The organism is Enterococcus sp. AZ089 (assembly GCF_050547225.1).
In the GTDB taxonomy this organism is placed as follows: Bacteria; Bacillota; Bacilli; order Lactobacillales; family Enterococcaceae; genus Enterococcus_D; species Enterococcus_D entomosocium.
Genome location: NZ_CP172954.1, coordinates 1506029 through 1621371, shown reverse-complemented (window position 1 = coordinate 1621371; position 115343 = coordinate 1506029). Strand labels below are relative to the sequence as shown.

The window sequence follows — 115343 nt, the reverse complement described above, 5'->3', positions numbered from 1 at the left end:
GCCTAAGTGATCCCGTCGAAAACTTGCTGCATCTTTTTCTTTGATGGTGGTCAAATCGATGCCATTCAGCTGCATCTCACCCGCTGTCGGTTGGTCTAACGTCGCCATCAAGTTCAGTAGCGTACTCTTCCCCGAACCTGATTCCCCCATGATGGCTACATATTCCCCTTCTTCTACCTTAAAGGTGATATTCTTCAACGCTTCGACGGGTTGCCCATTCAGTTGGCTTTGATAGATTTTTTTAACTTGTTGAATGTTTAAAAGTGTCATCTTGTTCCCTCCCTCCTATTTAGAATAAGCTGACGAGCAGAAAAAAGCGACTTACAATAAAAACCGCAAACTTACAGTGTTGAAAGTTTGCGGCTATCGGTTATTTGTGGTGGGAAAATGAAGTGTGACGATGGTTCCCTGTCCCACTTCAGAATCAATCGCTAAACGGCAGCCGATTTTTTCAGCCGCTTGTTGACTCATATATAAGCCTAGCCCGCTCGCTCGTTGCTGAAACCGACCATTGTGTCCCGTATATCCTTTCTCAAAAACCCGCGGCAAGTCTTCCTTACGAATACCAAGGCCGCTATCTTGAATCACCAAGGCATTGTCTTTAGTGAAAACATTAATGCCACCGGTTTCAGTATACTTCAAGCTGTTGAAAAGAACCTGTTCAAAAATAAAAATGAGCCACTTTCGATCAGATGTCACCGTCAAATCCACTGCCATATCCAGTTGCAGATTCTTTTTCGAGAAAAACAAGGCATACTTTTTGATTGTTTGACGAACAAGGGGCGCTAAAGCAATCGACTCAAAGACAAAATCTTCATTCGCTAAATTTTGTCGCAAATAATTCAACATCATTTGCAAGTAATCGTTCACCTTAAATAATTCCGCTTTGACCTCCGTCGGTGACAGGGTATCGCTTTGAACCAAAAGATCCAACGCCGCTAGAGGCGTTTTGATTTGATGAAGCCACAAGCCGAAATCTTCATAAATTTCTTCATTTTTCACGGTCGCTTTGTATTCAGACAGAGTTTTTTCTTTTGCCATCTGCCTAAGAAGTGTTTGATACTCGTCTTCTAGCCGATTTCGAGTGGTCGGCAAGAACGCCAACGCCGCTTCCGTCATACGTTCTTTTCTTAATAAATGCTGTAGCTGCTTTCTTTTTTGTGCGTAACGAAAATAATGAAAAAGGGAAAGACCTCCTAAAATCACCCCTGAAAAAACCGCATAGTCAATGAAGGGTTCTAATGGAAGGCTGTGAAGAAAGAATAACCCTAGTAGACCCGCACTAAATAGCAGGTAAACGAGATAAAACTTTCCATACAACACGAAATATTCTTTCACATTAGTCATAGGCGTGTTCCTTTTCTATCAAATAGCCTTTATTCTTTACCGTTTGGATCAAATCGGATAGTTCGATCTGGCTCAATTTTTTTCGCAAACGAGTCATATTGACTGCTAATGTATTGTTATCGATGAACTCTTCACTATTCCAGAGCATTTCAATGATGGTCTCTTTGGCTACGATCTTCCCTCGATGCTGCAAAAGCAAGGAAAGAATCCGAGCTTCATTTGGAGAAAGCGGCAACTGTTCCCCCTGATTTTTTAATACATTTTCTGTTGGATAAAAGGTTACTTGCCCTATGTCAAAGGTCAGCGCTTGTTGGTGGCTATACTGATAGCTGCGCCGCAGCAACGCTTGGATTTTTGCCAAAACGAAGGCTAAATCAAAGGGTTTTGTTAAATAATCATCCGCCCCCATGTTCATCGCCATGATTTGATTCATCTGCTGATCCATCGACGAAAGAAAAATGATCGGTACTTCTGACGCCTTGCGAATTTCTTGGCACCAATGATACCCATTGTAATAAGGCAAGGAGATATCTAAAAGAACGAGATCAGGTTTGATGTCGTGAAACTCTTGCAAGAGTTCAGCAAAATTCTTGGCCGAATGGCATTCGTATCCCCACTGCTGCAAATAATCGGCTAAAACAGAGACGATCGTCGCATCATCTTCAACCAGATAGATTTTTTGCATGTCTTTCTCCCCTCTGTTGATTATTCGGTCGGTTCTTTAGAGACAGTGTACCAGAAAAGAAAAAGAATCGTCTAGATGGAGGAACATTCCAAAGGACTGTTTTTTCCTTAATCTTCTGCCAAGTGAGCAAGGATTTCTTGGTACCGTCGGGTGGCGAAGGAACTAATTTGTCCTTTTTTACAAAAATTCAGTTTCCCCAGTTTTGGTACAACCCGTTCTACAATAACATTGCCATTTTTAACTTTCGATTCAAACTGCTGCAAAGCCTCCAGAAACCGTGCGTCTTTTCTGGCAGAAGGATAAAAAGACAAGACATACAGATAATAAAAAAGATTGTACCCTCTAAAGGGGTATTCTGTCTGCATAAACAATGTGCCCATTCCGTAATGACAGGGACTGATTGGCTGACGAATCTCCCAATGAGCAAGCAAGCATTCGATTGCTTGATTAAGTGTTTCCATCTGTTCACGATCATGAGTATATCGAAAGGCATCAAGGACCGTTAACGTCGTCACCGGGGTTGAATAGCGGGTCTCCGGGCCGCGACCAAAACTGTATTTATTGCACTTCCAGCCGCCATCTGTTTCCTGAGTAGCAAGAAAATAGTGAAAGGTCTGTTGTAGCCGCGGGTCCCTTGCGTAACCAAGAGCACACAGCGTTCGCAAAGCCAGCGCTGTATGACAGGGATAAATCCCCCCTGTTGGCGAAATTTTAAATCTGCCATCTTCTCTCCATCCTTGAAAGATCAATGCAGCGGTCTCTTTTAATAAGTTCTCCTCAGGCGACATACCAAGTTCAAGCAAATAATGAGGACACTCTAAGGTTGTAAAGGGTGCTCCTTTCAGTAATTTATGGTCTGGCGTCGACCATAAATCGGCGCCATGATCATATTGACGGGAAATGATCGCTTCGATATCTTGCTGAACCGTCTGATCCATATTGTTCCTCCTCCATTTCTTAAGTGCCCTGCAATCAACGCAACAACCCCTTATTGACCCACAGTGCAACAGCTTCTAGAATGATAAAATCGACGTTTTTCAACACATGAGTTAGATTTTCATCTTCGAATTGTCCAAATGAATTTTAGGAACCAACGAGTTTTTCAGGATGGACGTACTTAAAACAAGAGTGTTCAAATTTTCCTGATGACAGGTTCTAAAAAAGTTTCTCTCTAAACTCGCCTGATTATGCTAGCCCCTTAATGAATGATCACCTTAATAAGGACGCGCTCACGCAATAATTTAATGCCACACTCTTCTAGTTAAAGGAATCAGGCATAATGAAATAGTTCAAAACGAATGCCTTCTGGGCTTTCAAAGAATAAGGCATAGTAGTTAGGAGCGATGTGCTCTTTGTACTCCATTGGTCGATCGTGAAGGATCTTTACCCCTAAGGCTTTTATTTTGGGAAAGATCGCATCTACTACTTCGCGGCTTTCCGCCTTAAACGCCATGTGCTGAACCGAGCCAGGTTTTCTTGAATCGATTTTCTCGTTCTTCCATTCTTTTCGTGGGGAACAAATACCGAAATCAAATGAATCCCCTATATATTCTACTACTTCCATCTCGGCATGTTCTAAATACCCAGAATATTTCTTCTGAAGGTCGAAACCTAATAGTGCAAATAATTGATCATAAAAGCCTTCTGCTTTTTTTACATCATTGACTGTGATTTGGATATGGTGAAACTGAATGTTCATAATCGCTCCTTTCTGGCTAACAAAATAAGTGTTTCAGGAAGAAAAGCCGCTTACGGAAGTTTGATTCAATGGAATTAGTTAGGAAGCTCATTTAATGTAGAAATCACATTTCCCATTGCCTTTGCTACCTCTTTAGGCAACTTATTATAGCCATCATTTTCTGTTTCTTGAGCCAAAATAAAGTCCAGCCGTCCTTGCATCCGCTCTCTTAAATGAGCAACATAGGAGGCATCTTGAAAATCGACTTCGAACCCTGTTACTGGCAGGTAACTCATTTCTGTGATTTCACCAAACCTCTTAAAATTGACCTCGCCTTCCACAATTTTTTCAATCGATGTCAGCGTGACTTCAGGTGTGACCTTCTTGTCTTTGTAAAAGCCTGTATTTAGAATATAACAAGCCGTTTGGTTTTCTTTGAATAAGTTCATGAAATGGGAAAAATCTTCTTTTAAAGGACAGACTCTAAATGGATTGGCATAAGGCTCGATGACCAGTTTATCTATATCCGTGGTCTCGACAACATGTTCAGCTGTCGTGCGCTTCGTAGCTAAGGTCAAACCAAAAACTGCGGCTAAAATCGGATCGTCAATTTTTACTACAGGAGGTAGCGTGTCATCTTTCATGATCCAAAATACTGCATCGATCGGCGAATCTAAATGATCCACCCGGTTAGGTGTGACATACCGTGATTTGACGGTTCGACCATTCCCGTTACGAATATCTTGGGTGACGATGACCTTTTTTCCTTCCTCGTCTAAAGTAACCCCAACATTTTGACAGGTGATAAAGTAGCGGACATTTGGGTTGGTTAATGGATAGTCTTGCGTTTTATCAAAATAAGAAGGCTCCAGAGCAGTGGACGCACCATTTGTTTGGTTGATCACAAACGCATCGTCATGCAGAACCTTGATATCATATTTGCCATCATGTTCTGCCAATGTGATGGTCGATTTTCCTGATCCTGAAAGACCAAAAGCAGCCATCGTAAATGTTCGATTCGGTAGCTGATATTGCTTCATTCCTCCATGACACGCCACAAAGCCATTGCGATGCGCGGTAGCCCAAGCCAAAGTTAATGTCGCTTTTTTCAATTCACCAAAATAGTTTAAGCCTAAGACTGCCGCAACATTGTGTTCAGGATCAAAGAGAGATAGCCCATAGGGAAAATCAGGATGTGTCCAGTCCGGATCAGCGTACAAGAATATATCTGTCTCTGGATAGTTCTTGGAGTGTTGATACCTTTCCTGCCATGATTTCGTCAGCATTTGAAAATTCAACAAATAAGAATAAAAATTGGTTTCATAGTACTCTGGTAGCAACAGGTGTGCTTTGACCATAAACGCTTCGTCTAACCCTACAACAACTTCACCGCCATAGAATTTTTTACGTGTCCCTTGAAATAAAGCATCTCTTAAAATCCCTTCATACAATTTTCGATCAATCCCGGGATGTCCGATGATGCGTCGAGCTGCCGCTGTCCGTCCAACAACTTTTCCGTCATTAAACACGATGACTTTAGCATCCTCCGGTAGTCCTAACTCCTTGGTGTGTGTGACCGGCATATCCGTAAGAATAGCGCCAGAAGATTCTTTTGCTAAGCGATAGGCCGTGGCTAGATCATGAATCCAAGTGACATTGTTCCCATAAAAAGCTGACTCTATCAACACTTTAAAACTCGACAAATGCGTATTCTGCGGTGTAATCTCTTTGTGTGAAAATGCACGAATCGTTGCCATGTGTAATCCCTCCTAACAAAAATTTTCTATTCCCTACGTTTATTATAATACTTTCTAATCACCACACGCCATATTTTTATACACATTAACTATAAATTGCCGATAAACCATTTTGTTAAAGGATTGGGATGTCTGCATATTTGAAGCTTCACTGCTTTTTGCATTGATTTTTTCTCCGCTCATCAATAGTGAGAAAGAACAAAAAAACTGGTACAGAAAGAGTATCTTTCAGTTCCAGTTTCTGGTTTTATATTTCATCCATTCTAAACGTCACAATCGACGTAATTAGATAGACAGATGGGTTTTAGTTGCTTATTTCTCAATTGACTTGCTTTCTCTAATAACTTTGCTATCGTAAGATTTTATGACAATTACCATAAAAAGAATTCAAGATCAAAATTGCTGAAAAAAACTTGTTGTTTCTTAACGACGTTCTAACAACACGACACACTCCACATGGGTCGTTTGTGGGAACAAATCAACAGGTTGGACTTCTTTTGTCACATACCCTTCTTCCGCAAATAACGCGAGGTCACGAGCCAAGGTTGCTGGATTGCAGGAAATGTAGACGATGCGCTCTGGTTTAACCGCAGCAGTCGTTTCGATAAAGCTAGCATCTAAACCTTTGCGAGGTGGATCAACGAAGACGACTGTCGGTTGAATGCCTTCGCGTAGCCATTGCGGCATGATTTTTTCGGCTTTACCGATAAAGTAATGCACGTTTTCGACACCATTTCTTTTGGCATTGGCTTTGGCATCGTTCACTGCTTCAGGAATGACTTCCATCCCTAACACTTCTTTCACGCGATCAGCCAAACTAATCCCGATCGTTCCGATTCCTGCATAAGCATCCACAACGACATCATTTTCAGACAGTTGCGCCATCTCGAAGGCGGTTTGATACAAGACTTCTGTTTGCGCTGTGTTGACTTGGTAGAAAGATTTCGCTGAGATTTGGAAGGTTTTACCTAATAATTGATCATCGATCGATGACTTGCCATACAACACACGCTCGAATTCCCCCATGATCACATTGGTTTTTTCTTCATTGATGTTTTGAATGACAGAAACAACTTCTGGAATCTCTTCGTGGATCACTTCCGCGATTTCTTCTCCTTTGAAGAATTTCGGTTTACGTGTCACTAATACGACCATCATTTCACCTGAGTGATGCCCACGACGAACGACAATGTGGCGTAAGAACCCTTCATGGGCTTCTTCATTGTAGGCTTTGACATTGAACCGCTGCAAAATATCTCTGACTTTGATGATTGCTTGATCGATGTTTGGATCTTGAATATAAAAGTCTTCGATCGGTACCAGAGTATGGCTGTTTTTGCGGTAAAATCCAGTCGTTAATTCCCCATGGATTTTTTGCACAGGGATTTGCGCTTTGTTGCGGTAACCAAATGGTTTTTCCATTCCGATTGGCGCATTGACTGTGATTTCAGGCAATTTGGCGATTTTAGCCAAAACATTCTCTACTTGCTGCTGTTTGAAGGCTAATTGTTTGTCATAGCTCAAATGACTCAATGGAGCGATACCGGTGCGCAACAATGCTTCATTCGGCAATTCTTGCCGATCAGGACTTGCTTGCAACAATTTCATCACTTTGGCAAAACCAAATTTGTTGCCGACTTTCAACACTTTGACTAAGGCACGTTCATTTGGCAGGGTGTTTTCAATAAATAATAAGTACCCATCGACTTTGGCGATCCCATTTCCTTCATGGGAAAGATCCAAAATATCAACTTCAAGTTCCTGATTCTTTTTAACAGGATAATTTTTCATAGATTTCTCCTTTGTGCTTGCTTTCTTCATTTTAAAAAGGAATGGCCGAAATTGCAAGCGGTGCTTATTCTAACGGTTCAACTTGACTTCGAGCAAAAAAGAACCGAAGGAGGGAAATCGGCTGATTGCTTTTTCTGGGTCCTGCGGCGAAGAGCCGCTGCAACACAGGAGCAATCCCTTTTCCATCCTTCGGAAAATCGAACAGATCAGAAGTGTTTAAAACTTTTGATCACTGTTTTAGTTATCAGTTATTTTTCTTTTTCTGTGATTTTTCCCGTTCGCTCTTGTTCAAGATTTGTTTTCTTAAACGAATGCTTTCTGGTGTTACTTCACAGTATTCATCATCATTCAAGAATTCCAGTGATTCTTCCAAAGAAAGAATACGAGGTTTCTTGATAACTGAGGTTTGGTCTTTGTTTGCAGAACGGACGTTGGTCATTTGTTTTGCTTTCGTGATATTGACCGTTAAGTCTTTGTCACGAGAGTTTTCACCAATGATCATTCCTTCGTACACTTCGGTACCTGGTTCAACGAAGACCGTTCCACGTTCTTCAATACTCATGATCGAGTAAGTCGTTGCTTTTCCTGTATCGATCGATACAAGTGCGCCTTGATGACGGCCACCAATTTGTCCTTGGATCATTGGCAAATATTGATCGAAGGTGTGGTGCATGATGCCGTAGCCGCGAGTCATTGATAGGAATTCTGTCGTGTAACCGATCAAGCCACGAGCTGGTGCCAAGAAAATGATCCGTACTTGTCCATTCCCTGTATTGATCATATCTTGCATTTCTGCTTTACGCATTCCCAATGATTCGATTACTGATCCCATGTATTCTTCTGGGGTATCTATTTGCACCCGTTCAAATGGTTCGCATTTCACGCCATCGATTTCGCGTTCGATAACTTCTGGACGAGAAACTTGCAATTCAAAGCCTTCACGACGCATATTTTCGATCAAAATTGACAAATGAAGTTCGCCACGTCCAGAAACGATCCATGAGTCAGGTCCGATTGGATCCACACGCAATGAAACGTCTGTTTGCAATTGCGCCATTAAGCGTTCTTCAATTTTACGAGCTGTTACGAATTTTCCTTCGCGACCCGCAAATGGTGAATTGTTCACGATAAAGGTCATTTGCAAAGTTGGTTCATCAATGTGTAAAACAGGTAATGAATCTTGATGATCGATTGGTGTAACAGTTTCACCAACGAAGATATCTTCCATCCCAGAAACGGCAATCAAATCACCGGCTTTGGCTTCTTGGATTTCCAAACGTTTCAAACCGAAGAAACCGAAAAGTTTCGTCACACGGAATTTTTTAACTTCTCCGTTTAATTTCATCAATGCAACTTGGTCGCCGACTTTGATTGATCCGCGGAAGACACGGCCAATACCGATACGTCCAACGTAGTCATTGTAATCAAGCAATGATACTTGGAATTGCAATGGTTCGTCGCTGTTGTCGATTGGCGCTGGAATATGTTCGATGATCGTATCAAACAATGGTGCCATCGTTTTTTGTTGATCAGCAGGATCATCTGATTCACTTGAAGTTCCGTTAATCGCAGAAGCGTAGATCACTGGGAAGTCCAATTGGTCATCGTCGGCACCTAATTCGATAAATAGTTCTAAGACTTCATCGACAACATGCTCAGGACGAGCAGATGGTTTGTCGATTTTGTTGACAACTACGATTGGCACTAAGTGTTGTTCCAACGCTTTTTTCAATACGAAACGTGTTTGAGGCATCGTTCCTTCATAAGCATCAACAACCAAAACAACACCATCGACCATTTTCATGATCCGCTCTACTTCACCACCAAAGTCCGCGTGTCCTGGGGTATCCATGATATTGATTTTTGTACCGTTGTATTCAACCGCTGTATTTTTCGCTAAGATCGTGATGCCACGTTCTTTTTCGATCGCATTTGAATCCATCGCCCGTTCTTGTAATTGGGTATGGCTATCTAACGTTTGGGATTGTTTCAATAATTCATCAACTAATGTAGTTTTTCCGTGGTCAACGTGGGCAATAATAGCGACGTTGCGGATATCATTTCTAATATTCAATTTATAAACTCCTTTTTTGGTGACATTGCACTCGACAAGCCATTATACCAGAATTTCTTTCTGAAATATAGTGCAAAGTTTTCATTTTTACAGAAAAAGCAGACATCTTAGCGATATCTGCTCCAATTTATCCTCGTTTTGGCATAGAATGCCTTACGGGAAACAGCAATTTCAGTTCAAACCAGCCATCTTCTGTTTGGATCACCATCGTTCCTTTGTATTTATTCACCGTTTCGCGGACACTTTTTAATCCATACCCATGAAAATGTTTGTCTTTCTTGGTAGTGATCGGCAAGCCGTTTTCAAACGTTAAGGGTTCTTCGTAGCGATTTTCTAGGCAGATCAAAAGCATCTCCCCTTTACGGCTGATTTTCAATTGAATCAAGCGATTATCTTCTTTGGTGATTTTGCGGACACTTTCAATGGCATTGTCGATAATATTACCAAAAAGCGTACTGATATCCACTGAATTCATAAAAGAAAGGCTTGCCCCATCTGCAATCACGGTGAAGGTGATTTTTTCTTTCTGACAAAAGATTTGTTTTCCTGTCAAAACAATATCTAACACACTATTGCCAGTGTCCATCCTTAAGTCATACGAGTTGATTTCTTTTTCCATGACAGCCAAATAATCCTGTGTCTCCTGTGAGAGAGGATCATTTTTCAAAATATTGATCAAGTGTTTCAGGTCGTGATACTTTTGATTAATGATCTCAATGCTTCTTTCCGAGGTTTGATAATTGATCATTTGATTTTTTAGCAAGCTTTCTAACTTCTGAACCTCAAATTTTTGTTTCATTTCATTCAATTGAACGTGGTAGGCAAACAGCAGCGCCACTCCCCCAAAATCCACCATCGTTCGAATATTAAAAATATCTCTAGCCATGCTGCCACTAAAAGGAGTATTTTGATACACATAGCTGATATTGCTCATGGTGAAAACAACGATCACGATAATCATCACCGAAGTGATTTCTCGATAGGTGATCACTTGTTCGGCACTTTCGATCACAAATCGTTTTTCCAATTTGTACAAAAGGCCTAACAGCATACTGCATCCCAAAAAAATAAACGCATAGGTCCCGATATAATCGAAGGAAACTTTGAAATCCAGTACAAGGAAATAGTAGATTTGATACGTGAGTGATGCAGCAAATTCACCTACGATAAATGCCCGTGCAGTGAAATACAAGGCATTTTTCCACGGAATCTCAGCAGTGGTAAAAAGAAATAGAAACATTATAAGTGCTGAAATGATAATGATCGGAATAAAATAGACTTGTGAGACATCGGCATTGATGATTTCCATATGCAGATACAAGATCAAAAGGAATACAAAGACCCGCCCAATTTTTTTCTTGGTTAGCTTCTCTGTTTTCGTCAGTAATACGAAAAGTAAGGTACTCATCCAATAAGCGATCGCATAAAAAATACCTGGAGTTTCTGATAGTTGATACGGGGACAAAATTGCTTCACCTCATCTAATAGTCATTTAGACATGCCATTGTTTCGCCAGTGTATCCATGATCAATTTGCGTTTTCCTCGGCTGATAGGCAACTCTGCTTCTCCAACGATCACAGTCGAATGATTAATACCCGTGATATGCCTCAGATTGACAATAAACCCACGATGGATCCGTAAAAAACGATCTGGTTGTAACTGCTGTTCCAATTCCCGCATGACACCGATCGATTCTAATTCTTGATCCGTTAATTTAAAAATCAATTTATGTCCTTGGCTTTCCACGTACTGAATCGCGTCTTGATTGACGCGATAATAATTCTGTCCGGCTTTAATACGCAGAAAACTGTCTTCTTTCATCTTCAGTCGCTTGATTGTTTTTTTTAAATACTCCGACAACGAATAATAATTAAAGGGTTTAAGGATATAGCCAATTGCATTGACATCATAGCCTTTGACTGCATATTGCGCCGTACTGGTAATAAAAATGACGAAGACATCGGAATCCCGCTTGCGAATTTCCTCGATCGCTGACATTCCATCGATCAATGGTAGATGGATATCCATCAACAGCAAATCAAATTCCGAGTCATAACGCTCTACGAAATCATACCCATCATGAAAGGTTTCTACTTGAAAAACGACTCCTTCTTTTTCTTGAAAAGTTTGTAAATAAGACAAGAGCTGTTGCCGATATTCTTCTTGATCTTCCACGATTCCAACACGGATCATGCGCTCACCAGCCCGCTGCGTTTTTTTATAGTCATAGTATTCAATCTCCCTCCTCATAAAAAGTAAAGCGTTTTTTTTGTCGTTTTTCTTTTTTTATTTTAACATAGTTCGTTATTTGTGAATCGATTGTTTTTACGCAGGAAAAGCATAGAGAACGAACGCTTTCACGTCATCTCTATGCTTTATTTTTTATCGCTTTAACCAGTAACTGTTTTCTTCTGTCCAACATCGAAAAAGGCTGCGATGACAGAGATCAACCAAGTGGCTACGAAGATAACGATGATCATGATGGCTTGTGAGCCCGCATCGAACGCCGCTTCATTGTTCATTTCAAGGTTAGAGCCGAAAATATAGCCAAAGGATTCAAGTCGCATGCTGATGAAGCGCACTCCACCTAAGATAATCAATAAACTAGCTACGATACGGCTGATATCAGCTGCCATTAACAGTGATTTGGTTTTTGCATGAAAGGATAACCCAATCGTCAAAAGCAGGAATACTAGCGCTGCTGCTAACAAATACAAAACATTGACTTGCATGTCTTGATAATACGCTTTATTAACGTTGGAGATATACAAGAAGACCAAACTCGTCGTAAGGACGAAAACCAGCAGATAGATATACAAACTGATTTTTTGTTTCTTTAGCATTGTCATCATTGTTCCGCTCCCTTCTTCTTCATTGAAATAAAGACATAGCCACCAAAGCTAATAACTGCTACTGCAAGGCCGCCATAGATTCCGACGGTCATGGCTGTCTCCCACCATGGCGTAATTCGGATCGTCTGAACATTTTGGGCGGCACTTTGGGCATAGGCATATAATTGATACTTCATGTTTTCTCTCGCTTGTTCAACAAATTGCGCATCTTGGGCTGCCAAATCAACGGTCAGATAAGGCCAAGCCTCTAAGACATTCGCCATCGTCTCATTTGAGGCAAAATCTGCCATCATCGTAACGCCTGCCATAATAATGGATTCTGGACGGAAGTAGCCGTTGTTGTTGACCATATCTGTCGTCAATAAGCCATTAAAGCCCCACTCTTCTCGTAAAATATTGATCAACAATGGGACAGAATTATTCCCATTCGTTGCACCGATCCGACTGAAGGTCACCATTGCACCTAACGCGCCCGCATCCTCAAATGATCCTTGGAAGGCACGTAAATCGCCTTCACGGGCTTTTTGCTCCGTCATATAAGGCGCGATGCCACTTCGTTGTGTTTCTTGATCATTAAATGCCAGATGTTTTGGACCGATTATGATTCCGTAGTCCAAGGCACCTTTGACTGTATTTGCCGACATATAATTAGACAACATTGGGTCTTCCGAATAGTATTCATGGTTTCTTCCGTTGTAAGGGGTCCGATGAATATTAGCTGCTGTCCCCCAAATCAAGTAATTTCCACTCCATAGACCGTCATTACCAAGTAAGTTGCCCCATTCTTCTGCCAGCTCATGACTAAAGGTGCTGCCGATGATCGTAGCATTTGCCATCGTTCCTAGATGGTAATCAGCATTTTCATCATCTTCATTTAACCCTCGACCACTTAGCGTTGTGCCGAAACCATTCGGACCGTCATTTTGATAAACGAGTGGCGAATTGATTTCTTCAATGACATCACTCGTACTTCCACCTTTAGCGATTCGCGGTATCAAAATGTCTAAAGGAATCTGATTGACTAGCTGATCCCAACGAATATCATCGATGTCAGTGACCCCTGCCATATCAGAAAACATCAATGGGTCTTCGATTCCATCTACATTGGCTTCCCCATTTTCCGTAAATTGATAGTTTTCATTCGCAAGGTTTTGGACCCATTCTTCCACTTTGTCACCGTCGATCGTCAAATCGTCATAGGTTCGAGGAAAAGTTCCTGCCCAATCTTGTCGAGTAAGATAGGTGGCATAGTCTGGTTTGTAGTAGTTGATGTCGGCATCTTCCAGCTGATTCACGATCGCCGTGCCATTTTCAGAATAAGCAAATGTTTCTTCGTCAACGGTTCCTTCTTCACCGATCGCCACACTCACTACCTGAGCTTCATTTCCATCGGTATCATGCCCTTTAGCTGCCAATACTGCATTGACGGCTTCGTGTGCTCCATCACCAACAGCAAAATAATAATCGCCGCCATCTAAAATATACCCGCCTAATCCGTCTTTCGCTGTCGAATCCCAGCTAGCCATATATTTCATGTCAACTTCGATCGTAACTGTTTGCGATTCAGAAGGCTCTAATAGCTCTGTTTTCTCAAATCCGATGAGATTGACAGCTGCCTTTTCGATGTTTTGCTCACGATTATAGTCCGTGTATGGCGCATTAAAGTATAGCTGACTAGCAAATTTACCGCTTACATTTCCTGTATTGGTAACAGTCACTGTCGCAGTTACTTTATTGTTTTCTTCGTCGATATCGATCGCATCTAAACGCTGGTCAAAGGTCGTATAAGAAAGACCAAACCCAAAATCATAGGTCACTTCATTGGCATAATCCCAAACGTCTGCCCCATCGATCGCACCGACGTTGCTATCGGCTTGTCCAGCACCGATCACTGTATCATAATAGCGGGTTTCATAATATTTATAACCGGTATAAATTCCTTCGGCTTGGATCAAGTAGTGGTCGGCAGCTAATGACGCATCCCCACCAAAGCTTCCTAAAGGAGAAGTTGCTGGCAGTTCCCCCATCAAGGATTCCTCAAAACGAATTTGAGATAGATCATCCAACTCAATTTTACCAAAATTCTGCATCGCAGGGGAATTCGCAGTTGCAACAGCATAGGTGTCCGTCAAGCGTCCTGAAGGATTGACTGCTCCCGTCAAAATATCGGCAACACCTAAGAAGCCATAAGCACCAGGGAACCCAACGTACAAAATAGCATCGATGGCATCGTCTTTTTCCAGCTCGTCGATTTCCATCGTCGAACTGCTGTTGATCATAACGATCACGCGATCGAAGTTTTCTTTCGCAAGCTCAATCAAGGCTTTCTCATTTTCAACTAGACCTAGCGGCGTATCCGTACCATAAACTTCTTGATCGATGCCTTTTTCTCCAGGATAGTAATCACTGCCCTCAGAGCCTGGTCGTGAAATCACCACAATGGCGGCATCATTATACTCAGCAAAGCTTTCTGTAAAGTCGGAATCATCATTTTGTGCCGTCTCATAAAGATCTGTTGCTGGTTCAGATGGTTCATAAGGGGTTGAAAAATTAGCTGGACGATGCCCGTAGATCGGAACGGTATTCCCAAAACGCTCAAAAGAGCCGGTCTGGATCTCCCCCAGACCATTGTAGATCTCCGTCATCGTAGGATTTAATTCAAATCCTCGTTCCTCTAAAGCTTCTTGCAGATTGATTTGGGAATCGCCAACAACGGTACTCCCCATTGTCCCACCTAAAAATGGATAAGCACTCCCCATCCCCAACAAGGTGACCCGATTCTCTGTTTCCGCTAGGGGCAACGCTTGATTTTGATTTTTTAATAAAACGGTCCCTTCTGCTGACATTCGTTCACCCAGGTCACGATGTGCTTGGATCAGCTCCGCACTAGTTTCGTAATCAGAAGTGAATTTGTCATCATTGATGATTTTGGTACTTGAAGTCCCAAGGGCACCATCAATGATCGGGCGCCACTGATCTGCAACGCCGGTCAAGCCCATCAAAGCACCTGACATCGATAATGACAGTGCAGTCATCCCTCTGCATAGTCGTGATAGATTTTGATTCATGTAGATTTCCTCCTTTTTTCAACTCATGTTTTCCCTTTGGATATGTTTCTTGAATGGTATTTTCTTATCTACTCCCTCCTTTAGGTTTTCATCGCTTCTTGCGATTGTTTTGCCCGTTGTTCTTCTAAAATCAATCGTTCTTGGGGATCGATCCATTCTCCGCCAGATTGGAGAACCTTTTCCTTCTGACTAGCTAAGATCAGCGCCTGATCTTCTTTCGTGTGCTTTTCTACGGTTAGAAAAAGGAGCAAGATCGCAATACCCGCATAACAAATCAACTCAAACCCTAAAAATGCCCAAACAAGAACGGACGAAACTTGTGCGTTTTGGGTGACAGCAGTCGGGTCATAGCCGCTGAGCGTCAGCAAACTGTTGACTAAGGCATTCCCAACCCCTGTCAGACCTACCATGATCGAACCGTAAACAGACATCGTAAACCCATCGCTACGAAAGCCATTTTTGGCTTCTAAGTGATCCAGCACATCTGAAAGTAGCGCTAGTGTCACAAACATCGCAGGCACAGCACCGATCCCTTTTAAAACCAAACCGATGGCAACCGTTGTGAAATCATGGACATCGATAAAACTGATCAGGCCACCTACCACAGCAAAAACGATCCCTAGCAAAACGGAATTGCGTTTACCCAGTTTGTTTGCCAGCGGCCATGCCACCAACATCCCAATTGCGGTCGGTAAACCAGCGATCAAACCTAGTGAGCCCATTGCGACACCGGCAGAGGCTTCGTCGACCACGGAACTAAACATCCAGCGAGCGTAATACCCCATCGATCCGTTTTTTACGAGCCCACCGAACTGGAACAAGAAGAAGTAAGAGATGATCAACCACCAATACTTATCCGAAATACAGGCGGAGAACTGCTTTTTCAAAGAAATCTTCTCTTCTTTGATCGCTAGTTTGGCGTTTTCTTCAGTGATTCGTTCTCGGGTAAAGTAATACTCTAAGAAAATGGCTAGAAACGTCGTGACACATAAAAAGATCATCATCACGCGCCAGTTGTTATAGCTAGCTGCTCGATCGATCACACCCTCCGTCGAAACGAAAAGATAGCTTTGTAACAAGATCGGCACTAAGATACTTCCGCCTAACCCGACAGCCGCTACACCCGAGGCATTAGAAAATGTCGCTAATTTGCCGCGCTGATTACTATCTCGTGTGGATAAGGCGACCATGGAACTATGTGCTGTGTAAAAGAATGGATAGGCTACGGCGTAATAAAAATTATAGGAAAACGCCAGCCAGATCATCTGTAACGTCGGGGATGCGTTCGTTGGTGTAATGAATAGAAATACGATCGCTATCACCAATAACGGTGCAGAAATCAACATATACGGTCGAGCTTTTCCCTGGCTGGTTCGCGTATTATCGATTAATCGACCAACGAATAAGTTACCCAAAATGACAAAGACCACTGAGATTAATGGTAATAAGGCTGAAAAATGCCCGAACTGATTTGTATCTGTCCAACCAATCACATCTGAATAATAACGGTTCAAATAGGCACCGAAGATCGCATTGGAAAGCAATGCCAAAAAAGGCCCAATAAAATATCCTAGAAAAACTTCTTTCTTTTCGACTTTTGCGGTGGTGATTTTAGTCTTGAAGGCGGGCGCTTCAAAGAGTGTTTTGACTTTCATGCGCTGCTTCCTCCTATTGCTTCTGAAAAATGATACTGTCCGTTGGTCAACTGATGGCGCTGACCACTAGGCATTTGTAAATAAGCGGTCGTCCCGATAGGTACCTGCACTTCAATCGAAAAGTAACCATCAGCGATCTGCCAATTGCTGATAATTTCGCCATAACTACACCTTACTTTCGTCTTGGCAAAGGTCAGATCACCACCAATGATCGGTCGCACAGTGAACGCTTGATAGCCGCCTTTGATCGGTTCGATCCCGGCGATCCGCCGATAGAAAAAGTCGCCGACTGCCCCGCTGGCATAATGATTGAAGGAAACCATTCCATTGGTTCCATCATCGGCACCCGTATTACTAGTACCGTCTTCTCTCAAGGCATCCCAGCGTTCCCAAATCGTTGTGCCGCCAGCTTTTACTTGAAAAAGCCAAGATGGGCAGGTATCTGTTAAAAGCATTCGATAGGCTTCTTCTACATACCCATTATCTGCCAATGCAAACAAAATAAACGGGGTACCAGGAAAACCGGTGCCGATATGATATTCGTTTTCTCGTACCAAACGTGCCAGGTTGGCTGCCGCTTTTTTCGCATCTGTCTCTGAAAGCATTTGGTAATAAAGCGGTAAGACATACGCAGTTTGAAATTCTTTTTTCACACGGGCATCTTTGTCCATCAGTAATTGGCGATAAGCAGTGGATGTTTCATGAAAAATTTTCTGATAGTACGTGCTATCTTCAGAATAGCCCAAGATCGTTGCAATCTGTGCTAAAAGATTGCTGGTGTTGGCAAGGCTAGCCGTGCCTGTCCATTTGCCCCGCAGCATCCACGTCCAAAGTTTGCCTTCAGGGGCGACCCAATCGCCATAATGATGCAGCAAACGCCAAATTCGTCGGTGCTTGCCAAAGGAAAACAGTTGTGCCCAAAACAGACACGCTTTGTGGTATTTCTTCATCGCATGGTATGTGGTGCGCAGGATTTCTGGATCACCACTACTTAAGTACTCCGCCCATGGAACCAAAATCACGGCATCTCCCCAGTGATCAACGGCCATTGGGATCATGATCTCCCATTGAAAAGGCACGACCACCAGCGGTACGGTTACTGGAATTCCGCCACTTTTTCTTTGTTCTGAACGGACATCTTGAAGCCACTTCTCATAAAAACGACGCATATCAAAGTTAGTAGAAGCCGTTCGAGCAAACAAAGCAATATCCCCGGTCCAGCCCATTCGTTCATCCCGTTGGGGGCAATCGGTGGGAATATCGACAAAATTAGATTTTGCTCCCCACAAAATGTTGCTTTGCAGCTGATTCAACTGAGGATTAGAACAAGTAAAAGAGCCGGTTTCCCTTACGTCAGAATACAAAGCGATTCCTTCAATGGTGATTGCTTCTGGATCGATTCCTTCGACACTCAGATAGCGAAAGCCCATGTAGGTCAACCGTGGCTGATAGACTTGCTTTCCCTCCTTGCAGGTGTAAATAATTGCTTGCTTCGCAGTCCTGAGCGGTTCGGTAAACAGTTCGCCATCCATCAAAATTTCAGCATGTCTGATCGTTAGTTTCTGACCTTCATTTCCTTGAATGGTCAGCTTGACAATACCGGCAAAATTTTGCCCCATGTCATAGAGCCATTTTCCACTCGGTGATCGTGTCATTGACGTTGGCTCAAAAACCTCATGCTCTCGCACAGGTACACCAATTTGGGCAATGATCCGCGGCTTGATTTTGACTGTTTCAAGGGAAGCTGGTTGCCACGAGCGTTGCGTTTCATGGAACCGTGCATCGTAAATTTCGCCGTTGTAAAATTCCGCCTCTTTTAACGGACCCTCCATTGCTGTTTGCCAGTTTGTATCAGTAACGATCTTCTCAAAAGACCCATCACTGTATTCAATGTGAACCTCCGCTAAAAAGGCTTGTCTTTTGGCATAGACGCGGTTGCGTCGTGCGTAGGTAAACGCACCAGAAGCCCATCCTCCTGCCACGACAACTTCCATTTCGTTGCTCTTTGCCAACTGTTTTGTGATGTCATACGTTTGATACTGCAACTGATGTTTATAAGAGGTGAAACCTGGAGCAAAATAGTCGCGACCAATTTTTTCTCCATTCAGGGTCATCTCATAGATCCCTAACGCTGTGGCATAAATCCGTGCCTTGACAACTGACTTTTGACAGGAAAAGGTATGTTTGAAGTACATCGGTTTTGGCGATGCTTTCTTCTCCGTAAAACGATAACTTCCATTGGTGATCCATGATGCTAAAAATGAACCGTCCATCTTCCCCGTCTCAAAATCGCAACTGGCTGCTGCTTGATTTCCTTGATCATCTTCTACTGTCAAATGGACGGTATAGGTGGCGAAAGGCTCCAATGGCGGACCATCGTAATAATGATGGTTCCCACTGGTCGCATCGCACGTCCATTCCCCCAGCGTTAAGACTGCTTTTTTGATCGTTGTGTTTTGTCTTTGACTGGCAACGGTATAGGAAAAACAAGGATTGGACTTATCAGTGACGCATTCTTTTTCTAAATCTTCAACAGTAAAACGCGTAATCTCTAGCATACATCCTCCTTCATTTCGTGTCATTGCTTTTTTTCACTACTTCGTTTATCTGAATGGCTGTACGCTCAGACCTACTTCCGTCAGCTGCCATCAGTTCGATTTCGTTTGCTTCAGAATCAGCTTGCACGATCGCTAGTGCTTCGCCATAATAGGTTTTCGTTTTCGAACCAGTATAGCCTTCTGGGTTGTAAGGACAAGCATGACCTAACCCTAATAGCTTACCGCCTTTGACAGAAACCGCGACTTCATGGTTTTCCATCGGCTTTAAAATGCCGTTGCGGTCGGTATATCGTAAACGAATAAAGGCCAAGCCTCGATGGGAAACAGTCCCACTTTCAGGTTCAAGTGCTAACTGAGTTTCTTTTTGTGCGGTCACTAAAGAACTACGGCCAAGTTCTTGCTCGTTTTCGTCATAAGCAATAACAGTCAATGTGCCACTTTGATAAGTGGTCTTGACGACGGTTCGACAGTCATTTTTCATTTTTTTCTTAACGACGAGCTGATCATTCAGATAAAGAGCGATTTGAGCGGCTCGAGCATAGACTTCTACTTCGGCTTTCTGACCTTCGCAGCCTGGCCATGTCCAAGAGGGCAGCGCATCCGTCAATTTCCATGCGGATGGTGAATGTTTGCCTTTTTGATAAACGGGCTTCACCGCTAAAAGGGGCGTCGCGGTTTTTTCAAATGCCACTTTTGTGTAAAGGGTTTCGCCACCTGCTGCACCGGTGATATCCAAGCGACCGCTGCCAGCGGTCAACCAACCAGCTTGACTGGCATTTTTAGGATAGGCATCTTCATAAACCCATGAACCAATACCGGCTTCACCGATATAGTCCATGCCTGCCCACACGAAATCCCCAATAATACGAGGGTGTTTTTTTGCCAGTTCCAAGAAATAAAAAGCATCCTTACAGAAAGTTTCTGTGCCTAAAATCAGGCGCTTTGGATATTTTTTCAGGTCTTTTTTATAGCGTAAAATGCCGTAATTGTAGCCGGCTATGTCCATATTGGCAAATGATTCATAGGTCGTGCGGTCACTTCCTCTGAGGGTGGCCCCCAACTTCATGGTTTTATCGCCCAACAAACCAGCCAGCTTATTATAAAACTCACTTCCGACAGCTTTTTTCTTTTCTTTTTGGGCTTTTTCATCAGTATAGACCCCAAAGCCTAATGAGCTTAGATAATTGAAAAAGATGTTGACACCACATGTTACCGGTCGCGTTGGGTCCAACCCATGCAAGTGTTCCGTTAACTCTTTCGTCAGCTCGATCCCCCGTGGTTCGGCTGTTTCCGAGACTTCATTCCCCGTCGAATAGAGGATCACGCTAGGATGATTAAAATCTTTGTCCACCATATCAGCAAGATCCTGACGCCACCAATCACTAAAATCATTGGCATAATCGTAACGGGTTTTATGGGTGTACCACATGTCGACATATTCATCCATGACCAGCATTCCCAACTCGTCACAAGCATCAAGTAGTGCTTTTGAGCAAGGATTATGGGCTGAACGAATCGCATTATAGCCAGCTTCTTGCAAGAGCTTGACTTTTCGTCTTTCGGCATCTGGAAAAGCAGCGGCGCCTAACAAGCCGTTGTCATGATGTATACAGGCCCCTTTTAAGATGCGACGAACCCCATTGATCAAAAGCCCCGCTTCCGGGTCCCAAGTCAAGGTCCTCAGTCCGAAACGTGTCTGGTATTGACTCCCTTCGTACTCAACTTGACACTCGTATAAATTGGGTTCTTCTGGCGACCATGCCCTCGCTTTTGGTAGCGGCAGGTTGATCTGTGCTGATCCTTCGATCGAGACATTCGTCCTTGCGATCACTTCTTCCCCATCGACAATCGAGACCCGCGCTTCGCCGTTACTGTTGGATTTTAAAGTCAATGAAATGACTGGTGGTTTTGTTGATACAGTAGTGATTTTTATGCCATTTAGCAAAAGATGCTTTTTCGGTAAAACCAGCAGATTGACGGGACGGTAAATCCCTGTGCCAGTGTACCAGCGACTATTTGGCTGATCGGCATTTCGGGCAATGACCTCAATGGTATTTTCCGATCCAAAGTGCAAGAACGCATCCGCTTCGACATAAAAGTTGGTGTATCCGTATGGACGAAAACCAGCCTTTTTTCCATTGATGATCACTTCGGCGTTGCGATAGACTCCTTCAAATTCAAAAACGACTTTTTTATCTTGGTAGTCCTCAGGCACGAAAAATGTTTTCTTATAGAGGTAATCAAGTCCTTCATACCAGCCGATGTTGGCAGCGCCTAAACTCGATTCGCTTCGTGGCTCTTCGCGCATTGCATCATGTGGGATGGAAACAGGTTTCTGATTGTTTGTGCCTAAAACACCACAGACCCAACCTTCATTAAAATTTATGATGTCCAAAAGAATCCCTCTTTCTTCCTCAATTCTTTACGAAACCAATTATAGCGTGCACAACAAGCGAAAAAACGCTTTCTCACGAATGGTCGACTTTTTTGCACGAACGGTTATGATTCTAAAAAGAAAAAGGACAAACCTCATTTATCCGTAAGGTTTGTCCATAGTATTGAAACGATCTCATCTAATATAAGTTGCATCAATTAAAGCCATAAAATTTTTGAGCAAGGTGGTAAAAGCCTAACGAAGCTTTTCGCCCGATGGCTCCTGGAAAATGGACGCCGTGTCCTAAGAGACCGAACCGTAAACGAAAATACAACAGCTGATCTCGAGAGCGAATTAACTTCCAAAGATCCTTTTTCTTTAGCAAACTTTCTTTCGACCCTTCTTTGATCAACAAAATCGTTGAAACAGTTGTGATTGCTTCTAAATATCGTCGCATATAACGAGTGACTTCTTTGCCAGCTTGATCCAGTGAAAGATAGTAATCGATCATTGTCCGATTGACTTTCAATTGCTGATCGATCCGACTGATCATCACTTTTTCATTGACGGACTGATCCGATCGACCAATATAATAGCGATAAAAATCGACATTTAAGTAGACCATTTTTTTGACGTACGGCAATGGTTCATAGACATACAGATTATCTACATAAAAGGTATGTTTGGGCAACTGCAAGTTTGCTTTTTCTAATACGCTTTTGCGATAGATCACTGAGTGCATCAATAGGTACTTACTGAATGGAAAACGCACGTCCGCCCAGCCGAATGGTTTATTTTCTGGCAAGAAGCGTTGATAATGGATGCAACGCTTATTTTTCTTCCACTGGGTTTCATAGACGTAATTGCTGATAACCATATCGATCGAATTTGCCTGTGAATCGCTTGTCAAAAAGGTCAAAATTTGTTGGTAGGCCTCTTCATCTACCCAATCGTCGCTATCTACGATTTTGATGAAGGTGCCACTAGCAACTTCTAAGCCCGTATTGATCGCTTGACCATGTCCGCCGTTTTCTTGATGGACTGCTTTGATTTGCTTTGGGTAAGAACGCTGATAGCGTTCAGCGATCGCTCCGGTTTGATCATGGGACCCGTCATTTACAATAATGATCTCAACGGTTTCCCCTCCTAATAATAATGAATCAATACAGCGTTCCATATAATCTTGCGAATTATAGCATGGAACAATTATACTTAAAGTTTTCACGCTTGATCCCTTCCCCACATTTAACTTTTTTGCTTCTTTCCCCAAAGTGTTGCAGCAGATTTATTTTTGTCTTTTGAAAAACATGAAACCATCAGTGAAGCTGCGATAGTTGTTTCTTATACTTTCTTTGTAGCTTTTTGTTGCGGATAAATGCCCGACAAAGCCCGAAGCTTCCTTTGAAGAAATGCCCATTACACATAACCAACAATTGGTCGATCATTGCCATGCTGACCATCCCATTGGTCATTTTGGCGATGCCACGAAACGGCATGTTCCAAATGAACAATAAGTTTAGATCCAATTTTCCTTTTTTTTCGTTGCGCTTCCTCATGGTATTCAAGACAAGAAAAACCAAACGACCTAGAGGACTTTTTGCCTGCTGCAACTCTGCAATGGTACTGTTTTTGGCTAATGGCTGACCGCTTGATTCTTGCGGTAATGGCTGGTTCAAAAACTGTGCAAAATCATGTAACGTTGCTTGTTCGATCCGCTCAGGATAAATAACTTGTTCGCTTACCGTTCTTGGTCGTAAAGTGGCGGCTTTCTGATCGATCAAAAGCGTGCCTTGAAGTTGGCTCTCTTCACAATTCCCACCAATAAACAGGGTATATTCTCCTGCCTCAACTGCCCAGCAATTTTGTTGGCTGTCATAAACACGAAAGGTCTTATCATCAAAAGGCAATCTGATCGTGCGTTTTTCACCACTGGCTAAGGCTACTTTTTTGAATCCTTTTAATTCTTTTTTCGGTCGCATCAGTTGACTGTCTTTCAAACCAACATACAACTGGACCACTTCTTCACCGTCTCGATTCCCAACATTTTCAATTGTAAATTTTACTTGATTTTCTTCAATGATTAAACCACTATAAGCAAATTCCGTATAACTTAGACCGTAGCCAAATGGAAACAAAACTGGTTTTTTAAACGTGTCATAATAGCGATAACCGACAAACAGTCGCTCTTTGTAATAAGCAAAACGACCTCTTGCTGGGAATTCTTCACCAAACAAAACATCATCATAGGAAGAGGGATAACTTTCTGCTAGTTTTCCGCTCGGATTATACCGACCGAAGATCACATCCAGCATCGCGGAAGCACCGGCTTGTCCACCTAAGTAGCCATGAAGCACACCAACAGCTTTATCTAGCCAGGGCATTTCAACAACCCCTCCCGCAGACAAAACAACGATTACTTTTGCAGTTGTCTGACAAAGTTTTTCGATCAACTGATTTTGATTTGCGGGCATCGCCAACGTCTCACGGTCGATCCCTTCACTTTCATAGCTCTCGTCAAGTCCGGCAAAGACCAGCACAACCTCACAGTCATCTGCTAAAGAAACAGCTTTTTCGATCAATGCTGCTTGTTCTGTTGCTGTTTTACTACTACTTTTTCGGACATAGCCTTGAGCATAACCAGCCATTTCAGGGGTATAATCGGTAATCTTTTCTAAAATTGACTCAACTTGTTTCGCATTTACCATCGAAGACCCGGCACCTTGGTACCGAGGTGTATGCGCAAAATCTCCAATAATCCCGACCTTTTGCTTAGGATTTAAAGGCAAACAGTTGTCTTCATTTTTTAGCAAGATTACGCTGCTTCTGGCTGCTTCTCTTGCGACTGTATGATGCTGTGCCCAATCGATCGCATCTGTTCCAGATTGCTTCTTCGTCTCTGAGAAGACCGCTGCTAGTTCAGCAACCCGTACATCAAGCTCCGACTCAGCCAAACGATTCCTTTCAATTGCTTCAATAATTTCTTGTGCGCCAGCGATCCCTTGCCCTGGCATCGCCAAATGACAGCCATTTCTGACCCCTTCGACATGGTCATTATCCCCGCCCCAGTCGGAGACAACAAAGCCAGCAAATCCCCATTCATCCCGGAGAATCTCTTGTAATAAGCGTTTGTTTTCATTGGCGTAAATGCCATTGATCAAATTATAGGCACTCATGATACTTTTAGGTTTTCCTTCAGTGACGGCGATTTCAAAATTTGTTAAATACATTTCTCGTAATGTCCGCTCATCAACGATGGAATCCGATGCCATTCGTCTCGTTTCTTGACTATTGACAGCAAAATGCTTCGGGCAGGCAATCGTCCCGTTTTCTTGAATACCTCTGATATTTGCAGCCGCCATTTTCCCTGACAAATAAGGGTCCTCACTGAAATACTCAAAATTGCGCCCGCCTTTAGGATTTCGCTTGATGTTCAGACCTGGACCCAAAACGACATCAACCTCTAACGCTTTTGCTTCTGATCCAATACATTCACCAACCTTCGCAGCAAGTTCACAGTCCCAGCTGTTTGCAATTGTTGCCGCCGGCGGAAAACAAGTTGCTGGAACGCTTTCATTCAGCCCCAGGTGATCTGCTTCTCCCACTTGCTTACGAATACCGTGCGGACCATCTGCCATAAAAATCGATGGACAGATCGCTGGTAGCTCATGTGTCTCCCAAGTATTTTTTCCTGAAACAAACAATGCCTTTTGTAAAAGTGTTAATTCTGCAATTTTTTCTTGGCTATTCATCTAAACCCAACTTTCTGCTATGTATAAATCATACGTCTATAAATCTACTAGCAGTAGTTTATCATGGAAACGCCAAGCAATGAGCGTCCTTTCATGAACGGTCGCTTTTTGCTCATGAATAACCAGCCAATTATAAAGATTCTTTGACTCTTTTAGAAAACGCTTGCTTTGCTCGATGGCAGCCTTTATCTTAGAATTTGTATATCATAAACAAAAGCTGAGAGGAGCGAACACATGAAGACTGGCAACTACCAGTACTTGATCGTTGGTGCGGGCTTATTCGGATCGATCTTTGCCCATGAAGCAGCCAGAAAAGGGCATCGTTGTCTGGTGATCGATAAGCGTGACCACATCGGAGGCAACTTGTATACTTATCAAGAAGACGGCATCACGGTTCATCAATACGGCGCCCATATTTTCCACACGGATAGCAAAGAGATTTGGGCTTATATGAATCGCTTTGCTGACTTCATTCCTTTTACCAATCAAGTCTTGGCGAACTACCAAGACCAACTCTATAACTTGCCTTTTAATATGAATACCTTTTATCAACTGTGGGGCGTGCGAACGCCTGCAGAAGCGCAAGAAGAGATTAAACAGCAAATTGAAAGTGCCGGTATAACAGGAAAGCCTAAAAACCTTGAAGAACAGGCGATCCAATTAGTGGGAACCGATATTTATCGTAAGCTGATAGCCGGTTATACGCAGAAGCAATGGGGAAAGCCCCCTAGCGAGTTGCCGAGCTTTATCATTCGTCGACTGCCGATTCGTTTCACCTACGATAACAATTATTTCAACCATCGGTTTCAAGGAATTCCCGAAGGTGGCTATACGCCGATTTTCCAGAAATTATTAGATGATGATCGGATCGATGTTTGTTTGAAAACGGACTTTGAAGCTGAAAAAGCAACCTATTTAGCACGTTTTCCTAAAATAATCTATACAGGACCGATCGATGCCTTTTTCGACCAAAGATACGGTCCTCTAGAATATCGTTCGTTACGTTTTGAAACAACCAAACATCCATCACCAAACCTTCAAGGAAATCCCGTAATCAATTACACGGATGAAAAGATTCCCTTTACCCGCAGCATGGAATGGAAACACTTCGATAAGCAAGGTGAGTCAGATACAACCATTCTTACCAAAGAATATCCAGCCCCATTCACGATTGGTGCTGAACCCTATTATCCTATCAATGACGAAAAAAATAACCAGCTGTATAAAAAATACAAACAGCTGGCTGCGAAACAGCCGCAAGTCCTGTTCGGAGGACGTCTCGGCTCGTATCGGTATTTAGATATGGATCAAATCGTCAGTGAAGCATTAAAGCTAGCACAAAAAGAACTTACTGCGAACTAAAAAGGCTGGGCTGCCGTTTTCGCTATTTAAGGCAGCCTTGACTACCACCAGGTCCGACTATTCGGAAACGGAGCCAGCCTTTTTTCTATGAGCGTCAGTTCATCGGTTATCAGATAGTAGGCATGCTTTCTTATTGATTAACGATCGCCAATAATTCTTCAAAAGCTTTCGGTGTACCGCCGACAAACAATTCCCGTCCATTCAGGGATAGTGGCTCTCCTTTGATGTTTGCCATTTTTAATCCAAGGGTTTCTAACAAAACACCCCCTGGCGCATAATCCCATGGCGCAAGATGAGAAAGATAGCCTGCTCTTTGTCCTTTAGCGAGGGCGATCAACTCTACCCCAGCACATCCAGTCATACGAATGCCTAATGCTTTGTCACTGACTTCAGTTTCGTGGTGGCGGTTATGGATCAACATGGGTGAATTCAAGCCAACGAGACCCTCGGATAAGGCAATATCTTTCGGCGGTTCGATCTTCTTGCCATTGTTATAAACACCAATCTCTGGACCCCCCCATAAGAATTCATCTTTCATGACATTATAGACAAAGCCAAAGCGCCCTTTGCCCTCTTCGTAGATCGCGATCATGATACAAAAGTTTTCTTTTTCCAACACGAAATTCATGGTTCCATCGATCGGATCAATGATGAAGACCCGTCCACTCATGTCGGCAAGTGTGTCCAGTCCGTTTTCTTCACCTAAAATTTTGGCATCCGGATCATAGGATTGGATCTTACCAATCAGAAAATCTTGCGTGGCTTTATCCAATTCTGTCACTAAGTCTTTCCGTCCTGATTTTGTCTCGACCACCAAGTCTTCTTTATTTAAATTGCCTTTGATCCTTTCGCCTGCAGCGATCATCCACTGGCGAACTTCATTAACGATTTCATGCATTCGTTGATCTACCCTTTCATTTTTAGTTTTCCCTCAGTCTTTTTCGCTGCCTGCACGGCATGGTATAACGAATAGCCTGATAGTTCTTCAAATTCTCTACCTAAACGGCGTTCCTCGCCAATGCTGGGAACGACTTTCTTAAAGGCTTGATACGCCTCAAGAAACGTGCTGCTAGGAAGGCCTTTTTCATAGGCTTGTTCTAACCGTTCCCACATCTTCATGACGACGACCATTTCATCCGTCGACCAATCTAAGTCCAGAGGATATTGATAATCCCGCATATTACCACTCCTATTCATCTTATTCAGTGTACCACAAAATTGAAAATAGGTCAGAGCCTCCGCTGCAAAAAAGGTACATTCTGGCAATGAATGTACCTCTGGTTTACAAACTATTTGGATTTCTAGAAGCTGAACTCCATGAATCTCAAATAAGAAGGAAATTCCTTTGTTCTTTCAACGAGATCGCTGATTAAAAGATGACCGATTTCAAAAAGGTTCGTCTAGAAAAGCCCGCAAAAACAAAAAATTTTTAATGATAGCAATTGATTTCCACCACTGTTTACTAATGAAAAACTCTGGGTAATCTGTTCCCCATTGCCATGGAATGACAAATGATCCGTCTGCTTGTTGGTGTTCTAAAATTTCTTCGGCTTCTTTTTTACATATTTCTTCACTAAAAATCCCAAGCAGCTGCTCTCTTGTAAAGAAAAAATTTGAAGGTTTGCTGACATAAGATGTGAACCACTCTTCTGGCTCGTTTGAGACTGCATGGCGAATTTGCCAGAATAAGATCTCGCGAAAGCGTTCATTTGCTAAAACAGGCTGATACTGGATTTCTTCACAGTCTTGTAATAATTCTAGATAGACGACTAATGTGTGCATTTCACTGGTTGGCTCCTTAAGAAAACTTGCAACTGCTGTTTCGGCGATTTCTTGTGCTTTTTGATAGAGGGTCGTTTCCCCTGTTCTTAAGATCGTACCAGCTAGACTGACCGTTGGGTTGTCTGCTGGCACGCCCACAGGACTCTCCCACCAAATCGCATGCGGATAGGATACCGTTGACGGCACTTGGTTGAGCCATTTCCCTTCAGAAAATTCTTTTCCACTAGCTAAATACCTTAGAATCCCTTGGACTTGTGGATTTGACGAATGAAGGCATTCAAGCTCTCGTAAAATTCGACATGCCTCCCACACCGCAATCGGTGTACTATTGGGATTCCAATAATCAGGTTCCAAACCATGCCCATAACCACCATCTTCATTTTGGTAGACTTGTAACGCCTGTAATACAGCCTCGCGAGATCCATTTTCAAAATGGTACTGCCAACGAGCAAGGTCTAAAGGGCGCGCGTTTTTGTAAATAAATTTTCGTGCTTTTTCGAATGCTTCCATATCTTCGCCTCCTTTGGCTTTCTTTTATTATCGCTTACTCCCCTAATGATTACAACGCTTACATCAATATCATTTCTCTGAACGACCATTCTCAGAATAGCTTCTTGGCATTTTTCAGGAAGCATACTTTTGGTGTTTCCCTTGGCATGATGTTACAGTAAGAATAACAAGAAAAAGGAGGAATTCTCTTGCGTTTAGAAAACAAAAAAATCATTGCCTTAGTCGACAATGATTTCGAAGATTTAGAACTTTGGTATCCGGTCCATCGGTTACGGGAAGAAGGCGCACAAGTCGATTTAGTCGGTGAAGAAGCGCATAAAACGTATATTGGCAAATATGGTGTACCCGCAGAATCAGCCTATGCTTTTTCTGATATCCACGCCGATGACTACGATGCCATCTTAGTTCCGGGTGGTTGGGCACCTGATAAATTACGGCGTTTCCCAGAGGTCATCTCTTTCGTGCGAACGATGGACAAAGACCAAAAAATCATTGGACAAATCTGTCATGCAGGCTGGGTCTTGATTTCTGCGAATATCCTGCAAGGCAAGACAGTCACCAGTACACCAGGCATCAAAGATGATATGACAAATGCTGGAGCCACATGGGTCGATACACCTGTGGTTACGGATGGACATATCGTTTCCAGCCGCCGTCCCCCAGATCTACCAGACTATATGCGGGAATTTATTGCTGTTTTAGAAAAGAAATAGTACCCATTGATCAGATTCAAAAGAGTTGCGACCGAAGGAAATACGGCCGCAACTCTTTTTTCTACCTATCGATCATTCGCTTATGATCGCTAATTTTTTGTTGCTTTTAGGGATTTTTTTCACACCGATAAAGGTCAATGCAGCACCCAAAACGGCAAACCCAGTCCCAATCAAAAGCATTTCCCAGACACCGAAGCTTTGGATCAGCATCCCCCCTAAAAGGTTGCCGATCACGCCACCGATCGTGGTAGCGATAATGATGATCGTTTGTCCAAAAACCCGGTCTTCATCTGCCAAACTATGGTTGAACAAATAAGCAGAAGCAGGAATAAACAAGGCAAAACTAACCCCTTGCATCAAATGGCTCATTTCCATCAGGATGATGGAGCTGATCAACAGCATCAGCACCCCACGAATGGCAAAGGCAACACTGGACAGCAACAGCCAAAAACGGCTAGACCGTATCCTCACTAACTGTTCAAAGAAAATCATGCCTGGCAATTCGCATAACGCCGCAATCATCAGGGCGATGCCAACTTCCTTACTGCCACCGCCAATATCGGCAAAAATTTGTGCCAAAAAACTGTTGATCATCGTGTGGAAGCTGAAGAGAAAGCTAAATCCGACAAAGAGAAAGAGTAAAAAAGGATATTTTTTCAAAAAGGCACCTGAATGACTTTGTTCTGTATGCATCACGGGCATTTCTGGCTTCTTGATCGTTGGCAGCAAAAGCAAAATAATGAGAAACAAAACGGCTTGCCCGATAGCGATCATTGGCAAAAGGGCTGCCGAAAACTCCTCTAAGAGCTGCCCCAGTAAAAAGGAGGTACCCGCAAATCCTAGTGACCCACCGGCACGCGAAAAGCCAAAATTGATTTTGTTGCCGCTATTCGTGTATTCAAACGCCAAGGCGTTGAGAAAGGACTGCATGGAAACGAGCAAAACCCCTCCTAAAACATAGGTCAGTATTGATAATGCAGGGACCATCACACCTGCTAAGAGCACCGCGACCACGCCGATTGTCATCGTTTTCAAGACAACGATCAGTGGTACTTTGCTTTTTTTGATAATGACTTGACTGATGAAGGGCTGCAAAATCGTAGACGCAATATTGACTAGGGCTAAAATACCGCCAATTTTTGCTGGATCGACCTTGAAATAAATCAAAAAGAGTGTCGCAAAGCCATAGATTGAGCAAAACATCATCCAATAAAGAAATTGCAAACTTGTGTAGTAAAACCGAATCCTCTTGTCACTTGCATGATTACGCATACATCCCCCACCTTATCCATATTCCTTAGCAACTAAATATAGCATAGAACCGATGGATTTACTATCCTTCTATAAACAGAAACCGCAGTTTTATTTGAAACACTAACCCACAACAAAAAAGCACAGCATAGTATCCTGCGCTTTTCCTACTGCTTCAACTATTTAGAGCTGTTGGAAGGCTTGCGTGAGATCTTCCAATAGATCGTCGATGTTTTCCAATCCAATGGATAAGCGAATCGTCTCTGGACGAATTTTGGCTGCTGCAAGTTCTTCTACGCTAAGCTGAGAATGGGTCGTCGAAGCTGGATGGATGATCAAGGACTTTGCATCGCCAACGTTCGCCAGTAGCGAGAAGAGCTTAGTTGCGCCACAAAAGGTTTTGCTTGCTTCTGCCCCACCCTTTAATCCGAAGGAAAAGACCGAACTGGTCCCTTTGGGGAAATACTCCTGCGCCCGCTTAAAATAAGGACTGTCCGGCAGGGTTGGGAAATGAACCCAAGAAACTTCCGGGTGCTTGGCTAAAAATTCAGCAACTTGTTGCGCATTTTCTACATGACGTTCCATCCGCAACGAGAGGGTCTCGATGCCTAAAAGCAACACCCATGAATTGAAGGGAGAAATCGCAGCACCTGTATCCCGTAAAAGAATCGTTCGGGCCCGAGTGATATAGGCAGCGTTACCAGCGGCTTCTACCCATGAGATCGCATGGTAACTATGATCGGGATCGACCAGCTTGGGAAATTTGCCGTTTGTCCAATCAAAGTTGCCACTATCAATAATAGCCCCTCCTAAAGCAGCCCCGTGACCACCGAGGTATTTTGTCGTGGAATAAACGATGATGTCCGCACCATGCTCAAACCCTCGAAAAAGATAGGGAGTCGCAAAGGTGTTGTCAATGATGAGGGGAATCCCGGCTTCATGAGCGATCGCTGCAATCTTTTTAAAGTCGGCAATATCAATATCTGGATTGCCTAAAGACTCTAGAAAAACTGCTTTGGTATTTTCTTGGATGGCTGCTTTTAGTGCTGGTAGATCTTCACTATCGACAAAGCTTGTGGTGATGCCAAAATCTGGCAATGTATGGGCGAACAAATTATAGGTACCGCCATAAATTGAAGCAGCAGAAACGATATGATCTCCTGCTTGCGCGAGATTTAAAATTGCATAGGTGATCGCTGCTGAGCCAGAAGCCGTAGCTAACGCACCGACACCACCTTCTAATAGGGCTAATCGTTCTTCTAGAACCGCGGTCGTCGGATTGGTAATACGGGTATAGATATTGCCGCTCTCACTAAGACTAAATCTCGCTGCCGCTTGGTCAGCATCATCAAACACATACGATGTGGTTTGATAAATGGGTACGGCGCGACTTCCTGTGGTAGGATCTGGTATTTGTCCTCCGTGTAATTGAATCGTCTCAAATCTTTCTGTCATACTATTCCTCCTTAATAATGCAAATAAAAAAGCCCTCTGATATCGAGATATCAAAGGACGTGTTTACGTGTTACCACCTTTATTCAAGCAGACTTTCCAGCATGCTTCTCAGCAAGTACGCGACAAATTAACGTCGTTATACTCTGACGCGATAGCGGGCGCACCCGGATCTCCTTATCTTTCGTACAAGTTCAGGAGATCACCTCTGAGGCCATTTTCGATTGATCCTACAAGTTCTTCTTGCACCTTACGAAGACTCTCTACGCTTGCCAAATCAATTTACTTTCCTCATCAACGGTTGAAATATTAAGAGCATCGTATCATTTCCAGAAGATTCTGTCAATAGACCAGATCGTTTTATTTTTGGTGATAAAAAAACTCGTTCACCAAATGATGAACGAGTTTCACAAAGCTTAAATGTGGATTGGTAATCCTAGAGCTAACTCAGCAGCATCCATTGTGATCTCACCTAGAGATGGATGTGGATGGATCGTTAGCGCGATATCTTCTGCGTTCATGCCAGATTCAATAGCAAGAGCAAGTTCTGAAACCATATCGCTTGCTCCTAGACCAGCAATTTGCGCACCGATGATCACATTGTCTTCAACCGTTGTTACTAAGCGGATGAATCCTTCAGTTTTTCCTAGAGATAACGCACGACCGTTACCTGAGAATGGGAATTTGAATGCTTTTGCTTCAATTCCAGCATCTTTGGCATCTTTGATCGTCATACCGACAGAAGCCAATTCTGGATCAGTAAAGGCAACTGCTGGCATTGCTTTGTAATCAACGGCAACTTTTTTACCAGAGATTGCTTCAGCAGCGATTTTTGCTTCGTAGCTGGCTTTATGTGCTAATGCAGCACCAGGAACGATATCACCAATCGCGTAGATGTTTGATACGTTGGTACGGCCTTGTTTGTCAACCGTGATCAATCCGCGTTCGCCTACTTCAACACCTGCTTGTTCTAAGCCCATGTCATCAGTATTTGGACGACGACCAACAGTAACCATCACGTAATCAGCAGTAACTGATTCTTCTTTACCATCTACGGCATATTTGACAGTTACGCTATCGCCATTGTCAATTGCTTCTTTCGCCATTGCGTTGGTAACGACTGTTACACCTTTTTTCGCAAAGTCTTCTTCAACCAATTTGACCATGTCTTTTTCATAGGTTGGCAAGATTTGAGGAGAGCCTTCAAGGATCGTTACTTCTGCCCCTAGGTTTGCATAAGCTGCACCTAGTTCAGAACCGATGACACCGCCACCGATAACAACGAATTTTTTAGGAACTTCTTTTAATGCCAATCCGCCAGTTGAATCAAGAACACGTCCGCCGAATTTGAAACCAGGGATTTCAATTGGGCGAGAACCTGTTGCGATGATTGCATTGTTGAAAGAGTATGTTTGTGCTGAATCTGGGTGGATGACACGCAATGTGTGATCATCAACGAAGAAAGCTTCTCCTTCAATCGTTTCTACTTTGTGTTTTTTCAATAGGAAACCAACACCTGAAGTTAATGTTTTAACGACTTTGTTGTCTTTCCATTCTTGTGTTTTGGTAAAATCAAGGGAAACATTTTCACTTGTTACACCAAACATTGTTGAATCCAAAGATTCTTGATAATGATGACCTGCAGCGATCAAGGCTTTTGAAGGGATACAACCAACGTTCAAACAAACGCCGCCGATGTATTCTCTTTCAATGATTGCTACTTTTTGTCCCATTTCAGCAGCGCGGATGGCAGCTACATAGCCGCCAGGTCCCGCACCGATTACAACTGTATCTAATTCAACAGCAAAATCTCCAACTACCATTTGTTAATCATCCTTCCATCATTAATAGCTCTGGATCAGCTAATAGACGTTTGATATTATTCATTGCTTGTTGCGCTGTTGCGCCATCAACGATACGGTGGTCGAAGCTTAATGAAAGTTTCATCACACGTCCGACAACGATTTCGCCTTCAGCGTTTACGATTGGTTGTTGCGCGATTGTACCTACACCCAAAATAGCTACTTCAGGGTAGTTGATTACTGGAGTGAACCAGCCGCCACCAACTGAACCGATGTTACTGATTGTGATGGTACCATTACGCATATCATCTGCAGCCAATTTGCCGTCATGAGCAAGTTTTGCTTTTTCGTTGATTTCATCAGCGATAGCAAACATGCCTTTACGATCTGCATCTTTTACGTTTGGTACATACAACCCATGGTCAGTATCTGTTGCGATACCGATGTTGTAATAGTTTTTGTATACGATCTCTTGTTTTGCATCATCGATCGACGCATTCAAGATAGGGAATTTTTTCACTGTTGCAGTCAATGCTTTTACAACATATGGTAAGAAAGTAAGTTTTGTGCCGTTTGCAGCAGCAACTTCTTTGAATTTCTTACGATTATCCCATAGGTTTGTTACTTCAACTTCATCATGCAAGGTTACATGAGGTGCTGTTTGTTTGCTGTTTACCATCGCTTTAGCGATTGCTTTACGTGTAGGTGTTAAGGCAACACGTTCTTCTAAATCACCTAAGTTTGATTTGAAGGCTTTTGCTGGAGCTGCTGGTTTGCTTTCAGTTGCTGCAGCTTTTGTTTCTTCTTTCGCAGGAGCTTGAGTTTCAGCTTTTGCAGCTTGTCCGCCACCTGATAGGAAGTTTTCGATGTCTTCTTTTGTTACACGTCCGCCTTTGCCTGTTGCAGATACTTGGGAAATATCCACATCTTTTTCGCGAGCGAATTGACGGACAGAAGGCATAGCCAAGACACGTTTGTTAGGATCTGCTGCTTCAACAACACTTGCTGAACCAGAAGTTTCCACTTTTTCTTTTGGTGCTTCTGCAGGTGCGCTTGATGAAGCAGGCGCACTGTTGTGACCAGGTGCGTCGATTTCAACTAAAACATCACCAACATTTGCAACTGTTCCTTCAGCAACAACGATGTTTTTCACTGTTCCTGTTACTGGAGATGGGATTTCTTCGACTGATTTGTCGTTTTGAACTTCAAGCAACGTATCGTCTTCATTGATGGTATCTCCTGCTTTAACGAACCATTTTACGATTTCGCCTTCTGCAATTCCTTCACCGATATCTGGTAATTTGAATTGGAAAACGCCTGCGCCTTCAGAAGAACCAGCTGATGCTTCAGCCGTTTCCGTTGTAGGTTCTGCTGCTGGTTTTGCTGGTGTTTGAGACTCTGCTGCTACACCTGCATCGCCTTCGTTGTCTTCATGTCCTGGTGCATCGATCTCAACAAGGACATCTCCAACGTTTGCGACTGTACCTTCAGGGACAACGATGTTTTTCACTGTTCCTGTTACTGGAGATGGAATTTCTTCCACTGATTTATCATTTTGAACTTCTAGTAAGGTATCATCTTCATTGATGGTATCCCCTGCTTTGACGAACCATTTTACGATTTCGCCTTCTGCAATTCCTTCACCGATATCCGGTAATTTAAATTGAAATGCCATTTTCTATTCTTCCCTTCTTCAACTATTAAAAGTTCACGATTTCTTTCACTTTGTCTTCGATGTCTTTTGCATTTGGCAACCAAATGTTTTCAGCTTGACCGAATGGGAAGATCGTATCTGGTGCAGACACGCGTCCGATTGGAGCTTCTAGTGATAGAACCGCACGTTCAGAAATTTCAGAAACGACTTGAGCGCCAACACCTGCTTGTTTTTGTGCTTCTTGAACGACAACCACACGACCAGTTTTTTCAACTGATTTGATGATCGTTTCAACATCAAGAGGAGCAACTGTACGCAAGTCGATAATTTCAGCGTTGATGTTTTCTTTCGCTAAGTTGTCAGCAGCTTTGATTGCTTCACGAACCATTGCACCATAAGTGATGATTGAAACATCAGAACCTTCACGAGTTACTGCTGCTTTGTCTAAAGGAACTTCGTATGCTTCTTCTGGCACTTCTTCACGGAATGAACGGTAAAGTTTCATGTGCTCTAAGAAAACAACTGGGTCATTGCTGCGGATAGAAGCAATCAATAATCCTTTTGCATCATATGGGTTTGATGGAATAACGACACGGATACCAGGTGATTGAGCGATCAATCCTTCCAAGTTATCTGAGTGCAATTCTGGTGTGTGCACACCGCCACCAAATGGTGAACGAATAGTGATTGGTAAATTACGTGTACCACCCATACGGTAACGAGTACGCGCCATTTGACCAACGATTTCGTCAAATGTTTCAAATACGAAACCAAAGAATTGGATTTCTGGAACTGGACGGAAACCTTCTAATGCTAAACCGAAAGCCAAGCCGCCGATACCAGATTCAGCAAGAGGGGTATCGAAGACACGATCTTCGCCGAATTTTTCTTGTAAACCTTCTGTTGCACGGAAAACCCCGCCGTTTTTACCGACATCTTCACCAAAGACTAAAATCTCTTTGTCATTTTCCATTTCAACAGCTAAGGCATCTGTAATTGCTTGAATCATTGTTTTTTGTGCCATGACTATTTCGACTCCTTCGCTTCGTAAGTTGCAATTTGATCTTTAATGTTTTGTGGTTGTACTTCAAACATGTTTTTCAAGAAATCTGAAACTTTTTGTTTTGGCACGCGGTCCGCTTCAGCGATCGCTGCTTTGATTTCTTCTTTTGTTTGTTCAATGACTTGTTCTTCTTTTTCTTCAGACCAAAGTCCTTTTTCAGTTAGGTAAGTACGGAAACGTACCAATGGATCTTTTTGTTGCCATTCGCTGTCCATGTCTTTTGAACGGTAACGGGTTGGATCATCACCAGACAATGTATGTGGACCGTAACGGTAAGTCAAGGTTTCAATCAATACAGGACCGTTGCCGTTTGCTGCCCATTCACGAGCTGCTTTAGAAACATAGTACACTGCCAATGGATCCATACCGTCAACTTGGATACCAGGGATCCCAGCTGCTGCAGCTTTTTGTGCCAATGTTGGTGCCGCACTTTGTACTTCACGAGGTGTAGAGATCGCAAAACCATTGTTTTGGATATAGAATACAGCGTTTGCATGGTAAGCCCCTGCAAAGTTGATTGCTTCATAGAAGTCCCCTTGTGAAGAACCGCCATCACCTGTATAAGTGAATACAACATTTTTCTTGTTGCGTTTTTTCAATCCTAAAGCAACGCCGGCTGCTTGGACGTATTGTGCACCAATAATGATTTGTGGTGGCAATGCTTTTAAATCTTCTGGATAAAGGTTCCCAGCAACGTGGCCACGTGACCATAAGAAAGCTTCTTTCAATGGCAGACCGTGTTGGATCAATTGTGGTACATCACGGTAACCAGGTAATAAAACGTCTTCTTTTTCAAAAGCAAATTGACTTGCTAATTGGCTTGCTTCTTGTCCAGCAGTTGGCGCGAAGAAACCTAGACGACCTTGACGGTTTAACGCAGTTGAGCGTTGGTCTAATACACGAGACCATACCATACGAGTCATCAATTCAACTAATTCGTCGTCACTTAAATCTGGTACTAACTCTTGATTTACAATTTTCCCGTCTTTGTCCAAAGCTTGGTAAGTTGGAAAATCCGCATTGACTTGCTCCAAAATCGCTTGGAAATCAAGTGCTTTTTGTTTTTTTGCCATCTTGACACACTTTCCTCTCTGATATAAAAATTCACTTTCGTATGTAACAGGGTTTAAATCTGTACTATCGAAATTTCATTTACTCTTATAAATTATCATTTAACTTCGAAAATGACAAGTGAAAAGGGTATTTTTTTTAATAAAAGAATTCCCACTGTAGCAACTCTTAAGAAAACATTAGTGAAATTAATCACATTAAAGCAATCGCTTTCTTCAATTTTTTCTTTTCAGATTCTTTTTTTTATTTAAGAATAGTACAGCATCCACCATTCCGCTAAACAGATTTATCATTAACCTCCTTTTATCACTTGTGAAGGATTCGACTTGAGTCAAAGAGAAATTTCTTAATATGAGAAAAAAATAATACAGAGAACGGATAAAAAGAAACAGATCGGCGATTCTCCCCCTGTTAGGAAGAACGCCGACCTGTTTTTTTAAATCCATTCTCTCGTGACATGAATGTAAATGCGTTTCGCAAACTCAACTGTTACTAAATAAGCTAGATTGATACCGACATACCATGGCCAGTAACTTGATGGCAGTGCTGCAAAATCAAAGACGGTATGCAATGGCGTCAAGATGACCAAGAAGCCAACTGCAATCGCTAGAACACTTGAAATCAAAACTGCAGGTGATGCGATACTTTTGATAAATGGTAATTTTCTCGTTCTGATCATGTGAACGACTAAGGTTTGTGTCGTCAAGCCAATCATAAACCATCCTGCTTGGAACAAGGCTTGCTCTTGGATGGTATTTGCACTAAAGACATGCCACATCATAAAGAAAGTCAAAATATCGAAGATGCTGCTGACAGGTCCAATGCCGACGGTAAACTTCAATAGTCCACCCACTTGCCATTTAACTGGTTTTTCTAACTCTTCTTTATCTACGTTGTCCCATGGGATCGTCAATTGGGCCATATCGTACACCAAGTTTTGAACCAACAGTTGAATGGACAACATTGGTAAGAAAGGTAAAAAGGCACTAGCAACTAAGATCGAGAACACATTCCCGAAATTCGAACTCAAAGTCATTTTGATGTACTTCATCATATTGGTAAATACTTTGCGGCCTTCGATGACCCCTTTATCAAGGACATTCAAACTTTTTTCTAATAAAATGATCGAGCTGGCATCTTTGGTGATATCTGCTGCGGTATCAACCGAGATACCAACATCTGCTGTACGTAAAGCAGGCGCGTCGTTGATGCCATCTCCCATAAAGCCGACCGTATGGCCTGCCGCTTGAATGGTTTCAATGATTCGGGATTTTTGCATTGGATTTAATTTTGCAAACAGATTAGTTTTTGCAGCTTTCTCTGCTAACTCTTCATCTGACAGATGATCTATATCGGTTCCTAACAAGTATTCATCTGCATCAATACCAACATCTCGACAAACTTTTTGCGCAACGATCGCATTATCTCCCGTTAACACTTTGACATTGATGCCATGACCGTGTAAAGAAGCAATCGCTGTTTTTGCTGTTTCTTTTGCTGGATCTAAGAAGCCCATAAAGCCAATCATGATCATATCTTGTTCATCTTCTACAGAATAAACGGCATCTGCGTGGGCATCTCGTTTTACAGCAACAGTCAACACGCGCATTCCTTGTTTATTCAAGCGCAAATTCACTTGACGCAATTGTTTTCTCAATTGAGGAGTCAATTCCATCACTTTGCCATCAACTTCTACGTACTTGCAGACTTGTTCCATTTCCTCGGCGGCACCTTTAGTGACCATCAGTTGATGACCATCTGCATTGACAACAACCGTCAAGCGGCGACGTGAGAAGTCAAACGGAATCTCATCGATTTTTGTCACATCGTTAAATGGCGCTGCCAAGCCTTCTTCTTCATAGTAGTTTAAGACAGCAATATCCATCAGGTTTTTCCACCCTGTTTGATAGTAAGAATTTAAATACGTCATATCAAGGACTTGTTTATCTTCTACGCCAAATGGGTTTAAATGCTGTACCAGTACAACACGATCTTCGGTGATCGTACCCGTTTTATCGGTACATAGTACATCCATTGCACCTAAGTTTTGAATCGAAGGCAATTCTTTGACGATCACTTTTTCTTTTGATAAAGAGATCGCCCCTTTGGCTAAGTTACTGGTGACGATCATTGGTAGCATTTCTGGCGTCAAACCAACTGCTACTGCAATCGCGAAGAACAACGCTTCGCCCCAATCACCCTTGGTCAAACCATTGATCAATAAAACGATTGGGAAAAGAACCATGACCATTCGCAACAATAGCTTGCTGACTTTTGTTAAGCCATCTTCAAAGGTTGTTTTGCCCCGTTTCGTGGTCGCATTTTTGGCAATATCACCGAAGAAAGTACTTTGACCGGTTTTCAAAATAATGGCTTTTCCTTGACCACTTAAGACATCGGTACCCATGAAAACAAGATCTTGCATATCTAGTGCAGAAATTTGTTCATCGCTTTCTTTGATCCCAGCATCGACAAATTTTTCAACTGGCATTGATTCGCCTGTTAATGAAGATTGATTGATAAATAAATCTTTGGTCCAAATCAAGATCGCATCCGCAGGAATCATGTCGCCGGTTGCTAAGGTGACGATGTCTCCTGGAACGACTTCATCCATCGGAATTTCTCTCGTGATTCCATCTCGGGTTACGGAACAAGTATTTTCAATAAGTTCTTTTAACGCTAAGCTTGCTTTTTGGGAACGGTATTCTTGGACGAAAGTAATCATGACACTGGCTAAAATCATGATTCCCATCACGATCACTGCTTCAATATCGCCTGTTACAAAAGAAATAACCATTAATAATGCCAAAACTAACACAAAAGGATCTTTGAAAGCACCTAGGATCATCAACCAAGCAGGTGTTGGTTTTTGCGCATCCACTTTGTTTGGACCGTACTCTGCCAAACGTTCTGCAGCATCTTCTTCCGATAACCCTTGGAAGGATGTCCGCATTTCCATCAGCAATTCTCTTTCGGTCAATTTTGCCAGTAATTTTAGTTCTTGATCTTTCGATAGTTTTTTTAACATCTTTTTTTCCTCCTAGCACTTAGGAGTTGCTTACGCCACCCCTAGCGATTCGATAATTACTCCGCTGTTTCATCTGGGGACTGGGGTATTCCATGTGAATCTTCCTTTCTTTTTATTAGGTAAGTCACTGTGGAACATGCGTAAAAGACACAAAAAAACGCACGCTCCCAATAAGCATGCGTAAAAAACTCATGATCATTGTAGAGCTTTAGCACTATAGGGCGTAGATAGCAAATCTGCTATCAGCTACTTTGGGTTTAACCTTCACGATTAGACCTGTCCTACCAACTAAGTATCTCTCGATACTTTTGCGGCAGCAGCTTGTGTCCATATAGGAGCCTCACCTAACAATTATTTGTATAAAATGTCAGTTCGCCGGAAGTCTATCTTCCAACTACCCACATAATAACTGCTATCCTAACCAATGTCAACCGCAACAATGGAAAAAAGCACCCTTTTTTCATAGATTTTCGTTGGTTTTCAAATGAAAGGTCTTACAATAAAATAACAACATTAAAAAACTGGTGTGATTTTATATGTGACAAAACTTTTTTTACACGAACAGATAGAGAGAAATCCTCTCAGGGAAAAACCCAGAATTCATCAAGTCACTTCGGCTATCCCATTGAAGGAGAGAATGTAATAAATTTCCGAACTCGAATAAAAAATAGACAGCCATTTAAATAAACAGCTGCCTATTTCTCTTTCACATCCGATTCTGAAAAATGATTTTTTCGGTATTCTTTCGATCTAGCTCTCACGAAAAATGATCTGCTAAAATTTTCAAGATTCGCCGACTAGCTTTCCCATCGCCATAGGGATTTTCTGCATGTGCCATGGCATTGTAAGCTTCTGGATCCTCTAGTAGTCGCTTCGTTTCTTGATAAACCGCAGCTTCAGACGTACCGATCAGTTTTAACGTACCTGCAGCAATTCCTTCTGGGCGCTCTGTTGTATCTCGCAAGACCAAAACAGGAACGCCTAACGACGGTGCTTCTTCTTGGACACCACCAGAATCCGTCAAAATCAATGTGCTTTGATTGGCAACATTGTGAAAATCAATGACATCTAAAGGCTCAATCAGCGTGACATTTTCTAGTTCCCCAAGTATCTCCATAGCAATCCCTCGGACTTGAGGATTTTTATGCATAGGAAAAACCACTTTGATGGTTGGTTTCTCCTTAGCGATCTTCGCTAAAGCGCGGAAGACTTGCTTCATCGGAACACCTAAGTTCTCGCGACGGTGCATTGTCAGAAGAATCATGGTTTGATCTGCTGCAGAAAGTTCTGGATGCTGATAGTCCTCCGAGATCGTATAACGCATCGCATCAATGGCGGTATTTCCCGTTACAAAAATTGCAGCTTTATTGCGATTTTCCGCTAATAAATTTTCTTTGCTTTGGACAGTTGGCGCAAAATAAAAATCCGCTAATACATCGATCAGCTGACGATTGGCTTCCTCCGGATAAGGAGATTTTTTGTTCCATGTACGCAAACCGGCTTCCACATGCCCCACAGGAATCTGCTGATAGAAAGCTGCCGTCGCGGCTGCATAAGCTGTGGTCGTATCCCCGTGAACGAGTACGATATCAGGGGTTTCTTTTTGCAAGATAGGTTCCAGATCCAGCAAAACTTTGGTAGTGATTCCTGTCAAAGTTTGCCCTAAAGTCATAATATCCAGATCATAATCTGGTATGATTTCAAAAACCGTTAAAACTTGATCCAACATTTCTCGATGCTGCGCCGTCACCACAACGATCGATTCAAAACGCGGGTCGTTTTCCAATTCCTTTACTAGTGGCGCCATTTTGATGGCTTCCGGTCTGGTACCGAACACAGACATCACTTTGATTGTCATTTGGTCACCCGCTCCTCTACTTCTCATTGCTTCTATTATAACGAAGAAAACAGAAAAACAAAATGGTTGTTCCAACAAAAAAAAGAAACGACCGCTAAAAGGCCGTTTCTTCAGTATCCAGCTTAAATAGTATCTCCATTGAAAATCGAATTTTTCACGATTACGTAATCCACTTTACGAATCGATTCTAAATCTTTTCCACCTGCATAAGAGATCGATGACTGCAAGTCTTGCTGCATTTCAACTAACGTATCTTTTAAAGAACCTTTGTATTGAATCCAAATTTTCTTTCCTTCTACGTTTTTCTTTTCACCTTTTTGAAATTCTGATGCAGAACCAAAGTATTCTTTCATTACAACGCCATTTTCTACCTTGGTTTCTCCTGGTGATTCTTCATGCCCAGCAAACAATGAACCGATCATGACCATGGTTGCACCAAAGCGGACAGATTTAGCGATATCGCCGTGTGTCCGAATGCCACCATCTGCAATGATTGGTTTGCGAGCAGCTTTGGCACACCAGCGTAATGCTGCCAATTGCCATCCTCCAGTCCCGAAACCAGTTTTGATTTTTGTGATACAAACTTTCCCTGGTCCAATACCGACTTTTGTTGCATCGGCGCCAGCGTTTTCCAATTCACGAACTGCTTCTGGCGTTCCAACATTTCCAGCGATCACAAACGTTTCTGGTAAATGCTTCTTGATGTGTTGAATCATATTGATCACGGCGTTTGAGTGACCATGGGCAATATCGATCGTGATAAAATCAGGAACAAGCTCTTTCTCAGCTAGTTCTTCTACAAAGGCATATTCATTTTCTTTGACACCCACGCTGATTGAACTAATCAAGCCGCGGCTTTTCATTTTTTTGATGAATGGAATCCGTGCTTCTTCATCAAAGCGGTGCATAATATAAAAATAGCCATTTTCAGCTAAAAATTCTGCGATTGAATCATCAATAATTGTTTGCATATTTGCAGGAACAACAGGCATTTTAAACGAGTGTCCGCCTAATGTCACCGTGGTATCACATTCTGAACGGCTGTTCACGATACACTTGTTAGGAATCAGTTGTATATCTTCGTAATCAAAAACTTTCATGTCAAACATAAAAATATCCTCCAAATCTTACTAAGAGTGAAGCAAGCATCAAATGGCATCAGCCTATTTTTAACGCCCACAACAATTTAAACCACCTGGAAATGAAATACAAGCTTTTTAGAAATACTTTTTGAAAAAAAAGGATGAATGTTCGTCTTTCGCGAACATTCATCTTTATAACAACTGAATAAAACGGAATTTACGTATAAATTAAGGCAAGATGTTCCCTGCTGCTTTATACACTTCATACCATTCATGGCGGGTCAATACGATCGAAGATGCTTGCGCGATTTCTTCGATCCGATGTGGGGTCATCGTTCCAGCAATCACTTGCATGTTTGCAGGGTGACGTAAGATCCACGCAGAAGCAATACCTGTCGGTGTCGTTTGATACTTGTCCGCTAGTTCGGTCAATTTTTCGTTCAACTCTGGGAATTTCTCGTTACCGATAAAGACCCCTTCAAAGAAACCATACTGATACGGAGACCAAGCTTGGATCGTCATCTCATGCAAGCGAGAATATTCTAGAATTTCTCCATCATGATCGACACTACCAGCATCCGTCATGTTGACATGAATTCCTTGATCGATCATTCCCGTATGCATGATCCCGAATTGCAGCTGATTCGCTACTAAAGGTTGGGAAACATATTTTTTCAACAATTCGATTTGACCAGGTTTTTGATTGCTGACACCGAAGTATTTCACTTTACCGTCTTTTTCTAATTGGTCAAAGGCTGCTGCCACTTCTTCTGGTTCAAACAAAGTGTCAGGGCGATGCAATAATAACGCATCTAAATGATCAGTTTTCAATCGTTGCAAACTACCTTCCACAGAAGAGATAATATGCTCTTTCGAAAAATCAAACATTTCACCTGGAACGATGCCGCATTTTGATTGAATAAATAAATCTTCTCTTTTAGCTGCCGTTTTTGCTAACGCTTCTGCAAAAATCGTTTCACATTCACCGCGACCATATATATCGGCATGGTCAAAAAAGGTAATGTCATTTTCAATCGCTGTCGTCAATACTTTCACTGGGTCTTTGGCATTGTTGATTCGCATCAAACCTAAAATCACGCTAGATACTTCTAAATCAGTGGGACCGAATTTAATTTTTTTCACGTAAAGTTCCTCCTTATTTAAACTACATTCTTATTTTAGCACAACAAGATGAAAACGCTACACCAACGTCAAAAAAACCTCCTATAAAATGAAAACCACCAGCACAACCGATTGGTTCTACTGGCAGTCATCCTTTACTTTCAATTTGCATTACGCATTGAAACGTTCTTTACTTCATCGCCTTTGATGAGTTGCTATAGTGTAAGGCTTTGTCACCAATGTCATTTCGATAAAACAAACCCGACAAAGGCAATTTATTGATTGCTTCATAGACGTTCTTTTGGGCAGTAGCTAAATCCTCAGCTGAAGCTTCCACAAGAAAAACACGACCACCAGCTGCCGTCAAATCGCCTTGATCAGCAGTCTCCTCCACTCCTGCATAAAAGAATTGTGTTCCTTCTCCTTGAGGAGATGGAACAGGCATTCCTTGATGATACTTGCCAGGATATCCTTGCGATGCAATCACGACACCGATCGAAGCCGCTTGATTCCAGCGGATCGCGGGCTCTCGATCCTGCAAGAGATCATCAATGATCTGTGCCAGGCTACTATCTAAACGACTTAACACGACTTGTGTTTCTGGATCGCCGAAACGCGCATTGAATTCGATGACTTTCGGTCCATCATTGGTAGCAATCAGACCTGCATAGAGAATCCCCGTAAACGGTGTATTGTTGCGAATCATCCCTTTTGCTGCAGGAAGTAAAACTTCTGCTACCGCTTGATCGACCATTTCTTGCGGAATCTGCGGTACCGGCGTATAAGCCCCCATACCTCCTGTATTCGGACCTAAATCGCCATCGAAGGCACGTTTATGGTCTTGGGCAATGACCATTGGATAGACGGCTTCGCCCTTCACAAATGCCAATAGCGAAAACTCCTCGCCAGCCAAAAACTCTTCGATCACCACTTTTGCACCACTTTCACCGAAAGCATTTTGCTCCAGCATCGCTTCGACTGCTGCGTTTGCTTCTTCAATGGTTTCCGCGACAACCACGCCTTTGCCCGCCGCTAAACCATCTGCTTTGATGACGATTGGCGCACCTTTACGTTGGATATAGGCTTTTGCCTGGGCACTATCTGTAAAGCTTTGATAGTCTGCTGTTGGAATGTGATTGGTTCGCATCAATTCTTTGGCAAACTCTTTTGATCCTTCAATCATCGCTGCTTGGCGATTGGGGCCAAAAATTTCCAAGCCCGCCCCCTGAAAATCATCTACGATGCCATTTAGCAACGGAACTTCCGGACCAACGAAGGTCCAATCAACCTCCTGCTCTTGAGCAAAAGCAATTAGACTTTCATGATCGGACTCTTCAATTGCGACTGTCTTGATCCCGTCTTTTCGCATACCGGGATTGCCCTTCGCACAAAAGACTGTTTCCACTTGAGGATCCTGCAGAAACTTTTTTGCGACGGCATGCTCTCTACCGCCACTACCAATAACAAGTATTTTCATCGTCTTCTCCTATTTCTTAGTGTTTAAAATGACGAACACCAGTAAAGACCATCGCCACACCGTATTTATCTGCCATGTCGATCGACTCTTGATCTTTGATACTGCCACCAGGTTGAATAATCGCTTTGATTCCTTGTTGCGCTGCATATTCAACACTGTCATCCATTGGGAAAAAGGCGTCGCTTGCCAGCACTGAACCGGCCAATTTATTGTTTTCACGGGCTTGTTCGACGGCGATTTTCACCGAACCCACGCGGTTCATTTGACCAGCGCCGATCCCGACGGTTTGCTGTTGATTGGCTAAAACGATGGCATTAGATTTCACGTGTTTCACCGCTTTCCAAGCAAATGCCAAAGCTGCGATTTCTTCTGGTGTCGGCTTTCTCTTTGTCACCACGGTCCAATCTTCTGGTGTTTCCATTTGATCATCTGGTTCTTGCACCAATAAGCCCCCAAGGACAGAGACAACTTCTGGCTGTTTGACTGCTTTTTCGAAATCAACAACCAGCAGGCGCAGATTTTTTTTCTTCGTTAAGATTTCTAGTGCTTCTTCTTCAAATGCAGGTGCAATGATGATCTCAAGAAAAATCCGCTGCAGTTTCTCCGCAGTTGCCACATCAACTGGACGATTCAAAACAATGATCCCGCCAAAAATCGACACTGGGTCTGCTTCGTAAGCTTCTTGGAAAGCTTCAGCAATCGTTTCTCCACTTCCGATTCCACATGGATTCATGTGCTTGAGGGCTACCGCAGTCGGCTCTGTAAATTCTTCTGCGATCCGCAAGGCAGCATCAGCATCTTTAATGTTGTTGTAAGACAATTCTTTGCCGTGGATTTGTTTTGCGCTGGCAATCGAATAGGGCACGGGTAATGCATCTTGATAGAATGAAGCTTTCTGATGACTATTTTCACCATAACGCAATGTTTGTTTCAAAACATAGGTTTTCGTCAAGGTCTCTGTTTCTGTTTCAGCCACCGCTTTGGTCAAGTATTCACCAATCAAGGCATCGTAAGCGGCGGTATGGCGGAAGACTTTGGCAGCTAATTTCTTTCTTGATGCCAAAGTCGTATTGCCTTCCTTCAGCTCAGTTAAAACCCAGTCGTAATCCTCGGGATCAACGACAACAGTTACTGAGGCATGATTTTTCGCCGCAGAACGTAGCATGCTTGGTCCGCCGATGTCGATATTTTCGATTGCGTCGGCTTCTGTGACGTCAAGCTTACTGATGGTTTCTTTAAATGGATAAAGATTGACGACAACAAGGTCGATCGGTAAAATGCCATGCTCAGCCATTGCCTCCATATGAGAAGGCAGATCACGCCGTCCTAACAGACCACCATGCACCCGTGGATGTAGCGTCTTGACCCTACCATCCATCATTTCAGGAAATTCTGTGACCGCTTCGATGCCGATCGGTTGAAGCCCCGCTTGTTCCAAGGCCGTTTTTGTCCCGCCAGTTGAGATAATCTCAAATCCTAAATTGGTCAATTCTTGGACAAATGGTACGAGTCCTTCTTTGTCAGACACACTGATTAATGCACGTTTATTCACGATTCGATAGCCCCTTTTCCACGATTTCAGCTAAAACAGCTGGATAGATTTGATGTTCTACTTGATGAATTTTTTCTGTCACATTTGCTAATGTATCGTCGGTGTCGATCCGAACGATTTCTTGGGCAATGATTGGCCCTGTGTCAATGCCGGCATCGACATAATGAACCGTCACTCCCGTCACTTTCACGCCGTAAGCGAAGGCATCGGCGATCCCAGATTTACCTGGGAAACTCGGCAACAAGGAGGGATGGATATTGATGACTCTGCCTTCATAAGCGGATAATAGAGTGTTGCCGATGATTCGCATATACCCTGCTAAAACAATAAAATCGATGGCATGATCCTGCAATTCTTCGATCAATTTATTTTCAAAGGCTGCTTTTGATGCAAATGCCGCTGGCTCTATGACAAGCGTTTCATAGTCTCTCGCGCGGGCTTTTTCTATTACTGGCGCTGTAGGTTTATCGGAAAAGACCAACCTGATCTGCGCCCCTTTGATTTCATTAGCCTGGATCGCATCGGCGATCGCGGTAAAATTGCTGCCCGTTCCAGAAGCAAAGACGGCGATCCTCATCGGACTGCCTCTTTGAAGCAAACGGCTTCGTTGTTACGTTTGGTCACTTTACCGATCCGGTATGCTTGTTCTTCATTGGCGGATAGAAGTGCCATCACTGCCGCAACATTTTCTGGCGCAACGGCTAAGACCATACCGATACCCATATTGAAAATCTCGAACATTTCTTGATGAGGAATCGCGCCATGAGTAGCGATCATATCAAATATTGGCAACTGCGGCCAAGTGTCTAAGGCGATTTCTGCCGCAAGTCCTTCAGGCAGCATCCGTGGGATATTTTCAACAAAGCCGCCACCAGTGATATGAGAAATTCCAGCTAACAATCCTTCTGTCAATAAAGGTTTCAGTGCATCAACGTAAATTCTCGTTGGCGTCAATAAACTTTCTGCAAGCGTTTGGTTACCAAGTTCCGCAAACGTTTCTGCTCCTGTATAGCCATGCTGTTCAAAAAAGATTTTTCTGACTAAAGAGTACCCATTGGAATGAATGCCTGAAGAAGGCAAACCAATCAGCTCATCGCCTTCTTTAATGGTTTCTCCAGTGATCAAGCGACTTTTTTCGACGATCCCTACGGCGAAACCAGCAAGATCATATTCTTCTGGCTGATACATCCCCGGCATCTCAGCGGTTTCCCCACCAATCAGGGCAGCCCCCGCTTGCACACAGCCCTCTGCGACACCAGCAATGATTTGTTCGATCTTTGCCGGATCGTTTTTACCAACTGCAACATAGTCAAGGAAGTAGATAGGTTCTGCCCCTTGAGCGACGATATCATTCACGCACATCGCGACGCAATCAATGCCGATCGTTGTGTGCTGTTCTTGTTGGATCGCCAACAAAAGCTTGGTTCCTACACCATCTGTCCCAGAAACGAGTACCGGTTCTTTCAATTGGTACGATGATAAGTCAAAACAGCCACCAAAGCCCCCGATTGCCCCCATCACGCCTAGCCGTTCTGTTCGTTTCACATGCTTTTTGATCCGTTCGACTACTTCATAACCGGCTTCGACATCGACACCGGCTTTTGCATATGCATTTGCCACGTTCGTTCCTCCTCAATCATTCATCCGCTTTTCTTCATTCAGCTCATTCGTCGTTAACGCAAGTAAACCAGCGGTCCTTCACTGCTTCGTTTGAAAAACCATTTTTGCCTACAATTTATTCAGCTAAAGACGCGAGATAGTTTTCTTCATAATCATACAAAGGGGTTGGATAATCGCCATTGAAATAGGCCATACACAATCCTGAGTAAGGTGCGTCGAAATCTAAACCGATCGCTTCGATCAACCCGTCTTCACTTAAAAAGGCCAAAGAATCTGCTTCGATTTTTTCACAAATCTCAGCTTCCGTATATTTGGCTGCGATCAATTCTTTTCTCGTTTGAATGTCGATCCCGTAAAAACATGGATAGCGCAAAGGCGGCGAACCGATACGCACATGAACTTCTTTGGCACCTGCCTCTTTTAGCAGTTGCACGATACGGCGGCTGGTGGTTCCTCGGACGATCGAATCGTCGACTAGAATCACTCGTTTGCCTTCGACTACGCCACGAACAGCTGAGAGCTTCATTCGCACGCCTTGCTCTCTTAACTCCTGTGTCGGTTGAATAAACGTTCGTGCAATGTATTGATTTTTTACTAAGCCCAATTCATAAGGAATACCTGAAGCTTCTGCGTACCCGCTGGCAGCAGATAAGGATGAATTCGGTACACCAATGACCATATCCGCTTCGATCGGCGCCTCTTTTGCCAAGCGACGGCCCATATTTTTACGGGCACGATGAACATTGACGCCAGCGATGTTGGAATCAGGACGGGCAAAATAAATAAACTCCATCGAACAAATCGCCGGTTGTACTTCTTGGGTATACTGCTCGATTTGAATGCCTGCATCATCAATGATCACGACTTCGCCCGGTCGGACATCACGAATAAATTCCGCACCGATGACTTCCAACGCACAGGTTTCTGAAGCCACCACATAAGCACCATTGACCATTTTCCCGATTGACAATGGCCGAAAGCCATTGGGGTCTAGTGCTGCGATCATGGCATTTTCCGTCAGTAAAAGGTACGCAAATCCACCTTTAACTTGATTTAATGCCTCCTTGACCCGATCCATAAAAAGCGGTTCTTCGCTGCGACGGATCAAGTGCATGAGAATCTCTGTATCGGAATTCGAGTGGAAAATCGCACCAGCCTCTTCTAATGATTTCCGTAGACTTTTCGCATTCGTCAAGTTGCCGTTATGTGCTAAGCCAATCTGCTGATCAAAAAATTTGAATAAAAATGGTTGAATATTATCAACGCTACCATTACCAGCAGTTGCGTAACGAACGTGACCAATGGCAGCATCTCCTGTCAGACGCTGGAGGACACGTTCATCCGAAAACACTTCCGCTAGCAACCCTAAATCACGGTGACCATTGAGTTTTCCCGCATCATTCGTGACGATCCCAGCACCTTCTTGGCCGCGATGTTGCAAACTGTGTAGTCCGAAGTAGGTGACACGAGCGGCATCTGGATGACCCCAAACACCAAAAACCCCACATTCCTCGTTGAGGCTCTTTACTTCATTAAACATGGAATGGTTTCCTCCCATTTCAATTTCGCCTCAGTAAGGGGCATCTCGATCGTATCATCTTGTGCTTGCATGCGAATCTGGCCATCAGCAGTCACTTCCCCGATCGCTATTGCAGCAGCACCTACCAGTGCTTCAAAAGCTGTTTGCTTATCAGGTGCGACTGAAAGCACAAAACGGGATTGGGTTTCTGAAAACAATTGTGCTGCTGGCAATGACACGGTCACATTTAGACCAAAGCCCTTGTCAAAAGCGGATTCGGCTAAAGCGATCGCTAAACCACCTTCGGCACAGTCGTGGGCACTTTGAACAAGACCTGCTTGGATCGCTGCGGTAACCAAATGTTGGTTCGTTTTTTCTGTTTCAAGATCAAAGGACATTAAACGCCCAGCGATCTTTCCTGTCTGCAGTTTTTGCAATTCAGACCCATTGAAATCAGCATGGGTTTCCCCTAGGACATAGATCACATCCCCTGCTGCTTGGAAATGCTGCGTCGTGATATGCGCCAGCTCTTCGATCAATCCGACCATCCCAATTACAGGCGTTGGATAGACCGATTGTCCGTCCGTTTCGTTATATAAGGAGACGTTCCCGGAGACTACTGGTGTCTCTAGTACACGACAAGCTTCTGAGATCCCGTCAGCAGCCGTAGATAACTCCCAGAATCCTTCTGGTTTATCTGGCGAGCCGAAGTTAAGGCAGTCAGTGATCGCCAATGGACGCCCACCGGAAGCGACGATATTTCGAGCAGCTTCTGCAACTGCGATCTGTCCGCCGACTTCAGGATCTAAGTAAAGGTAACGAGCATTACAGTCAGTCGTCATCGCCAAGGCTTTATTGGTTCCCTTGATTCGTAAAACGGCCGCATCACTGCCGGGTCCTACCACGGTATTGGTACGAACTTGCGAATCGTAGGTTTCAAAAATCGAGCGTTTCGAAGCGATCGTCGGCTGCTGCAGCAGATCCGCAAATACAGACGTTGCTGAATGAATCACTGGAACAAAGTCCGGTGTTTCCTTAAACACTTTGATCCGTGCTGGTTCTGCCATCTCTTTGTAGTAAGTCGGTGCATCTTCAGCTAAAGCATCCACTGGTAAATTAGCGACTTCCTGTCCATGATGGAACAAACGATAGTTGCCATCATCCGTCACTTCACCGATCACGACTGCTTCTAGATCGTATTTCTTAAAGAGGGCTTCCACTTCAGCTTCATGCCCTTTTTTGACACAGATCAGCATCCGCTCTTGGGATTCTGACAACATCATTTCATAAGGCGTCATATTGGTTTCTCGTTGTGGAACATCATCTAACGTTAAGCGCAAACCTGATCCGGCTTTTGATGCCATCTCGGCACTAGAAGAAACCAATCCAGCAGCGCCCATATCTTGAATCCCGACTAAAATGTCCGAATGATCCACGATCAATTCCAAACAAGCTTCCAACAAGAGTTTTTCCATAAAAGGATCACCGACTTGTACGGCGGAACGTTGTTGTTCTTCTCCTTCGACAAATTCTTCCGATGCAAAAGTCGCCCCGTGTATCCCGTCGCGTCCTGTTTTTGCGCCGACATACATGATGGTGTTTCCAACACCTTTGGCTTGCCCTTTTTGAATATCCTTGTGAGCAATGATCCCTACACACATGGCATTGACTAATGGATTGCCTTCATAACAAGGATCAAATGCCACTTCACCACCGACGGTCGGAATCCCAATACAGTTGCCATAGCCACTGATCCCAGCAACGACTTCTTCCAAAAGATATTTCGTTCTTGGATTATCTAACTCACCAAATCGTAAGGAGTCTAAAACAGCAATCGGTCTTGCTCCCATACTGAAGATGTCGCGGATGATTCCACCAACACCAGTTGCTGCTCCTTCATAAGGTTCCACCGCAGAAGGATGATTATGGCTTTCCGCTTTAAATACGACAGCTAGATCATCGCCGATATCCACGATACCCGCACCTTCTCCCGGACCTTGCAGTACCTGCGGCCCATCTGTCGGGAATTTCCGCAAAACAGGTTTGGAATTTTTGTAAGAACAATGTTCACTCCACATCACTGAAAAGAGTCCAGTTTCGGTATAGTTTGGTAAACGTCCCAAAATATCTTCTGAGATCATCCGATATTCTTCTTGGGTCAATCCCCATTGCTCGTATAATTTCGTGTCTTTGATTTCTTGTGGTGTAGGTTCTTTTACGATCATTTTATCCATTTACCGGCACCTTCCCAAAATTTTTCAATAATGAAGCAAAAAACTTCTTGCCATCTTCTGAGCCTAATAAACTTTCCATCGCTCGTTCTGGATGGGGCATCATGCCTAGGACATTGCCTGCTTTGTTGCAGATACCAGCGATATTGTGTAGACTGCCGTTGACGTTATCTTCATAACGGAAAACGATTTGATTGTTGGCAACCAATTCCTGATAAGTCGTTTCATCACAATAATAATTGCCCTCACCATGAGCGACAGGAAGCGTAATGACTTGATCCGTTTCATATTCAGAAGTAAAAGCTGTTCGATTATTCACTTGCAGACGGACCGGCTTGCAAATAAAATGCAATGATTCATTTCTTTGTAAAACCCCTGGTAACAAGCCCGCTTCCGTTAAAATTTGAAACCCATTGCAGGTACCAAAGACAGGTTTGCCTTCATTTGCCAAACGAATGACCTCTGACATGATCGTAGAAAAACGGGCAATCGCTCCGCATCTTAAGTAATCACCATAAGAAAATCCTCCTGGAAGCAAAACACCGTCAAAACCGGCTAAGCTTTCTGCATCATGGCGCACATATTCTGCTTCTGCCCCCATGATATCTTTGATTGCCCACATCAAATCAACATCACAATTTGATCCAGGAAAGACGATCACTGCAAATTTCATAGGGCTGCTTCCTCCATTTGAACTATTTCATAACGGTAGGTTTCCATATTGACGTTTGCTAAAAGTTTGTCACAGATCGCTTCAATCTCCTCTGCTACTGCTGCTTGTGTTTGATTGTTGGAAGGTGTCACTTTGATTTCAAAGTATTTCCCGATACGAATATCACTGACATCTTGATATCCTAAGCGATGAACAGCTCCTTTGACGGCTTCTCCTTGAGGGTCCAAAACAGATTCCTTATAAGTGACGTAAACTTTGACTAAATACATGTTGAATTCTCCTTTTCTAAACGATTTAAAACTTCTTCATAAACAGGAACGATGTCCCCTAAATCACGACGATAGACATCTTTATCAAGATGTTCATTTGTACCCATATCCCATAAGCGGCAAGTATCTGGTGAGATCTCATCAGCCAGGAGCAACTCGCCCTTCTTGGTTTTTCCGATCTCGATTTTAAAATCGATCAGTTGAATCTGGATACTTGCAAAGATTTCCAGTAACGCAGCGTTGACTTGTAGCGCCTGTTTTTTGATCTGGTCCAGTTCCTCTTTTGTAGCAAGACCCAGATAGAACACATGATCGTCATTGATAAACGGATCATCTAAGCGATCCTCTTTGTAGTAAAACTCCACGATCGGCTTTGGCAGTCTGGTTCCTTCTTCGATGCCCAAGCGCTTTGAAAAACTACCAGCAGCCGTATTGCGAACAACGACTTCTAAAGGAATCATGGTGACAGCTCGAATTAATTGTTCGTGTTTAGACACTAATTGAAGAAAGTGACTTGGGACATTTTTATCAGCTAAACGCTGAAAAAGATGCGCAGTGATCTGATTGTTTAGGGCACCCTTCCCTGCGACTGCATCTTTCTTTAAACCGTTCAGCGCAGTTGCTTGGTCCAGATAAAGGACTCTCAACACATCTTCTTCGTTGGTTTTAAACAATTTCTTGGCTTTTCCTTCATAAAGAAGCACTTCTGATTCCATATTCCACCTCAGTTAAGTATTATTTTTCACATAGCGATGACACACATCTTTATTTGTTTATTATTCTAACAACGCTGAAAAAGCGGGTCAACGATTATCTGTACATTTACACATTAATAAACACGAATGTTCGCCTTTTATCCCGTCAAACAAGTTTACCTCTCCCGTTTGACTGGCGAAGGGTTTTATAAAGCGTTTACAACATTCTATTTTCATGCTATATTTAGGTCGTATTGTAGCTACATTCAAGGAGGAGTACTATATGTGGTCGCTAAAGAATCGTGCTGAACTTTTTTTAGCTCATTTAACAGACAAAGAAAAACAACAGCTCCATAACGAATTATTGGCCGTGCAGCAAATCCTTTCCATTAACCAACAAACGAGTTTCTATGTATTCAGTCCCTTCAAAAAAGGGGCACGTCCTCACTATGCAGAAGAACAAAAAAGAGTTCTACAATTTCAAAATGGCCGCAATGACGAATTGATCATTCACCAGATACATCGTCAAAGCTTATTTAAACATACGTATTCTTTCCGTATTTATTTTAATTTAGAAGAAATGGACTTTTCTTTTTTAGACGATCTTTTGCATCTTTTGAAGGAACAAAGTCAAGCCCCTACCTTTAACTTAAGTCACGCTACGCACTGACGGGTGATCACTAAATAAAAATAAGATAAAAAAAACAAAAGCCCGAAATTTTACGGGCTTTTTTTGTTATACTGTTTTCAGACAAAAGAAAGGACACGATTATGCTATTTACAAAACAGTCATTTGATGCTTTTGCTTTAGAAACATTAGAAGAAAGAATGGAAAAAATCCGTTCAGAGATCCAGCCGGTTTTCCAAACCATCGGCGAGGCAGCGATCCCATTATTTGAAGAAAGCTGTCAAGACCCTTTTTATTTGCATATCGCACAGCATCGGCGTAGAACCGTCTACCCTCCTGCCGAAACGTGGGCGGGGATCGGCCCTAACAAGCGTGGTTATAAAATGGATGCCCACTTTCAAATTGGAATCAATCAAGAGTATGTCTTTGTTTGGCTCAGTGTGATCGATCAACCGAAAAATCAAGCAACGATCGCGGAATCTTGGCTGGCTCAAAAAGAATTATTTGATCAATTGCCAGCAGACTTTACGCTATCTCCTGATCATACCAAGTATGACCACTCTCCAATCGCTAAATGGCCAACCTACTTAGAACGATTACAGAAAGTTAAAAAAAGTGAACTTCAAATTGGCAAGATTTTTCCGAAAAAAATGATCGAAGAAGTTGAGATGGCGGATATTTTAGCAGTTTATCAAACGCTGTTGCCGCTTTATCACGCCCGTTTGTCGGCACTAAAGGAGGAACAATAATATGTCAGAAAATCGGCGGTCTCGCAACGAAAAACCAGCGAAAAAACCTAAGCGTTTCGTCTGGCTGGCACTACCTGCCGCCTTATTAGTACTTGGTGGCGGTTATTATGGCTATACGGTCTATCAAAATCGGCAAGAAGAAGCAGCAGCAAAAAAAGTCCTCAATTCCTTTATCGATGCTATATCTGATCAGAAGTACAGCGATCTATCGGCTTTACTGGCCGAAGAAAGTTTGGAATCAAACGGCTTTACCGCAGACGAAGTCTCCGCAAAATACGAAGCGATTTTCACTGGTATCGGTGCCGAATCATTTAAAGCTTCAGGAATTGAAGTAACACCTGATGACAAGGATTCCGATCAATTCAATTTCCAATACAACGGTTCCTTAACCACCTCGTTAGGTGAATTAACCGAGCTGTCTTATAGTGGCACGATTACTCTGGCTGATGACCAAGCCAAGATCGATTGGTCGCCTCAATTGATTTTTCCGGGAATGGAAGGACAAGACAAAGTTAGTATCTCTGTAGATAATGCCACACGTGGAGAAATCTTAGACCGAAACAACGAACCGCTAGCAGAAAATGGCACGCTCTATCAACTAGGCGTCATTCCAGGACAGCTGGGTACGGGAGACGAAAAAACCGCCAATATCAAAGCAATCGCGGAGCGTTTTGACCTAACAGAAGATGCGATCGATCAAGCATTGGCTCAATCGTGGGTCCAAGATGAGTTGTTCGTTCCCTTGAAGATTATCGAACCAACCGATGAAATGCCAACTGGAACAAGTTTAAAAGAAACGACGGGACGGACTTATCCTCTTGGAGAAGCCGCTGCCCAGTTGATTGGTTATCTAGGGAACGTGACTGCAGAAGATATCGAAAAAGATGAAACACTAGCAAGTAACGGACAAATTGGTCGTAGTGGTCTGGAAGCTGCCTTTGACAAAGAGTTGCGGGGCGAAAATGGCGGAAAAATCGCCATCACTGATGAAGACGGTGCTGAAAAATCGGTTCTTTTAGAAAAAGAACGGGCAGATGGTAAAGATATCCAACTGACCATTGACGCACAAGCCCAAAAGACAGCTTTTGACGCCTTACAAAATCAGGCGGGCTCCACGGTCGTCACAGAACCAAAAACCGGTGATTTGCTAGTATTAGCCAGCTCACCAAGTTATGATCCCAATAAAATGACCCAAGGAATCTCACAAGAAGACTATGATGCGTATGAACAAAATGAAGACTTGCCTTTCATCAGCCGCTTTGCTACGGCCTATGCGCCAGGTTCGACCTTTAAGACCATCACGGCAGCGATTGGCTTAGAAAACAGTACGATCGACCCTACCCAAAGTATTGCGATCGATGGATTGAAGTGGCAAAAAGACAGCTCGTGGGGAGACTACTTTGTCACCAGAGTCAGCGATGTAGCTTCTGTCAATCTAAAAGATGCACTGGTTTACTCTGATAACATCTATATGGCACAACAAACCTTGACTATGGGTGAAGATGCTTTTCGTAATGGCTTGTCGAAATTGATTTTTGGCGAAACGTTTGATTTACCGATTGCGATGAATCCTGCTCAAATTTCCAATGAAGAGTCCTTCAACTCAGAGATTTTACTGGCAGATACCGGCTATGGGCAAGGAGAACTGTTACTGAATCCCATTCAACAAGCTGCTGCTTACTCGGTCTTTGCCAATCAAGGGAAGCTGGTCTATCCCCGTTTAGTGAAAGAGGCAGAGCAAAAAGACAAAGAAGTCTTTAAACCAGAGACGATTGAGCAAATCAATCAAGATTTGACAGCTGTTGTCTCAGATGCCAACGGAACGGCACACTCTTTGGCAGCGCTGAACATTCCGCTAGCTGCCAAAACAGGAACTGCTGAAATCAAAGAAAAGCAAGATGAAAAAGGCCAAGAAAACAGCTTCTTATTCGCCTTCGATTCGCAAGATCAAGGATTTCTGATGGTTTCCATGTTAGAAGATCGCCAGGAAAACCAATCAGCAACTGGTTTAGCACCTGATCTATTGACCTACTTAGCTGAAAATTATTAAAAAAGCCGCAACCTTAAGACGGAGGTCTCAAGGTTGCAGCTTTTTTTATTCGGCTAAACCGACACGTTCAAAGATCGTGTCAACTTGTTTTAAATGATGGTTGTAATCAAACGCATCATCCAAATCAGCTTTGGTCAAAACATCCGTGATTGCTGGATCAGCTTCTAACAATGGGCGGAAATCCGTTTGTTCATCCCAAGCTTGCGCTGTTTTCGGCTGAACCAAGTCATAGGCTTGCTCTCTGGTCATCCCGTGATCGATCAATTTCAACATCACCCGTTGGCTGTAGATCAATCCAAAGGTCGCATTCATATTGCGCTTCATATTCTCTGGGAAAACAGTCAGATTTTTGACGATATTGCCAAAGCGATTCAGCATGTAATCGATCAAAATCGTCGTATCCGGAATAATGATCCGTTCTGCCGATGAATGTGAGATATCCCGTTCATGCCAAAGGGAGACATTTTCATAAGCCGTCACCATATGACCGCGAACGACTCTTGCAAGTCCGGCCATATTTTCAGAACCGATTGGGTTACGCTTATGGGGCATGGCAGAAGAACCTTTTTGTCCTTTGGCGAAGAATTCTTCAACTTCCCGCGTTTCTGATTTTTGTAGTCCACGGATCTCGGTGGCAAATTTCTCAATGCTCGTTGCGATCAACGCCATTGCTGAGAAATATTCAGCATGTAGGTCACGAGGCAATACTTGCGTGGAAATATCTTGCGCACGAATCCCTAGTTTTTCACAGACATACTCTTCGACAAATGGAGGGATATTTGCAAAGGTTCCAACAGCACCACTGATCTTTCCAGCTTCGACCCCTTTTGCTGCCCGCTCAAAACGTTCAACATTGCGTTTCATTTCTGAATACCACAAGGCTAATTTCAAGCCAAAGGTCGTTGGTTCCGCATGAACACCATGGGTACGTCCCATCATCACGGTATGCTTGTATTCTTTGGCTTTTTCGCCAATGATCGTCACGAAACGGTTCAAATCTTCACGAATCAAATCGTTGGCTTGTTTCATCAAGTAGCCATACGCCGTATCAACAACATCCGTTGACGTCAAGCCGTAGTGGACCCATTTACTTTCATCACCCAAAGATTCAGAGACTGCTCGGGTAAAAGCAACTACATCATGTCGCGTTTGCGCTTCGATCTCTAAGATACGGTCGATATCAAAGGATGCTTTTTTACGAATCAATGCAACATCCTCTTTCGGTATCTCTCCTAATTCCGCCCAAGCTTCGTCAGCTAAAATTTCGACTTCTAGCCACGCTTGGTAGCGATTTTGATCGGTCCAAATAGCACCCATTTCTGGTCTTGTATAACGCTCTAACATGTTTTTATCTCCTTTAATCCCAAATATTGGTTTGATAGATTTCTTCAGTGGTTTCTGCAATGTCTTCCGTCAAAATAGTGATATGTCCCATTTTGCGACCGGTTTTTGCTTCTTCTTTGCCATAGTAATGAAATTGCCAAGCAGGTTTTGTGGCAATCAAATCATAGGTTTCTGTCAATTCATCTCCTAAGACATTGACCATGACTGCAGGTGAAAGCAAAGAAACTTCCGGCAACGGCCAGCCACAGATGCCGCGGATATGAGCGTCAAACTGACTCATGGAACAAGCTTCGATCGAATAGTGACCCGAATTATGCGGACGTGGCGCCAATTCATTGACATACAAGCCGCCGCTTTTGGTCAGGAACATTTCGATGGCTAAAACGCCTTGCAGATCCAAAGCTTTTGCAATAATGTGAGCGATCCGTTTGGCTTCTTCGGCAACTTCTGGATCAATGTGCGCAGGAGCGATCGTTTGATGCAAAATATTGTTACGGTGGATATTTTCTACCACTGGGAAAGTGGTAAAGGTTTCTCCATTACCGGCAACTAAAATCGATAATTCTTTTTCAAAAGGAATCCATGCTTCTAATTCGCAAGTTCCTTCGCGAAGTAAATTCATGGAAGGCGCCAAATCAGCCGTACTGTAAAGCACGTGCTGTCCTTTTCCGTCATAGCCGCCTCTAGTGGTTTTTAATACACAAGGGTAACCAATGCTGTCGATGGCATCTTGGATGTCTGTCGGGCTGATGATCGTGGCATAAGGTGCAATCACGATATTGTTTGCCTCTAAAAATGACTTCTCTAATAAACGATCTTGAGTGATTGCTAACAGATCGGTGCCTTGAGGGATATGTGAGTAAGGCAAAATAGAGTTCAATGCTTCAACACTGACATTTTCAAATTCATAGGTGATTACATCGGCACGTCGAGCCATTTCTTCTAAAGCAAACACATCATCATAGGCAGCAACAATATGCCAATCAGCGACTTGGGCTGTTGGACAATTGGCAGTAGGGTCTAAAACGCCAACCCGAAAGCCCATTTCTTTGGCACTCATTGCCATCATACGACCTAGCTGTCCTCCGCCAACGATTCCGATCGTTGCGTTGGGCATTAAAGGTTTAATCAAGTTGATCACTACTTTCCAATACGATTTCTTTTAATGTATTTCTTCGTGCGTCTAATTTCTCCGCTATCTCTAAATCATACATGGAAAGCATCTGGGCTGCAAGTAGTCCTGCGTTAGTTGCGCCAGCTTTTCCGATCGCCGTTGTTGCTACTGGTACACCACCCGGCATTTGCACGATCGATAAAAGGGAATCCAAACCGTTTAATGCGCGTGATTGGACGGGAACACCAATGACCGGCAATGTTGTTTTAGCTGCCACCATTCCCGGCAAATGGGCAGCGCCACCCGCTCCTGCAACAATGACTTTAATCCCTTTTTCTCGGGCTGTTTCTGCAAATTCGAACATCAAATCTGGTGTACGATGTGCCGAAACGACTTTTTTCTGATAAGGTATCGCTAACTCATCTAAAATCAAGCAGCACTCCTTCATTGTTTCCCAATCTGATTGACTTCCCATAATCACTGCAACTGCTGGTTTCATTCAATTTTCCCTCCACTGAATTTTTACGATTCTCTTCTGAATAAACCTCAGAAGTATTTTTCTTACGAAAATCATTTTGTTAGCAACCTTTTGAAGCTACGTCTGAGATATCCCAAAGGCACATGGCTCTGCTAACATTCACTTTCACCTCTAAATAGTAACGAGTTGCCCGAGCAATGTCAAAATATTTTCGAACTATTAACAAATTTTACTTTTCATTGTTCGCTTTTATCTCAAAGATATGTATTCAACACGTCAGATATCCGATAATAAGACAAATAAAGGAACAATACAAAAAATCCAGACGAATCCTCGTCTGGATCAAATAAACTTACTGTTGCAAGCGCAATTCCGTCACTTCGTCTGTTTCTTTCGGCAGTCCATTAAAGAACAGATTCAAAACAATGGCAGTCAAACTACTCATGACGATCCCATTGCCTGTAAACATTTGAACGGTTTCAGGCATTTGACTGAATAAAGTGGGCATCATATTGAACCCTAAACCAAAACCGATTGATACTGCAATCACTAACAAGTTCTTGTCATTCATAAAATCAACTTTGCTCAGCATTCTCATCCCTTGAACAGCCACCATGCCAAACATCACTAACATGCCGCCGCCAAGCACTGCCTCTGGAATGATCTGTGCGATGGCACCGACTTTTGGAAACAACCCTAATACGATCAAAAAGATTGCTGAAAAGAAAATCGGACGGCGCGTCTTAATGCCTGAAAGTTGAACCAAACCTACGTTTTGTGAAAATCCAGTATAAGGAAACGTATTGAAGATCCCACCAAGGATCACCGCCAAGCCCTCCGCACGATAGCCGCGCTTTAAGTCATTGCCTGTAATCGGTTTTTCAGTTATGTCTCCCAGTGCAAAATAAACGCCTGTGGATTCTACCAAACTAACGATGGAAATAATGATCATCAAGACGATCGACCACAGATCAAAGGTTGGTAAACCGAAATAAAAAGGCTGAGGCAAATGAAACACAGGTGCATGAGTGATGGCAGAAAGATCAACCAAGCCTAATAATGCTGCTAAAATAGTCCCACCAATCAAACCGATCAGTACGGCAATCGAGCGAATAAAGCCTTTGCCAAACACTTGCACGCCAATGATCAGCGCAATCGTCACAAAGCCTAACAATAAATTCGTTGGATCACCAAAGTTAGCAGCTGCGGCATCCCCTCCACCGATTTTGGTGATGGCGACTGGAATCAAGGTCAAGCCGATGACGGTAATCACCGTTCCTGTCACCAATGGAGGGAACAAAACTTTGATTTTCGAAAAAATGCCGGCGATCAAGACAATGAAAATCCCAGCAGCAATGATCGCTCCGTAAATCGCACTGATTCCTGATTTGGTGCCAATCAAAATCAATGGGGAGACAGCTTGGATGGCACAACCTAAAACGACTGGTAGGCCGATCCCAAAAAAGCGGGTGACGACTAATTGCAAAAGCGTAGCGATTCCGCACATGAAAATATCGATCGAGATCAAATACGTCATCTGCGCTTCATTAAAGCCGAGGCCTGTTCCAATCAACAAAGGGACGGCAACAGCTCCTGCATACATCGCTAGCAAATGCTGCAAGCCTAAAACTGCTGAACGGCTATTCGTCTCTTTCATTAGGCATCTCCTTCTAAAAAGCTAACTTGGCCTTCCGACAATGAGGCGATTCGTGCTAAGGAAACAACGGGGATTCCCATTTCTTCAAGCAATTGTCGACCAGTTTGGAATGATTTTTCAATGACGATCCCAATGCCAACGACTTTTGCTCCTGCTTGCTGACACAATTCGATCAATCCTTTTGCAGCTTGTCCGTTTGCTAAGAAATCATCAATTATTAATACCGTATCATCTGAAGATAAGAATTTCTTAGAAATCGATACTTGGCTGGTCACTTGCTTAGTAAAGGAATAGACCGATGCGGTCAACAACTCTTCATCCATCGTCAGACTCTTTGCTTTTCGAGCAAAGATCATTGGTACCTGCAACTTTTCTGCAGTATAAAGTGCTGGTGCGATCCCTGAAGCTTCGATGGTCACTACTTTGGTGATCCCACTTTCTTGAAATCGTTCTGCAAAAACTGTACCGATTTCTCTCATCAACTCATAATCCACTTGGTGGGTCAAAAACTGGTCCACTTTGAGAACCCCTTCACCCAAGACGTTCCCGTGTGTTTTGATACGCTCAACTAATTTATCCATCCTAGCTCTCCTCGTTCCTTTCTATTCCATCCTGAAAAAAAAGACACTCTTTTTGCCAAAGCAAAAAAAGTGTCTAACAGGCACGATTTTTACTTATAGTCCGATATTTACGGTATCGGGTAGAGACTGTCGACCATATTTCGACGATATACAAGTAATTTTTAAATGATAGATTCGATTATGCCTGTCTTTGATTAAAAACACAAGCATGGAATGCCCTTTATAAATAAAAATATTCTCATTTGTGGATCATTTGCTACTCTGGTTTCTCCATATCACGATAGTGCTCCATCTTTTTACTGAAAAGCTCCCCGTTGGAAGGCGGCGTGTAAGTGATCGCATTCGCACCTGCTTCAATCGTTTCTAAGATGCTCTCCTCAGTTGGACCACCCGTTGCAATGATCGGCAGCTTCGGATATTTTTTACGGAAGAAAGCCACGGTATCCGCTGTGTCCTTGCCGGCACTGATATTGATGACCTTCACACCAGCTTCAAGTTTGGCATCAATTTCAGTATACTTACTCGTTACGGTACTGATAACGGGAATATCCACGACTTTACAGACTTGCTCCACAGTTTTCAATGGCGTGGGTCCGTTTAAGACGACCCCGATCGATCCCTGAGCTTCAGCAAACATGCTCATATAAGAAGAGCGGAATCCTTGGGTCAAGCCGCCGCCGACACCAGAAAACACTGGAATATCTGCTGCTTCGATAATTGCTTTCGTAATTGCTGGGTGCGGTGTAAAAGGATAGACCGCTATCACAGCGTCCGCATTTGTATTACGGATGATCGCAATATCCGTAGTAAAAATAATGGAGCGGATTTGTTTCCCAAATATTTGAATGCCGCTAGCCTCTCGAATAACTTTAGGCACTTTGACGATATCTTTGCGTAAATCAGTGGTGATTTTTGGCATATATTTTTCTTCCATAAGCAGCCAACTCTCTTTTCTTATTGATCAAATCGATTCAATTGGTAGGTTTCAATGACTTGAATGATTTTGCTGGCATAATCTGGATCCGTTGCATATCCTGCATCTTGTAAGGCTTGTGCGGCACTGCGGTAGTCGTTTGCTGTCAAGACATCTACATAAAGCGCAGGATTCCAATCAACACCATTTACAAACAACATCGTATGATCATCCATTGATTCTTCCCAAGTATCATAGACACGAAAATCTCCTTGAATCGTGACCCATTCTCCATTATAAAACTCTTGGGTATCTAATGTCACCTTTTTTGAATGACCAAATGACTTGATGCCAAATAAATTATTGTATTTGCTGGCTAGAGAACTCTGGCCCCAATCTGATTCAAGAATCGCCTGACCTATAATGATACTTGGTAAAATCCCATAGCCTTTTTGCAGTTCTTGCGCGTAAGGAGCAATGCGATCGATAAATTCTTCATGAGAGATCGCTTCAGTATTTGTTTCTTCCTCTTTCGGAAGAGGATCCGCCAAACTATTTAAGGAAAAAATAAAAGCAATCCCAATTAAGAATAACCCTAGAAAGACTAATGGGAAACGAGTCTTCTGTTTTTTTCGTCTTGCGCTCATTTTTTCACTTCCTTTGTCTGACTAAACACGTTCTTAGTGAACAAATCGCCTCCATTCAGCAACAACTCATCTTGTGTAAGCTCACTGCTTTCTTGACTTTTAGCAAGAGAACCCTCATAGATCCAGTCCTCTGACAAAGGATCTTCCCATTCGTGAGAGGACAGTTCTGCTTCTTTTCGAGCGATGTGCTCTTTTGCTTCTTCCAGAAACTCTTCAAAGGTCAACTCCTGCTCCTCAATGTAGGTTGCCACTTCGACTCCTACATATCGTAAATGCCAAGGCTCATAATCGATTTGCGTAATAGCATGTTTTCCTTTCGGGTAACGGATGATAAACCCATACTCCCTTGCATGAGCTTGTAGCCATTTTCCACCCTCAGTATCACCGAACCCCTCATTGAGCAGTTCTCCTGTATGATTTTGATACCAATCCTGATCCACAACATCAACAGCAAGCCCAGTATGGTGTTCGCTATAGCCAGGCTCAGTAAAGGTCAGTTTCGTGATACGAATTGCTTCTTCTTTTGTATGACCTTGACTCATCAGGGTATTGACATTGGCATTGAATATCTCCTCTTGATACGCTACTGAACGGTAGGCAGAGACCATCACCAAAGGATGTCCTGCAGCTTTTGCGGCATCTGCCAGCTTTTCATAAGCTGAAACGATGCGTTGATCGACGAGATAGCCATTCGACAATTTCCCTAAATCTTTTTGGCCAATTTCGCTTTTGATTTTATTGTTTGGGCCTACCAAAACCAATGACCAATCATCCAATGAAACAGTTGGAAAATCCTCTTCGTTCACTTCATCACTAGCACTTGCTTGTTCTTGTGACTCTTGCGTGTTCCCATTTGGCTCTTTTTCATTTGTTTCTGTTGTTTCACCCGTTGTTGCTTGATCTGTTGAACGAGCGATACTTGCACTCTTTGTTGGGGTGACTGCGGTCACTCGGTTCACTTGAATGGTTAAAAGAACCAGAAACAAGAAGCCCGCCGCCGCAGCCATTCCATAATACTTTTTCAAAAAATACCCTACCTTTAATTATAAGTTTCTTCCAGATTTTCTTTAACCCACTCTAACAACTCGATTTTTTCATTGCGGATCTGCTGCTGAACAAAAGCGGGCAATCGGAAGTTTAGTATATCATCATAACCCCACTCATCATACGTAATACTGACTCTCAAATCAAGGTATTGGGCTGTTTCTTCAGATTCTGTTAACAATTCGACTTTCGCTAAATCGCTTGCTAACCACGTTCTGGCGATTTGAGTCTTCATTTTTTTGAACTCGACGACCGCTTGATTGCGTTTTTCTGGATAAATGACGGTTTGCCGAATGATTTTTTGGATCAGCATCCATTCATAATCTGAAAACAGCAGCTTCACTTTCTGATTTTCAGCAGGTGACAGACTCATTGTGCCATTTTTCCATGCCTCCCATTGCTCCTCAGAGATTCCTAAATGTGTCTCATAAAACTGTTTTTCTGATGTGTATTGCTCGATAATCGTATTTAAAATAATGGCTATTGATACATTATGCATATGTTATCCCTCCTCTTCTATATTTTACTGAAAGTCAGCCGTAATGGAAACTTTTTGCGATTGTTTTTGATTATTTTAAAGAATTCATTTCTTTTGTTATACTAAATATGAAGGAGATGATCAATGATGAAAAAATACCGTTGGGGAATGATTGGACTTGGAGACATCGCGACACAATTTGCTGCTGGCTTTTCTAATGAAGCAAGTGAACTATATGGGGTCAGTGCCCGGAGTTTCCCTAAAGTCCAAGCATTTGCTAAGAAACACTCTATTCCCCATGCTTATGAAAGCACAGATGCTATGCTGGAAGATCCGCAAATTGATATTGTGTACATTGCAGTACCTAATGATCTTCATCACGAATTTATTATGAAAGCTCTAATGGCCGGAAAACATGTCCTCTGTGAAAAAGCCATTACGACCAGTGCCGATGAATTAGCTGAAGAATTGACCTTAGCCAAAGAAAAAAATCTGATCTTAGAAGAAGCTATGACGATCTTCAATATGCCGGTTTATGCACGTTTGAAAGAAGAGATCGATGCTGGACGCTTAGGAAAATTAAAAATGATCCAAGCACCATTTGGCAGCTACAAAGATCCAGACCCAAGCAATCGTTTCTTCAATCCAGATTTAGGCGGCGGTGCTTTATTGGATATCGGTACGTATGCTGTTTCATTTGCCCGCTTTTTCATGACGGATACACCAGAAGTGACGTTTAGCAGCATGAAGCCCTTCTCTACAGGTGTGGATGAACAATCAGTCACGATCCTACAAAATCCAGCCGATGAAATGGCTAGTGTCACGCTGACTTTTCAAGCGAAAATGCCTAAAACCGGTATCGTCGCTTTCGAAGAAGGATACATTACCGTAGATGAATACCCTCGTGCGGACAAAGCCGTGATCCATTTCCGAGATGGAACAAATGAAGTGATTGAAGCTGGCGACAGCAGTCAAGCCCTTAATTATGAAATTGCCAATATGATCAAAGCCATCGATGGCGAGATCGAAGGATCGATCCATTTGACCACCGATGTCATTGACGTTCTTGATCAAATGCAAGCTTTTTGGGAACAGCAGTAAAATGAAAAAGACTCCTTTTTAGGAGTCTTTCAGACTGTAGACAAACCTTATACAAATATGAGGTTTGTCTTTTTTCTATGTAATATTCTATGAATAATCGATAGATTAGGCAGTTTTCCTTTTGGAAAACGCCTCTTTTGCGCTCTGATCCTTTTTATTTTTGCTAGCTTTTTCATATTAAGACACGCAAAAGTAAGCCCAATTTTCATGTGCATTTTTTCAATTCCTATTTGATTGGTATAACGTAATCCGTGAAATTCTTTTGCTGTCCCAAAAATTCGTTCAATGGTTTCTTTTCTCTTTTTATAAAGTTCTTTGAACCAACTTTGATGGCGTATCTCTTCACAGGTTTCTAAAGCTTCAGCCCAAATATGTCTAGTGATTACTTTGGTATGATTTTTTGAGTTGGTACACTTAGATAAGAAAGGACAATTTTTACAATCCTTTGGATTGCTTTTGTATTCGATATATCCTTTACGATTGGTAGTGGTATAAGAGAGTATTTTATTATTGGGACAGATATAACAATTATAATAATCGTCATAAACATATTCATGTTTCTTGAAATAGCCTTTTTTAGTCATCGGACGTTTATATGGGAAAATTGGGGTCAATTTATGTTCGAGTAGTAATTGTGCAATTGCTGGTGTCTTATACCCAGCATCCATAATCAATTTTTCTAGGGGAAAAGCTCCTTTGAGCTTGTTAAACAAAGAAACAAACGTACGACTGTCATGAAAGTTCCCTGGGTGTGTAGTATAACCTAATATCCATCCATGTTTATCACACGCCACTTGTGAGCTATAGGCAAAAACTTCTTTGTGTTCACCTTTGTGAAACCAACCACTTTCAGGATCAGTCGTACTTCTTTTTTTCAAGGAGGTTTTACTTTCTGCGTTTGTTTCTTTTAAAGGCTTTTTTAAATGTTTTTCTCGATTCTTGGTGATTTCTTTTGTCAGCTTATCTGTATAAAAAACAGCTTGTTCCATTACTTCGACAGATTCTTTTTTGTTACGATTCGCATGTGCTTTAATATGCGTACTATCAATAAATACTTCCGAAGTATCTACGATACCTTCAGCAATACATTGTTCTAGAATTTCATAAAAAATTTTTTCAAAGAGATCTGTTCCTTTGAACCGTCGCGTATAGTTTTTACCAAATGTTGAAAAATGAGGAACAGGATCTTCTAAACTCAAACCTAAAAACCAGCGATAAGCGATATTCACTTCTATTTCTTTTATTGTTTGTCTCATACTTTTAATACCAAATAGATATTGAATCATTGGTAATTTAATTAGAAGAATAGGATCCAAGCTAGGACGTCCCTGGATTTCATCGTATTTCTCTTTAACCAATTCATAAATAAAGGAGAAATCAATACATTGATCTATTTGCCGCAATAAATGGTCCTGTGGGACCAAGTCTTCAAGAGAAAAGAAACCGATTTGTGCGCGTTTACTCATATCTTGTTTTGAGAGCATCTGGATACACCTCCAATTGATACTCTTATTTTAACGGATAAAAAAAGACAAAGCACTAAAAACTAGTACTTTGTCTACAGTCTGAAAGACTCCTTTTTAGGAGTCTTTTTTTAGCGTGCCATTGTTTGCATTTGATCAGAAAAATCGGCTTTGATTTCAATAAAACTTTTAAAGGTTTGCAGAAACTGAAACAGCTGAGCGCGATTTTCAAACTCTGCTCTTGTTTGGGGCAATGGCTTTTGTCGATAATCTTCATAAAGCGCAGCAATTTTTGCCAAGATCTCTTTTCCATCGTTATTTTCATGAAAGGACTCGGCGGTAAAGGATAGCAGCTCTTGAAACGCATTTGTATAGGCTTCTTCTACCCAAAACAATTGTAATAGATCAACCATTTCCAAGAGTAAGCGCGCTTGACTCTGCCGCATGGTGAAATACTCTTCATAATAAGAGGCTTCTCCTCGCCACTGGTTTTCACTATGAACCATCGCTTGCTGTTTGCCTTGCTTGATTTCTCCTAACAATGCTTGGCAAACATGAGGGAGCGTCGCCTTTTCTTTTTCTGTTAACGCGATCGACATGTCTTTTAAAAGACTTTTAAACGTTTCTTCTACCAACTGCTGTTTTTCTTTCAATGCCCGTTCGCCGTCTGGCATATACAAGTTAAATAAAAGTGCAAAGCCGATGCCAATACTCATCAACAAAAAAGCATTTCCAATCAATGGCCAAGCAAAAGAACGTTCCATCATATAATGGGTCACCAAGACCGAATTGACCACGATCCCATCGGTTAATTTGAAATAGACTGCCGTCGGAATAAATAGGAAGAGAAAAAGAACAAAGCCCAGCGGACCAAAGCCTAAAAGATAAAAGCTGACAAAAGCTAAGAGCGTAGCGATCGCCAAGGAGACCAAACGACCGATTCCTGTAAAGAGCGAGGTTTTCTTTGTATTCCCTACACTCAAAATTGCGATGATCCCTGCGGCTGGCGCATACAATAGACCGATCTGCTGAGCAAGAAACATGGACAAACCGGAAGCAACTGCTGTCTTCACTGTTCTCAATCCAATTTTCATTTTTGTCACCTCCTTTGAAAAGTATACTAAATTGTGAGGAATAAGACTAGAATTTCTCAACAGCATTGGGTATGATTAAGTAAAGGGGGCATTCTACCATGAAACTGGGGCGTTTTCGCTTAGGTATGCGAACGATAAAAACAGCCATCGCTGTCATGCTTTGTATTCTGCTCTTTCATTTCCTTGATCGCGGCCAGCCTTTGATTGCTGCCTTGTCTGCTGTCTTTTCATTGCGACAAGACCTGACAACAACAATCTCTTTTGGGAAATCACGGGTACTAGGAAATACGATCGGCGGCGGTACAGCCATTTTTTATTTTTTGACGAAGCAATATTTTCAAAATGATTTTCTGATCGAATTGTTTGTCCTGCCCGCACTGGTCATCTTTGTCATCGTTTTTTCAGATGGCATCAATAACAATTCTGGCATCATCTCTGCCATTGCGACGATGCTGTTGATCACTTCCAGTGTCCCACAAGGGGAATCGATCATCTTTGCATTGGACCGTGTGCTTGATACCTTTATCGGTACCTTAGTTGCCCTGTCAATCAATTTTGTTATTCGACCACCTGAGGAAGAGAAAAAAGATGAGATTCAAGAAGATTTGGTCGTGCTAAGGCAAAAAGAGCTTGAACTAAAAGCCATGCTAGAAGAAGTCCAAGGGGAAATCTCTGAGCAAGAAAAACAAGAAAAATAAAAACAGCCTTTTTCCAGAATGCTTCTGAAAAAAGGCTGTTTTTGTTACTCATTGGCTTTCAAGGCATCGATCATATTGACATGTTTCAACTTGAAATACATCGCGATCCCTACCACACCTGAAAACAAGCAGGTCAATCCCGCTGCATACACATAGCTCATTGGTTCGACTGTCGGTGAAAACATGGCGATATCAACTTCGATGGTCTGTAAGACAAATTGATGCTGAAGCACCCCTAATAATAAGCCAAAACCAATACCGAAAATCGTTAAAAAGATATTCTCACGAAAGACGTACATCGTCACTTCTCGATCATAAAAGCCTAATACTTTGATAGTCGACAGCTCGCGGATCCGTTCCGCTATATTGATATTGTTCAAGTTGTACAACACGATAAAGGCTAATGCCCCTGCTGACGTGATCAAGATCCAAATGACGATGTTCAAGGTTGCTGTCGTGTCATCTAAAGCATCCGCTGAAGCTGAGAGGAAGGAAACATTGATGACATTATCTTGTGCCATCAGGTCAGCTGCGATCGCTTCTTCATCTGTTTTGCTTAAGCGCTGATTGAATTTCAATAACTCACTATTGTAAGCAGGCGTTTCCTGAAAGAACTTTTCGTACGTTTCAGGTGTCAAATAAGCAAAATGGCCCGTGTAGTTTTCTGCGATGGCAGCTACCTTCAGTTGAAATTCCTCGCCGCTTTCATTCGTCAACGTTATCGTATCACCCACCGATAATCCAAACAACTTAGCAAGCTTTTCATTGATGATGGCACCCTCTCCTTCTAGCTCGTAAGCTTCTCCTGAAACCCGATCATTCAAGTGGACAAATCTCGATAAAGCCGCAGGATCTTCTGGCACGGTGACGGTTACTTCTTGCTGCGTGACCCCCGATTGAGCCAACGTCAGACTTTCCGTATGCAAGAATAACCCTGCTTCAAAGCCTTCAATATCTTCTGCGGCGGCTTTTGTTTCACTCATTGCTTCCGAATCCTCATCATCAAAGGTGATCACCGCCTGATACTGCCAGATTTTCTCAAACTGTAAAGGAATGATATTGCTGATAGAATCTCTTAGACCAAATCCAGTCAAGATCATGGAGGTACATCCCGCGATCCCTAAGATGGTCATGAGCATTCTGGACTTGTAGCGAAACAGGTTTCGCATTGTAACTTTTTGAATAAAACTTAAGTGCCGCCATATAACGGTGATTCTTTCTAAGAGAATTCGTTTTCCTGTTTTGGGTGCCTTTGGTCGTAACAATGAAGCCGATGACTGTCTTAAATCAAAACGTAAAACCAGCAACGCGATACCGATGGTGCAAAGCAAGCTGACTCCCACAGCAATCAATGAAAGCCGCAAATACCATGGGGTGTCATACTTCGTGAGATTGTAAAGTGGTCCATAAGCTTGAATGATGATTGCTGGAAAAAAGGAAAAGCCTACTGCTAGGCCCAATACAGCACCTGTGATGCCTGCTGCAGAGGAATAAAGCAAAAATTTCTGTCCAATCTCCCAGTTGCGATAGCCTAGTGCTTTCAACGTTCCGATCTCACTGCGTTTTTCATCGATCATCCGCGTCATAGTGGTTAGACTCACTAAGGCTGCGATCAAAAAGAAAATGACTGGAAAAATCGTCGCTAACGAAGAAACGCGTTCCGCATTGTCTTGGTATTCTGAATAACCAGGATTCGCATCGCGGTTCGCGACACGATAAACTGCCGGTTTTAGCTCCAACAATTCCTGCTCTTTTTCCGCAACTTCTTTTTTGACATCTTCAAGCTTTTCGCGTTCTTTTGGTGCTCTTTCTTTAAATTCGGCTAGCTTTTCTTGAAGGGTTGCTTCGTTTTCTCGGTATTCCAGCCAGCCCTTGTCTAGCAAAGACTGACCATTAGCTTGCTCAGAAGCTAAAGTCTCACGAGCAACACTCAGCTGCGATTCTCCTTGAGTGATCTGGGTCTGAGCCTGTGCCAATTCTTGGCGTCCGGCACTGACCTGGCTCCAGCCAGCGTTGACTTGCTGTTGCGCCCGTTGAAGTTGCACTTCTTGTTCATTGATTGCAGCCAGTTGTCCGCTTAATTGGGCACGTTGTTGCTCACCTTCAGCAATGAGTGGATTCAATGTATCTTCAGCTGCCGTCAGCATAGTAGCAATCATCGTTTCATCGATTTCCTCCAGATCAGGAATCGGACCAAGGACATCTGTCGGTAGGTTCAACTGTGCCAGAGCGGCTGTTACTTGTGCATAGACGGTAGGCAGCTGGGCCATTTGCTCCTCTGCAGAAAGTTGACCCACACTTCTGATTTGATCCATGCCTTGGTATGCCAGCGCAAGTTGCTCCTCCACTTGTTGGGTGCCACTTTGTAGTTCTGACTTTTGTGCCGAAATGGGCGCTAACTGGGCTTGGGCTGATTTTACTTGGGCTTCTTGCTGAAGCAACGCTTGTTCGCTTTGATCCAGCAGTCGTTGGTTTTCCGCCAACGCTTGCTTACCCTCAGCTATTTTTTGTGCTTCACTATTCAACTGCTCTTGGGCAGCTTGAATTTCTGTTTGGAAAGCTGCTTCTTGTTCCGTCAGTTCCCGGTGCGCCTGCGCTAATTTTTCTTGTGCGTCGTCGAGTTCCCTTTGTGCTTCTTGCAGAGCCGTTTCTCCGTTGCGGATCTGTTCTTTGGCTTCGTCAATGGCTGGTTGTGCTTCATCGATCAGCTCTTGTCTGCGTCCTTGCGCCCGAGGAGCCAACTTTTTCTCAACTTCAGCACTTATTTGATCTCTTTTCGTCTGATACGCCACTGAATAGCTTTCCATTTGAGATAAGTCATCAAAGCGAACTAAAAATCGGGCGTACGCACTTTCTTTAAAATCCTCCTCAGGAATCACCGCAAAGTAATCCACTGTCCCATTACCAACGGTACTGTTCCCCCGATGAAAGTTCTCAATATATTCAGGACTATTGACAAAGCCCACGATCGTGAAGGTATGGGTTTTTAATTGATTTTCGCCACTTTCTGGCAACTCAAAGGATTCATCTAATTCGAAACCACCACTATTTTGTGCCGCTTGATCTAAGGCGATTTCCCCTGATTTTTGCGGCAATCGACCAGAAGTCACCTCATATTGATTGACAGGTCGATCAGTTGAAAGAGAGAAGACACGAATCACAGCACGATGATTTTCGGCATTGATATCAGCGATCTGCTCCGTCTCAACCGCTGTGACGCCAGGCATTTCCTCAATGATTTGCCGATCGGTATCCGACAACCCCAAAGTTGAAGCAATTGTAAGGTCGGCTAATTGTTGGCGAGAAAAGTAATCTTCAGCAGCTTGTTTCATATTAGGGCCGGTGGCGCTGATCCCGACAAAAAAAGCGACTCCTAAAAAGATAATGCCTAAAATGGACAAAAACCGCCCGGGTGCTTGCCTAATTTCACGTAAACTGGAACGTAATAATGTTTTTTTCATAGGCATTTACCAAGAAATAGAGGCAATTGGAATCGGATGAGTATTTTTTTCCATCTTGCGAACCTTTGCGTCATTGATATGGATCACGCGATCCGCCATGGGAGCCAATGCACTGTTGTGTGTAATGATCAAAACGGTCGTCCCAGTCTCGCGAGCTGTTTTTTCTAAAATAGCCAAAATCTGTTTTCCCGTTTCATAGTCAAGTGCCCCAGTTGGTTCATCACAAAGCAGCAGTTTGGGCTTCTTGGCTATGGCACGAGCAATCGTGACCCTTTGCTGTTCACCGCCAGACAATTGTGCAGGAAAGTGATCCAAGCGATCACCTAATCCAACTTGGGTCAAAATCTCAGCTGCATCAAGTGCTTCGGGTACGATTTGTGCCGACAGTTCCACATTTTCTCTAGCCGTCAAGTTCGGCACCAAATTGTAAAATTGAAAGACAAATCCGACGTCTTTGCGACGATAGGTCGTTAGTTGTTTAGCATCAAAACCAGCAATATCCGTTCCATCGACAATCACTTGGCCGCTGTCACATTGATCCATCCCGCCTAGTATGTTCAAAACGGTGGACTTACCGGCGCCACTAGGACCAAGGATCAGCGCGATCTCGCCTTTCTCTACGGAAAAAGAGACGCCATCATTGGCAGCAATCACCGTATCGCCCATTGTGTATTTCTTCACTTCTTTCACTACTTCAATATAACTCATTTTATTCCTCCAAGAATTCCAGCGCCGCATGCGCTTTCTCGCTTAACAGTGTATCACACTTTTTCCCTTGAAAGAAACCGCAAAAAAGCAGCACAAGGTCGTGCTGCTAAAAAACAAGTCATTTATTCAAAGTGATCCAGATTGGCAAAAGCAAAACAAATCATTTTGTGTGGTCCGCAATTCTTTGTTGCGTTTCTTGCCATAGTTTCTGTGCTTGTTGCTGCTCCTTCGGGATCTCGGTTAGGACTGCTTGACGATCAACAAAGTAGCGGCCACTGATACCCGCAACGTCTGGACTTAGCGCTAAGTAAATCGCTGTATCTGCCCCTTCTTCGGCTGTTTTAAAAAAAGGCGTCAACATTTTATAAATAGATTGACCAAATCCTGTTTGTCGACTGACACCTAAGCTGGTCGCCACAGCTCCCGGATGCAAGGAATTAGCAGTAACGGTCGTATTGCGTAGCTGGAACGCAAGCGCATCCGTAAATAAAATCAGGGCTTTTTTTGAGCGGCCATATTCCCGCCAAGGGAAAAAATCCGGTACATCGAAAAAGCGCTGATCCTTTTTCTTTACAAATTTGTAGGCGCCGGATGACACATTGACGATCCTGCCGGCATCGGCACGTTTTATTAGCGGCAATAACTGACGGGTCAGTTCAAAATGCCCCACGTAGTTTACGCCCAGCATTTGTTCAAATCCATCGGCTGTTCGCTCTTTTTTTAAATTGACGATGCCCGCATTATTGATCAGTACATCCAATTTCTCAAAGCGGGCGTTGATTTCAGCGGCTGACTTGCGTACGCTAGCCAACGACCCCAAATCACCGATCACTAGATCGATGCTTGGATTGCCTGTCTCTTCCTTCAAACGTTGCTGTGCTGCCTGCCCTCGTTCGGCAGAACGGCAATACAAAATCACATGCATCCCCAATTCTGCCAATTGTTTGGCTGTTGCAAAGCCCATACCGGCATTGGCGCCGGTAACTAAAATCGTCTTCAAATCCCCATCATCTCCTTCATAGGATGTCGTTTTCTTTCATCATAACTGAAAACAAAAAAATCTGCTCAAAAAACAGATCAAGAGAAGCTCTCTTCTTGTTTCTTTAAGCAGATTGTTTTATTTTACGCCTGGTAGCGGCAGACGCCATCTAAATAGGTGGCTGTTACATTCATTTCTTGATCCAAAACAATAAAGTCAGCTGGGCGACCTTGTTTGATCATGCCGCAAGCATGGTCAATTTTACAGCTGATTGCTGGAATCAAGCTGGCCATCATGACCGCTTCTTGAGGGGTAGCGATTCCCCAGTCTACTACATTTTTCACAGCTTCTTTTAGTTTCAAAATACTACCAGCAAGATTGCCAGTTTCCATTCGAGCCGTTCCGTCTTTCACCACTACTGGAAATTCACCTAAAATATAATCACCATCTGGCATGCCGCCAGCCATCATACAGTCAGTGATCAAGGCAACATGGTCGTGACCAGCTTTTTCCATCAAAATCTCAGCTGCTTGAGGATGCACATGGTGGCCATCACAAATCAACTCTGAAAAAACTTCTTTTAATGAAAGTAGGGCACCAACCATTCCAGGCTCGCGATGGTTTAATCCGCGCATACCGTTGAATGCATGAACAAAAACGCTAGCACCAGCTTCAACTGCTGTTTGCGCTTCTTGTAATGTACCGTTACTATGGCCTAGAGCAACCACTACGCCTTCTTCCGTCACTTGCGAAACAAACTCACTCACACCTTCTCGCTCAGGAGCCAAGGCGATTTTTTTGATAATTCCACCAGAAGCTTCTTGCCATTCATGGAAGGTATCGATATCAGGATCACCAAAATAAATTGGATTTTGTGCACCTTTATGTTCTTCAGTAAAGAATGGGCCTTCAAAATAGATCCCTTGGATTTTTGCTCCTGTAACTTCGTCTTTGACTTTCCCAACGGTTTCAGCAACATCCCGCAACCGTTCTTTGCTGGATGTTAAGGTTGTTGGCAAGAAGGAAGTCACACCACATGATAAAAGGCCTTCCGACATGGCTTTAATGCCTTCTGCATCGTTGTCCATCACATCATGGTTCATAAATCCGTGGATATGAGTATCCACAAGACCCGGTGCTACCCATTTGCCTGAATAATCTTCTACGTCTGCACCAGAAGGGACTTCATCGACGATCGCTCCGAATTTCCCCTCTTTGACCTCCAGGTAACCAGGGCCATGAACCGCTGATTTTAGAAAGAATTTGTCTGCGTAAATATATTTATTCATCTTGATCGCTCCTCTATTTCTTTTCTTCCTTAAAAGTACTCTTATTTAGGGAAGAAGTCAAGAAAGGTCTACACCACTTTGTCAGATTGGCGAATATCCATGACAGCACGATACAGCTGAAAACTTTTTTCGGCTGCATTTTCTTCTTTCAGTCTATAAAGTAAGTGTCCCTTCAGTTCAAACAATTCTTCTAGAAAATACAAACTGTTTTTTTCTCTGGCTAAGGAAATGCCTTCGTTCGTTACCTTTAGCGCGAGGCAGTCTTCTTGTTGCTCCTTTAAAAAGACCGCATAATTGTAGTAAATTTTGGTCAATGATGTGGAGAGACGTTCCGGCGGCAGTGCGTGCATGGCATCGTATGCTTTTTCTAAGTAAAAACGAGCTTCACCCAGTTGCAGCAAATCACTATAGACGCGACCCATGCAGCTCAGGATACGAATTTCCATCACCGACACATTGGTCTTATCCTGTTGATAGGAGTAGGCCAATCCTTTTTTCAGCGCCTCAAGGGCGGCATCATAGTTTTGATCGAGGAAATAATCACAGCTGCCTAGATAGTAGTAATACATTTGCATATCTGAATCCAGATACAAATAATCCTTGATCGCCTTATCTTCCATTTTTTCCCGCATTTCTTGAAACTGCTTATGGACAAAATGTGATTCGATTTCGGCAAAGATTTGATTGGTTTTGTTGATCTCTTCCGAATGAAGCATCATTACTTGATCTAAGGTGACTCCTAAGCGTTGGCAGATTTGGTACATCACCCAGACATTCGGCAACTCTTCGTTGTTTTCAATACGGCTTAAAACACTTTGCGAACAAATATCTTCCGCTAACATCTTCTGTGTCATCTTTCGTTTCAACCGAATCGAACGGATATTTTGACCAAAAGATTCTTCTTTTTTCTTCATAATCGTCCTCCAGGGGGAATTCTTATAAAAACCGAACGTTTCTTGTCAAAAATGCGAATTCGCATTTTTAATTTTCTTTATTTTAGCACATAATGACAAAAAGGAAAGCAATTTCAAGAATGTCTTGTTATTTTTCCACAATTTCAAATGAGGTGTTAAGATGACGATCGACAGTACGATCTTTTTTACATGGGACGGCAAGAAGTATCAAGGGATCATCGAACGAGAATATGAGAACTCTGTTCTGGTTCAAGTCACCGATCCTAGTGCTGAAATGCTGGATAAATTTACCAATCGAATGATTGTGAGCAAAAAAATTTGTCAACCAGTTGCCGAATAAAAACATAAGCACCACTCCCTCACGGTTGTTGAAGGAGCGGTGCTTTTTTATATTCTTATTTCTGACGATAGGACGCCAAAAATTCTGTCATTTTTTCAGCAGTCGTTTTTAAGTCTTCCATATTAGGAAGATAAACGATTCGGAAATGATCTGGCTGTTGCCAGTTGAACCCACCGCCGTGAACCAGCAAAATGTGGTGCTCGTGTAAAAAGTCTAAAACAAATTGTTCATCATTGGTGATATTAAAGCGTTGAATATCAATTTTAGGGAAAATATAAAAGGCGGCTTTCGGTTTCACCGCTGACAATCCCGGAATGTCATTGATTGCCTTGTGGATAAACGCTCTTTGTTCATAAATACGACCACCCGGTAATAGTAACTCATCAGAACTTTGATAGCCTCCTAATGCGGTCTGAACGATTTGTTGCGATAAGACATTCGAACACAGTCGCATCGAAGATAGCATATTCAAGCCTTCGATATAGTCTTTCACATGGGACTTGTCGCCACTGAGGACCATCCAGCCCACACGGAAACCTGCCACTCGATGAGACTTAGACAAGCCACCTAGCGTCACAACGAATCGATCTGGCGCTAATGTAGCAATCGGCACATGGACATAATCATCCATGACTAACCGGTCATAGATCTCATCAGAGAAAATGATCAAGTCATGCTCACGAGCAACGTCGACGATTTGCTCCAAAATTTCTTTTGGATAAACGGCTCCTGTTGGATTGTTCGGATTAATAATGACGATCGCTTTGGTTTTGCTGGTGACCTTGGCTTTGATGTCCTCGATATCAGGATTCCAATCTGCTTGTTCATCACAAATATAATGGACGGGCTTTCCGCCAGCTAATGAGATCGAAGCAGTCCACAAAGGATAGTCAGGCATCGGCACTAACACTTCATCCCCATTGTTGCACAAACCTTGCATGCACATCGTGATCAGCTCGGAAACACCATTACCTGTGTAAATATCATTGATGGTCACATCAGGAAATTTCTGTAATTGATAATATTGTTCGATCGCTTTACGGGCAGAAAAAATCCCTTTCGAATCAGAATATCCTTCCGATTCTCGCACGTTCATAATCAGGTCTCTAACGATCTCATTTGGGGCTTCGAACCCAAAAGGCGCGGGATTCCCCGTATTTAATTTCAAGATACTGATGCCTTCTTCTTGCATCCGATCGGCTTCTTCTAAAACTGGGCCGCGCACATCATAACTGACCCCTTCAAGTTTTGACGACTTCGAAAATTTCTTCATATTCCATTTCTCCTTTAACCATAGGTCAACGTCAGGTTATTGGTTCTCGTCGTTGATCTCTTTTCAGATTGAACCTATTATAGCAAAAAACTTTTACCTATGGCGAAATTTTTTTGCTTCTCCTTCATCTGTGCTTGTCCCGCTCTCATCTCGTAAATAGTGCGACAGTCAGTAATTTTCAGGAAAATACGTCAAATACAATTCATTTAGTGCCAAGTGCCCCACAGAAAAATCAGTGATCCCTGCAGCGATAAACCGTTGCGGTAGCTGAGGATCGCTGATTTCTATCAGATAGATCCGTCCTTGCAGATCGATGGTCACCGTCGTTAATTCTGGAAAAGCCACCAAAAAATCTGCCGAGTCCGTTTTTAAGTACAACGGTTGATTGACTAACGACTTGCGACCAAAGTATTCGTGAATGATCTTGCCGTCTTTTAAAAACAAGACCCGATCCGCGTAGGAATCCAAATTCGTCAAAATATGCGAAGCAATCACGATCGCTTTCTTTTGCGCTCGCAAGGCTTTTAATACGTTAGAGATCAATTCCACATTGGTCGGATCCAAGCCATTCATGACTTCATCCATCAGCATATAAGGCGTATCCGTCACGATCTGCATCGCAAAACAAAGACGTTGCCGCATGCCCAGCGAATAGGTACCCACAGGACGTTTGATATAGTCACTCATCCGCAAACGATCAATCGTTTCTTCCACTAAGTGTTCCTCTGAACGCCACATTCGCTGATACAGCTTGAGATGCTCGAAACCACTCAAATCATTGTACAAATCATTTTGGTCAGGAAAAAACGAAATTTGTTGATGCGCTGCCACTTCTGATTTTTTGGTCACATATACTTGACTGCCATTCAAAAATACTGCGCCTTCATTCGGCTGGATGAAATTCATCGCCACATTCAATAGCGTGGATTTCCCGGTGCCGTTAGGGGCGACTAACCCGACGATTTCCCCGGGAGAAAAGGCAATGGAAAGCTGATCCAATACTTTTCTCGTATACGTGACCGTCACATTTTTCAGTTCTAACATATCGTTCCTCCTATGCCAAATGAAATTTTTTGCGTTGGATCGTCACGAAGAAACACATTTCGATCAGAAGCCAAACGCCTCCTAATAAAAGCAACCCTTTTTCCATCGTAAACCCTGCAGAACCAAAATAAAAACGTGTCCAGCCTGAAAGGACTTGTCCCACATTTTGATACAGATAGACATACAGCGTTTTATCAAGGTAAGCACTGAACCAACGTCTTTGGAAAATATAGGGTGAAAGCAAGCAAAAACCAGCCAAAAGCAAATTAACCAGTTCTGAGCGAAACAGGGCACTGAACAACAAGATGCCGCGACAATAAATAAACTGCAAAAAAAGCGTCGCAAGAAAACATTGGCCTATAAAAAGACCGATGGCTTGTGTTTCAAAAGCGTTTAAATCTGTGATCGGGTAGCGAGCATCAAAGGTCGGTGATAAAATCGTGACCGGTAGTTCCAGGGAACCAAAGCCGAATTGAATGCCAGAACCCAACCAGAGAAAGAACATGGTCCCAAGCGTTGCAATTGCAGAACCGACCATCAATACTGCCGTTTTGCTCCAAAGGATCTCTTCTGCCGATAATGGCAGTGAAAGAAATAGGGATTTATGTCTTCGTTCTTTTGGCAAACAATCGATCGCCAAAAATAAAGAAACAGCAAGCAATAGAATCGGTAAATATCCAGTAAAACTTCGCTGCAATGCCTGTATCCCCGTTTTTTGCTCCATGACTGCTTGCGAGAGTTTCTTATTCGGCAACTGGCTGAAGGCTTCCATAAGCTTAGCGGTTGAAGCATAACCAAAGCGACCGTCATAGGCAGCGTAGTAATTTTGAAACGTATAATAATCCGGTGTATAAAAAACATTTCGTTCATCGGTAAACTGCAACGCCAACTGGTACCACGTAGTTGTTCCTCGTGCATAAGCTTGCCAGTTTTCATCAGCTAGTGCATCTAATCGTTGTTTTTCCGCTTCGTTCCATGGGGTAAACATTTCAACTGCTAAGCTTGCCGACCAATGGTCAGAAGGATTGGCTGCTTGTTGATCAAGAAAATCTTGTCGCACAGTATAGCGTTGTTGCATTTCTGTTTTATCTACTCGTTCAATCGGGCGAAAATCTTTTTGCCAAAAACTGTAAACGCCGCTATAGATAAGAAGCAAGCAAAAAAGACCAATAGTTTTCTTGCTCTTTAAGAGTTGTCGTAATTCAAATAAAAAATAGTCTTTCATCCTTTGCCTCCTCTCAACAAGCGATTCTGTTTATCCGCAACGAGCATCAAAGCTATACAAAGGAAGATCCACACCACCGTCAGCAGCCAACTAGCATAGACTCCCCAAGAAGTACCAGAACCCAATGCAAAGGCGCCCGAATAAAATTTATCCATAGCAGCTATATGAACTGGTAACAGTGGGATCTTTTGCAGCATCGGAATCAAGCCGAGCCCATAAAAAAGCACCAGCAAAAAGAAAGAGACGTATCGATTGGCTGCGATCATGTTCATGACAAAACCTAAGCATTCGATCAAACCAATCAGCAAGCCAAAAGAAACCAGGCTATATAAAACGCTCTGCCAAAAAGGTAAGGCTACCCAATCCCCATTGAGATAGACGGCTACTGGATACTGCCAATCCCCGAACTCCCCCAGAAGGCTCATTGAAAGAAAGACGCCTAAGAAGAACACAATCAAAACGCCTAAATTTGTAATCCCTTTAACCACAATTTTACTTAACATCCGAATCGGAAAAATCTGCGGGTACGAGCGAATCAAAGAGAAGTGTTCTCTTTCTTCTATCAAATTGTCACTGGCAAAAAAAGCCCAAAAGAAGAAGCCAAAATTAAGCAAAAAGGTTATTGCCAAAGCGACAGCGGTCTGGGCATTGGCAGCCGTGAGGACCGGCTCTTTTTCTTGCTCGACTAAAGCTTGATAGACCTTCTGATCTTGTTCGATTGCCCATAAAGGTGGCAAAAATCCTTTGTCATCAACTTCTGACGCCCAAATCTGCTTTTTTAGTTCTGCAATTTGAATACTCGTTTGATTAAATCGTTCGTATTCTTCCATAATCAAGTTGGATAACTGTCGCGAAGTCAGTGTATTGTTTTCAAGCAAAAGTTGATACACCTCTTGTTCAGCAGGTGAACCCGACTGATTGGCTTGGTAGCGATCAACAAGCCGTGAGGCTTCCGCTTTTTCTGCAGTGATCGTGGCGGGTAAGTTGATGGGTTCCATCAGCTTCAAATAAATGGAAAAACAGCAACCTAAACTAAAGGCACCAATGAGCAGGAAGAGGAACGTTTTCTGTTTGACAGATTTAGCTAACTGGTTTTTAAAGTAGTTCATTTGCTCTCCTCTCAAAAAAATAATTATTCATTCTTTTAGCATACCTTTTATGGAAAAAAATGCAATCTAAAGTCTGAAAATTCTTTCAAATAGCATTAGGAAAAGTTATTGACAAACCTGTTGAAAATCAGGTAAGATATTTTCTAGACGCGGCGTGACAGAACTACCTCAGCCTGCGTTTCCTTCTATAGTATTTGCGGAAATGACGGAATGGCAGACGTGCAAGATTGAGGGTCTTGTGAGCAATCGCTCGTGTGGGTTCAAATCCCATTTTCCGCATCCTTACAGCTTCCCCATTATGGGAAGCTGTTTTTTTGTTTGCTCAAAAGATTCCCCATGGCGATCCTTCGATGAATTCTTTCGATCGCTTTGATCTTGAGCGTCTACTCCTAGAAAGTTGATACGAAGCTTCCTTTCCCAAATGTAAAAATCGATAAAAACTCTTTTATCATTGCATTTCACACTATTTTTCATATAAAATGAATAATATAACAATTATTATCGGAAGCTGGTTCGATGCTCCGCTTTTTCTTATTGGCGGATCAGAAACAGTTGCCTGAATTTACTGGTGATGAAAAATCTTTTCAGCATTTTTCCCATTCACCTTCTCTCCTCCTTCCCCCAGATAAACAAACCTCTTCCGACCGTTTTCTCAGTTACTTTCGATAGAAAGAAGGAGCCTAATGAAAAAAAGAGTACTGATCACCCTATTGTCATTCGTTATTTTGCTTATCGGTTGCGCAAAGGCAGATGAAGAACTGTCAGAGACCGTTGCACTTGGCATCGACGCACGACTGGAATATACAAACCAATCCGGAACGGGCTGGGCCTATTATCACCCAGCAACCTTAGAGTTGTTGATTGCCGGCAGTCAAGCCGAATTGGCTATTTTGGAAGAGCTTGATTCTTCCGACGAAGATCTTTATCAGTTAATCAGCCACACAATTGATTTGATGGCAACCGCTGAACGAGCGTTAGTGGAGCGTCGGATCGATGTCCCTGCTTGGTTTGCTGCCCGCATTGGTTATAGCCAGGCTCTGGCTGCGATTCATGAACGGAGCCCTATCATTCTCAGTAATCAAGACAACCTCAACCGTCTACTGGAGGTAGCAAACGAAACGATTCCTGAAGCCGACCCGCGTCAAAAGCTGGGGCTTTTGGCAGACGATATTGCGCAGCTTCAGCAGCTCACCGAAGATGAGCTAACTCTTCATCGCAGGATCAAACTTGACGACGAACTCACCGCCACTGTTTACCACACAAGTGAAATGAATGTTGACGTCTTCGTTTTTTCGAAGCCCGAAGAGGAGTACGCATCTGGATTTACTGTTCTGAATCGGGAAACTGCCGACGAGCAAAAAGCTGCATTCTATGAAACGATTTTACGAGGGCTGGTCGTAAATATTCCTCGTGAATCGTTGATGTTTATGAATCGATTCGATCAATCTTCAGATGAACATCAGCTGGCGGTGATGACCTATGGCTTTGATCATGACATTGATCAAGACATGGTCACTACCGTGTATCAACAGCTTCAAGAAGCAAACGCCAAACAAGAAGCAACTACGGCTTTGCAGCAAGAGCAAAGCCAGCAAAACCAGGACGAACAAACTCAGACCGAGAATGAAGGAGCTTCAGAACAAAGACGAGCGATCGCACGTGCCGAATCCTATACGAACCTCATGGCTTTCTCACGTGCACGATTGATACAACAATTAGAATTTGAAGGGTTTACCCATAATGATGCACAATGGGCAGTTGATCAGCTCACGATTGATTGGAACGAGCAGGCGTTGAAGAAAGCAAATAGTTACCATTCCTTGATGAGTCTTCCTCCTGACAACATTCGCCGGTTATTAACTTTTGAAGACTTTTCAGAAGAACAAATCGACTACGCGATGACAAACATAGGTAACTAAAAGCTAGCGAAGAAAAGGGCATCGCGATGCCCATATGCTGTTGTAGTGACCCCAAAAAGTTAGGTTTTTTGGTCTAACTTTGGGGGTCAGTTGATGTCACTTATATTGTGACTATGTTTATACTCAAGAAAGTGCTCGATCTGATGCGTTCATTCGTACAAATTGGCGAGGTTTACTAGAGTCTCACGAGGAGGAGAAAAATGAAAAAACAAGTTTTGTTGCCTTTATTACTAATACTGTCCCTGCTTTCAGGATGTGGGACGATAAATTCAGCAAGTCCTGAGGAACTTTCTGAGCGCATCGGTGCAGCTTTAGATGCTGGTTGGGAACATACCTATCATGCAGAAAATCTGACTTATGAGTTAAGTATTGAAAATCTCGAACTGATGATTCGAGGCAAAGAAGCAGAATTGGCCTTTCTAGACCAGGTCAATAGCAACTCAAAACACAAGGCGGCATTCATTGAAAACACGGAAACAATGATCGCACTCGCTCAAGAAGCGATCGAAGCTCGCTATCTGGATATGCCCAGTTGGGTTGCCGCTCGCAATGGCCGTATCGAAGCCTTACTTGCCATCCATGAAGAGAGCCCGATCATCGTCAGTAGACGAGCAAAATTGCAAGAATTATTCAACGAATACGAAGAGGATTTGGCACTAGTGACCGCTGGAGCAAACAATCCTCTTGCCGATGAAGAAGGAATTAATGAAGATACACGAGAAAAGCTTGGTTTGACACCTGATACACTTGAACACTTACACCAACAAAGCGAAGACCAAGAAATCGAGTGGCAGAGTGCTATTGATTTGGCGAACGGTGTGACCATGAATGTCTTTTCAACAAAACATGAGCCAGTGGAGATTCTCACATTTACGAATGCTGGCGAAAAATACCCGGCCGCAATCACTTTGTTTAATGGGCAAATGACGGAAATCGTTCCCGAGATAATGACTCCTTACGAAGCCGTTTCCGCTTATTTTTACGAAATTGCCGATGCAGTTTATGAAACGATTCCAGTCGGTTATCGATTTCTGGTTGAATCCCTATGGCTTGAACTGGAAAACGACAATCGTTTTCAATTTAGAACCTACGTGTTTGATAACGAAGTGACCGAGGAAACGATTTTAGCAGGGTTTCATTTCGCCCCGACTGTAGCAGCACGCTATGAGCGCGAAAACAATGCGACAGAACGAGAACGTGAAGCCTTTTTCCTCGTTAGAGCGCAAGGAAATCGTCGCTTTTATTCAAAACAAGAGATGGCAGAACTGTTAGAAACAGAAGGTTTCACTGCGGAGGAAACACAATGGGCACTAGAGACCCTTGACGTAGATTGGTATCGCCATGCTTTAGGGCGCGCCAATCAATCCCGCCGGGTGTTAGGGATCCGTCAAAGAAATATGGCCGCTCATCTTGAAGGGAACGGCTTCTTACCTGATGAGATCGAATTTGCGATTGAAAACATGGAAAATTAGTATGTAGTGGACGAGACAGATCCCATTCCCCATTTTTTCTTAGCGTAAACAAAAAACCGACCAATCTTCCTGTTTAAGATTGGCCGGTTTCTTTATTTTTTGGTTTTGATTGGTACCATGGCTTTGCGCCGATGCTGTTTCATTATTGCTTGAAGACCATAGACACCAACTCCGATAATTCCTGCAAAAGCCGAAAAAGCAATAAAAATCACAGGAGACGCCCCACTTTCTATTAATTGTTTCCCTTGGACAAAGAAAAATAAGCCCATGCTGATCAATAATGCTAGAAATAGTGATTGTCCCGCCCCGTTTTTTTTCATGCTTGCTCTCCTTTTACTTGATTATAGGTTATTCTCTCATTTCATGAATGAAAAAACCTCCATCTTAAGGCTGATTCTTTCTTTCGATGATCAGATTGATCCCATTCGGATCAGTCAAATGCAAGCGGCTGTCTGTTTCTAACTCATAAGAAACGCCACTTGCCTTTAGATGACTTCGTAACGTAGAAAAAGCCAAAGCTGGCAAAACGATCGTAAAGTACGCTAAGCCTAGATCCTTTTCCTCCATAGCTGGAACATTTCTTCCCATCCAAATATTCGATCCGATATGGTGATGATACGAACCAGCAGCAAAAAACTTTGCTTGGCTACCAAAATCTGAAGTCAAACGCATGCCTAAAACTTCGGTGTAGAATTCTTCTGTTTTTGCCAGATCCGCCACTTTCAAATGGACATGCCCCACCGTGGTGCCAACTGGAAAAGTCGTTTGTGATCGGTCAGCGGCTCCCAGCACGCCTTGCGCGTCCATTTCGATAGTAACGCCCACGATCTCACCGTCTGCTCGAATATCCCATTCACTCTTCGGTTTGTCACGATACACTTCGATCCCGTTTCCTTCTGGATCGGTCAGGTATAACGCTTCACTATACCCATGATCGCTAGCACCATCCAGAGGGGCTTTGGCCTCCAAATAATGAATCAGCATATTTCCTAGGTCTTTACGGCTAGGCAAAAGAAACGCCGTATGGAAAAGGCCTGTTTTCCGTGTCAAAGGCAACGGATCACTTACCTTCTCTAGGACTAAAAGCTCTTGTGTCCCCACGCCCAATCGCGCGTGATCTACACTTTGCTCCAATAAAGTTAGGCCAATCACGTCCGAATAAAACCGGCTCATTTTTTCCATATTCGCTACTTTTAAAACGACTTTGCCAATTGCGGCTGTTGCATCGATTTGATAGGTTGATTGAATCATTGTCATCGCTATTTCCTCTTTTCTAAACAGTTAAGTTCACTTGTACCTTTAAGTATAACACTAACTTTTAGTAAGTAAATAAATCTGCTTGTTGAGGAAAGGATTCCTTGATCTCCCGTGACTCCTTGTAACAAAGCTTTTCCTCATCAGTCACAATCAAAGACAGCTCGCTCACTTTTGCAATGCTTCAATCAGTGAAATGGCCGGCTGCATCGCTTCTTCGGTCGTCCCTTCTAACACAACATAACAAAATGGCTTGTATTCAGCGGTGATGGCCAATAGTTGTTGATAATCAATCCTTCCTTCTCCCAATGGCACTACCTTGATTTTACCATCGATTACTTGATAGTCCTTCAAGTGCAAGCAAACGATGGCATCACCAAAGCGGGAAAAAGCTTCCCTTGTCAAAGCGACTTGCTCTTGATAGTTCTTCGACGTAATCAGATTGGTTGGATCAAAGATGATCCCTAAATAGTCAGACGGTACTCGTTCCAGCAATTCTTCGATTCGATCGATCGATGATAGTGGATGATTCAAGCCCGCTTCAATCCCTAGCATCACTGGATGTCTCTTAGCCACTTGGACCAAACGCTTGATCACCTGAACCAAATCATCGAAAACGACGTCACTGAAATTTTCCTCGGTGTACCCCATATTTGGCAAAACCGAACCAGTTTCACTTGCAACCATAGCTGCATCAAAGTATTTGGCATGTGCGAGATAGGTCTCGAATCTGGATAAAATCGCCTCCCGTTTTTCCAGATCAGGATGGATCAGATTACTATAACAACTCAATAAAGCGACCTGAACATGAGATTGACCAAAAACACGTTTGAAAAAGCGGCCTAAACCAGGGCTTAATTGCTCTGGCTCTGCCCATTGCGGGAAGGATTTATTTAATGCAAATTGAATGTTATGAATGTTTTTGGCGGCAATTTTTTGCGCTAATTCTTCTGGGGACCCATAATTCTTTAAATCATGTCCCCGAACAGTTAGTTGAAACATAGCTTCTCCTTTCTTCACTGCTTTTGAAGCAAAAAGAAGACCAAGCAGCGAATCACTTCAACTGGTCTTGGTCTTCCAATCATTCAGCAGTAGCGGCTCCTCACTTCATCCATTCCTTCTCAACAGATGATCAGAACCTTTTGTGACCTCTATTGTTGTGAACGATAATCTTCCGTGAACTCATCAATGATTTGCTGTCCACCATTTCTTAAGAAGGTTTCGATCGCTGTATCAAACCCATCGATCTCGATTTCCCCAGTCATATATTGGTAGTAAGCGTCTGAGATTCCTTCAATCAAGCTTGACCATGAACGATCATAGGTTTCAGAGGTCAGCGATTGTGCAGGATTGATCACCGCAAACTCTTCATTTTCCCGAATCTTTTCATTGGCTAAGTTGACATATGGGTTGCTTGAAGGGAAAACTGTTACTAATTCTGATGGACGAGACGAAGAAAATGGTTGTACTTCTTGTTGCCACTTCGTATCATCTAAACGGACATAGACACCCTCATCATCAATTTCATAATGGACCCCTTCGATCCCTTGCGTCATCAAGGTAAACGGCTCTTCGTCCATCAAATCGTTGATAAATTTCAAAACAACACGTAAGTCTTCTTCGGTTTCAACATTGTTTTTCGGAATGGCTAACCAACCGCCCATTCCACCATTGGTATCAGAAAGGATACGACGTTCCACATTTTCATGGACGATATCATTGATCAAGACCCATTCCATATGCTCTTCATCAGTACCAGCTGCATCATCAATGTAGTTACGTACTTCTTGCAAACCACTCAATACAATCCCACCACGACCTTGAACGATATAGTTCTTCTGATCATTTTTCGCCATTACCGCAAAATCAGAATTCATCCAGCCGTTATCATAGATATTACGGAACCATTCCATTGCTTCTTTGTATTCTGGTTGCATAAAGGATGGCATCACTTCATCATCATCCGTGATCGTAAACCAATTGTCTGCACCAAAGTAACCTGAAAGTGAACGGAACCCAACATTAAAGGACTCATCACGTTCAACGAATCCGACCGTGTCATCTACCCCATTGCCATCTGGGTCTCCTTCTGTAAAGGCTTGTGCCACAGCTGATAATTCTTCTAAAGTCGATGGCACGTCCAACCCTAAATTGTCTAACCAATCTTTTCTTACGAGGACACCATAACGAGCGATCGGTTTTAGAAACGGTACACCATAGATATGACCATCGATCCGAGAAGATTCTAAGCGATCCTCAGAAATTTCTGCCAGATTCGGAAACTCTTCTAAATAGGGTTTCACATCCCAGAACATTCCAGATGCTAGCGAACTACGGACGGTTGTGTTATTGATTTCTGTCAAACTTACGATATCTGCTAAAGAATTTGACGCTAATGCTGCATTCAAGCGTTCTGTTTTTGATGCGTCCGGCACCCATGTAAAGTCGATCTCGACCCCTGTATATTCTTCTAACTTTTGTGTTACATCCCCAGACGGAGGTGAAGCGGTATGCAGCATCGCCATCCAAGAAATACTTGTTTTTTCATCACTTTCTGGTCCATCAGATGAACCTCCGCCATCGCCGCAGCCTGCTAAAAACAGTCCTGCACATAATAATAAACTTGCTACTTTCAACTTTTTCATTCGTTACCCTTCTTTCTCTATTTTTAGGGAATCATCATCGAGCGGATCTTTCCCTTGATACTTAAAGTACGTAAAATCGGCATAGCTTCCAGCAAAGTGATCTAGATCATGGGCACTGATTCCAATGAAATTCCCTGTAAAACCACCAGACAAGAACTGGATGTTTTGCTTTTTAAAGGGATGCCACGTTTGTGATTGCCGATAGAACCATTCTGCTTCTAGATAAGAACCGACTACTTTCAATCCGATCGGCTCACTTGAAGCAGCGAGGGGCAATTTATCTGGGAACAAGTGAAATTCTCCTTCACAACACCGAATCAGACGAAGGATCTTGCCGTCTTTTTCATCATAAGTCACATAGAAAAACAAATAGTTTTCTTCGTTTAAGAACAGCGACAATCCAGCCATCTGATTAAACGATTGGGGGTGGTATTCCATCGCTGTTTCAGCTTCAAAACAAAAGTCTTGTTGACGAATCGCCAATATGTGCTTATGAAAGTTCGATTGCATCGATTCTCCGCCGATCAATCGCAAATACCCTGGTCGCTCACTCAGATTGCACCACTCTTCATTGGGCAGCAATCGCCTACCGTTCCATGCTTTTTGCAACGATCCTTTAAAGTCATCAATAAAAACAGCAGGTGATGCCCTTTGCTTCTGAGCGTCGCTAGCGAGTCTGATGGTTTGATCTGGGATCGTATCATCATTGCTAAGACGCAGCCATCCTTCGTGATCCCAATAGACGGTTTGGAGTGCCGTCTCTCGTCCAAGGATCGCTGCCTCTTCTACTGGCCGAGTCATCAAATAGCTCATGACCCATTCTCCTGATGGTGCAATCGTCAAACTGCCATGACCTGTACATTGAAAAGGGGAATCTTCGCGCTGATAGGCACGCATCATGGGAAAATGCGGATCTACTTCATAAGGCCCAGTGATGGTTTTACTACGACAAACCGTTACCGCATGACCTGCACCCGTTCCTCCTTCTGCCGTCAGTAAGTAATAACACTCATTGTGGTAATAAAGATGCGGTGCTTCAGTCTTCGCCAGCTGGGTTCCAGAAAAAATTGGCACTCTGTCACCGATCAATCGGCCTTGTACTTCAGAGTATTCTTGGAGCACGATCCCCACCGATTTATTTGGTGTATCCTTACGATAATCCCAAAGCGCATTCAATAACCAGATACGCCCCTCTTGATCATGAAACAAGGACGGATCAAAGCCACTACCATTTAAGTAAATGGGCTCACTCCATGGCCCATGAATCGTAGGAGCCGTGATGAGATAGTTTCGACAGTCTTTGAAGGGACGTGTCGTGTTGCGGACATTTGTATAGACACAATAGTATTGTCCGTTTGCGTAACTGATTTGCGGTGCCCAAATGCTGCAATTTGCTGTGTTACCTAATAAAACCACCTGATTGGTCAGAATATCTGTTTCATGGGACCAATTGACTAGATCTCGAGAACAGTAGACCCGAATTCCTGGCAACCACTCAAAGGAAGAAACCGCTAAATAATAAGTATCCTCGACTTTTAAAATACTCGGATCAGGATGAAACCCTCTTAAAATCGGATTATTGATCATTGCCTTCATGCAACCCCTCCTTGTTTGCTGACTGTGTCCGTTGTTTTTTTGTTGTGTCGGTCATCGCGATGGAGAAAACAAAAACCCGCCGCTAAAAAGAAACAAAAGGCAATCGGAAAAGCGATCATTTGACTACCAATCAATGTCACGACACCAGTCAAAAAATAAATAGCACAAGATTGCATTCGATAATTACGATAGCGAACCAGCATCGTCGCCACTGAAACCAATATCAGGAGTGCCAACAGCGTGAAGCCAAACCAAGCACCGAGTGTTTGAAATTGCGCCAATGCTGCTTCTGCCGTCATTTGATTCAGTACAGTGGGAAACACACGTTGAAAGATCTCTTCGAACTGCTGGACAGTCATTTGATTGATCGCCAAGGAAAAGCCGCCCATCAACACCAGAGCGAGAACCATCCCGATCCAGCCAGACCATTTTGCCTTGCTCATTTTTCTATCACTCCTTCGATAGTCACCCATTCAGGACGTTTGGGGCTTGTTTGGTAACAACACATTCGCTCCGTGAACGCGACCGTTTGGTGGCTTGCTGTTTTTCCCCAATCAGACCATCCGCAAGGGGCGAGCTGTTGATCAAAGCAGCAGGATAAAAAAGTTACTTTGGCTTCATTGCGCCAAGGGCGGCCTAGATAATAGGCTTTGTCCCCTGTCACCCGACACCGATCGAAGGTTAACCCGCTTGCTTGTTTGCTAGTTGAGGCAGCAGTAACGTAGTTCGTTTGTGGTGTATTTTTACAATACAGGCGACACTCTTCAAAGGTGACGGAACCACCGCCAAAAATAAAATCGACTGTTCCACTGATCCTGCAATGCAAAAACAAACTCTGTTGTTGGTCAAAGATTGTTTTTCGCCAAGGACTGATCATTGGTTCGCCTTCTTTGGTATATTTTGGCAATGGACCCAGACACAAGGTATCTTGAAAAGCATCGAGATGACAGCGTTCGAAGCGAATGTCATCCCCTTCGATATAGACGGCAACTGCTTGCCCGACTGCTTGCCCATACCCTGCGTCATTGATGATGGTCAGGTTTTTTACAAAGACTTCTCGGCTATTGATAAAGAGCGTCGCTGTTTGAAAGGTTCCTCTTTTTTGCCCATTTTCATCGGTTTGCTCGGCAGCCAAGTGGTAGCATAAGAACGTGTGGGGTTCCGCGATCAACGTAAGCTGGTTTTTATAGATTTTCACCTGTTCTTGATACACGCCAGAGGCGATCGTGATCTCACAAGGTGCGTTTAAGGCTTCAGCAGCCAACACGGCTGCTTGGATACTCGTAAAATCACCCTTTTGCGGCTCTTTACTAACCTTTAGCTTGATAGGAGGTGTTGTTTTAGAAATTCGATCCACTGCGCTCTCATCTCCTTGGTTTCTTCATGACCACCTGGCAAGCAACACGCCTGCCAATGCTCCTTGTAGCCTATTGCTTCATAATGCTGCCCGACCTGCTGATCCAAACGAGCGACGCCGCTTGAGGGGCAGCCACGATCCTCTTTGCCAACCAAACTCAAACGCGGGCGTGGTGCGATCTGTTTTTGGATCGCCGCAGTCGTAAAGTCTTTCAACACATTAGGAACATAATAGTAAAACCCATGTTTGCTTAGACGGTCCTCTTTGATCAATGCTTGATAGTCCACTTGTGCTGCCATGTCCACCACCACTGATATCCGTTCATCTAGCGCTGCCAACCACCAGCTCATCAAGCCCCCCATAGAAAGTCCCAATGTGGCGATAGCGGAATGTTTCACTTCTTTACGGGAAGCAAGATAGGTTAAAAACTGTTGATTGTCATAGATTCGTTGTCCCCATAATGTTTTGCCTTGCAACAGAAACCGCTTGTAGCTATCATTCTCACCGTTTTTTCGTTCGCCAAAACCCCACATGTCGATCACTCCAACGGCGACGCCCAGCTTCATAAATGCAGCGAATAGGCTTTCTTTTTGCATATACGGCGGACTTTGTCGCAGTTCTTCTTTCCCCATCGTGAAGTCGCCGCCATGAGAATGATTGAACAAAACGAGTGGAACCGGTTGCTGAGAGCTAGGATAAGCAAAGTATGCAGGGACATCCTCTTCTTGATTTAATCGTAGAAGTAAATGTTCCAAGGTATAATTTTGCACCTGCTCTTTTGTTTGCTGAACCACTTGTGGTGCAACTTTCATATCAGGACCTAGCAGCTGAAGTAACTGAGGATCCCTCACAAAAAATCTCCTTGAAATCCCAGAGGTTGACGATTCTCAAATGACTGTGTGACGGTGATTTCCCGGCTATTCTCGATATGGAACGCTTCAGTTACACCTTCCAAATTGATACGATCAAACTGAATATTCCGTCCACAGCCAATATAAAAACCTTGTTTTGTCATCTCTTCGATACCTGTCATCATCGCAGGCTTTCCTGGAATTGGGTGCTCAGCCATAGAGACGGCAATATCTTGGAAAGTGATATCTGAAATAAATTGTTCAGCCAAGCCATAAACAAACCCAGCGGCCGCATGGACATTCCGAGCCGAGATATTTGCAAAATGAATTCTCCGGAAATGAGGGGTTTCCTCGGTGATCGGGTACGGATTTTTATCCCAAACATACTTTTCTTTGCCTTTCGGTCCACAGAAATAGTAAAGATTTAAAGTGAATGGACAGATGACATTATCCATCACAATGTTATTCACTCGAATATCTTCGATCGTTCCGCCACGTCCACGACGTGATTTCAAACGAATCCCACGATCGGTATCTTGAAAAATACAATTACTAATAGTGACATTACGAATATCGCCGCTCATCTCACTCCCTAGAACGACGGCCCCATGCCCATGAAGCATATGGCAATTTACGATCGTGATATTCTCACAAGCGACCCGTTCTTTAGTGTCCTCCGTTCCTGATTTGATGGCGATACAATCATCGCCAACATCGATATGACAGTTACTGATGCGGACATTTTTACAAGATTCAGGATCGATCCCATCTGTATTTGGCGAATCCGCTGGATTTTTGATGCGAAGATTATCGATCGTTAGATTTTGACAAAGAATCGGATTGACGGTCCAACTGGGTGAATCGACAAGACGGATATCTTTCAACGTAATTTGCTGGCAAGAGTCAAAACTGATTAATTTTGGTCGTGGATAAGCAAGCTGTTCACGATTTTCCCGAAAGGTCTTCCACCATCTTTGCCCTTGTCCATCAAGCATTCCTAGTCCTGTGACAGCGATATTTTCCGCATTCTCGGCATATAAACAAGAGGCATAAACTTCCCGTTTGACCCCTTCCCAGCGAGACACGACGACGGGATAGTCTTTGGGATCATCAGAAAATACTAAGGTCGCCCCCAATAGTAGGTGCAGTTCAATGTTACTTTTTAAAAAGAGCGCACCCGTCGGATAGCGTCCTGCTGAAAAAGTGATTCTGCCTCCTCCTTGTTGATGCAATTCATCAATTTTTTCTTGAATCGCTTCTGTCAACAGACCTTCTTTTCCTTGTAAATCAGCTGTAGTCAATTGGATATTCATTTCTTGCTTCCTTCCTCCGTTAATGGTTGCAGCAGTAAACTCGCTTGTAAAAAGGCACCGTATCCTTTGAAATCATTCGTGATAACGGGTTCACTGATATAGTAAACAAACGTACCATCCCGATTATCTGGTCCACCAAGACCAGCAACTTCACAGTTTCTGATCAGATTCAACCAGCCTTCTTTTGTTAAAAAGACAAACTCATCCAACAATCCTTGATAGGTCTCTTGGGCAAACACTTGCCATTTTTGATCGATGATCCCTGCTTTGACCGCTTTTGCTGTTGCGTAACAAATCATTGAAGAAGCGGATGCTTCTAAATAATTCCCACGCTCCCTGCCTTTATCTAAGACTTGATACCACACTTTTTTCTGGGGATCTCTTACTTTAGCAAGAGCTTCTAGACAGGAGACAAACATGTTTTCTAATGGATTCTTCAGCTCTGATTCCCCTAATAGCACCATCGTATCTGTGAGAGCCATCATGAACCATCCCATTGATCGTCCCCAGAAATTTTTTGAACAACCGGTCTCAGGATCTGCCCACGGCTGGACTTTTTGTTCATCCCACGCGTGATACAAAAGACCCGTTTTTGGATCTAGGGTATGCGTAAAGCATAAGGTGAATTGCTTGATTACATCTGCCAATGCTTCTTCTTTCTCAAATGTCAGTGCGTATTCTGTCAAAAATGGGGCCCCCATATATAAGCCATCTAACCACATTTGATATGGATAGATTTTTTTATGCCAGAACCCGCCTTCGCTTGTTCTTGGCATCTGCTGTAATTGTTGATACAGCGTGTCCAAGGCGATCTTGTATTTTGAAGCACCTGTTTCTTTGTATAGTAAGAATAAACATTTGCCATTATTGATGTAATCGATATTCATCGCATCCATCTGATAGTTTTTGATACAACCGTCTTCGTCAATATAAACATCCATCGTGTTTTGGATATAGTCGAAATAGCGTTTATCACCAGTTTGCTCATAGGCTTCTTTCACGCCTTGTAAAACGACCCCGATGTCATAGGACCATTTTCCGTGATAAATTTTTTCTTTGCATAAGTAGTCATAGCGCTCAAATAATGTGTTCAAAGCAATTTCCGAATAGTTCTTCATGTACGATACTTCCTTTTATTGTAGTCTCCTCAATTCATAGAGCTGTTTCAATGAATCCGTTTTACTGGCTGTATTTCATGAGGGTTCAACTTGTTTTGCTATTTTTCAGGTGTTTTCTAGTGACCGTTTTGTTCACGGACCAGTAAAAGTCTTTGAGCCGTTTTCTTTAGATAATGACCTCATCTCCTTTACTGGCAACGGTTTGCTCCGTAGTCGATGCCGTTTTTGAAACCACCTGATCTGTTTCAATTGGGTGGATATCTTGAAGAATTTTTTTACCAGCAAGGGCAAAAACACCACCAACTAAGCTGCTCCCCATCAAAATGAGTCCGATCAAGAAATAGCTGCCAATAACTAAATAGCCAACGATCAAAATCGACCAACTAATGATCGAATAATGCAGATAGCCTAAACCTAACAACGCACTCCCTCGCAGGATCTCAAACACGGTCACAAAGTTAGTGGCTGCCATGACGGTATACACGTGCATGAATAGAAAGAGAAACGCAATCAAAAAGAGGACATTCGCTACTTGGATAAACCATGGAAATGGCGCAAATATATTGGTGATCACGATTGCTGCAATGATCAGAAACAACCAACTGATCAGCACCGATTGTCGGAACCGTTCTTTACTATAGTAGAAAAAACTTTTGATCAAAGGCGGTCGTTCGTGAAGACGAAGCCAGCGATCATAATATTTCATCATGGCATACGAGGCTGGTCCGATTCCCAAAAAGATTCCCCCCAGAAGTGTCACACTTAGCCAAAGAAAATGAAGGGCGATCAGGGTCAAAAACGCGGTTAGCCCATCGTTGATTTTCGTGATTTTCTCAATCGTCATATGATCCCCTCTTTCTTAATAGATACCATCTTCCCCAATTTTTTTCGCCAAACGATTCGCAAAAACAACGAGGATCAAACCTACAAGACCTTTAAACAGCCCAACAGCTGTCGAGTAACTCAATTGACCATTTTGAATCCCGGCGGTATAGACAAAGGTATCAAAGATTTGGGCAACCTCACGGTTCATTGAGTTCATTAATAGGAACATATGCTCAAAGCCCATATCTAAGATCGAACCGATTTTTAAAATCATTAAGGTCACAATCGTCGGACGAATACACGGCAACGTGATGTGCCACATTTTACGTAGTTTGCCAGCCCCATCCATATCCGCAGCTTCATAAAGCTGTTCATCAACATTGGTAATAGCGGCTAGATAGACGATCGTCCCCCAACCGGCACCTTTCCAAAGATCTTGGAAAATGTACATTGGACGTAGCCAAGTACGGCTAGTTAAGAATGGGATACGTTCCCCACCAAGACTTTCGATCATGTTATTGATCACACCGCCTTCAGTCGTCAACAGGACGTAGAAGATTGAAACTACGATCACCCACGACATAAAATGAGGCAAATAAATAATCGTCTGGATACTTTTTTTCAAGCGACGGTTATTTACTTCATTTAACATAAGCGCCAATAAAATAGGAAAAGGGAAGGAAATCGTGATATTTAAGAAAAACATGATCAGCGTGTTGCGCATCAACATCACAAAAGTATCTTCAGTAAAGAGCCGAATAAAATGAGTAAACCCAACAAAGGGACTGCCTAAGATCCCTAAGAATGGCTGGTAGTCTTGAAAAGCGATGACTAAACCGCCCATTGGAATGTAACGAAAGATAATAAAATATAAAATACCTGGCAATACCATAATATAGAGCGCACGATTTTTTCTGATTTGCGCCCATTTTTTCTTTTTCAACCGCAGTCGCTGTTCTTCTTCAGTAAGTGGTGAGAAGTAATTATCAACTTTTGTTTCCATACTTGTTCCTCCGAGTTTTTTTGATTTGATAGTCCCATGGTAGCGTGTAAGAAAGATAACGTATATAATCATTTTCTCAGCATTGGAAAGGCATACATTTTTTAGGATTATTTCTCGGTCGAATTGGAAAACCATTGATTTATCAACGTTTGTCATGATTGTGATTTTTTTAACATGTAAAAGTGATTATATACGTTGTCCCCGCCTCATGATACGTTGGAAATACCTATTTAAGTAAAAAAAGATGGAGGTTTTTCCTATGCAACAAACCCTAAAAAAAACGAACCGCCCGAAGAGTGAACGGGTTGTTCAAGGATTTATTATCGGTTTTCTACTACTCTTTACCTTAATGTGTCTCTTGCCTTTTCTGAACATTCTCGGAAGCTCCTTTGCTTCTTCTTCTGAGATTGCGACACGAACATTTATCATTATCCCACGTGAATTTAGCTTAAATGCTTACCGGTATATTCTCTCGACTCCCACGATTTTTACGAGTATTGGTGTTTCCCTTTTTGTGACCATCGTCGGAACGGTTCTTTCAATGATCTTGACCTCTTTTATGGCCTATGCTCTTTCAAGAAAATATTTGCATGGACGTGGCATCTTCAATTTTATTGTCGTATTTACGATGTTGTTTAGCGGAGGGATGATCCCAAGTTTTATTTTGGTACAAAGCCTCGGCTTGATCGATTCTCTCTGGGCACTGATCTTACCGAGTGCCATCAGTGCATATAATATGATCATTATGAGAAACTTTTTCCAAGGGATTCCTGATAGTTTAGAGGAATCAGCAAAAATGGATGGTTGCTCTGATTGGGGCGTCTTTTTCCGTATCATCTTACCTCTTTCCTTACCATCGATTGCGACGATCTCTTTGTTCTACGCTGTTAGTTATTGGAATACTTATCAATCAGCGATTTTGTACATCAATGATTCAGCGAAATGGCCGATCCAAGTGCTCCTTCGACAAATCGTGATTGTCTCCAGCGGGATGAACGCCGATGCCGCTAGTGTCGATGTTGTCCCCCCAGCACAATCCGTGAAAATGGCCGTGATCGTCGTTGCGACTTTGCCAATGTTGATCGCCTATCCATTTGTCCAGAAGTATTTCGTGAAAGGTGCCATGGTTGGTTCCGTCAAAGGGTAGCCAACAGGCAGCAAAGAAAAAAAGCGTTTTTTGATCGTTGATCAAAAAACGCTTTTTTTCTTTTAATCTTTGGATCGTTTGCGATACTCTCCGGGTGTCATCTGTTCTTTCTTTTTGAAAAAGCGGATGAAGTTTTGAGAGTTGGTATATTGTAGGTTGGCGGCGATTTCTTTGATGGTCAAATCGGTTTCTCTTAACCACTTTTTCGCGACTTGCAATCGATAGTTTTGTAAGTAATCGGCGAAATTGATGGATAATTCCTTTTTAAACACATTACTTAAGTAATTGGCATTATAATGCAACTGTTCAGCAATGCTATCTAAGGAGAGATCTTGGTCGTATTGTTGGTGTACGATCAAGACCATCTTTTCAGACAAGGAGCGAATTTCTCGATCTGTTTTGGCTTGTGTCGTTTCAACGATAGGTAAAACTAACTCTTGATAGATGATTTGCTCAACTTTGAACAAACTGGTTTGGTTGAGCACGGATTGATAGACTTTACGACTATTCTGCAAGCTAGTATGATCTGCTCCTAGGAGTTGCCCTAGCTGAACGATACTGTTGATCAACTTAAACAAGGCACTTTCAATCGTCAACGGATTTTTGTTTTCATGAATGATTTCGCGTACGACTTCTGTGTAACTCGTTTTGATGGTCGCTAGATCCCCACTACGCATTGCATCCAAAAAGGTGCTTTCTGCTTCTCTAGGGTACTGAACGATCGCGTTATTGTCTAATTGTGCCGCAATGTCGTCAAAAAAGATAATGACTTCTTCCCCTAAATTCATTCGATAGTGCAAGGCTTCTTTGGCGTTATCAACCGCTAATTTGGTTTCTACGAGGCGGTCGTAGGATTGTGAGACCCCACAACTTATTTTGATTTTCAAGTAATCTTTTGCCGCTTGATGGATCTTTTGACAATAGGTCAATACTTGTTTTTGGTCAACTGATTCAGGAAGCTTTAAAATTGTTCCTTGGGTTTCTTGACTGGAGATGATTGGCTGAAAACGCAAATTCGCCGGAATGATTTCAGAAACGAGATTCTCGATGGCAAGCAAGAATATATCAATAGTCGCTGTTTCTCGTCCACACAAATCATCGATTTGAATCAGTAATACGGCATAGTGTTCCGTTTCGGATACTTCATACCCAAATTGTGACAGTTTTAAGTGACTATCTGCTTCTGAGATACAGCCGCGAAACAAGTTTAATAAAAACAAGGATTCTAACTCGGGCTTTTGGTGTTCAACTTTGACGGCGAGATCGTGGTTTTGATGTAAGACCTGGTCGATATCGGAAATCAACTGATTGACTTCTAATTTCTGACCTTGTTTTTTGGGCTTTAAAAGCTCACCGATCCGATTGATGGGTGAGGTAGCCACGATCGCAATGCGATAGGATACTAATAAAAAGAGGATGATCAAAAGACTGCCAATCACGATCAAACCGCTTCTTAATTCACGGATTGCTTGCGAAACACTGGCAGGTGCCAGACGGATCACATGATACCACTGATTGTAATCCGATTGTGTGACCACATACTTATTGTTTTCTTTGTCAGTGAAGATACCATCGTCGTGGGCAGCTGCGATCATTGTTTCGTGTAAGTCAGAATCGATCACTTCACCATTATCGAAAAGCAGTTGTCCGTCCGCATGAAAAATATTCAAAAAGGAATCGTCATGATCTGCCACCAACTGCGCAATGGTATGGTCTTGGATTTCAGCGATCCCCAAAGCAGTGGTTTCCTGTCGAAACACAGGCAGCGTCATCACCATTTTTAAATAGCCATCTTCTGGCAACCAATACAAGTAGCGTTGGTTGTCGATCAACGCTTGAAAAGCAGCGAATTCAGTATCATCGATCTGTTTTAAGGAGCCTTCTTCGATTTTCCAATGCTGATTCAAATTCACCAATTGGTAGCTGGCGTTTTCGATCCCCATCACACCAATGTAAGCAAGTTGCGAATTGATCTCTCGCACTTGTCGATAATTCGTCACGGAAAATGGCTGTTCCATCGTATCGGAAAAGCTTTGAGTACTGCTATATGTAGAAAAGGCATACTCCACCATCTGAATTTTTTGATCCAGATTTTCTTTGACTTGGTTGACCAAATTATGTTGACTTTGCAAAAACGTTTCTTGAATGTTTTGATACGTTCGATGATAAATGACCCCGCTAAATCCAACGATTAAAGCGCTACCAATTAGAAAAATCAAAATAAATATTTTATAAAACAAGTTGGATGTTTGATGATAGCTTAAAAAGAATTTCATAGACTCCCTCCCATTACCTAACTATCTTCTTTTATACTAGCACATCCCAGAAAAAGTTCCTATGTTATTTTGAAAAATGTTTCACGTGTGCATCCTTGGTGTATTGACATTCTCGTGGGAACAAGCTATGCTTGAATCAAGCAAAAAGGAAGAAGGTTTTCTATGGTCACGATCAAAGATATCGCCAAAGTCGCTGGTGTTTCACATACAACTGTTTCTCGTGCGTTAAACGATAGCCCATTAATCAAGCCAGAAACAAAAAAGAAGATCGCAGCCATCGCTGAATCTTTACACTATGTGCCCAATGTCAATGCCAAAAGTCTGGTGAATCAGAAATCTTATATCATTGGTCTTTATTTTTCTCATCTATCCATTGGTACTTCCGATAGCTTTTTAGTCGAAGTGATCAAAGGAATCAGTGATACCCTACCATCCGAATATACTTTGGCGGTTCATGAATTATTGCAATCCGATACATTTGATGAAGAGCCGAATCGCCTAGATGGAGCGATCGTGATGAGTCAAAGTGATCGTGATGACGGCTTTATCGCTGCTCTTTCAAAGAAAAACATTCCCATCGTCGTTTTGAATCGTCAATTGCAGGATGCAACCTTGATGAATGTCACTAGTAATGATGCCCAAGGGGTCTATCAAATGATCACCAATGTGCTTGAACAAGGCTTTCGAAAGATCGCCATGATCGAAGGGATCGCTTCCTTTGGCTCCGCTAGAGAGCGCCGCAAAGGATTTATGAAAGCGATTCAAGAAAAGCAGCTTGTCTGCCCGAAAGAATACTTCGTAGCTGGCGACTACTCGTTGGAAAGTGGTCAGCTGGGTGCCCAGCAACTACTCGCTTTACCTGAACCACCTGAAGTGATTTTTTGCGCCAATGATGATATGGCGATCGGGGCGATCAATGCCTGTCATCAAGCAGGACGAAAGATCCCAGAGGAGATCGGTATCATCGGTTTTGATGATAGTTCTTTTTCTCCCTATACGTATCCCCCATTAACAACGATCCGCAAACCAGTCTATGAAATGAGTCAATTGGCAGCAACTCTGCTGTTGCAAGCATTTGCCAATCAAGTAGTTGAGAAACAACATTTCTTTGATACCTCGTTAATCATTCGTCAATCGCTGTAAGCCTCTTGTTTTCAAGAGCGCTTACGCAAAAATGTTAACGTGTGCATAACTATTTTTTAAGGAGGATTCTATGAAAAAAATTACCGAACAACCCCATCAAACCTATCCAGCCCGAGTGATTCAATTCGGGGAAGGCAATTTTATGCGGGGCTTTTTTAACTGGCAGCTGCAGCAAATGAACAAGCAAGGTCTTTTTAATGGCAGTGCCATTGTGGTACAGCCGATTGATCACGGCTTGAAAGAGCTGTTGGCACAACAAGAAAATCTCTACACCGTTATCTTAGAAGGACTTGTCGATGGCGCTCCTTCTCAAACATTTGAAGTCGTCTCCACCATTGATCAAGTGCTGAATCCTTATCAGCAATGGGAAGACTATCTTGCTTTAGCCGAAGATGAGCAACTCGAGATCATCGTTTCTAATACGACGGAAGCAGGTATTGCGTTTCACCCAGAGGATACCTTATACGATACCCCTCCCCACAGTTTCCCTGCAAAACTGACCGCTCTTTTGTATCGTCGTTTTCAACGACAAAAACCGGGATTTTTGATCATTCCTTGTGAATTAATCGATCGGAATGGTGAAAAACTAAAAGAGATCGTCTTACAATATGCCGCATTATGGTCTTTGGAGTCAGACTTCGTCAACTGGTTAGAAAAAGAAAACACCTTCTGCTGCAGCTTAGTCGATCGGATCGTTCCAGGATATCCTCGCGATAAAGTGGCACAATACCAAGAGATTCTTGGCTATGAGGATGCCGTAATGGTCACTGCGGAACCCTTTATGCTCTGGGTGATCGAAGGAAGCGGCGTAGCCGAAAAGCTTCCCTTGCAAGAAGCTGGGTTGAATGTGATCGTGACAGAAGATATGACCCCCTATCGTGAACAAAAAGTACATTTATTAAATGGTCCTCATACGGCGATGGTTCCACTCGGTCTTTTAGCTGGTTTAGAAACCGTTGAAGAAGTAATGAACGACCGTGATTTTGCAGCCTTTTTGGATGGTCTTTTTCTGGAAGAGTTGATTCCAATGCTTGATTTGCCTAAAGCGCAGCTTGCAGCTTATGCGGAACAAATCAAAGAGCGCTTCAGAAATCCTTATGTGAAGCATCAGCTGCAATCGATCGCTTTAAACAGCGTCTCAAAATTCCGTGCGCGTCTTCAACCAGTCTTAACTCGTTATGTCCAACAAAACCAGCAGTTACCAAAACGAATCACTGCCGCACTGGCAGGGTTGCTGACTTTCTATCTCACTCGACCTTTTCAAGATGATGACCTAGTGACAACCATATTTCAGCAAGTGAAACAATTACCAGCAGAAAGACAGATCGCCACTCTATTAAAAAATGAGCAACTCTGGCATGCAGACCTGAGCTTTATGACAGCGACAATCAATGAAATGTGCGCATGTCTAAAACAAGACGGACCCCGCCAGTTACTTGCGTCGATTGACACCCCTGAGCCAAGTTTGAAATAAAGGAGAATCTTTATGTCCAGCACATTAACAGAAACACCCGCGCAACTATTGAAATTGCACCCTAATGATAATGTCGCAGTCGCATTAAAACCACTAGCTGCTAAAACGACCCTTTCATTTGAAGACCAAACGATCACCCTTTTTGAGGATATTCCACAAGGACACAAAATCGCCCTCAAAGATCTAGCACAATCACAAGACGTGATCAAATATGGCTATCCCATTGGACATCTCTTAGCTGACGTGAAAACTGGCCAATGGTTGCATACCCACAATGTCAAAACCAACCTTTCTGGTACCTTAGCATACACCTATGCCCCTGATTTGCATCCCGTCCGTTATCCAAAAAGGGCTGCGACGTTCCAAGGGTACCGGCGGGCAAATGGCAAAGTTGGGATTCGTAATGATTTACTGATCGTGCCAACAGTTGGTTGTATCAATGGTATCGCTGAGATCATTGTTGAAAATTTCAAGAAGAATCATCCAGATCTTGGCACTTTTGATCATATTACGATCCTTAAACATCCCTACGGCTGCTCCCAGTTAGGCCAAGATCATCAAAACACCCGTCAAATTTTAATTGATGCGGTGCATCATCCAAATGCCGGTGGCGTCTTGGTCTTTGGCTTAGGTTGTGAGAACAACACCGTTCCCGAGTTTAAGAAAAACCTGGGTGACTACGATCCAAAGCGCGTCAAATTTATGGTGGCACAGGAAAGCGACGATGAAATTGCGGTCGGCGAAAGCTTATTAGAAGAATTACTGGAAGCAGCAAAAGAGGATCAACGAGAAGCCGTTCCCTTGAGTGATCTAAAGATCGGGTTAAAATGTGGGGGTTCTGACGGGTTTTCTGGGATCACCGCCAACCCTTTGTTGGGGGCATTTTCTGACTTTTTAGTTTCTCAAGGTGGCGCCACGGTCTTGACGGAAGTACCCGAAATGTTTGGCGCTGAACAAGTCTTGATGGCGCGTGCACAAGATGAAGCAACCTTTGAAAAAATTCTCCATCTAATCAACGACTTTAAAGATTATTTCCTTGCTTACGGTGAACCGGTCTATGAAAATCCTTCTCCTGGCAATAAGGCAGGCGGTATCACTACGCTAGAAGATAAGTCATTAGGCTGTACCCAAAAATCTGGGACTTCCGCTGTCGTCGATGTCTTAAAATATGGGGAAAAACTCCGTAAGCCAGGCTTGAGCCTGCTGGAAGGTCCAGGAAACGACCTTGTTGCCGCTTCTGCACTGGCTTCTGCCGATTGCCAACTCGTCTTATTTACTACTGGTCGCGGCACGCCATTTGGTGCCTATGTGCCGACCATGAAAGTTGCCACGAATCAAGAGATTTATCATAAGAAACCCCACTGGATGGATTTCAACGCTGGTCGCTTGTTGGAAGAGCCGATGGAGGTCGTGCTGGAAGACTTTATTCAAGCGATCATCGATACTGCCAGTGGAAAACCGACGCGTAATGAAGCCAACAACGTTCGTGAGATCGCCATCTTTAAAAATGGTGTGACACTATAACCAAAGAAAAGAGGTTCGACATGTTTTTAAATGAAAACTATTTACTGCCAAATGAAATTGCTCAAACCCTTTACCATGACTATGCCAAAGAGCTGCCGATTATTGATTACCACTGCCACCTAGACCCGAAAGAAATCTATGAGGATCGGCCCTTTAAAACTATCACCGAGGCATGGCTAAGTGGCGATCATTACAAGTGGAGATTGATGCGCGCTTGTGGCGTACCCGAAGAAGCGATTACGGGCAATGCCAGTGATTATGAAAAATTTTTGGCATGGTGTCAAACAGTGCCAAAATTGGTGGGAAACCCCCTTTACAGTTGGACCCATTTAGAGTTAAAGCGATTTTTTGCGATCGATCTTCCCGTTACTGAAGAAAATGCCGAAACTTTGTGGAGGCTATGCAACGAAAAATTGCAGCAAAAAGACTTTACCCGAAGAGCTTTGATTGCTCGCAGTAAAGTCGAGATCGTTTGCACCACAGATGATCCAGTCGATGATCTTCACTATCATCACCAATTAAGCCAAACAGAACAACGTTTTCGGGTCTTGCCGACCTTTCGACCTGACAAAGCGTTACAAATCGACCATCCGAATTTTCTTACCTATGTTACCAAACTCGAAAAGAGTGTCGAGAACGCGATCACTACCTACGATGCTTTCTTGAGAGCCTTGCGGGACCGTGTAACCTACTTTCACCAGCTTCACTGCCGCTTGTCTGACCATGCGCTGGATACTTTAGTGTATGCTGCGGACGAACAGTTATCCCTTGAAGCAACTTTTGCCAAAGCATTAGCTGGAGAATCTTTGGAGGAAAACGAAGTCTCGTTCTTCAAAACCAATGTTCTAGTTGAACTGATGAAGCTGTATCACGAACATGGTTGGACAATGCAACTGCATGTCCATGCGTACCGTAACTGCAATCAACGAATGTTTGAGCGCTTGGGACCAGATACGGGCTACGATGGCATCAATGATCAACCACTGACTCAAAACTTGCAGAAATTATTGAACGCTGCTGATGCGCAAGACCATTTGCCTCAAACGATTCTCTACTCCTTAAATCCCAATGACTATGATGCACTCGTCGCTTTGATGGGGTGCTTCCAGCAAGAAGGCAATAATAAATTGCAGTTAGGATCTGGCTGGTGGTATAACGACACCCGCGCAGGCATGCGTCACCAATTGACGAAATTCGCAGACGGCAGTGTGATCTTTAACTTTGTCGGCATGCTGACGGATTCAAGAAGCTTTCTGTCTTACACCCGTCATGAATATTTCCGACGCGTCTTTTGTGAATGGCTTGCTGAGATCGTTGTACGTGGTGAAGCACCTGCTGATCTTCGTCAGCTAAAACCATTAGTAGAAAATGTCTGTTATCAAAACGCCAACAACTACTTCAAATTTTAGGAGAAAGCAAATGGTAAAAATCGTCATCGTCGGTGATTCCACCGCATCGATCAAAGAGCCTAGCGCTCGTCCAGAAACGGGCTGGGGAGAAAAAATCTCACGGTATCTACCCCAGCATCAAATCGTCAACTTGGCAAAAAATGGGCGTTCCTCCAAGAGCTTCATTGAAGAAGGACACTTGTTGCAGGCAGAAAAAGAACTACATGCTGGTGATTATCTCTTGATTCAATTTGGACACAATGATCAAAAAACAGATAGTCGCGGCACGACACCTGTTGAATATCAGCATAATTTAGCAACCTACGTGCAAACGGCACGCCAGCAGCAAGCGACACCGATCCTATTGACCTCGATCACTCGTTTGCATTACGTGGACCAACAACAACTTGATCCTTTGGCAGTCGGTCCTTACCCAGAAGCAATGCGTGCTTTGGCTACCTCCTTGGATGTGGTCTGTCTGGATCTTTTTGCCGCAACACAACGGTTCTTTTCAGCGCTGGAACCACAACAGGCGAAACCCTATTTTCTTCATTTAGAAAAAAATCAGCACCCCAATTATCCAGCCGGCATTACGGATAACACGCATTTGAATGACCTGGGTGCTACAGCCGTTGCCAAATTAGTTGCAGAATGTTTGAAAAATTCTCCATTACCGCTTGCACAACAAGTTCTTTTAGATTGAAACTCATTGTTCGTGTTGAATCTTCCCCTAACATAAATACGCTACCTGATTTTAAAAAGAGCAACTCAAGCAAAACGCTGCGAAGAACAGTTTCCTTCACAGCGTTTTGCTTTTCCTTCTTTTTAAAAGATTTGTTTGCAATTGCTTTGCTTCAACCCATTTATCGCCAAGCTACCTTTTAAAGCCCTGCATTTCTTAGGTGTTGCACCATAAAAATGGGAACGATTGCAATCGTCCCCATCCTTACTACTGATTGTTTTATTCAGGTTGTTTCCCGATATACGCCAAGATACCGCCATCTACATATAAGACATGGCCATTGACAAAGTTTGATGCCTCAGAAGCTAAGAAAACAGTTGGTCCTGCTAAATCTTCTGGCTCACCCCAACGGGCAGCAGGTGTTTTCGCTACGATAAATTGATCAAATGGGTGACGAGAACCGTCTGGTTGGATCTCTCGTAATGGTGCGGTTTGCGGTGTTGCAATATAACCAGGCCCGATCCCATTACATTGGATGTTAGCTGAACCAAATTCAGCACAAATGTTTTTCGTCAACATTTTCAAGCCGCCTTTAGCCGCTGCGTAACCAGCCACCGTTTCTCTTCCCAATTCACTCATCATTGAGCAAATGTTAATGATTTTTCCATGTCCTTTTTTGATCATTGACGGTAAGACTGCTTTTGAAACGATAAATGGAGCGTTCAAGTCCACGTCAACGACTTGGCGGAAGTCTTCAGCAGACATCTCCAACATCGGGATTCGTTTGATGATCCCAGCATTATTGACTAAGATATCGATCACGCCAACTTCTTCTTCAATCTGCTTGACCATTTCGTTGACTGCTTTTTCATCCGTTACATCGCAAACATAACCGTGGGCTTCGATCCCTGCTTCACGATAGTTTGCTAATCCTTTATCCACTGATTCTTGATCCAAGTTGTTAAAAACGATCGTTGCTCCTGCTGCTGCTAGTGAACGAGCGATTGTAAAACCGATCCCATAGACAGCTCCTGTCACTAAGGCGATCTTACCATCTAAACGAAATTGATCCATTGAAAAATCCATAATTGATAAACCCTCTTTCTTTTTATTTTAAGTCGTCCATTGCCACCATATCCATGTCGGTATAGGTGATATTTTCGCCACACATTGCCCAGATAAAGGAGTAGTTACTTGTTCCAACACCCGAATGGATCGACCAGCTTGGAGAAATAACGGCTTGTTCTCCACTAACGACTAAATGCTTCGTTTCATCTGGTTTGCCCATCATATGGAACACTTTTGTGTCTTCGTTGGCAAAATCAAAATACACATATGCTTCCATCCGACGTTCATGGGTATGACTTGGCATCGTATTCCAAGCACTGCCTGGTTCTAAGATCGTATACCCCATTTGTAATTGACAGCTTTCGCAAACGTTTGGGTGAATATATTGATAAATTTTCCGTTCATTTAATGTCAAGCCTTCGCCAGTCTCCATTGGTGTGACTTGATCGATACTGATTTTTACATTTGGGTATTTCTTATGTGCTGGCACGCAAGATAGATAGAATTTCGCTGGATTTGCTGGATCATCTGAGTGGAACAAAACTTGTTTGGTTTCCTTGCCGATATAGTAACCGTCTTGTTTTTTCATTGGTTCTTTTTGGCCATCGATCGTGATCGCACCAGGTCCTCCAATATTGATGACGCCTAATTCGCGACGTTCTAAGAAGTATTCCACCCCTAATTCGCTGCTTAATTGCACTTCTAACGCTTCTTCTGTCGGTGTCACTCCGCCAAAGATCATCCGATCATTGTGGGTATAGGTCAGCATGATTTGTCCTGGTGTGAAAATTTTCTCTACCAAAAATTCTCTGCGTAATTCCTCGGTACTATAGTGACGAATATCAAGTGGACTATGGGTATAGCGTGTTTCCATGTGTTGCATGTTTTATTCCTCCTATCGGATAATTTTTCCTGAACCTGTTGCAATAAATTCTTGTATCTCATTGGCGCTAAACTGATTACAGTCGCCATGGATCGTATGTTTCAAAGCAGATGCTGCAGTGGCAAAATCAATGATTTCTTGGTCTTGTTTCTTCGTGACAAGACCATGTAGGATACCAGCTGAAAAGGCATCGCCACCTCCGACGCGATCAACGATTGGATTGATCTCATGGGTAGCAGAAACGACATAATTGCCGTTATGCCATAGGCTTCCTGTCAATTGATTGTGACTTGCTGAGAGCACCTGACGACTAGTTGAGTAAAAGAGCTGGATATTGGGGTATTTCCGATGCATTTCTTGATAATAGTAGTCATCTTCGACTTCCTCTGTTGGAGCTGCTACATCCATAAAGACTTGGGCATCTAACTGTCCTGCCGAGCAATAATCGACATAGGGGAGCACTTCTTGCAAAAAGTCGTGCGCTTCAGCGGTCGTCCACAGCTTTCCACGATAATTGATATCGAAACTGATTTTACAACCAGCTGCTTTCGCTTCTTTGATCAACGTCAGTAAAAGCGTCTGCCAAGTCGATGAAAGAGCTGGCGTGATCCCTGAAAGGTGAACAATGTCAATCCCATCAAAAAGGTCAGACTGCCACTCATTTTCCTTCATTTGAGCAAAGCTAGAGCCTGCGCGATCATAAACCACTCGCGCTGCTCGTTCCCCGATACCGGTTTCAATATAGTAAGTACCTAGTCGGGAACCGCCACGAAGCAAGTGACGACAATCGACGCCATAGCTTCGTAAATGATGAAAAACGGCATCTCCTAAAGCATTTTCCGGCACTTTACTAGCAAAAGAAACGTGATGACCAAAATTTGCCAAGGAAATCGCAACATTGGCTTCCCCGCCACCATAATGGGCAGCAAACGTCGAACTATGGGCGATTCGGTCGCCTAACGTTGTCGATAGACGCAACATGATTTCTCCTAGTGTCAGAATGTTTGCCATCTTACTTTCCTCGAATCTCTTTTAATTTTGCCGCATATTGTTTCGCTACTTCTGTTACTTTGTCAAAATCCCCACTTGCTGCTGGCGCTAACAAATTCCCCCCTACACCAACGGCTACAACACCCGCTGCAAACCATTCTTGCATGTTGTCTAAGCTGACACCACCGGTCGGCATAATGTTTAATTGTGGCAATGGCGCTTTGAAGGCCGAGATGATACTTGGTCCATACGCACTACCCGGGAATAGTTTAATGATATCTGCGCCTGCTTTTAAGGCGTCCTTCATTTCTGAAATGGTCATGCAACCAGGCAGATACGGGATTTGATATAAATTACATAATTCAGCCGTTTCTTGATCAAAGGTTGGGCTGACGACATATTCTGCTCCTGCCATGATCGCTAAGCGGGCGGTCACTGCATCAAGAACGGTCCCCGCACCAACAACTACCTCTGGATTCTCTTTGAAGGTTGCTACTAATTCAGCGATTACATCCGCCGCTTGAGGCACTGTAAAAGTCAACTCAATGCCGGTGATCCCCCCTGCAACGATCGCTTTACTTGCTTGTAGTGCTTCTTCTTTTGAAGCGCCACGTACAACAGCGATCACACCGCTTTCCTTTAGTTTCATTAAATTCGCTACTTTTTTCATTAAGACCCTCCACTTATTTCCTATTTGGAAAATGGTATTTATTATAAAGAAACTTACACGTTCATTATACCGTTCTCGTTTTTATTTGCAAGGGCTTTCCATTAAAAAGTTTATAACGCTTGTTCAATTTGTTGTTTTGTCGCAATAATCGCATCGATCAATGTCGTTTTGTATTCTGGGGTCAAGCGGTATTTCGGTAGGCTGATAGAAAACGCCCCAACGATCTCCTGATCTTTTATCAGTGAGGCGCCGATGCAATAGATTTCTTGTTCCATTTCTTCATCATCAAAGGCTACTTGGTTCGCTTTTGCCTGTTCCAATTCTTTCTTCAACTTCAACTGATTTGTAATGGTATTTTCGGTATAAGCGGTTAAAGGCGTTGCTGCCAAGTACTCCTCTACTTGAGGGGCATCAAACTCCGCTAAAACGGCTTTCCCCATGGCAGAGCTATACAACGGTCTTGTGATTCCTACTTTTGAAGACATGCGGATCGTTTGATTCTGAGGCTCCAATTTATTGACATAAAGAATCTCATTGGCGGTCAAGACCCCTAAGTGGATCGTTTCATCCGCCGTTTTCTGCAATGCTTCCAAGTATGGCAAGCTGATTTCCACTAAATCAAGCTCTTGAATGTTTTGATTCGCATACTTGATCAGCTTAGACCCTAAGCGATAATTCTTCTCTTTGTCGCGTTTGACATAGCCGATCATTTGTAGCGTTTCCAATATTTTCAAAGCTGTGGATGGGGTCAGTTTCGTTGCTTCTGAAATTTCTTGCAATGGTTTACTTGGCGCTTCTGCGAGGTAATCTAAAATGGTTGCTGCTTTTAGTAGTACGGTTCCATATGGTTTTTGTGTCATCATTTCTCCACCTTTATTTTCTATATAAGAAATTATAATATCTTTTTAGGAAATGCACAATCTTTTTTCCTATATATCAGCATGACGCGATTCCTATTTTACTTTCTGTCGTTATTCATTGTATGATGAAGACAAGACAAAGGAGTGCCGAACAATGGACTTAAATGTATTGATCAAAGGAAAAAAATTGACTGACAATGAGCTGCAAATTCTTGATTATTTGCTTGCAAATACCGCTGCGATCGATGGACTGCCCTTAAGAGAAATCGCTAAAACGATCTACACTTCCCCAGCAACCATCGTGCGGCTTGCGCAAAAACTAGGTTTTTCTGGCTATCTAGAGCTGCTTTACTTCTTAAAGAATCGCTTGAAAAATCAGACGATCACTGAAGCCGCCATCGATTACCAAATTGACGCTGCCAGTATTGCAGATACGATCGAAGCGATCAAAGAAATCTATGGACAAAACAAGAACAAGTTTATTACGATTTATGCCACAGGTTTTTCGGGGATCGTGGCAGAATACCTACACAAAAAAATGCTTGTCAACGGCATCAAAACCTTATTAGTCAGTGCTTCTGACTCAGGTGGGATCATTAGTAACAACATCGAGAACATAAGTATGTTGATTACTATCTCTAAATCTGGCGAAACACAAAAAGTGCTGGAAAAGATGGCATTAGCCAATGAACATCACATACCAACTGTTTTGTTTTGTGGGAACGGTGAGCATCGCGCCAATCAACTAGCGACCTTTTCCTTTGAAGTGACAGATGAACGTCCCTACGACACCCAAAACATCCAGTACACCAGTTTCTTTGGCAAACTGCTCTTATTGATGGAATATATCGTCGACGCTTTCACGTGTGTTGAAAAAGAAAACCAGCAACCCTAGTGGATTGCTGGTTTTTGCTTATGCATGAAAATACGTTTTTGCCAGTTCTTGATAAAGCGCGTGGTTCTGCGGATCAGGAACAAATTTTTCATCTGGCTGATCTTGCCGCACAACAGAGCTTTTGTACAAATCATACAAGCCGAATATCGGTTCATTTTCATCGGAAAGATAACAGGTTAGCCCCAACACATCCGCGGTCATTTGACCTAATAGTTTTGTTTGAAAGAAACCACCACTTACAGTGACTGCCCCTTCCAACTGCGCCATTTGCTTTAATAAATCGATGTTCATCAGCATGCCTTCGAGGACTGCCCGCAACATATCTGAGCGATTGTGTTTCAGGGTCAAGCCAGAAAAGCCACCTGTGATTTCATTCGTCCAAAAGGGTGCCCGCTCGCCATTTAAATAGGGGAAAAAACGTAAACCGTTGCTGCCGATCGGTGATTCCTCCATGACTTGCGGCAGATAATGATAAAACCCATCAGGATCTTCTGATAAGGTCTCTTTTGCCCAAGCAAGCACACAACCGCCATTATTCGAAGGTGCCCCTACGACATAGAGGTCTTCTTGCAGATAGTAGCAAAAATTTTGTTTTTGGCGATCAAAGACCGTGGTCTCACTTACTTTACGAACCGCCGCACTGGTTCCGATCGTCAAGCTGTTGCGGATCCCTGTAGAAATATAGCCAGCATATGCTGCCAAACACCCATCGCTAGCCCCACACATCACTTCTACCTCAGGCTTCAAGCCACACCGCTGCGCCATCTCCTTGGTAATCAAAAAACGATCAGTCGGTGCACATAAAGGCGCTAATTGGGCTTTTGAAAGGGATAAATAGTTGAGAATCTTTTGACTCCATTGCTTTTCTCTCAAAGAAAAAAGACCGGTCGCTGATGCGGTACTATAATCGATCCGTGCTTGTCCGGTAAACAACGCCATTGCTAGTTCTTTTAAGCCTAACCATTTCGTCTCTTTGGAATATGAACCACTTGTTTGAAAATAAGCCAGTTTCGCAAAGGGAGACATCGCATGGATCGGTGTCCCTGTCTCTTCATAAAACGTTGCCGCCAGATCCGTTTGACGAAAGGCCGTCATCGTTTGATTCGCTTGATTGTCTGACCAAATGTAAATCTCTTCTGCTGTCTCACCAGCCACTGGCATCAAACTGTGCATAGCGGTACTGAACCCGATCACTGTGATTGCCGCTTTTAATTGAGCGGGAATCGTTGTGATA

95 protein-coding genes, 1 tRNA gene, 2 riboswitches and 1 other annotated feature (2 of these 99 running past the window's edge) are annotated in these 115343 nt (G+C 43.0%); of the genes, 18 read left to right on the top strand and 78 right to left on the bottom strand.

What is annotated here, in order from left to right; all coding sequences use genetic code 11:
* The 17 genes from IGJ01_RS07525 to IGJ01_RS07445 all read right to left on the bottom strand — a co-directional run.
* A protein-coding gene (locus IGJ01_RS07525; RefSeq protein ID WP_005236354.1) for an ABC transporter ATP-binding protein crosses the window boundary here: on the bottom strand, positions 1–270 show its 5' portion. It extends 489 nt beyond the left edge of the window; the window shows 270 of its 759 coding nt (coding positions 1–270); it begins with the start codon at positions 268–270; the stop codon falls past the left edge of the window.
* Positions 271–363: 93 nt separating this feature from the next.
* Positions 364–1347, bottom strand: coding sequence for a sensor histidine kinase (locus IGJ01_RS07520; protein ID WP_430601585.1), 984 nt, complete (start codon positions 1345–1347; stop codon positions 364–366).
* On the bottom strand, positions 1340–2032 hold the full coding sequence (locus tag IGJ01_RS07515) for a response regulator transcription factor (protein WP_142424593.1): 693 nt from the start codon (positions 2030–2032) through the stop codon (positions 1340–1342). Before IGJ01_RS07515 ends, IGJ01_RS07520 begins: the two co-directional genes overlap by 8 nt.
* 107 nt (positions 2033–2139) lie before the next feature.
* A complete protein-coding gene (locus IGJ01_RS07510; RefSeq protein WP_430601584.1) occupies positions 2140–2970 on the bottom strand; it encodes a prenyltransferase in 831 nt (276 codons plus the stop codon).
* Positions 2971–3302: 332 nt separating this feature from the next.
* A complete protein-coding gene (locus IGJ01_RS07505) occupies positions 3303–3731 on the bottom strand; it encodes a VOC family protein (RefSeq protein ID WP_430601583.1) in 429 nt (142 codons plus the stop codon).
* 74 nt (positions 3732–3805) lie between these two features.
* A complete protein-coding gene (locus IGJ01_RS07500) occupies positions 3806–5467 on the bottom strand; it encodes a phosphoenolpyruvate carboxykinase (ATP) (protein WP_430601582.1) in 1662 nt (553 codons plus the stop codon).
* Between the two features lie 423 nt (positions 5468–5890).
* The gene (rlmD, locus tag IGJ01_RS07495; RefSeq protein ID WP_008381419.1) at positions 5891–7258 is read right to left on the bottom strand and encodes a 23S rRNA (uracil(1939)-C(5))-methyltransferase RlmD; all 1368 of its coding nucleotides are present in this window, start codon (positions 7256–7258) and stop codon (positions 5891–5893) included.
* Between the two features lie 244 nt (positions 7259–7502).
* Positions 7503–9332 (bottom strand): translational GTPase TypA, encoded by a 1830-nt coding sequence (typA, locus tag IGJ01_RS07490; RefSeq protein ID WP_005236363.1) that lies wholly within the window; start codon positions 9330–9332, stop codon positions 7503–7505.
* 127 nt (positions 9333–9459) lie between these two features.
* Positions 9460–10797: a sensor histidine kinase gene (locus tag IGJ01_RS07485; protein ID WP_061054025.1), complete on the bottom strand. Its 1338-nt coding sequence runs from the start codon at positions 10795–10797 to the stop codon at positions 9460–9462.
* A 27-nt stretch (positions 10798–10824) separates the two neighbouring features.
* Positions 10825–11526 carry a LytR/AlgR family response regulator transcription factor gene (locus IGJ01_RS07480; RefSeq protein ID WP_087627605.1) on the bottom strand — a complete coding sequence of 234 codons (702 nt, stop codon included), beginning with the start codon at positions 11524–11526 and terminating at the stop codon, positions 10825–10827.
* A gap of 197 nt (positions 11527–11723) precedes the next feature.
* Positions 11724–12185 carry a hypothetical protein gene (locus tag IGJ01_RS07475; protein ID WP_086317321.1) on the bottom strand — a complete coding sequence of 154 codons (462 nt, stop codon included), beginning with the start codon at positions 12183–12185 and terminating at the stop codon, positions 11724–11726.
* Entirely contained in the window at positions 12182–15253 is a 3072-nt protein-coding gene (locus tag IGJ01_RS07470; protein WP_430601581.1) for a glycoside hydrolase family 3 C-terminal domain-containing protein, read from the bottom strand. Before IGJ01_RS07470 ends, IGJ01_RS07475 begins: the two co-directional genes overlap by 4 nt.
* An 80-nt stretch (positions 15254–15333) precedes the next feature.
* Positions 15334–16908 (bottom strand): MFS transporter, encoded by a 1575-nt coding sequence (locus tag IGJ01_RS07465; protein WP_016611074.1) that lies wholly within the window; start codon positions 16906–16908, stop codon positions 15334–15336.
* Positions 16905–19466, bottom strand: coding sequence for a family 78 glycoside hydrolase catalytic domain (locus IGJ01_RS07460; RefSeq protein ID WP_430601580.1), 2562 nt, complete (start codon positions 19464–19466; stop codon positions 16905–16907). The genes IGJ01_RS07465 and IGJ01_RS07460 overlap by 4 nt, the downstream gene beginning before the upstream one ends.
* Before the next feature lie 10 nt (positions 19467–19476).
* On the bottom strand, positions 19477–21861 hold the full coding sequence (locus IGJ01_RS07455) for a glycoside hydrolase family 2 TIM barrel-domain containing protein (protein ID WP_430601579.1): 2385 nt from the start codon (positions 21859–21861) through the stop codon (positions 19477–19479).
* 193 nt (positions 21862–22054) lie between these two features.
* Positions 22055–23065, bottom strand: a complete 1011-nt coding sequence (locus IGJ01_RS07450; RefSeq protein ID WP_430601578.1) for a glycosyltransferase family 2 protein — start codon at positions 23063–23065, stop codon at positions 22055–22057.
* Between the two features lie 91 nt (positions 23066–23156).
* The gene (locus IGJ01_RS07445) at positions 23157–25589 is read right to left on the bottom strand and encodes a glycoside hydrolase family 3 C-terminal domain-containing protein (RefSeq protein WP_430601577.1); all 2433 of its coding nucleotides are present in this window, start codon (positions 25587–25589) and stop codon (positions 23157–23159) included.
* Between the two features lie 234 nt (positions 25590–25823).
* On the opposite strand from IGJ01_RS07445, the gene glf reads away from it, so the two are divergent.
* A complete protein-coding gene (gene glf / locus IGJ01_RS07440) occupies positions 25824–26951 on the top strand; it encodes a UDP-galactopyranose mutase (protein WP_430601576.1) in 1128 nt (375 codons plus the stop codon).
* A 130-nt stretch (positions 26952–27081) separates the two neighbouring features.
* On the opposite strand, the gene IGJ01_RS07435 is transcribed toward glf, so the two are convergent.
* The 3 genes from IGJ01_RS07435 to IGJ01_RS07425 form a co-directional block, all read right to left on the bottom strand.
* Complete coding sequence (locus IGJ01_RS07435) at positions 27082–27849, bottom strand: inositol monophosphatase family protein (protein WP_005236366.1); 768 nt, start codon at positions 27847–27849, stop codon at positions 27082–27084.
* Between the two features lie 8 nt (positions 27850–27857).
* Positions 27858–28130, bottom strand: a complete 273-nt coding sequence (locus IGJ01_RS07430) for a UPF0223 family protein (RefSeq protein ID WP_008381425.1) — start codon at positions 28128–28130, stop codon at positions 27858–27860.
* 207 nt (positions 28131–28337) lie between these two features.
* A complete protein-coding gene (locus IGJ01_RS07425; RefSeq protein ID WP_005236371.1) occupies positions 28338–29243 on the bottom strand; it encodes a hypothetical protein in 906 nt (301 codons plus the stop codon).
* A gap of 188 nt (positions 29244–29431) precedes the next feature.
* On the opposite strand from IGJ01_RS07425, the gene IGJ01_RS07420 reads away from it, so the two are divergent.
* The gene (locus tag IGJ01_RS07420; protein WP_005236373.1) at positions 29432–29956 is read left to right on the top strand and encodes a type 1 glutamine amidotransferase domain-containing protein; all 525 of its coding nucleotides are present in this window, start codon (positions 29432–29434) and stop codon (positions 29954–29956) included.
* 72 nt (positions 29957–30028) lie between these two features.
* Here IGJ01_RS07420 and IGJ01_RS07415 read toward each other — a convergent pair whose 3' ends face one another.
* The 19 genes from IGJ01_RS07415 to purC form a co-directional block, all read right to left on the bottom strand.
* Positions 30029–31228, bottom strand: coding sequence for an MFS transporter (locus IGJ01_RS07415; RefSeq protein ID WP_430601575.1), 1200 nt, complete (start codon positions 31226–31228; stop codon positions 30029–30031).
* A gap of 162 nt (positions 31229–31390) precedes the next feature.
* The gene (locus tag IGJ01_RS07410; RefSeq protein ID WP_430601574.1) at positions 31391–32662 is read right to left on the bottom strand and encodes an O-acetylhomoserine aminocarboxypropyltransferase/cysteine synthase family protein; all 1272 of its coding nucleotides are present in this window, start codon (positions 32660–32662) and stop codon (positions 31391–31393) included.
* Positions 32663–32712: 50 nt separating this feature from the next.
* Positions 32713–32966, bottom strand: a binding site (T-box leader).
* A 109-nt stretch (positions 32967–33075) separates the two neighbouring features.
* Complete coding sequence (lpdA, locus tag IGJ01_RS07405; protein WP_005230052.1) at positions 33076–34482, bottom strand: dihydrolipoyl dehydrogenase; 1407 nt, start codon at positions 34480–34482, stop codon at positions 33076–33078.
* A 7-nt stretch (positions 34483–34489) separates the two neighbouring features.
* On the bottom strand, positions 34490–36136 hold the full coding sequence (locus IGJ01_RS07400) for a dihydrolipoyllysine-residue acetyltransferase (protein WP_005236379.1): 1647 nt from the start codon (positions 36134–36136) through the stop codon (positions 34490–34492).
* Between the two features lie 25 nt (positions 36137–36161).
* Complete coding sequence (locus tag IGJ01_RS07395) at positions 36162–37139, bottom strand: alpha-ketoacid dehydrogenase subunit beta (protein WP_005230047.1); 978 nt, start codon at positions 37137–37139, stop codon at positions 36162–36164.
* A 2-nt stretch (positions 37140–37141) separates the two neighbouring features.
* Positions 37142–38251, bottom strand: coding sequence for a pyruvate dehydrogenase (acetyl-transferring) E1 component subunit alpha (gene pdhA / locus IGJ01_RS07390; protein WP_430601573.1), 1110 nt, complete (start codon positions 38249–38251; stop codon positions 37142–37144).
* Between the two features lie 434 nt (positions 38252–38685).
* Entirely contained in the window at positions 38686–41277 is a 2592-nt protein-coding gene (gene mgtA, locus IGJ01_RS07385) for a magnesium-translocating P-type ATPase (protein ID WP_005236382.1), read from the bottom strand.
* A gap of 187 nt (positions 41278–41464) precedes the next feature.
* Positions 41465–41636: riboswitch (M-box (ykoK) riboswitch) on the bottom strand.
* A 398-nt stretch (positions 41637–42034) separates the two neighbouring features.
* Entirely contained in the window at positions 42035–43135 is a 1101-nt protein-coding gene (gene wecB / locus IGJ01_RS07380; protein WP_042890118.1) for a non-hydrolyzing UDP-N-acetylglucosamine 2-epimerase, read from the bottom strand.
* A gap of 122 nt (positions 43136–43257) precedes the next feature.
* The gene (guaC, locus tag IGJ01_RS07375; protein ID WP_086317478.1) at positions 43258–44235 is read right to left on the bottom strand and encodes a GMP reductase; all 978 of its coding nucleotides are present in this window, start codon (positions 44233–44235) and stop codon (positions 43258–43260) included.
* A gap of 210 nt (positions 44236–44445) precedes the next feature.
* Positions 44446–45360, bottom strand: coding sequence for an aldo/keto reductase (locus IGJ01_RS07370; RefSeq protein ID WP_086317297.1), 915 nt, complete (start codon positions 45358–45360; stop codon positions 44446–44448).
* Between the two features lie 169 nt (positions 45361–45529).
* Positions 45530–46816 (bottom strand): phosphoribosylamine--glycine ligase, encoded by a 1287-nt coding sequence (purD, locus tag IGJ01_RS07365; protein ID WP_087664211.1) that lies wholly within the window; start codon positions 46814–46816, stop codon positions 45530–45532.
* Between the two features lie 16 nt (positions 46817–46832).
* Positions 46833–48368 (bottom strand): bifunctional phosphoribosylaminoimidazolecarboxamide formyltransferase/IMP cyclohydrolase, encoded by a 1536-nt coding sequence (purH, locus tag IGJ01_RS07360; protein ID WP_087664212.1) that lies wholly within the window; start codon positions 48366–48368, stop codon positions 46833–46835.
* Positions 48361–48945: a phosphoribosylglycinamide formyltransferase gene (gene purN, locus IGJ01_RS07355; protein ID WP_430601572.1), complete on the bottom strand. Its 585-nt coding sequence runs from the start codon at positions 48943–48945 to the stop codon at positions 48361–48363. Before purN ends, purH begins: the two co-directional genes overlap by 8 nt.
* Entirely contained in the window at positions 48942–49988 is a 1047-nt protein-coding gene (purM, locus tag IGJ01_RS07350) for a phosphoribosylformylglycinamidine cyclo-ligase (RefSeq protein WP_005236392.1), read from the bottom strand. Before purM ends, purN begins: the two co-directional genes overlap by 4 nt.
* A gap of 115 nt (positions 49989–50103) precedes the next feature.
* Complete coding sequence (purF, locus tag IGJ01_RS07345; protein WP_016613330.1) at positions 50104–51528, bottom strand: amidophosphoribosyltransferase; 1425 nt, start codon at positions 51526–51528, stop codon at positions 50104–50106.
* Complete coding sequence (gene purL / locus IGJ01_RS07340; protein ID WP_430601571.1) at positions 51513–53741, bottom strand: phosphoribosylformylglycinamidine synthase subunit PurL; 2229 nt, start codon at positions 53739–53741, stop codon at positions 51513–51515. Before purL ends, purF begins: the two co-directional genes overlap by 16 nt.
* Positions 53734–54411: a phosphoribosylformylglycinamidine synthase subunit PurQ gene (gene purQ, locus IGJ01_RS07335; RefSeq protein WP_016613328.1), complete on the bottom strand. Its 678-nt coding sequence runs from the start codon at positions 54409–54411 to the stop codon at positions 53734–53736. Before purQ ends, purL begins: the two co-directional genes overlap by 8 nt.
* The gene (gene purS, locus IGJ01_RS07330) at positions 54408–54680 is read right to left on the bottom strand and encodes a phosphoribosylformylglycinamidine synthase subunit PurS (RefSeq protein WP_005230018.1); all 273 of its coding nucleotides are present in this window, start codon (positions 54678–54680) and stop codon (positions 54408–54410) included. Before purS ends, purQ begins: the two co-directional genes overlap by 4 nt.
* Complete coding sequence (purC, locus tag IGJ01_RS07325; RefSeq protein ID WP_430601570.1) at positions 54671–55396, bottom strand: phosphoribosylaminoimidazolesuccinocarboxamide synthase; 726 nt, start codon at positions 55394–55396, stop codon at positions 54671–54673. Before purC ends, purS begins: the two co-directional genes overlap by 10 nt.
* Positions 55397–55610: 214 nt before the next feature.
* Here purC and IGJ01_RS07320 point away from each other — a divergent pair, with 214 nt between their 5' ends.
* The 3 genes from IGJ01_RS07320 (at position 55611) to IGJ01_RS07310 (ending at position 58802) form a co-directional block, all read left to right on the top strand.
* Complete coding sequence (locus IGJ01_RS07320) at positions 55611–56045, top strand: hypothetical protein (protein ID WP_005236409.1); 435 nt, start codon at positions 55611–55613, stop codon at positions 56043–56045.
* 101 nt (positions 56046–56146) lie between these two features.
* On the top strand, positions 56147–56752 hold the full coding sequence (locus IGJ01_RS07315) for a DUF1054 domain-containing protein (protein ID WP_429947551.1): 606 nt from the start codon (positions 56147–56149) through the stop codon (positions 56750–56752).
* A 1-nt stretch (position 56753) separates the two neighbouring features.
* Positions 56754–58802 carry a penicillin-binding transpeptidase domain-containing protein gene (locus IGJ01_RS07310; RefSeq protein ID WP_430601569.1) on the top strand — a complete coding sequence of 683 codons (2049 nt, stop codon included), beginning with the start codon at positions 56754–56756 and terminating at the stop codon, positions 58800–58802.
* Positions 58803–58847: 45 nt separating this feature from the next.
* On the opposite strand, the gene purB is transcribed toward IGJ01_RS07310, so the two are convergent.
* The 9 genes from purB to IGJ01_RS07265 form a co-directional block, all read right to left on the bottom strand.
* Complete coding sequence (purB, locus tag IGJ01_RS07305; protein WP_430601568.1) at positions 58848–60146, bottom strand: adenylosuccinate lyase; 1299 nt, start codon at positions 60144–60146, stop codon at positions 58848–58850.
* A 13-nt stretch (positions 60147–60159) separates the two neighbouring features.
* The gene (purK, locus tag IGJ01_RS07300; protein WP_172634721.1) at positions 60160–61278 is read right to left on the bottom strand and encodes a 5-(carboxyamino)imidazole ribonucleotide synthase; all 1119 of its coding nucleotides are present in this window, start codon (positions 61276–61278) and stop codon (positions 60160–60162) included.
* Positions 61271–61759 carry a 5-(carboxyamino)imidazole ribonucleotide mutase gene (gene purE / locus IGJ01_RS07295; RefSeq protein ID WP_005236418.1) on the bottom strand — a complete coding sequence of 163 codons (489 nt, stop codon included), beginning with the start codon at positions 61757–61759 and terminating at the stop codon, positions 61271–61273. Before purE ends, purK begins: the two co-directional genes overlap by 8 nt.
* A gap of 331 nt (positions 61760–62090) precedes the next feature.
* Positions 62091–63395, bottom strand: coding sequence for a nucleobase:cation symporter-2 family protein (locus tag IGJ01_RS07290; protein ID WP_016613324.1), 1305 nt, complete (start codon positions 63393–63395; stop codon positions 62091–62093).
* Positions 63395–63976, bottom strand: coding sequence for a xanthine phosphoribosyltransferase (locus IGJ01_RS07285; RefSeq protein ID WP_016613323.1), 582 nt, complete (start codon positions 63974–63976; stop codon positions 63395–63397). Before IGJ01_RS07285 ends, IGJ01_RS07290 begins: the two co-directional genes overlap by 1 nt.
* A 76-nt stretch (positions 63977–64052) precedes the next feature.
* Positions 64053–64150: riboswitch (purine riboswitch) on the bottom strand.
* An 82-nt stretch (positions 64151–64232) separates the two neighbouring features.
* A complete protein-coding gene (locus IGJ01_RS07280) occupies positions 64233–64910 on the bottom strand; it encodes a hydrolase (protein ID WP_008381475.1) in 678 nt (225 codons plus the stop codon).
* A gap of 20 nt (positions 64911–64930) precedes the next feature.
* On the bottom strand, positions 64931–65536 hold the full coding sequence (locus IGJ01_RS07275; protein ID WP_005236425.1) for a glycoside hydrolase family 73 protein: 606 nt from the start codon (positions 65534–65536) through the stop codon (positions 64931–64933).
* A complete protein-coding gene (locus IGJ01_RS07270) occupies positions 65533–66543 on the bottom strand; it encodes a M15 family metallopeptidase (RefSeq protein ID WP_430601624.1) in 1011 nt (336 codons plus the stop codon). Before IGJ01_RS07270 ends, IGJ01_RS07275 begins: the two co-directional genes overlap by 4 nt.
* Before the next feature lie 32 nt (positions 66544–66575).
* Positions 66576–67079 carry a hypothetical protein gene (locus IGJ01_RS07265; RefSeq protein ID WP_430601567.1) on the bottom strand — a complete coding sequence of 168 codons (504 nt, stop codon included), beginning with the start codon at positions 67077–67079 and terminating at the stop codon, positions 66576–66578.
* A 123-nt stretch (positions 67080–67202) separates the two neighbouring features.
* Between IGJ01_RS07265 and IGJ01_RS07260 the strand changes: the two genes are divergently transcribed.
* Positions 67203–68159 carry a Gfo/Idh/MocA family protein gene (locus tag IGJ01_RS07260; protein ID WP_430601566.1) on the top strand — a complete coding sequence of 319 codons (957 nt, stop codon included), beginning with the start codon at positions 67203–67205 and terminating at the stop codon, positions 68157–68159.
* Between the two features lie 47 nt (positions 68160–68206).
* Here the strand turns inward: IGJ01_RS07260 and IGJ01_RS07255 are convergent, their stop codons facing one another.
* Complete coding sequence (locus tag IGJ01_RS07255; protein WP_196044744.1) at positions 68207–69643, bottom strand: IS1182 family transposase; 1437 nt, start codon at positions 69641–69643, stop codon at positions 68207–68209.
* Positions 69644–69753: 110 nt separating this feature from the next.
* Positions 69754–70716 carry an aromatic acid exporter family protein gene (locus tag IGJ01_RS07250; RefSeq protein ID WP_430601565.1) on the bottom strand — a complete coding sequence of 321 codons (963 nt, stop codon included), beginning with the start codon at positions 70714–70716 and terminating at the stop codon, positions 69754–69756.
* 98 nt (positions 70717–70814) lie between these two features.
* On the opposite strand from IGJ01_RS07250, the gene IGJ01_RS07245 reads away from it, so the two are divergent.
* Entirely contained in the window at positions 70815–71414 is a 600-nt protein-coding gene (locus IGJ01_RS07245) for an FUSC family protein (RefSeq protein WP_005231932.1), read from the top strand.
* Positions 71415–71458: 44 nt separating this feature from the next.
* On the opposite strand, the gene IGJ01_RS07240 is transcribed toward IGJ01_RS07245, so the two are convergent.
* From IGJ01_RS07240 to IGJ01_RS07220, 5 genes are all read right to left on the bottom strand, one after another.
* Positions 71459–74881, bottom strand: coding sequence for an FtsX-like permease family protein (locus IGJ01_RS07240; protein ID WP_430601564.1), 3423 nt, complete (start codon positions 74879–74881; stop codon positions 71459–71461).
* Entirely contained in the window at positions 74882–75583 is a 702-nt protein-coding gene (locus tag IGJ01_RS07235; protein WP_008381485.1) for an ABC transporter ATP-binding protein, read from the bottom strand. It lies immediately after the preceding gene.
* 160 nt (positions 75584–75743) lie between these two features.
* The gene (locus tag IGJ01_RS07230; RefSeq protein ID WP_008381487.1) at positions 75744–76583 is read right to left on the bottom strand and encodes an SDR family oxidoreductase; all 840 of its coding nucleotides are present in this window, start codon (positions 76581–76583) and stop codon (positions 75744–75746) included.
* Positions 76584–76705: 122 nt separating this feature from the next.
* Positions 76706–77851: an N-acetylglucosamine-6-phosphate deacetylase gene (nagA, locus tag IGJ01_RS07225; RefSeq protein WP_005236444.1), complete on the bottom strand. Its 1146-nt coding sequence runs from the start codon at positions 77849–77851 to the stop codon at positions 76706–76708.
* 68 nt (positions 77852–77919) lie between these two features.
* Positions 77920–78765, bottom strand: a complete 846-nt coding sequence (locus IGJ01_RS07220; protein WP_008381491.1) for a helix-turn-helix domain-containing protein — start codon at positions 78763–78765, stop codon at positions 77920–77922.
* Positions 78766–78925: 160 nt separating this feature from the next.
* Here IGJ01_RS07220 and IGJ01_RS07215 point away from each other — a divergent pair, with 160 nt between their 5' ends.
* Entirely contained in the window at positions 78926–79105 is a 180-nt protein-coding gene (locus tag IGJ01_RS07215; protein WP_005236448.1) for a hypothetical protein, read from the top strand.
* 55 nt (positions 79106–79160) lie between these two features.
* Here IGJ01_RS07215 and IGJ01_RS07210 read toward each other — a convergent pair whose 3' ends face one another.
* The 4 genes from IGJ01_RS07210 to IGJ01_RS07195 all read right to left on the bottom strand — a co-directional run bounded on the left by IGJ01_RS07210 (position 79161) and on the right by IGJ01_RS07195 (position 83756).
* Positions 79161–80378, bottom strand: coding sequence for a pyridoxal phosphate-dependent aminotransferase (locus IGJ01_RS07210; protein WP_005236450.1), 1218 nt, complete (start codon positions 80376–80378; stop codon positions 79161–79163).
* A 168-nt stretch (positions 80379–80546) separates the two neighbouring features.
* Entirely contained in the window at positions 80547–81422 is an 876-nt protein-coding gene (locus IGJ01_RS07205; RefSeq protein WP_005236452.1) for an ABC transporter ATP-binding protein, read from the bottom strand.
* A gap of 10 nt (positions 81423–81432) precedes the next feature.
* Positions 81433–82647, bottom strand: coding sequence for an ABC transporter permease (locus tag IGJ01_RS07200; protein WP_420657372.1), 1215 nt, complete (start codon positions 82645–82647; stop codon positions 81433–81435).
* Positions 82644–83756 (bottom strand): hypothetical protein, encoded by a 1113-nt coding sequence (locus IGJ01_RS07195; RefSeq protein ID WP_301388359.1) that lies wholly within the window; start codon positions 83754–83756, stop codon positions 82644–82646. The genes IGJ01_RS07200 and IGJ01_RS07195 overlap by 4 nt, the downstream gene beginning before the upstream one ends.
* A 196-nt stretch (positions 83757–83952) precedes the next feature.
* On the opposite strand from IGJ01_RS07195, the gene IGJ01_RS07190 reads away from it, so the two are divergent.
* From IGJ01_RS07190 to IGJ01_RS07180, 3 genes are all read left to right on the top strand, one after another.
* Positions 83953–84035: transfer RNA gene (locus IGJ01_RS07190), tRNA-Leu, on the top strand.
* A 404-nt stretch (positions 84036–84439) separates the two neighbouring features.
* Positions 84440–85675, top strand: a complete 1236-nt coding sequence (locus IGJ01_RS07185; protein WP_430601563.1) for an Ltp family lipoprotein — start codon at positions 84440–84442, stop codon at positions 85673–85675.
* Between the two features lie 200 nt (positions 85676–85875).
* Positions 85876–87147, top strand: a complete 1272-nt coding sequence (locus IGJ01_RS07180) for a hypothetical protein (RefSeq protein ID WP_086317259.1) — start codon at positions 85876–85878, stop codon at positions 87145–87147.
* Positions 87148–87239: 92 nt separating this feature from the next.
* Here IGJ01_RS07180 and IGJ01_RS07175 read toward each other — a convergent pair whose 3' ends face one another.
* From IGJ01_RS07175 to IGJ01_RS07120, 12 genes are all read right to left on the bottom strand, one after another.
* On the bottom strand, positions 87240–87467 hold the full coding sequence (locus IGJ01_RS07175) for a hypothetical protein (RefSeq protein ID WP_005229963.1): 228 nt from the start codon (positions 87465–87467) through the stop codon (positions 87240–87242).
* A 64-nt stretch (positions 87468–87531) separates the two neighbouring features.
* Positions 87532–88404: a VOC family protein gene (locus IGJ01_RS07170; RefSeq protein WP_005236471.1), complete on the bottom strand. Its 873-nt coding sequence runs from the start codon at positions 88402–88404 to the stop codon at positions 87532–87534.
* A gap of 165 nt (positions 88405–88569) precedes the next feature.
* Entirely contained in the window at positions 88570–89403 is an 834-nt protein-coding gene (locus IGJ01_RS07165) for a sugar phosphate isomerase/epimerase family protein (protein ID WP_430601562.1), read from the bottom strand.
* Positions 89404–89552: 149 nt separating this feature from the next.
* Positions 89553–91046, bottom strand: coding sequence for an extracellular solute-binding protein (locus tag IGJ01_RS07160; RefSeq protein WP_430601561.1), 1494 nt, complete (start codon positions 91044–91046; stop codon positions 89553–89555).
* Between the two features lie 3 nt (positions 91047–91049).
* On the bottom strand, positions 91050–92642 hold the full coding sequence (locus tag IGJ01_RS07155; RefSeq protein WP_121261097.1) for a glycoside hydrolase family 43 protein: 1593 nt from the start codon (positions 92640–92642) through the stop codon (positions 91050–91052).
* Positions 92639–93085 carry a DUF4064 domain-containing protein gene (locus IGJ01_RS07150; protein WP_121261095.1) on the bottom strand — a complete coding sequence of 149 codons (447 nt, stop codon included), beginning with the start codon at positions 93083–93085 and terminating at the stop codon, positions 92639–92641. Before IGJ01_RS07150 ends, IGJ01_RS07155 begins: the two co-directional genes overlap by 4 nt.
* On the bottom strand, positions 93082–93999 hold the full coding sequence (locus IGJ01_RS07145) for a pectinesterase family protein (RefSeq protein WP_430601560.1): 918 nt from the start codon (positions 93997–93999) through the stop codon (positions 93082–93084). Before IGJ01_RS07145 ends, IGJ01_RS07150 begins: the two co-directional genes overlap by 4 nt.
* Positions 93960–94850, bottom strand: coding sequence for a dienelactone hydrolase family protein (locus IGJ01_RS07140; protein WP_008381516.1), 891 nt, complete (start codon positions 94848–94850; stop codon positions 93960–93962). The genes IGJ01_RS07145 and IGJ01_RS07140 overlap by 40 nt, the downstream gene beginning before the upstream one ends.
* The gene (locus IGJ01_RS07135; protein WP_008381518.1) at positions 94847–96163 is read right to left on the bottom strand and encodes a glycoside hydrolase family 28 protein; all 1317 of its coding nucleotides are present in this window, start codon (positions 96161–96163) and stop codon (positions 94847–94849) included. The genes IGJ01_RS07140 and IGJ01_RS07135 overlap by 4 nt, the downstream gene beginning before the upstream one ends.
* Positions 96160–97281 (bottom strand): glycoside hydrolase family 88/105 protein, encoded by a 1122-nt coding sequence (locus IGJ01_RS07130; protein WP_005236487.1) that lies wholly within the window; start codon positions 97279–97281, stop codon positions 96160–96162. Before IGJ01_RS07130 ends, IGJ01_RS07135 begins: the two co-directional genes overlap by 4 nt.
* A gap of 166 nt (positions 97282–97447) precedes the next feature.
* The gene (locus IGJ01_RS07125; protein WP_008381523.1) at positions 97448–98125 is read right to left on the bottom strand and encodes a YesL family protein; all 678 of its coding nucleotides are present in this window, start codon (positions 98123–98125) and stop codon (positions 97448–97450) included.
* Positions 98126–98140: 15 nt separating this feature from the next.
* Positions 98141–99109: an ABC transporter permease gene (locus IGJ01_RS07120; RefSeq protein ID WP_008381525.1), complete on the bottom strand. Its 969-nt coding sequence runs from the start codon at positions 99107–99109 to the stop codon at positions 98141–98143.
* Between the two features lie 259 nt (positions 99110–99368).
* Here IGJ01_RS07120 and IGJ01_RS07115 point away from each other — a divergent pair, with 259 nt between their 5' ends.
* Positions 99369–100256 (top strand): carbohydrate ABC transporter permease, encoded by an 888-nt coding sequence (locus tag IGJ01_RS07115; RefSeq protein ID WP_008381527.1) that lies wholly within the window; start codon positions 99369–99371, stop codon positions 100254–100256.
* Between the two features lie 62 nt (positions 100257–100318).
* On the opposite strand, the gene IGJ01_RS07110 is transcribed toward IGJ01_RS07115, so the two are convergent.
* Positions 100319–102532, bottom strand: a complete 2214-nt coding sequence (locus IGJ01_RS07110) for an AraC family transcriptional regulator (RefSeq protein WP_429969926.1) — start codon at positions 102530–102532, stop codon at positions 100319–100321.
* Between the two features lie 162 nt (positions 102533–102694).
* Between IGJ01_RS07110 and IGJ01_RS07105 the strand changes: the two genes are divergently transcribed.
* The 5 genes from IGJ01_RS07105 (at position 102695) to IGJ01_RS07085 (ending at position 108764) form a co-directional block, all read left to right on the top strand.
* A complete protein-coding gene (locus IGJ01_RS07105) occupies positions 102695–103675 on the top strand; it encodes a LacI family DNA-binding transcriptional regulator (protein WP_430601559.1) in 981 nt (326 codons plus the stop codon).
* A 70-nt stretch (positions 103676–103745) separates the two neighbouring features.
* A complete protein-coding gene (locus IGJ01_RS07100) occupies positions 103746–105149 on the top strand; it encodes a tagaturonate reductase (RefSeq protein ID WP_429969927.1) in 1404 nt (467 codons plus the stop codon).
* A 12-nt stretch (positions 105150–105161) separates the two neighbouring features.
* Positions 105162–106673, top strand: coding sequence for a UxaA family hydrolase (locus IGJ01_RS07095; RefSeq protein ID WP_430601558.1), 1512 nt, complete (start codon positions 105162–105164; stop codon positions 106671–106673).
* A 20-nt stretch (positions 106674–106693) separates the two neighbouring features.
* A complete protein-coding gene (gene uxaC, locus IGJ01_RS07090; RefSeq protein ID WP_430601557.1) occupies positions 106694–108082 on the top strand; it encodes a glucuronate isomerase in 1389 nt (462 codons plus the stop codon).
* A gap of 10 nt (positions 108083–108092) precedes the next feature.
* On the top strand, positions 108093–108764 hold the full coding sequence (locus IGJ01_RS07085; protein ID WP_430601556.1) for a rhamnogalacturonan acetylesterase: 672 nt from the start codon (positions 108093–108095) through the stop codon (positions 108762–108764).
* Between the two features lie 258 nt (positions 108765–109022).
* On the opposite strand, the gene IGJ01_RS07080 is transcribed toward IGJ01_RS07085, so the two are convergent.
* From IGJ01_RS07080 to IGJ01_RS07060, 5 genes are all read right to left on the bottom strand, one after another.
* On the bottom strand, positions 109023–109829 hold the full coding sequence (locus tag IGJ01_RS07080) for a gluconate 5-dehydrogenase (protein ID WP_005229917.1): 807 nt from the start codon (positions 109827–109829) through the stop codon (positions 109023–109025).
* Between the two features lie 22 nt (positions 109830–109851).
* Positions 109852–110694, bottom strand: a complete 843-nt coding sequence (gene kduI, locus IGJ01_RS07075; protein WP_008381541.1) for a 5-dehydro-4-deoxy-D-glucuronate isomerase — start codon at positions 110692–110694, stop codon at positions 109852–109854.
* 12 nt (positions 110695–110706) lie between these two features.
* On the bottom strand, positions 110707–111705 hold the full coding sequence (locus IGJ01_RS07070; RefSeq protein ID WP_244733501.1) for a sugar kinase: 999 nt from the start codon (positions 111703–111705) through the stop codon (positions 110707–110709).
* Position 111706: 1 nt separating this feature from the next.
* The gene (locus tag IGJ01_RS07065) at positions 111707–112354 is read right to left on the bottom strand and encodes a bifunctional 4-hydroxy-2-oxoglutarate aldolase/2-dehydro-3-deoxy-phosphogluconate aldolase (RefSeq protein WP_016621203.1); all 648 of its coding nucleotides are present in this window, start codon (positions 112352–112354) and stop codon (positions 111707–111709) included.
* 110 nt (positions 112355–112464) lie between these two features.
* Entirely contained in the window at positions 112465–113217 is a 753-nt protein-coding gene (locus IGJ01_RS07060) for an IclR family transcriptional regulator (RefSeq protein WP_016621204.1), read from the bottom strand.
* A 151-nt stretch (positions 113218–113368) separates the two neighbouring features.
* On the opposite strand from IGJ01_RS07060, the gene IGJ01_RS07055 reads away from it, so the two are divergent.
* A complete protein-coding gene (locus IGJ01_RS07055) occupies positions 113369–114109 on the top strand; it encodes a MurR/RpiR family transcriptional regulator (protein ID WP_008381545.1) in 741 nt (246 codons plus the stop codon).
* A gap of 18 nt (positions 114110–114127) precedes the next feature.
* On the opposite strand, the gene IGJ01_RS07050 is transcribed toward IGJ01_RS07055, so the two are convergent.
* A protein-coding gene (locus IGJ01_RS07050; protein ID WP_244733498.1) for a gluconokinase crosses the window boundary here: on the bottom strand, positions 114128–115343 show its 3' portion. Its footprint extends 158 nt past the window's final position; 1216 of the gene's 1374 nt are visible here — the last part of the coding sequence; its start codon lies off the right edge, out of view; it ends in the stop codon at positions 114128–114130.

What these genes read in the sequence shown, in the direction of transcription:
- IGJ01_RS07435 (WP_005236366.1), bottom strand. Translation starts at nt 27,849, where the DNA reads ATGCATGAAATCGTTAATGAAGTTCGCCAGTGGATGATCGCTGCAGGC.
- IGJ01_RS07400 (WP_005236379.1), bottom strand. Translation starts at nt 36,136, where the DNA reads ATGGCATTTCAATTTAAATTACCGGATATCGGTGAAGGAATTGCAGAA.
- purN (WP_430601572.1), bottom strand. Translation starts at nt 48,945, where the DNA reads ATGAGGATCGCCGTCTTTGCTTCTGGAACGGGCAGCAATTTTACCGCG.
- IGJ01_RS07505 (WP_430601583.1), bottom strand. Translation starts at nt 3,731, where the DNA reads ATGAACATTCAGTTTCACCATATCCAAATCACAGTCAATGATGTAAAA.
- IGJ01_RS07130 (WP_005236487.1), bottom strand. Translation starts at nt 97,281, where the DNA reads ATGAAGAACTATTCGGAAATTGCTTTGAACACATTATTTGAGCGCTAT.
- IGJ01_RS07210 (WP_005236450.1), bottom strand. Translation starts at nt 80,378, where the DNA reads ATGAAGAAATTTTCGAAGTCGTCAAAACTTGAAGGGGTCAGTTATGAT.
- guaC (WP_086317478.1), bottom strand. Translation starts at nt 44,235, where the DNA reads ATGAAAGTTTTTGATTACGAAGATATACAACTGATTCCTAACAAGTGT.
- IGJ01_RS07100 (WP_429969927.1), top strand. Translation starts at nt 103,746, where the DNA reads ATGAAAAAAATTACCGAACAACCCCATCAAACCTATCCAGCCCGAGTG.
- IGJ01_RS07180 (WP_086317259.1), top strand. Translation starts at nt 85,876, where the DNA reads ATGAAAAAACAAGTTTTGTTGCCTTTATTACTAATACTGTCCCTGCTT.
- purQ (WP_016613328.1), bottom strand. Translation starts at nt 54,411, where the DNA reads ATGAAATTTGCAGTGATCGTCTTTCCTGGATCAAATTGTGATGTTGAT.
- IGJ01_RS07200 (WP_420657372.1), bottom strand. Translation starts at nt 82,647, where the DNA reads ATGAAAGACTATTTTTTATTTGAATTACGACAACTCTTAAAGAGCAAG.
- IGJ01_RS07185 (WP_430601563.1), top strand. Translation starts at nt 84,440, where the DNA reads ATGAAAAAAAGAGTACTGATCACCCTATTGTCATTCGTTATTTTGCTT.
- IGJ01_RS07395 (WP_005230047.1), bottom strand. Translation starts at nt 37,139, where the DNA reads ATGGCACAAAAAACAATGATTCAAGCAATTACAGATGCCTTAGCTGTT.
- wecB (WP_042890118.1), bottom strand. Translation starts at nt 43,135, where the DNA reads ATGACAATCAAAGTGATGTCTGTGTTCGGTACCAGACCGGAAGCCATC.
- IGJ01_RS07255 (WP_196044744.1), bottom strand. Translation starts at nt 69,643, where the DNA reads ATGCTCTCAAAACAAGATATGAGTAAACGCGCACAAATCGGTTTCTTT.
- IGJ01_RS07160 (WP_430601561.1), bottom strand. Translation starts at nt 91,046, where the DNA reads ATGAAAAAGTTGAAAGTAGCAAGTTTATTATTATGTGCAGGACTGTTT.
- IGJ01_RS07215 (WP_005236448.1), top strand. Translation starts at nt 78,926, where the DNA reads ATGACGATCGACAGTACGATCTTTTTTACATGGGACGGCAAGAAGTAT.
- purD (WP_087664211.1), bottom strand. Translation starts at nt 46,816, where the DNA reads ATGAAAATACTTGTTATTGGTAGTGGCGGTAGAGAGCATGCCGTCGCA.
- IGJ01_RS07315 (WP_429947551.1), top strand. Translation starts at nt 56,147, where the DNA reads ATGCTATTTACAAAACAGTCATTTGATGCTTTTGCTTTAGAAACATTA.
- IGJ01_RS07150 (WP_121261095.1), bottom strand. Translation starts at nt 93,085, where the DNA reads ATGAGCAAGGCAAAATGGTCTGGCTGGATCGGGATGGTTCTCGCTCTG.
- IGJ01_RS07270 (WP_430601624.1), bottom strand. Translation starts at nt 66,543, where the DNA reads ATGGCTGCGGCGGCGGGCTTCTTGTTTCTGGTTCTTTTAACCATTCAA.
- IGJ01_RS07240 (WP_430601564.1), bottom strand. Translation starts at nt 74,881, where the DNA reads ATGCCTATGAAAAAAACATTATTACGTTCCAGTTTACGTGAAATTAGG.
- IGJ01_RS07275 (WP_005236425.1), bottom strand. Translation starts at nt 65,536, where the DNA reads ATGAGCGCAAGACGAAAAAAACAGAAGACTCGTTTCCCATTAGTCTTT.
- IGJ01_RS07415 (WP_430601575.1), bottom strand. Translation starts at nt 31,228, where the DNA reads ATGCGTAATCATGCAAGTGACAAGAGGATTCGGTTTTACTACACAAGT.
- IGJ01_RS07475 (WP_086317321.1), bottom strand. Translation starts at nt 12,185, where the DNA reads ATGATGACAATGCTAAAGAAACAAAAAATCAGTTTGTATATCTATCTG.
- IGJ01_RS07460 (WP_430601580.1), bottom strand. Translation starts at nt 19,466, where the DNA reads ATGCTAGAGATTACGCGTTTTACTGTTGAAGATTTAGAAAAAGAATGC.
- IGJ01_RS07245 (WP_005231932.1), top strand. Translation starts at nt 70,815, where the DNA reads ATGAAACTGGGGCGTTTTCGCTTAGGTATGCGAACGATAAAAACAGCC.
- IGJ01_RS07515 (WP_142424593.1), bottom strand. Translation starts at nt 2,032, where the DNA reads ATGCAAAAAATCTATCTGGTTGAAGATGATGCGACGATCGTCTCTGTT.
- IGJ01_RS07285 (WP_016613323.1), bottom strand. Translation starts at nt 63,976, where the DNA reads ATGGATAAATTAGTTGAGCGTATCAAAACACACGGGAACGTCTTGGGT.
- purS (WP_005230018.1), bottom strand. Translation starts at nt 54,680, where the DNA reads ATGTATTTAGTCAAAGTTTACGTCACTTATAAGGAATCTGTTTTGGAC.
- IGJ01_RS07430 (WP_008381425.1), bottom strand. Translation starts at nt 28,130, where the DNA reads ATGCGGGATTATCAATATCCTCTGGACTTAGATTGGTCGACGGATGAA.
- purL (WP_430601571.1), bottom strand. Translation starts at nt 53,741, where the DNA reads ATGGATAAAATGATCGTAAAAGAACCTACACCACAAGAAATCAAAGAC.
- rlmD (WP_008381419.1), bottom strand. Translation starts at nt 7,258, where the DNA reads ATGAAAAATTATCCTGTTAAAAAGAATCAGGAACTTGAAGTTGATATT.
- IGJ01_RS07120 (WP_008381525.1), bottom strand. Translation starts at nt 99,109, where the DNA reads ATGGAAACAAAAGTTGATAATTACTTCTCACCACTTACTGAAGAAGAA.
- IGJ01_RS07465 (WP_016611074.1), bottom strand. Translation starts at nt 16,908, where the DNA reads ATGAAAGTCAAAACACTCTTTGAAGCGCCCGCCTTCAAGACTAAAATC.
- IGJ01_RS07410 (WP_430601574.1), bottom strand. Translation starts at nt 32,662, where the DNA reads ATGACAGAAAGATTTGAGACGATTCAATTACACGGAGGACAAATACCA.
- IGJ01_RS07235 (WP_008381485.1), bottom strand. Translation starts at nt 75,583, where the DNA reads ATGAGTTATATTGAAGTAGTGAAAGAAGTGAAGAAATACACAATGGGC.
- uxaC (WP_430601557.1), top strand. Translation starts at nt 106,694, where the DNA reads ATGTTTTTAAATGAAAACTATTTACTGCCAAATGAAATTGCTCAAACC.
- IGJ01_RS07265 (WP_430601567.1), bottom strand. Translation starts at nt 67,079, where the DNA reads ATGCATAATGTATCAATAGCCATTATTTTAAATACGATTATCGAGCAA.
- purE (WP_005236418.1), bottom strand. Translation starts at nt 61,759, where the DNA reads ATGAAACCAGCAGTTGCAGTGATTATGGGAAGTCAATCAGATTGGGAA.
- IGJ01_RS07060 (WP_016621204.1), bottom strand. Translation starts at nt 113,217, where the DNA reads ATGATGACACAAAAACCATATGGAACCGTACTACTAAAAGCAGCAACC.
- IGJ01_RS07250 (WP_430601565.1), bottom strand. Translation starts at nt 70,716, where the DNA reads ATGAAAATTGGATTGAGAACAGTGAAGACAGCAGTTGCTTCCGGTTTG.
- IGJ01_RS07095 (WP_430601558.1), top strand. Translation starts at nt 105,162, where the DNA reads ATGTCCAGCACATTAACAGAAACACCCGCGCAACTATTGAAATTGCAC.
- IGJ01_RS07220 (WP_008381491.1), bottom strand. Translation starts at nt 78,765, where the DNA reads ATGAAGAAAAAAGAAGAATCTTTTGGTCAAAATATCCGTTCGATTCGG.
- glf (WP_430601576.1), top strand. Translation starts at nt 25,824, where the DNA reads ATGAAGACTGGCAACTACCAGTACTTGATCGTTGGTGCGGGCTTATTC.
- mgtA (WP_005236382.1), bottom strand. Translation starts at nt 41,277, where the DNA reads ATGTTAAAAAAACTATCGAAAGATCAAGAACTAAAATTACTGGCAAAA.
- IGJ01_RS07205 (WP_005236452.1), bottom strand. Translation starts at nt 81,422, where the DNA reads ATGTTAGAACTGAAAAATGTGACGGTCACGTATACGAGAAAAGTATTG.
- IGJ01_RS07055 (WP_008381545.1), top strand. Translation starts at nt 113,369, where the DNA reads ATGGACTTAAATGTATTGATCAAAGGAAAAAAATTGACTGACAATGAG.
- IGJ01_RS07125 (WP_008381523.1), bottom strand. Translation starts at nt 98,125, where the DNA reads ATGACGATTGAGAAAATCACGAAAATCAACGATGGGCTAACCGCGTTT.
- IGJ01_RS07500 (WP_430601582.1), bottom strand. Translation starts at nt 5,467, where the DNA reads ATGGCAACGATTCGTGCATTTTCACACAAAGAGATTACACCGCAGAAT.
- lpdA (WP_005230052.1), bottom strand. Translation starts at nt 34,482, where the DNA reads ATGGTAGTTGGAGATTTTGCTGTTGAATTAGATACAGTTGTAATCGGT.
- IGJ01_RS07520 (WP_430601585.1), bottom strand. Translation starts at nt 1,347, where the DNA reads ATGACTAATGTGAAAGAATATTTCGTGTTGTATGGAAAGTTTTATCTC.
- purC (WP_430601570.1), bottom strand. Translation starts at nt 55,396, where the DNA reads ATGGAATCAGAAGTGCTTCTTTATGAAGGAAAAGCCAAGAAATTGTTT.
- IGJ01_RS07080 (WP_005229917.1), bottom strand. Translation starts at nt 109,829, where the DNA reads ATGGATTTTTCAATGGATCAATTTCGTTTAGATGGTAAGATCGCCTTA.
- IGJ01_RS07065 (WP_016621203.1), bottom strand. Translation starts at nt 112,354, where the DNA reads ATGAAAAAAGTAGCGAATTTAATGAAACTAAAGGAAAGCGGTGTGATC.
- IGJ01_RS07310 (WP_430601569.1), top strand. Translation starts at nt 56,754, where the DNA reads ATGTCAGAAAATCGGCGGTCTCGCAACGAAAAACCAGCGAAAAAACCT.
- IGJ01_RS07480 (WP_087627605.1), bottom strand. Translation starts at nt 11,526, where the DNA reads ATGATCCGTGTTGGAATCGTGGAAGATCAAGAAGAATATCGGCAACAG.
- IGJ01_RS07280 (WP_008381475.1), bottom strand. Translation starts at nt 64,910, where the DNA reads ATGGAAGAAAAATATATGCCAAAAATCACCACTGATTTACGCAAAGAT.
- IGJ01_RS07110 (WP_429969926.1), bottom strand. Translation starts at nt 102,532, where the DNA reads ATGAAATTCTTTTTAAGCTATCATCAAACATCCAACTTGTTTTATAAA.
- IGJ01_RS07320 (WP_005236409.1), top strand. Translation starts at nt 55,611, where the DNA reads ATGCTATATTTAGGTCGTATTGTAGCTACATTCAAGGAGGAGTACTAT.
- IGJ01_RS07105 (WP_430601559.1), top strand. Translation starts at nt 102,695, where the DNA reads ATGGTCACGATCAAAGATATCGCCAAAGTCGCTGGTGTTTCACATACA.
- IGJ01_RS07195 (WP_301388359.1), bottom strand. Translation starts at nt 83,756, where the DNA reads ATGAACTACTTTAAAAACCAGTTAGCTAAATCTGTCAAACAGAAAACG.
- pdhA (WP_430601573.1), bottom strand. Translation starts at nt 38,251, where the DNA reads ATGGCAAAAAAACAAAAAGCACTTGATTTCCAAGCGATTTTGGAGCAA.
- IGJ01_RS07470 (WP_430601581.1), bottom strand. Translation starts at nt 15,253, where the DNA reads ATGAATCAAAATCTATCACGACTATGCAGAGGGATGACTGCACTGTCA.
- IGJ01_RS07135 (WP_008381518.1), bottom strand. Translation starts at nt 96,163, where the DNA reads ATGAATATCCAATTGACTACAGCTGATTTACAAGGAAAAGAAGGTCTG.
- IGJ01_RS07070 (WP_244733501.1), bottom strand. Translation starts at nt 111,705, where the DNA reads ATGGCAAACATTCTGACACTAGGAGAAATCATGTTGCGTCTATCGACA.
- IGJ01_RS07155 (WP_121261097.1), bottom strand. Translation starts at nt 92,642, where the DNA reads ATGAAGGCAATGATCAATAATCCGATTTTAAGAGGGTTTCATCCTGAT.
- IGJ01_RS07170 (WP_005236471.1), bottom strand. Translation starts at nt 88,404, where the DNA reads ATGACAATGATTCAATCAACCTATCAAATCGATGCAACAGCCGCAATT.
- IGJ01_RS07445 (WP_430601577.1), bottom strand. Translation starts at nt 25,589, where the DNA reads ATGAATAGCCAAGAAAAAATTGCAGAATTAACACTTTTACAAAAGGCA.
- IGJ01_RS07260 (WP_430601566.1), top strand. Translation starts at nt 67,203, where the DNA reads ATGATGAAAAAATACCGTTGGGGAATGATTGGACTTGGAGACATCGCG.
- IGJ01_RS07115 (WP_008381527.1), top strand. Translation starts at nt 99,369, where the DNA reads ATGCAACAAACCCTAAAAAAAACGAACCGCCCGAAGAGTGAACGGGTT.
- purF (WP_016613330.1), bottom strand. Translation starts at nt 51,528, where the DNA reads ATGTTTAATGAAGTAAAGAGCCTCAACGAGGAATGTGGGGTTTTTGGT.
- IGJ01_RS07510 (WP_430601584.1), bottom strand. Translation starts at nt 2,970, where the DNA reads ATGGATCAGACGGTTCAGCAAGATATCGAAGCGATCATTTCCCGTCAA.
- IGJ01_RS07290 (WP_016613324.1), bottom strand. Translation starts at nt 63,395, where the DNA reads ATGAAAGAGACGAATAGCCGTTCAGCAGTTTTAGGCTTGCAGCATTTG.
- IGJ01_RS07425 (WP_005236371.1), bottom strand. Translation starts at nt 29,243, where the DNA reads ATGGAAGCATTCGAAAAAGCACGAAAATTTATTTACAAAAACGCGCGC.
- IGJ01_RS07165 (WP_430601562.1), bottom strand. Translation starts at nt 89,403, where the DNA reads ATGTTTCAACTAACTGTTCGGGGACATGATTTAAAGAATTATGGGTCC.
- IGJ01_RS07175 (WP_005229963.1), bottom strand. Translation starts at nt 87,467, where the DNA reads ATGAAAAAAAACGGGGCGGGACAATCACTATTTCTAGCATTATTGATC.
- nagA (WP_005236444.1), bottom strand. Translation starts at nt 77,851, where the DNA reads ATGAATAAATATATTTACGCAGACAAATTCTTTCTAAAATCAGCGGTT.
- purB (WP_430601568.1), bottom strand. Translation starts at nt 60,146, where the DNA reads ATGTTAGAGCGTTATACAAGACCAGAAATGGGTGCTATTTGGACCGAT.
- kduI (WP_008381541.1), bottom strand. Translation starts at nt 110,694, where the DNA reads ATGCAACACATGGAAACACGCTATACCCATAGTCCACTTGATATTCGT.
- IGJ01_RS07085 (WP_430601556.1), top strand. Translation starts at nt 108,093, where the DNA reads ATGGTAAAAATCGTCATCGTCGGTGATTCCACCGCATCGATCAAAGAG.